The sequence below is a fragment of the Streptomyces changchenzhani genome (assembly GCF_039766235.1).
Lineage (GTDB): Bacteria > Actinomycetota > Actinomycetes > Streptomycetales > Streptomycetaceae > Streptomyces.
The window spans coordinates 55,918-148,307 of sequence record NZ_JBDHNH010000015.1; the positions used below are offsets into that span (position 1 = coordinate 55,918).

Consider the following 92,390-nt stretch of genomic DNA (forward strand, 5'->3'; position numbering starts at 1 on the left):
AGCCCGCCGCCAGGTCACCACCGACCCGGAGCCCCTGCGGATAATCCGCAACAGCCGCCGACCCACGTCATCATCGATCTCACGCACCCGAACCCGTACGCGTTCTGCCATCCGAGCTCCTGTTTCCGTCAGCTGTGACTGGTGTCGATGACGCAGAAGCGGTTCCCCTCGGGATCGGCGAGCACGGTGAAGTCGGCGTCGTCCGGATAAAATTCCCAGTCGACGCGTTCAGCACCCAGAGAGATCAGTCGCGCCACTTCGGCCTCCTGATCAGCGGCATCGCCGGCATAGAGGTCGAGGTGGATTCTCGGGTGTTCCTGCACGGGCGTCGTACTGAGGTCGAGGGCCAGTGCGGCACCAGAGCCGTCGGCCGGCACCAGTACCGCCCAGTCGTCCTTCACCTCACCATCGCGAGGGACGTATCCCAGTGCGCGACTCCAGAACTCCGCTGCCCGCCGCACATCGGCGGCCCCCATCACGATGGTTCCGATGCTCAGCATCCGCCGATTCTGGCAGACATCGACAGACTCAGGCCGTGAACCACGTCCCCAACTACGAGGCGAACCTTGTCTGATGCGGCACTAGCTACCGTGAGCCCGCTGTCGGCGGGAAGCAGCGCCGCCACAAGTCCGGCAAGGCCAAGGATCCCGTTCCGAAACCTGTGCAGCGAGGCACGGGGCGCACCAGGGACATCGGCGGGCTGCCAGTCGTTCGGACACCTCGCAAACCCAAGCGAACCGACTGACGCGCGGCCGGCGTTCCGCGCCGCGCGCAGGTGGGCGAGGCGGCTTACGGCCGCGCTGCTCCATGTGTCAGCCGCCGATGTGGTTTCTCAGGAAGCGCGCGACGGCACACACCTCTTTGTCACAAGGGCGAGCAGAAATTCCGCACTCGACGTATACGGGTACGTACCCGTACCCTGCTTGGGTGGGAAGGAGTACGTCGATGTCCGATGCCAATGTCCGTATCCCTGAGGAAGCCAAGGACCGGCTCGCTGCGATAGCGGCTGCGGAGGGTCTGTCGTTGCGCGCCTATCTGGCCCGCCTGGCCGAGACCCTGCTCACCCCGGCCGAGCGGGCCGAGCGGGCCGAGCGGGCTCTGGCTGCCCTGAAGGACTGGAACGGCTACGCGCCGAGCGAGACTGAGCGGCAGAGCTTGGACAGTGAGCTGGACCGGCGCCTGGCGCAGGTGACCGCACGGTGAGCGATGCCATGCACATCGTCCTGGACGACACCGCGATGGCCGCGGCAGGCCAGGGCAACGTCCTTGCCTCCCGCCTGATCCACCGGGCCCACGGTGAACCGGGCTGGTTCCTGTACGCCCCGGCATGTGCCCTCGTCGAAGCCGATCGCGCCCGGCCCGGCACCGCCGAGCACCTGGCTGCGCTGCCCGGCATCACAGTCCTGGACCTGGACCTGACTGCGGCCCTGGCCCTCGCGCACCAGAACACCTGGGCCGCGGCGCACAGTCAGTACGCGGCGCAGCCCACCGCGGACCGTCCCGACGGAGCGATCATCGCCACTACCGCGCCGAGCCGCTGGGTCGGCGAGCCCGTCCGCGTCCTGGACCTCACTCCCTGACAGTCGGCAATGAAACGGGCCCTACCGCGCGCAGCTTCGGAGACGCTCGGCTGATGCCGCCGTGCGGCGGTGACGCTGGAGCTCGGCAGGCGCAGACAGGCCATCGGGTACTGCAGTGTCCCGGCTGCGCCCGTGCTGGCCCCGGCGTGGTGTGCGCGGACAGGGCGGCACTGCGATGGTGGGGGGATGGATCAGCAAGCACGTGTAGTGGTTCATCCGCTGCTGGACGGTGACCGTCGAGTGACCGTGGATGGCGAACTCGTCGGTCGGGCCGTGGTGCCCGATGACCTGGTCGAGTTCTTGCGTCTGGCTGGTCTGGCCGCTGGGCGGGCGTCGCTGCGCGATCCCACCGTGGTGGAGTGGCGCGGGGCGGTCCCGAAACGTGGAGCGACAGGTAGCACCGGGGCTACGCGGGCCTGCGTGGCCCGGAGCCTGATGGTCCCGCTGGCATTCGGCCGGGGTGCGAGGGGGCGCCGCCGCTCATCTCCGCGCACCCTGAGGGGCCTTTGCGGAAAATGGTGCATGTCTGGCGACTCCTCTACGAAATGGCCGAATAGGTGTGTTATTGGTGCTCTTTAGGGGGAAGTCATGCCCGGTGGCCGCCCGCCGGGCGGCCACCGCACGGTGACGTTCCAGCTCTCCCTCGACGTCGGCGGCGCCGACGTTACGAAAGGACCACGCGATGAGCGAAAGCATCTGGAGTTACGGGCCCTCCTCCGGCCGTCAGGAGGGCGCCAACCTGACCGGATACAAGGTCGAAGCCACCGACGGCCACATCGGCAAGGTCGACAAGCACTCCGAAGACGTCGGCTCCTCGTACCTGGTCGTCGACACCGGCGTGTGGATCTTCGGGAAGCATGTCCTGCTGCCCGCCGGCACCATCGCCAGCGTCGACCACCAGGAGGAGAAGGTCTACGTCGCGCGGACCAAGGACCAGATCAAGGACGCCCCGGAGTTCGACAAGGACAAGCACACCGCCGATCCCGTCTACCGCGACCAGATCGGTGACTACTACACCCAGCACCCGCACATCTAGAACGGCCTCCACCACCGATCAGGCATGCCCCGGTGGTGCGCGAGCTGGGAACAGCTGGTGTTCTCCTACGACACTGTCAGGGAGGCCACCCCGCCGGCGAGCTCGCACCCGGGGCCGACGGCCGGTGGCCCCGGCGGCCTCGGTAAGCGGGCCTCGTTGCGGGTGTTCTGCAATAGAGGCCGACGGACGCCTCAGGTACCCAGCGGACTCAGCGGTGCCGCCGGGCCAAGGGGAGACAGCGCGGCGATCATGCTGACGAGACGAAGCCCATCGAGCAGACCGAGCACGGGACCGCCGTCGGCACGCGTCGGGCCCTCCCGTAGGGAGGCCGGGAGGGAACGGCGCGGCCCCGCCCAGGTGCAAGCACACGGGCGGGGCCAGGGTGGGGGCCTCTGCCTGGGGGCAAGAGGATCACCGCAGTCACAGCATTGCACCGGATCCAGCCACACAACAGGGTCGTGACTGAATCCGCCTTCCGTCGCGCACCCGGGCGCCGGCTCGGGACACACGCGACAGGCCCAGCAGTCAGCTAACACGGAGTCAGGCTGGATCGCGGAAGACGGCAGGTCTGTGGTCGACTGGGCGTTTTGCCGAGGTCTGGGGATCGGGGCGTTCACTGCGGCGGGGCCGGGGCGGTTGTGGACGGGGCGCCCCGTACGTGGCGCGGTCCCGCCACCTGGGCGGGGTCGGCGCCAGGTCCGCGGTTGAGGTCGCGGCGCAGCTGGCGCAGGGCGTCGCGTACGCGGGTCTTGAAGGTGCCGAGGGGAACGCCCAGGTGCTGTGCGCCCTGGGCGTGGGTGGCGCCGTGGAGGTAGACCAGGGTCAGGGCCTGGCACTGCAGCGCGCTCAGATGCGCCAGACCTCTGAGCACCTCGTCGGCCTCCAGACGGTCCAGGACTTGCTCCGCCACACTGTCGAAGGCCGGCACAGTGTCCAGCCGCACCCGGGTCACATCGCGGCGCGCGGCCTGCGTCACCGTCCGCACCCGGTCCAGCGCGCGGTGCCGGGCGATGGACATCACCCAGGCATCGACGGTGCCGCGGCCGGCACGGAAGCGGGAGCTGGTGCTCCACACTTCTACTATCACCTCCTGGGCGACCTCCTCGGCCTGCGCCGCGTCGCGCAGCACCCGCACGATGGCGGCGCACACCGCCGGGAACAGCGCGGTGTACAGGATCGCGAAGGCATGCGGGTCGCCCGCACCGCTCGCGCGCATGGCCGGTGCCAGCGTGTCGGCGCATGCCGGGCCGGGCCTGGGCGGGGAAACGGGCATGGCAGGACACATCGCTGCGCAGCCTAACGGCCTGACCAGCCAAGAAACCGTCCCTGTTCTGACGGCGGTGACGCTCACTCGTTCGAGCGGGCGGATGCCGTGCCCAGCGGCCGGAACCTACCCAGACCCACCCGCGCCCGCCCCTCCCGCCGCGCCATGGTGGGCTCCTGGGGTGTGGGGTACGGGCGCGGTCAGTGCGGGGACGTCAGCACGGGGCGTTGCCTTCTGAGGACGGGTGGCGCAGGGGTGCGATTCCCGCGTGCACCAGGCGGAGGAACAATGCCTTCCGCTCCTGCCGCGGCCCCAGGTCCGTGCTCGTCTTCTTCAGCCCGTCCGCGACCGCGAGGAGAAGAAGCGCGATGTCCTCGGCGTTCGCGTCGGAGGTCGAGAACTGCACTTCTCCCGATGCCTCGGCGGCATGCAGCGCGGAGGCGAGCCGGGTGACCAGAGCGGCATGGGCCTCGCCGGCGATGTCCCCGGCGACGTCGAGACTCGCGTCGAGGACTTCCCCGCCGTGCACGCTCGACGAGATCTGCGCCAGGAGTCCTCCGAAGTAGGCGGCCATCGCGGCATCGACTCGCGACAACACGTCGCCCCGCTCGGCGAGAGCCGTGTCCACTTCGCCGAGCGCGCGGGAGTGCGCCCGGCGGGACCCTGCCCGGAAGAGCTCTTCCTTGCTGGGGAAATGCAGGTACAGAGCGGCCCGGGACATCCCGGCTGCTCGGGCCACGTCCTGCATGGTGGTCTTGCCGTAGCCGTACTGACAGAAGGCGGTCAGTGCGGCATCGAGGATGTGTTCCGTTCGGTCGTCCGCCATGCCGACCACTCTGACGCAATGTACTCTCAGCGTCAACAAGTCCAAATCGATGGAAGCTGCCACTCCGTCCAGCAAGGCACAGAGGGTGCTCCAAGAACCGGTCCCCGCCCGCCCGAGGTGTCCCGCGCCCTGCGCCCACCTTTATGACCCACAGGAGTGGAAACCCCATGGCACAGACAGCAGCCGTCCCGGCCGGCGGTGCGATCGCCGAGCAGATCCGCGAGGTCGAGCGGGCGCGGCTCCGCGCGCTCGTCGCGGGTGACGTCGGCTCCGCTTCCGAGCTGCACGCACCGGAATTCCAGCTCGTCACCCCCGTCGGCCATGCGCTGTCCAAAGACGCATACCTCCAAGCGATCGCCAGCGGAGACATCGACTACGTGGAATGGGAGCCCGGCCCCATCGACGTCCGCGTCCACGGGAACGCCGCCGCCATCCGCTATCAGGCCACGCTTGAGGTGATCTTCGGGCATCGCCGGGTACCCCGCGCGAGCTACTGGCACACCGACACCTACGAGAACACCGACGGCCAGTGGCAAGCGGTGTGGTCCCAGGCGACCGCGATCAGGTAGGCCACGCGGCGACGCTGTCATGGACGAAGGGGAGTAGAGCCGTGGGGGAGATCGACGACGCGATCGAGCGTGCTGACCGGGAGACGTTCACCCGCCAGCCGCCCAAGACGCTGAAGGGCCAGATCGGCTACCTGCTCAAGCAGATGGGCAGCGCGAAGGCCGTCGCCGCGGAGCTGGGGGTCACCGCCGACTCCGTCAACCGCTATCGGCGCGGCGCCCGCAAGCACGCCCGCGCCGACGTCGCCGCGAAGATCGACGACGCGGTGCGCTCCCGCTGGCAGCCGCAGGTGCGTAAGCGTCGGCATAAGCAGGCCGCCGCCAGCGGGATCACGGTGGAGACCAGGGCCCGGTTCGGCTACACGTCGTCGGCCGGATCGACCGACGACGGCCGCTTCCGCCGCCTCACTGTCCGGCTCCCCGCAGCGTACGCGCAGCGCCTGTTCGACGCCCGCGACACTGGGGCCAGCGACCAGGAGATGCGCGGGATCATCGCTGAGGGGTTTAAAGAAATCTATTTCCAGGACGGCGGTGGCCGTGCTGCCGGGCTCTCGGACGTCGCTATCAATGACATTGATTACCTCGACCTGGATTACTGAGACTTGAGTCGGAGGGCGGCAAAATGAACGAGGTCACCTGGCCTGATGACCCCAAGGCCTTCGAGAAGGGCATCGTGGTCCTGCTGAGCCGGATACACCCCGACGTCCAGAGGATCGACGGTGCCGGTGGTGATGGCGGGCGGGATGCGCAGTTCACCTCCTCCGAGGGCCTGCACGTCTGGGAGGTGAAGTCGTTCATCGGCCGTATGACGGGCGGGCGCAGGGATCAGGTGGAGTCCTCGCTTGCGCGGGCGGCCAGGCTGGGTCCCGTTACCTGGGACCTGGTCGTTCCTATGGATCCGACGCCGGGGGAGTTGCAGTGGTTCGACCGGCTGCGTGAGCAGTACACGTTCAAGCTGGAGTGGCGTGGTGCCACATGGATCGAGACGCGGTTGACCGAGCATCCGCAGGTCCACAGGTTCTACTTCGCCAACGCGATGGCAGAGACTGAGGAACTGCTGCGAAAGCTGTTACCCGAGCAAGGCCCCATCGCCGACACCGGTGAAGCCCTGCGGCGGATGCGCGGCATGATCGACCGGTTGGTGGAACTGGAACCGCACTACCAGTTCAAACTGACCGCAGGACCGGGGGCAGAGAGCTCGGTGGAGATGCTGCCCGCCTATCCCGGCGCGGTACAGGACAGGCCAGCAGGCTTCTGGGTGGCGTTCGCGGACACTCCCGAAGCGCAGGAAACCGCCCGGGCCTGGGAACGGGCCATCGCCTTCGGCGACCCGGTAGACGTGCCGGGCGAGCACATCGCGGATCTCCGGTTGAACGGCCCTGCGGTCTTGGGCTTTTCCCACGGAAGGCTCGGCGCCGGGATGAGACTGCGGGTATCCGGACACCAGGTCCCTGCCGACCACACCGTGCAACTACTGGTCGCGGACGGGAAGGGACAGCGCGTCGCGGTACTCGGGCTGCAGATGACGGCGCTCCGCATGGGGACCAGCGGAAGCGTCCTGAGTGGCACTGATGCCACCGGGTCATACGAATGCCAACTGCGGATAAACCGCAGCACCGGCGCGCTCAAGGTCAAACTGAAGTACGACATCGTTGACCGGCTGCGCCCTGGGGCTGCTCTTGAGCTCCTCCGTTTCGCGGCCGCGCTGCAGCCTCACCACACTCTGCAGGTAATGCTCGCCGGCCAGCCGGTGACCGAGTCCTTGCCTATGCCGGTAGCTGAGGGAGTCGACCAGCACGTAAGGCACACGCTGATCGAACTGCTGGAGCAGTTGGTGGCGATTGAGAGGCTGGCTGTGACCACGTTCGAGGTGCCGGTCAACATCCCGGTCGCCGACAGAACGGCCATCCGCACGGCCTACACGCTTCTCACCGGTGGCACCGCAGAAGCCGAGGCCAACTTGACCGCCACGACTACCGCCGACGACATTCCGTCGATCCGCGAACTCGTCGAAACCCAAGGCTTTATCCGAGCAACCGGCCCCGTCCCGGACTACCCGGTGGAGATCCTCGGCCAGAACATCCAGGTCGGCCCCGTCATGCTCGAGTCACCACCGTTGCAGGTCATGGGGTCCCACCCCACAGATGACGGACTTGAGCTGTCCCTACGGACCGCGCCCGCTCATGCGGACCAACCAGCCCATCCGTCTCACCCGCTACAACCCCGCCGACCACCAGTCCCACGGGCTGGATCCTGATGGCGACGATCCTCCTTCCCAGTCGGACTGAGGACTGCGCCCGGGCTACGACGTCGACCTACACCCCCTGCAGAAAGGATCACTGCATGTCCGTCCCCGTCACTACATGCCACACGTACCGTGAGGTGACGACCCGCCGGGAGGACCAGCCGATGAGCGCGCAGCCCGACCACGCCCCCCTCGCCCCGCAGGCCCCCGCACCCGGGGCTCCGGCCGAACTCCTCGCTCAGCTGCGTGCCGACCGGCGCGCGGAGCGGTGGGTGCCGGCCTTCGAGCGGGAGTGGGCGCAGGCCTTGGAGGAGTCCCGCCAGTCGTTCTCTCTCGGCGGGCTGTACGCGGTCGTTCAGGAGTGGCAGGGCCGCCTTGCCCACGCTCCGGCGGTCGATGCGTTCGTCGCCTCCGGCTACGACGACAGTGAGTTCATCGACATGGCCCAGCTGCGGGTACGGCGCCGGTGACCGGAGCGCCGTACGCGGTCCGCTTCTCCGCACCGGCCGCGAATGTCCTCGACACCCTGCCCGGGCACCTCAAAGACACCGTGTGGGACGTCCTGGACGCCGCCGCCGGCGGCCCGTGGGCCTATGGCCAGTGGAACGCTGACGACCCCGAAGGCGAAGACGTGCGCTACGCATCCGTCGGCCAGCTGTCCCTCACGTACTGGGTGAACAGGCCGCTACGGCGCCTGACCGTCCTGAATATCGTCTGGCTCGGGTAATCACCACGTGGCAACGCTTTCGGAGAGGTTCAGACCTACCCGGACAAGCCACTGATCCGATCCCTGGCACCCGACCGGACGCATAGCCCTGCCTCTCAACCGAGGTAGGGCTTTCTTCTGCTCGAAATGAGGGCGTACTGCGTAACTTATGCCCGGCGCGCGCGTCATGGGGCGGCCCTTGACAGGTGTTGAGCACTTCGACGATACAAGCGGCCGCTTTCCGATGTTGATGGGTGGGTATTCCTCTGACGTGAGGGAGTACGCACGTCAGAAACACCCCGACCGTATTTGTGATCTAGAAGGTTCAGTAGGCCCCCACGCTGGTAGGGAGAAGCATCTAGTGCGGCGTTTCTGCACTTCACAGCAACAAGGAGTCGCCGGTCGGCTCCATAGGAGCACACATGCATACAACTACAGCTGACATGGCTGGCCTTGGTCTGGCTCTGGAATTCGCTATGCTTCTTCTGCCCTTGGTGGTGCCCCTGGAGGCGTCTGCCCGGCCGACAACGATCACCAATGTTCATACGACTTTCAATGTGACCGTTAACTCTGAGACCGCCGTTCTTAAAACGAGTGACAGTTCAGTCACTGTCAGTGAATCGGCCCTTTGTCCCGCAGCTATCCCTAGTTCATTCCCTGTGCGATAACACTGCACTATTGCCCAATCAGTCAGCCCCGCCAACTCGGCGGGGCTTCTCAGTAGGAAGTACCCGCGCCCCGCGAAGTCATCGCCTTCACCGCAGCTCCGAGGCCGCGCTGCCCCGGCCGACACCTGCTGCACCAGAGCCTGAGTAGCCGGGCCCACTCCTTCCTGGGCCTGCCCCTCAAGACGGTGCCCCACCACTTGGCCAGGACGGCTTCGCCGTCCTGGCCAAGTGGTGGGGAGTGGAACGGGCAATCTCGTGGGTCATGAGAGCCCGCAGAAACGTGCGGGACTACGAAAGACGCATCTCCCACAGCGCCCGGCGACCGAACAAATCCACCGCCACCCAGCGGCAGCGCCCGCGGCCTTCCGTCACCCGTTCGGGGGAACGTTCCCGTGTGGGGCACCGGCATTTCCCTCGTGTGGGTGACACGTTGTCAGCGCTCGTCCCTAGCGTCGGATCCATGACATCTGTGCGCCCTGGCGGCGCCCGACGAACGGCGGTGATCCGTCTTGTCCCTGGTCGATGGGCTGCGTAGCCCCCACACCCCCCTGCGCCGGTTCATGGACCGCGAACTGTCAGCCGGTGCCAGCCGTCTGCGTATCAACTACCGCGCCCAGCACCGCGCCGATCAGATCCTGCTCCCGCCGCCCGGTGTCGCCACCGAGGCCGGGACCGTCGGCACGGCGATCGACCAGCGGCTGCGCCTGGCCTTCACCGCAGCCTCGCCCGTCGACGACGCCTCCCTGAAAGGGATCGCGTGTACCGGCCAGATCGGCGGCCGCGGGGCGGGCCTGCGGATGCGCGCGGTCGGCAACGAACTCGCCGCGCGCCTGACGGAGACCACCCTCCGGCTGAACCTCGACAACCGCGAGATGCCGATGGACCGCGCCCACGACGAAGAGGAGGACCTGGCCCGCCTGCTCATCGCCGCAGCCTGGTACCAGGTGATGGCCCGCAACCCCTTCGGGTTCGCTCACACCCCGCTGTCCATCACCGCGCTGCAGCACCCGGACGGCTTCACCCTCGACCGCCTCCTGAAGCTCCCGCACCGCGACCTGGTGGACGACGTCGTCCACCAGCTCTACCTCGCCACCACCGGCCCGCTGGAGGACCTGCGAGCCCGCACGCGCCCCGAGGACTGCACCGGTGGCCCGACGTTCGCCGGCGCCCGCATCACCGCCGATGCCGACCTCACCGTCGACGGCCTGCTACTCGACTTCAAGAGCACCCGCCACCCACTGGCGGAAATGTCCCAACGCACCGCCTGGCAGCTGACCGGCTACCTCCTGCTCGACGCCGCCGACCAGTACCGGATCGACAGCGTCGGCCTCTACCTGACCCGCTCCGGAGTCCTCGCCTCCTGGCCCGTCGACGACTTCCTCGCCCTGCTGGGTGCCTGCCGCCGCGACCTCACCGAACTGCGCCAGGTGTTCGCCGCACTGCTCACCGGCTGCCGCGGCCAGGCCGACGCCCGGTACTTCGCCACCCAGGAGGAGACCGACCGCGTGCGACGGCTGCTCCAGTACCTGGCCCCGGTAGCCGGGCCCGGCCATTGCCCGGTCTGCATCCAGCTCCTGCCCGAGTCCACCGGCCGGCCCCGCAAGTTCTGCAACCCCTGGTGCCGCGGGCGCGCCCAGGTCCTCCAGCACCGCGGACTGCTGCCCGGCGGCCCGCACCCGCTGCTCCCAGCACCGCGTAAGCCGCACCTGGACCTCCCCGACGACGCGGAGATTGTGAGCCTCACAGCACGTTTCCCCAGGTAGACGCGCTGAGCTATGAGCCTGTGAGACGGAGCTCGCGGCCGGGCTTCCGTACGCCCTGGTCGGGTGCGGCGGCGCGCAGGACGATGGAGTCATGGGCGAGCACCCCAGGCGTACCGGCTCCTCGATGTCGCCCGCGCCCTGGCCGTGATCTGCGACGCGGTCGCCGCCGGCCCCGGGACGTCTCGCACGAGACATCGACCCGGTCGCCGCGGCCGCGCTCGACTACGGGCTCTCCCAGCGGGCCCTGATCACCGTCTCCGGCCGCACGGACACCGTGGCGGAGGTGTGATCACCCGCCGACTCGCCGCGCTCGCCCACAGCGGCCTGACGGCCCTCGATGAGCCCACCGTGCGCGCCGTGGTCCGCCAGGCCGTCCGCGCCGCCGCACGCCGAACCGCCGGCGGATCCCGCGCTCGCCGAACCCGACTGTCTACTGCTGCAGACACCGGGGCCTCTTCCACGCCCAGCAGTAGGGCGTAGGCGACGACCGGCTGCGCGAACTCACCGCTCGCGTACGCGCCGCTTTCACGACTCCACACCTAACGGCGCGTCAAGCGCGTTCCGAAGAGGGGGAATTGATCGCTTCATAACCCGAACGGGTCAAAGGTGAGGAGCCTCACAAACGTTCGGTTTCGTTGGGACTTGTGGGGTGGCTTGCGTCACGATCTCTTCCACGACAAGCCCCCGTCACAGGCGGCGGGGCTATCTGAGCGGACGCCGAATCCTGCCGCTGCCCGGATGCTCCGTCGACAGGAGTGGATCGGCAGGAGTGGAGGATCCAGGCAAGACGGGTCGCCGGAACGGTCACGCCACGACCGAACGAGCCACCCTTGGGGTGAAGCCGTGTCAGCGGCCGGGCATTCGTCAGCCCGAACCCGACAGGTCATCCTTCACAGGCGGGCTGACGAAGGCAGAGCGAGCCATGACGGCAGCGCAGAACAGTCCGCAATTCTCGGGGTCCGGGCACGAGTCGCCGAGGAACAGGAAGACGGAAGCCGTGATCACAGTGCTGATCGCGATCATCGGCGGATGCTTCGCGGGCATCCTCCGTCGAACGATGGAGGGGGTCTCGTACTACGAGGCCATAAGCACAGGAGCTCTGGCTGCACTCGGGTTGGGCGGTTTCATCTTCGTGGCCTTGACCTACGCCGACAGGTCTTGACCAAGAGCACGTCGGCGGTCGGCCGGCCTCCCCCACCCGTCGAAGGTGCCACCGAGAGGGTCTGATCTTCACGGTGATCCCGTAGGAGACGCGGACAAGAGCAGGAGAGGTCTTGGCATCCAGACCAAGATCTCTCCTGAACGACACGGCAGGGATTCACGGCGCTTCGCTACCGCTCCGCCGCGACCTGCCGGTAATGCCTGCGCACGAGACCGCCGGGGCGGTCATGATGTCGGGCATGAGCGAGACCGTGGCCAACGACTGGTCACCAGCGGACAATCCCTACGCCATAGCCGTTTCCGAGGCGCAGTGGTGGCAGCGCACGGCCGCCCTGGCGGTCCGGCGGATCCGCGCCGGCGACGATGACAACGGTGGCCCGTGCTTCGACTCGCGGCAGATCGACGCGCGGCAGCTGTGCATCGCTCTGCGCCAGTTGCTGATGGCGGAGAAGTTGGAGCAGATCGCCCTGGCCGATCTCGGCATCGATCCGGCAGCAGGGCAGGCCCTGGAGCAGGCGCGCGAGCGGTTCGAGGCCGCGCTGCCCGGCATCAAGCACATGCGCGATGGCCTCACCCACTTCGAGGACTGGTCCCGGGGGAAGGGCATCGGCCCGCAGCAGAGGCGGATCAAGGCCGGCGACACGCCCCGTGACGTGGCCCGGCATTTCTGGGGCTTCGCCTACGACCCGCGGGCCGACACCGTCACCATGGGCCCCTACCGGATCGACGTCGGCGCAGTCGAGGAAGCCGCCGGCGAACTGGCCCTCGCGATTTACCTGGCCGCACATGAGGTCGACAAGCGGAACACCGCCCGGTTGCGCGCCACGGTCGCCCAGGCGCTCACTGGCGCCCGGATTCCCTGCGGCCCGGAAGAGGCCGTGCGGGTCTCAGGCGGCGGCGACGGCCGGGTGTGGCTCTCCTTCACTCCCGGAGTTCTCCCGGGGGAGCCCGAGCGCCAGGCCCTGGCCGAACGCGTCGTCGCAGCGCTGACCACCACCTCGCTGCGGCTCGCCGGGTCGACGACCCTCCAGCCCGCAGAGACAGCAACCAGCCTGGTCGGCGGACAATCTCTGTGGGTTGAGCGCGATCCCACAGCCTGATCCCTCCAAGAGCAGGGTACGAACGCGCATCGTGGACGCTCACCAGCCGTCTCGGGGACGTTCGGCACCGAGCTGAACCTCGCGCCGGCACTCACGGCAGTCCGGCAAGCCGCTCACCGCTCACCCGCCGGCCTTCCCCCTCCGCCCAACTGAAGCCGCACAGCGACATGAGCCGGTTTTCGTCGTCATCAGCGGTGGCGTGGGAGCCGTAGCCCCGCACGTTCCGCGTGACCGGTGTCCCGCCGTCGTACGGTGCGCCCTCCGGCCACTCGTAGATGGTCTCGGTGGTCGTGCAGCGCATCCGGAGGTCAGGGCCCTACAAGCGCGCACCCAGCCTGGCATCGGTGGCGGCGTCGGCCAGGCGCTCGAAGGACAGGTCGTAGTCCTCCATGTGGCTCCAGCTGTCCGGCTCCCGCTTCCTCAGCAGCTCACGGAACTCCAGCAGCAGCCGCTCAAGGTCATGCCTCCCGACCCGCAAGGTGTCGCTCGCGTCGTCGTACGCATCGTCGGGCGTGAGCTCCACGGGCATCGCCTTGCTCCTTCACGCACGGGTGGTGGAGGTTTGTGAAGTGCGCGGGGGTGAGACTGCCACCGCCGATGCGCATGCACTCAGGTGTGGAAGGCAGCCGGGAAGGGGAGAAACCAACAGCGCCTGCCCGGCATTGAGTTGATGGTGATGCCAAAGAGCGGCCCCGAGCGGAAGGCGACGATATGCCGAGACGTCCTCTTGCACCGACGAAGCTGGTCGTCTGCCCCGAGTGCGGTGTACCGACCAAAGCGAGCCTGCGCAACGGTCACCTCTACGAGCATCCGGCGCCCAACCGTCCCGGAATCTGCCCGAAGTCCGGCGCAGTGGTCGTGACCGGGAAAGAGCTGGCGAACAGCTACGAGTGCGCATGCGGAACGTGGGCCCGGGTCACCCGCAAGGACACGCTCGCCCAGCACCTCGCTCCGGAGGGGACGCGCTGCCTGCTGTCCGGAGAGCCGCTCACTACGTCGAACGCTCCCCGTCCGGTCGTAGACGGACTCCTGCGCGTGGTGCCTCCCGCTCCGGCCCAAGGGTGGCGGGCCAAACCGGTTCCCAGCAGCGGCGGTTCCAGCGTGTATGCGATCCCGGCCGGCCTGCCGGGCCACGGCCGAAGGCGCCACTGAAAGCGTCCATCAGGAGGCAGGGGTCAGCGGGAACAGTGCGCGCAGACGGGAGCGCCCGCGAACGCCTGATCCGCTGCAACGACATCCCGACCGGTGAGGTGAGAGGCCGCGTCCAGGGAAGCGGACAACGGTCGGCCATTGGGGGGACCGATCCGCCGCGGGGTGCCCGTGGTGGTGTACTCGTCGGCCTCTGCCGCGTAGTACCCAGGGTCCTTGCGGTAGACGCTGGTGACAGGGGTCTTGCGACGCCACCTTGTTTCCGGGCGGCCCCACTGCCCCTGAGCCTCTTCAGGGGTCACCCCAAGAGCCTCTGCGAGGATCTCCCAACTCGTTCCGCGGACCCGCTCGGCAACCACCGCCCCCTCGATCAAGGTGTCATTCGCAGAGTGGACCCGCGCCAGACGCACGTAATCGCCCGCCTGCGCCTGGTCCTCGCTCACCATCTGCGCGTAGTCGCTGAGGCGGCGTGCGTTGGATACGGCCGAGTGCACCAGCTCGATCCTGACCAGGTCGGAGTCGGTGAAGCTGTCAGCCGGCAACTGCCGCGGATCTACTTGGGCCACGTCGGTCTCGTTGTTCATGACGCGGATCGTAGGGCGGTACTGATACCCCTCAGTCACCTGCCAGGTATGAGGTTCACATGCTGTTTCCCCAGGTGAACGCGCTGACCTGTAAGGCTATGAGTCTGTGAGGTTCAGCCCGGCGATGCATTGTCACCCTCGCATCCGTCAGCATCCAGTACGCCCGTCCCTCGATCCGGTGAACTGCTGGTCAGCAGAGCCCTGACGCGGGCTCATCGGTTCGCGGTCACGCCCTGGTGGCGTCCTCCGTTCCGGAGGACGATGGAGTCGTGGGCGAGGACAACGAGGACCAGGAGCACGCCGTCGATCCGGCGCGGCCGTCGCTGACCACGGCGCAGGCCCGGGAGGTGACGGCCGGGCTGCGCGAGGCGATGGCTGACATCCGGCGTACGGTCGCGGTGCTCGCCGCCCGGGTCCGCGCCGCGCACGCCGCCCGCGTCTGGCTCCCCCTGGGCTTCGGCTCGTGGGAGTCGTACTGCGGCGCGGAGTTCGGCATCAGCCGCGCCCAGGCGTACCGGCTGCTCGATGTCGCCCGCGCCCTGGCCGCGATCCACGACGCCGTCGCAGCCGGCCCCGGGACGTCTCGCACGCGAGACAGCGACCCGGTCGCCGCGGCCGCGCTCGACTACGGCCTGTCCCAACGCGCCCTGATCGCCGTCTCCGGCCGTACCGGCGACGTCGCGGAGCTGATCACCCGCCGCCTCGCCACGCTCGCCAACAGCGGCCTCCAGGTGCTCGATGAGCCCACCGTGCGCGCCGTGGTCCGCCAGGCCGTCCGCGACGTCCGCACCGCACCGCCCCCGCTGACCGCCGCTCCGCCGGTGGATCCCGCGCTCACCGAGCTGCGCCGCGTCGTCGACGACCTCGCCGCCACCACCCACCAGCTCGGAGAGCTGATGCTCGAAGTCGCCCCGGCCTACCTCTCCGACACCGCCGCGGCCGACGTCCTGGCCCTGTTCTCGTATAGCTACCGCCAGATGGCGTGTAGCGCTGAGTAACTACTTGGGGCTGCGGTCGCGCTGCTGGAGGGCGGCGAAGTCGGCGTGCGCCGCCTCCACGACCTCTGGGTACGCCCGGGTCTTCTCGTGCTCGGCCAGCGCCCGGTAAATGCTGGAGAGGCTGGGGCTCTGTCCCTTGCGGCGGCCGGCGGGGATGAGCAGGTCAGGCTGGATGTCCTCGACAGTCTCGCCGTTCGCGCGGCGGCGGAGCACGGTGTGCAGCATGTCGTCGGTGATGACCGGGGGCCGGCCGCCGTGGTTGCCCTTGCGGGCCGCGGTGTCGAGTCCTTCGAGGGTGGCCTCGCGGATGTTCTCGCGCTCGGTCTCGGCCATCGCCGCGAAGAACCCGAACAGCAGGCGTCCCGGACCGCTGGGGTCGTACATCCCCTGTAGAGGTCCGGCGAGCATTTCCAGCACCAGGCCGTGGGCGGTGAGGTGATCGGCCAGGGCTGTCAGCTCTGCGGCATCGCGTCAGGCGCTTCATCTCGTACACCGTGAAGATCACCCGGCAGTGCGGGGCGTGAGCCTTGATCTCCCGGGCGGCGGCGAGAGCTGCCTCGAACTGCGGGCGGACCCGGACCCGGGTGCTGATCTTCTCGGCGAAGATCTTGTCGCGGGGGATGTGCTTGGCGGCGAGCGCGTCGAGCTGTGTCTGGAGTTCTTGGGTGAGGGTCGAGCATCGGGCATATCCGATGCGGATGTCCGCGCTCGGGGTGTCCGGGTCGACGGGCGCGGGCGCCGGGGTGCCGGGCCGCCACGGCTGGCCGGGGCCGCGGTCGGCGGGTGTTGGCACGCGGAGGAGTTTCGCGAGCCGGGGCACCTTGGTGAAGCGGCCGGTGTGGTAGGTCCCGGCGACGGCGCCGGAGCGCGAGCGGCAGGGTGAACCTGGCCGAGCGTTACAGCGTGGGCAGGGGTGTGCGACATCCCGCGAGTTCCCCTGAGCCCCCGTGAGTCCCCGTGCCCGTGGCCAGGTGGTTGTTCCCCCTTCGGGTGCTCTTCGACTCTGTGACGTAACTTCAGGAATCTTGAAGCGTTCTCACTGGGTCCGACCGATCCGCAGTCGGGCCGAAGGTGAGGGGGCTCGGGTTGGCGGCGCTGGCAGTTGTACGGGATCTGCGTGAGCACTGGGCGCCCGCGTCGGCGGAGGAGCTGGAGCGGTTCGAGACCGACGTGCTGTCCGGGTTCGTTCTTGCGCGGGCCTCGGCGGGCTTGGCGGACGGCACGATCCGCGGGGACGTCGGACACCTGGACCAGATCAGGTCCTGGTTCGGCAGACCGCTGTGGGATATGGAGCCGGCTGATGCCGACGCGTACTTCGGGAAGGTGTTGCGCGTCTCGCCGAGCGGCACCCGGTTGGCCCGGTCGCAGGCGCTGACCACGTACTTCATGTTTCTGGAGCTGCGGCACAAGGTCGAGCTGCACCGGATGACCGGCCGGGTCGTCGAGTGCCCGATCGACGAGATGAACAAGCCGCGCGGCGCGAAGGATGCCCAGCTGCGGATTCCACCGAGCGAGCCGGAGGTCGGAACGCTCTTCACCGGCTGGGGCGGTGAGCTGGCCACCTGCCGCAAGTTCGCCCCTACCGCCAGGAACTACACCGCCTCGAAGCTGCTGTCCCAGGTCGGCCTGCGAGTGAGCGAGGCATGTGGGCTCGACCTGGCGGACATCAAGTGGGACCTGGGCCGCTTCGGCAAGCTCCACGTCCGCCACGGCAAGGGCGCCCGCGGATCGGGTCCGCGCGAGCGGATGGTGCCGCTGATCAACGGCGCCGACCGGACACTTCGGTGGTTCATCGAGGACGTCTGGGGCCAGTTCGACGACGACCACACCCGCCCCGGCGCCCCACTGTTTCCCTCCGAACGCAAGAACGCCGACGGGTCCTCGCGTCGGGTGGGCGACGACGCCCTGCGCAAGGGGCTCAAGGACGCGGCCAAAGTGCACCTGCCTGGGTGGGGCAAGAAGCTGACACCGCACGTCCTGCGACATTTCTGCGCGTCCCAACTCTACGGAAACGGGCTGGACTTGCTCGCAATCCAGGAGGTTTTGGGACACTCATGGATCGCCACCACGATGCGATACATCCACGTCCAGCAGACCCGGGTCGAGGACGCCTGGGTCGCCGGGATGGAACGGGCCGCGAAGCGGCTGGAAGGATTGGTCTGATGAGGTGGAACCTGCGGCTGACCGCCGCGAACAAAGGGGTCTGGAAGGCGTCTGAGCTCCAGCGGAGCCTGGCCGAGCACGGATTGGCGATCTCGGCCGGGAAGATGTCCGGGCTGTGGTCCGGGCAGCCCGTCTCCCTCAAGCTGGAGGACCTGGACGTCATCTGTGTCGTGCTCGGCTGCGAGATCGGCGACCTGCTGATCCCGGAACCGCAGAAGGTTAACCGCCCCGGCGAGAAGGACGTCGCCCAGACCGCTGTCGGCGCCGCCGGACTGGCTCCGGCGGTGGTACCCAAGCGCCGCGACGGCCGGTCGCTGCCGCCTGCATGAGCCGATATCCGAAGGGCTACTGCAAACCGACCGACTCCTGCGACGGTTGCCTGGCCTGGGGCGACTTCAGCGGACGGCTCTGCCCTGCCTGCTACATGTTCGGCCGCAGCCACGCGACGGCCGTCTGCGTCGGCTGCCGCCGCACCCAGCCACTGAAGTGGGGTTACTGCCGTCTGTGCTGGTGCCAGGCCCGGCTCCACGCCAAGACCACTGTCGGTCGGCCGCCGGTCGAAGCCGACGTGAGAGACCGGCTCAACGCCGTCCGGCACCACCAACTGTTCTTCATGGGCTTGCACTACCGCAGAGGATCTGCACCCGCCGTCGCGCGACGCGGAGGAGGGCGTGGAGCCGTCCGGAAGCCGCCGCCCGCGCCGGCCTGGCGGCCGAATGCCGACTGGAGACAGCTGCCGCTGTTCGGACAGGTCCCGCGTGACTACGGCCGCCTCGCCCCAGCCGACGCCGACCTGGCCAACCCGTGGCTGGCCTGGGCGAAATACCTCGTCCACCAGCTCGCCGAGGCCCGTGGCTGGGGACGCGGCATCCGTTTCGCCGTCAACCGCGGCCTGGCCCTCGTCCTCACCGGCTACGTCGAGGACGACGTCATCCGGCACACAGAGCTCTTCGCTCCGCTGCGGGCCCTGGACCTGCGGTTCGGCCACGTCGTCACGGTTCTGGAGGAAATGGGAATCTTCGAGGACGACAGCGAGCCCTCCTTCGAGGGCTGGCTCGCCGAGCGTCTGGAGGGTCTCGCACCCGGCATCCGCTCGGAAGCCGAGCGCTGGACCCGCGTCCTGCACGACGGCGGCCCCCGCAGCCTGCCACGACGGGAAGGAACGGTTTGGCTCTACCTCAACCGAGTCCGTCCGGCCCTGCTGGAGTGGTCGAACCGCTACGACCACCTACGGGAAGTGACCCGCGACGACGTCCTCACCTACGTCAAGACACTGCACGGCCACCAGCGACATGACCAACTGGTGGCCCTGCGCTCGCTGTTCATCTGGGCCAAGCGCAATGGGCTGATCTTCCGCAACCCGACCAGTCGGATCAAGGTCGGACAGTACGAGTACGCCCTGCTGCAACCGCTCGTCCCCGCCCAGGTCGACCGCTCCGTCGCGGCGGCCACCACACCGGCGACGCGGCTCATCCTCGCCCTCGCGGCCGTCCATGCCGCCCGGGTCGCCCAGATCGGCATGCTCATACTCGACGACGTCGACCTCGGCAACCGCCGACTGACCATCGCCGGACGCGTCCGCCCGCTCGATGACCTCACCCTGAAACTGCTGCTGGACTGGCTGGAGCACCGGCGAAGCCGGTGGCCGAACACGGCGAATCTCCACCTGCTGATCAATAACCAGACCGCCACCAAGACCAACCGCGCCAGCAACCACTGGATCAGTTCCTCAATGCGCGGACAGGACGCGACACTGGAACGGCTCCGCGTCGACCGGCAACTCGAAGAGGCCCTGACCCACGGGCCCGATCCTCTCCACCTCGCAGAGGTGTTCGGGCTCGACGAGAAGACCGCGATGCGTTACGCGGACTCGGCGCGGGCGCTACTGGAGCAGGCCGCCGAGAGAGCCCCGTGAGTTGACCATGAACCCACGGGTCCATCCCCAGGATCAGGTCCGAACGCCCTCGGGTTCATGCTGAAGAACCTTCAGTTTCCGCGAACTCGCGGGGGTCTGCGGGTGTGAGTAGTTGCGGTACAGAAAGTGCCGCTGAGATTGATCTTGCTGGAGTTGGCCTACCTCGTCCGCGCTTCGAGCTGACGGGGCACGACGCCAGCGCGCAGCTCGCGCAGGTCCGGGATGTGGTTGTAGAGGGTGCCCGGGGAGACGCCCAGCAGCTTGGCGATGGAGGTGATCGAGCGACCGGGGTCGGGCAGTAGATCGCGAGCGGCGCGGATGACTTCCTCGGTGGCGACGCTCGGGCGCCCGCCGACCCGGCCGCGCCCGCCGACCCGGCCGCGCTCGCGGGCGGCGGCCAGGCCCTCGTTGGTGCCGATGACGATGAGTTCGCGGATGAACTCGGCGAGCGCGGCGAAGACGTGGAAGACGAGCCGGCCGCCGGGGGTGGTGGTGTCCAGGTTCTCGTGCAGCGAGGTGAAGCCGATCCCGCGCTCGCGTAGTTCGGCGACCATGTTGATGAGGTCCTGAAGGCTGCGGCCGTAGCGGTCCAGACTCGGGACGACGAGGGTGTCCCCAGGGTCGAGGAAGGCGTGGCACGCCTTCAGTTCGGGGCGGAGCGCGTTTTTGCCGGACTTCTTGTCCGCGAAGATCTTCCGGCACCCGGCGGTGGCCAGCGCGTCGAGCTGCCGCTCCAGCTTCTGCCCGCTGGTCGAGACTCGCGCGTACCCGATCTTGATCTCGGTGCGGACGAGTGGTTCGGCGACGAGGAGGCCCGGTTCGGCCGGTTCGAGAGCGGTCATGGCCCCGGATCATGTCAGAAAACGGTGGTTCGGGGTTACTGAATGACCCAGGTTTTTGAAGGGTTTTTTGAAGGCCCTGCAGAGTCCAGGCGGTCTCTCAAAGCCATCTTCAGAAAACGAAGGTTTCTTGAAGGTTGGTAGCTCGGCGATCAAGTAATCGGTTGTCCGTAGACGATGGTTGTGGATCTACTGTCCGCCATGGCTACTCAGGTGCGCCCGCCGCAACGAGATGAGATGAACGCGTACTACCGGGCGCTGCCCTTCGCGAACGGGTTGCCGCAGTGGGAGCCAGCTGATGCCGCGTGGCACGGTGGTCCGGAGCCGTGGCCCCCGCGGCGCACTCCGGCGACCGCCGAGCAGCTAGCGGAGTGGGCAGAAGCTGACGTCAAGGACGAGTCCTTCCACCCGATCGCGACCTTCGCAGACGGCGCGTGCGTCGGCGCATCGGCCGCCATCTCCTTCGACGTGACGGTTCCTGGCGGGGGCACGGTCAAGATAGCCGGTGTTACTTCTACCGGGGTGATCGCTACACACCGCCGACGCGGTTACCTGCGGCGGATGATGCAGGCCATGTTCGACGCCGCCTTGGACCGAGGCGAGCCGTTGGCGATGCTCAGCGCCAGCGAGGGCAGCATCTACGGCCGATTCGGGTTCTCGCCGGCGACCTTCCGCGCGCGGTGGGAGCTGGACCGTCACGAAGCTGCCTTCCTTCCGGCAGCGCCCGACCCGGGTTCGCTGGAGCTGGTCGACGCCGCGCAGGCGAAGCAGTTCTGGCCTGTGGTGCACGCGGAGGTGCGTGCACACCGTACCGGTGAGCTCACCCCCCTGCCCGGGCACTGGGACAGCCTGTCCGACACTGCGGACGGCACGAACGGACCGCTGCGGTATCTCGCCCACCGCGACCAGCACGGCGAGGTAGACGGCATCGCCAACTTCCGACTGCCGTGGTCCTCGACAGCCGTCAACGCGGGGACACTCGTTGTTGAGGCGCTGGAGGCGACGAACCCGACGGCGTATCGCGCACTGTGGAGCTTGTTGGTCGACTTCGACCTCACCAGGACCATCGTGGCGCCCGGCCGCCCGCGCGACGAACCACTGCGGTGGATGCTTGCGAACCCGCGAGCGATGCGCATCACCCGGCAGTCCGACAACTTGTGGGCACGCCTTCTCGACGTCCCTCGCGCCCTGACGCAACGCTCGTACGACACGGTCGGGGAGGTGGCGTTCACCATCGATGACGACCAAACGTGCCCGGCGAACAACCGGACATGGCTTCTCCGCACAGGCGGTACGTCGGTGGCATGCGTTGCCACCGACCAGCAGGCGGATTTGACCATCACAATCTCGGCGCTCAGTTCGCTCTACCTCGGCGGCATGTCGGCACATGATCTGATGTACGCGGGTCGCATCACTCCGCACGCCGACGGCGCGATCGCGCAGCTAACCCGGCTGTTCCGCATCGACCCCGAACCGCACAACTCCTTCGGCTTCTGAGGCAGCTGTCGACTGCCAGGCATTATCAGGCCCCTCGGCCACTGTCGAGCCGTTCGGGACGCGGTCAGTCGCTCTCGTCGTCCTCGGCGGCGTCCGGGTCCCGGAAGGGGCGCAGGCCCTGGCCTGGCGCGCTGGCCTTGATGTTGAACAGGTAGCGGCCCAGGATTCACATGGGTCCAGAACAGCGGCGACAGCGCCCTGCGGTCCGCGTCGGTGAGCTTGTCCGCCCACTTCGTATCGGCCAAGACCTCCTGCATCAGCAGCGTGTTGACGTGCACCAGCGCGGACTGGAGCAGGTGCAGCGCGAGCATGCTGACCTCCTGGGACTCCTTGTCCGCACCGGCCAGGTCGCCGTCCTTGCCGTAGAAGAGGTCCTTGTTCGCGGAGTTCCAGTTCTCGACCACCTGCAACCCCTCGTGGATCTCCTGGCGCATCTCGACGTCGGCCAGGTAGTCACAGACGAACGAGGTCCGCACCGCCCGGCCCAGCTCTTCGATCGCCCGGTACGTCGGGTGCTTCGGCCCTCCACGGGTGAACCGGCGCAGGACCTGCTCGGCCTCGGCGGTGCCCAGGCGCAGGGCGGTGGTGTACTTCACGATCTGGTCGTACTGCTGGGCGATTAGGTCCCAGTCGATCGTCTTGGTGGAGAGCACCGGGCCCAGGTTCGGCCAGTTGTCGTCCTGGCCGGCCGCCGGCCGGTACAGCTTCGCCGAGCCGATGTTCTTCAGCCGGGGCATCAGCTTGAAGTCGAGCATGTGCGCGAAGGCGAACCCGACGATGGAGGCGCCGTGGGTGTCGGTGTACTGCCGGTCCACTTCCATGTCGGTGCAGTGCCGCAGCACGCCCTCGATCATCGAGGCGACCTCGGAGGCCGAACAGGACTTGAGCTGGCTGTAGATGCAGACCGATTTCCGCTCCACATGCCAATAAATCATCACGCCGGGGCCCGAAGCCGACGGGTTCGCCGAATCTCGAAGGGGAAGCTACGGGAACCCGAGGGGCATCTCGCCAAATTATCGCCTCAGACGTGTGGGTTCGCTGCTGAATCACGAGCGTTCGGGAGCCAATCCAGCATTCTGCGCGGCCCGAGTTCCGTCGATCACCGCGCGTCTCAGTCGTTCGCCTTGGTCCGCTCGGCGCTCTACCTGTGCCCTGTGTTGTTGCATCCGCTGCAATTTCCGGGGCCTGTCCGGGATCTGGATCAGGGCTCACGCCGGTGGTGGAAGCCGTCTAGTCTCAGGCGGGAATCGGATCGAGTGGGGGGCAATTTTATGGCGCGCGGACGAATAGCAAGCAGGCCGGTCGTTCACGCTATCGCGGTGGTCGCGGTCGCCGTGATCGGCGTGGGCATGTATCTGTTTCAGCCCTGGAAGCTGTGGCAGGACGAGACGGTGCAAGAGGCCCTGCCCTCCGTGACCGCCACCGCCCCGGCCGTGTCGACCCCGCCCGGTGCGAGCTCGGCAACGCCGGCAGCGCCTGCGGTCCCGCAGGCCGTCGCAACGGGACAGCTGATCAGTCATGAGCACACCACGACGGGCACGGTGAAGATTGTCCGCCTGGCGGATGGTTCGCACACGCTGCGGCTGGAGAATCTCGACACCAGCAACGGCCCGGACCTGCACGTGTGGCTGACCGACGCCCCGGTGAAGGAGGGCAAGGCGGGCTGGGAGGTCTTCGACGACGGCAAGTACGTCAGCCTGGGCAAGCTCAAGGGCAACAAGGGCGACCAGAACTACGTCCTTCCCACCGGTGTGGACCTCTCCCAGTACACGAGCGTGAGCATCTGGTGCGACCGCTTCAACGTTTCCTTCGGTGCCGCGGCACTCGACAAGGCCTGACAGGCGAATGAAGGCAAGCGGCCCGCCGACGGGAAGTCGGCGGGCCGCTTCGCCGCTCTGGGCGGCGATTTTAGTGCCAGGCACTCATCGTGGGCCAGGGCCTCGTCCGCGCCGTCGGCGAGATCGCCGGCGTCACCGAGCATGAGACCGACCGCGGCCTGAAGAAGGCCCTGGAAGTCGTACACCGGGACACCCGATGTACGACCGGTACATCAACCAGCCCGACCCGCTCGCCAATGACTCCCGCAACAGCATCGACCCCCGCTCAGCTGAAGTACCTGGACACCCTCGTCGCCAAGGCCGGGCCCGACCGGTTCGACACCGCGTTCAACAATGCAGTCAAGGGCACCGGTGTCGCACCGCGCGACACCGGTGAGAAGGCGCAGACGGCGCTGGGGCGGCTGACCAAAACAGCGGCCCGCAAACTCATCACCGTACTCCTCGGCCCCTGACGGGACGAGCCATCGTGGGGGCGGTGGGGTGTCCAGGGACAGCTCCCTGGACACTCCGGCCCCAATCCCCAGGCCAGCGGCTCATGTCCTGTAGTCATGAACATCCGGGCCCCTTCACGGGGCCCGCTCCGGGTACCGGCTTCCTGGTTCTCCCCCCGATCCGGGTGGAGCCGGTACCCGACCCCAGCAGCGGACCCGACCGTGGCCAAGAGCCCGGTAGCTGTGCCGCTGCCGTTCACGCACGTTGCCCGGGACGCCTCCAGCGTCCCCACGGACGCACACGCTCTTGATCCTTCTCACCGCCCATGGCCAGTCCCGTTGTGCCTCACACGGTGCGGGGCGCGGGCCGGGGATCACCGCGTCGGCAGCCATCGCCTCCGCGGCCGCGCGGGCGTCGCGGGCCCGGTCCTCAGCGTCCTGGGCGAGGTAGCGCGAGGCCTCGTCACCGGTGGCGTCGACGAGGCGGTGGAACAGGCTGGCACGCTTGTCGAGGTAGTGGAGGCGGGCGTCGTCGCCGGCAGTGATGTAGTGCTCGGCGGCGCTCAGCAGACCGATCAGCTCGGAGATCAGGATGGTGTCCGGGGTACGTTCGCCCTGCTCGGAGCCGGTCATGACAGCCGCCCGGCGAGCGCGGCCAGGCGCCCCATCTCGTCCATGCCGTCGTTGCAGCACTGTCCGCACACCAGGCGGAGCTTGTTCGGCTTCTCCGGCGCCGGGATGTAGTACGGCAGAAGGTCCTCGCCGCGCCGGCGGAGGTCGTAGTCGTACTCGGCGCACAGCAGACGCGCGGCCCGCGCCTGCTTCTCTGACCAGGCGGGCCAGTCCGCCGCCAGGGCGACGCCCATCACCGCCATGCCCTCGGCCCGCCGCTCGAACATGGTGAAGCCCCAGCCCGGAGAGTCCTCGGGGATCTGCTCGACGGACTGCTTCAGCGACGGCATCCACCGCACCAGGTGCATCAAGTCCTTCCTGGCGATCTGACAGCAACACCGGTTTCCTGGTCCGTTCCTGGGACCCCTTGTCCCGGAACGTGCCCGGACCTGTGCCGTGCTGCGGCGATGAGCAGGGGGCCATCTCCTGTGGCTCGTTGACTCATGCGCAGGGGAAGGTGCGGGCGGCGGAGTCCGCCGTGTTCCGGTAGGAACGGTACTGCTCTCGTACGAGCTCGATGGCGGTGTCGAGGGGGAAGATGTGGCGGGTGACGAGCTGTTCTTCGTTGTCGGCTCCCACGGGGTGCCAGTAGACGCCATCGGCGGTGATGGTCACTTCCGGGATCAGGGTCTGGACGGTGAGTTCCAGGCCCTCGTCGGCGGCGCCCTCATGGGCGAGGGGGCGGACCACCTGGTTCTCGCGGGCGATGCCGAGCGAATCCAGGAAGGATCGCAGTTGACTCTCCTCGTGTCGGTCGTCGGTGGTGAGGGTGGCGGCCACCCGCACGGTGAAGCCCTCTCCGAGGGCGGTGCGGATGCCGGCGACGGCTTTGGCCCAGGTGCCTTTGCCGCGGTGGGAGTCGTGCAGGTCGGGGGTGGCGGAGTCGAGGCTGATCTGCAGGGTGAGCCGTTCGCGGGGCATCGCCTGGAGGATCTGGAGCCGTCGTCCGCGGAAGAGCATGCCGTTGGTGAGGAGGGTGGTGGGCAGCGCGGCGGTGCATGCGGCGACGATCTGGTCGAGGTCGGGCAGGATGAACGGTTCACCGCCGGTGAGCAGGATCTCCAGGACTCCGGCTTTAGGGGCGGCCTTCGCGATCTGCTGGACGCGGTCCACGCCCAGGGCTCGCCGCTCTGTTTGTGGTGAGGATCGGGCGCAGCAGTAGTCGCAGGCGAGGTTGCAGTCGAAGTTGGTGTAGAGCCACAGGCGTGCCCCGGGACGGCGGTCTTCGGGCAGGGCTGCCATGGGGTCGGGCGGGCGCCCGCGGCGGATGGTGATGCTGGTGTCGTCGGCAGCCACGAGTGTGTTGCCGGTACGGGCGCACCAGGCGGCGGCCAGTTCCGCGTCGCCGGGTGAGGCGACGGGCAGCGTGATCGTATCTCCGTCGGCGGTTGCGGAGACCTTCTCGAGCAGCTCAAGGATCACCATGGTCACCACCGGGCCGCGATCTGTTGTTCCTCGACCGCCTGGAAGAGGTCGGCGTAACCGTCGAGCTGCGGTCGTACCCACCGTGTGAGGCCTTCCAGTTCGAGGATCCGCCGGTGTTCGGGGTTGTTCCAGTCCATGGCGAGCAGGTGCGTGGTCCAGGCGTCGGCGCGGGTGGGGTCGAGGGTGTCGAGTGCGGTGAAGTTGCAGTGGCAGTAGGCGGGGCTGGTCCAGAACGCTTCGAGGGCGTCGGGCATGAGTTCGTCCCGGCCGATGGATTCCCAGGTGGAATTGCCGATCGCGGCGGCGTCGGCGTCGCCGTCTAGGACGGCCCGGATGGCGTCCAGTTCGCTGCGGCCGGTGTCGCCGTGCTTTCCCAGGTCGCTGTCGATGCGCAGGAGTTCCACGTCGCCGTTGGTGATGCCTTCGCGGCGCAGGTAGTGCAGGGGCAGGATCGCGGCCTGTGCGGAGTCGCGGCTGCCGAGGGCGAGACGTCGGCCTCTGAGGTCGGCGGGGCCGCGCAGTCCGGCCCCGGCGCGGCAGACGAGGTGGCTGCGGAAGGTGAGGTCGGTGTCGCGCATGGCCAGCGCCCGGGCCCGCTCGCCGCTCTGGAGGACGGTTCGCACCCAGGCAAGGTTGGTGTTCCAGGCGATGTCGATGGTCCCGGCCAGCAGTGCGTCGACCTGGCGGCCGTAGTTGGAGAAGAGAACGAAGTCCATCTCGACGGGGGCGGTGCGGTAGTAGTCGCGGATGCCTTCCCAGATGGGCACCACGTTGGGGGTGTAGGCCACCGCGCCGACGACCAGCGGTTCCATGAGGTCCTCCTTGCCGGGTGCGCCGGGTGGGCGTCCGGTTCAGCCGAATACCGGCTGGCCGGTGATGGCCTTGCCGTAGAAGTCGTACAAGACGTCGGCGGTGGGGGCCATGACGTGGCCGGCGCGGGCGTCGCGGAAGAACCGTTCGATGGCCAGGTGCTGGGAGAACGCGGCGCCGCCGCAGACCCGCATGGCGTCGTCGGTGACGGTCAGGGCGGTGTCGTTGGCCAGCGCCTTGACCCCGAGGACGTACAGCGGGGTCTGCTCTTCGGGTGCGGCGATGCTGGCCGCCGCGGCACGCAGGTAGGCGTGTGCGGCTTCCAGCTGGAGCGACATGCGGGCCAGGCGGGCGCGGATGGTGGGCAGCTCGGCGAGCCTCTGGCCGGTGTGCTGGAGGGTGGCGCCGCTGGTGTGGCGCACGGCTGCGTTCAGGGCGGCACGTGCCAGGCCGAGGGAGACGGCGGCGTTGCCGAGGTTGAACCAGGGCATGACCGTCTCGGTCATCAGGGTGAGCCCGCTGCCGGAAGCTCCGAGGCGCAGGGTGTCGGGGACTGTCATGTCGAATCGCATGGGAGCGGAGGCGTTGCCGCGTAGGCCCAGACCGTGGAACGTGCCGGTGACGGCTACGCCCGGGGCGTCTGCTTCGATGGCGTACAGGTCGACGGTGCCCGCCTCGTCGGCGGAGAGCACGGATGTGATGTACATCTGTGCGTGTCCGGCGGATGTCACCCAGCTCTTCTCCGCGGTGAACTGCGCCTCCTGGCCGCCATTGCGTTTGGCCTGGGAGATCGGCGCCCAGAAGTGCGAGCGGGAGCCGGGTTCGCTGAACGCCAGCGTGGCCAGTGCCCTGCCCGTGGCCAGGTCGCCCGGCAGGTCCGGCATCCCCGGCGGTGCCGCGGCCAGTACCGTCATGGCACCACTGATGTGCATCAGGTAGACCATGGCCGTCGATCCGCAGACGCCCGCCAGCTCGGCCGTGACGTGGGCGAACTCTTCCGGGCCGGCTCCCAGCCCGCCGTCTGGCTCGGGCAGTGTCAGACCCAGCAGGCCGGACGCGCCCAGAGCTGCGACCGCTTCTTCGGGGAACCGGCCGTCCGTGTCAACGGCCGGCGCGTGTTCCGTGACGGTGGCCAGGACGGGCTGCAACAGACTGTCGACGTTCATGCGGGATCGTGCCTTCCCGTGGAGGAAGTGGGGGCATCACGGTCGTCGGGTGCTGTGGTGAGGCCGAGGGCGAGCAGGCCCACGGCGAAACCGAGCAGCAGGGCCACGGTGGAACCGTCGCCCCCGAGCAGGTTCGCACCGGTCCAGCCGATCTGCACCAGCTGCAGGACGGCGGCCGCCAGGAAACCCGCCCCGGCCAGGACGATCAGCGACCGCACCGCCAAGAGCCCCGCCGTCACGGCGCCGGCGGCCAGGAGCAGCAGCACCAGCGTCCCTGTCCCGCCCAGCGAGACGATCCCCCACGGCGGGCCGTCGGCGATGGCCAGGACGCTGCTCGCCGCAGCGCCCACGCCCAGGCCGGCGGCCGTCCGGCCGATGGCGGATCGCGGAGTCTGCATGGGAATCCCTTCCTTGGTTCACGATGCCGCGAGCAGCACCCGCGACAGCCGGCCACCGCGTTGGCGCCACACCGGGCGCAGGGCGCCGTCCACGCCGTAGGCGCGTCCCGCAGCGGTGGCCAGCAGTGCCAGGTGCACGGCATACATCAGGAAGTACGACCAGAACCACTCGTTCGGAGTGTTCAAGACGGAGAACGTGATGGCGGTCGTCTGGGCCAGCCCGACCAGCGCCCAGAGGCGGGTTGCCAGGCCCACCAGGAGGAACGCGCCCAGGCATGCCTCGATCGCGAAGGCGCCCCAGGCGAACACCGCGAAATTGGGGATGATCACGTGCTCGACCAGCCACGCCCATGGGGCGAAGACCTCGTTGTCGACCCCTTTGAGGGTCCAGGCGTACAGGTCCTGAGGAGGGTCGGACTTGTTCCCGAAGCCCGGCGGGTGCTTCCAGGAAAGGTTCTGGATCCACAGCAGGCCGACCGTGACCCGGCATACGGCCAGGAGCACGCGGGAGAGGCGGGACGAGCCCAGTGGCTCCAGGCCGGGGGGCGAGGACCGGTTGGTAGCGGTCATGCGAACGACCTCTGATCATGCTCCGAGAACGTGAGGATCATCTGCCGTACCTCCATCCACTCACGCTCCCCCGGACACGGCAAGCCGCAGGGTCTTGCGATGCGCGAACGGCAGGGCGTCAGTCGGCAACACTTCCGGGAACCGGTGACCTCCCGGCGCGCGACCGGACGGCAGGGAGTCGCAGCGCCTAGCGTTCACGGTCATGCGTGTACTTGTCACCGGGGGCGCTGGCTTCATCGGCTCGCACGTCGTCACTGCGCTCGCCGCCCGCGGCCATGAATCCGTCGTACTCGACGCTCTGCTGCCCTCGGCCCATCCGACCGCTCCACAGCCACCCGACGCGGCTGCGGACTGGATCCATGCGGATGTACGGGACCGGGTCGTGCTCGCCCGGGCGCTGCACGGCGTGGACGCGGTCTGTCATCAGGCGGCCATGGTGGGCCTGGGCAAGGACTTCGCCGACGCGCCCGCCTATGTGAGCTGCAACGACTTCGGGACTGCCGTGCTGCTGGCCACGATGGCGGAGACCGGGGTCTGCCGGCTGGTGCTCGCGGGATCGATGGTCGTGTACGGGGAAGGCCGCTACGACTGCCCCCGGCACGGGCCCGTGCACCCCGGGCCACGCGCGGCAGCGGATCTCGATGCCGGGCGTTTCGAGCCCCGATGCCCCGGCTGCGGCGGCGAGCTGGTGCCCGGTCTGGTGGATGAGGACGCGCCGGCCGATCCGCGCAATGTGTACGCCTCAACCAAAATCGCCCAGGAGCATCTGACAGCCGCGTGGGCGCGGGCGACCGGCGGGCGGGCCGTGTCGCTGCGCTATCACAACGTGTACGGGCCGGGGATGCCGCGCGACACCCTGTACGCGGGTGTGGCGTCCTTCTTCCGGTCGGCGCTCGCCCGGGGCGAGGCGCCGAGGGTCTTCGAGGACGGCGGGCAGCGGCGGGACTTCGTACATGTCCGGGACGTGGCCGCGGCGAACGTGGTGGCGCTGGAGGCGCTCGCGGGCCGGGAGCGGGAGCCGGGTGTGCTGACAGTGTTCAACACCGGGAGCGGGGAACCGCACACGGTCGGGGAGATGGCCACGGCACTGGCCCTGGCGCACGGCGGTCCACAACCCGTGGTCACGGGCGAGTACCGGCTGGGGGACGTACGGCACATCACGGCGTCCTCGCGCCGCCTGACCGGTGAGCTGGGCTGGCGGGCAGAGGTCGGCCTCGCCGAGGGGATGACGGAGTTCGCCCGCAGCGGACTGCGCGGAGGGTGATCTCGAAATGCCACGACCGGCGCCGTGTACTCACCACCGGTCGTTGACCACCGCTGCCTTCTCCTCCGCGGCAGCTGTTGTCCGGGGCGCCTTGGCTCGTGTCAGCGGGACGCCCCGTTCACGTTGCGGCCAGAGCGGCAGCGGGTCACGCTGGGATGGCTCGGGGATCAGACCAGGCCGACCGTTGATGAGGAGGGACCGGGATGCCGACCTCGCCTTGGACCGCCACCGCGGCCGCAGCCGGCACAGCGGAGTCACTTCCGGACGAGGTTCTGGTTTTGGGTTCGCGCCTGCTCCTGCGCCGCGCCTGGGACATTCCACGTTTCATCGCCGCAGCCCAGGCCATTCGGCGTCAGGTCATGGCGGCCGACGGGGCTTTGGGCCTGTCCCTGCGGGCCGAGCCGTTCGCCAAGACCTTCTGGACGCTCTCGGCCTGGCGTGACCAGGAGGCGCTGGACTCGTTCGTGGAAGCCCTGCCGCACGAGCGAACCATGAGGGACTTCCACCTCCGGCTGCGCGATCCGGTGTTCGTCACCTGGACTGTGCCCCGCAGTACTCTGCCGGTCGACTGGTCCGATGCCGTGAGCAGAATCGCCGGACACGCACCCCGCTGATCCCGAACTGCCCAGAAAGCCCTGGATATGGGGATTGGGTGAGTACGGTGAGGGGGTGAGCGACCCGGATGCGACGACGGTGGACGTCGTCTTGCCGTGCCTGGACGAAGCCCGCGCCCTGCCCTGGGTGCTGGAGCGCATCCCGCCCGGCTGGCGCGCGATCGTCGTCGACAACGGCTCCAGCGACGGTTCCGGCGAGATCGCCTCCGCGCACGGCGCCACGGTCGTCTCCCAACCGGAACGTGGCTTCGGCCCCGCCTGCCAGGCGGGGCTGCTCTCGGCGGAAGCCGAGTTCGTCTGCTTCTGCGACTGCGACGCCTCCCTGGACCCCGGGCTGCTTCCCGCCTTCGTACGGGAGGTGGCAGGCGGGAAGGCCGATCTGGTACTGGGCCGACGCCGACCGCAAGGGCACGGCACCTGGCCTCTTCACGCTCGGGCCGGAAACCTGGCCCTGTCCCAGATAGTGCGCCGGCGCACTGGGCTGCGGCTGCACGATCTGGGGCCCATGCGTGCCGCCCGGCGTGAGCCGCTGGTCGGCCTCCACCTCACTGACCGGCGCAGCGGCTACCCGCTCCAGATGGTCCTGCGCGCGGCCGACGCGGGCTGGCGGGTCAGCGAAGTCGATGTCCCGTATCTGCCGCGGGCCGGGAAGTCGAAGGTCACCGGGACCTGGCGGGGTACCTGGCACGCGGTGCACGACATGCGCACCGTGCTCTCGCAGCCGCCGCTGCCCGTCCCGGCATCCGGTGGGGAGGATGCGCAGTGACCACGATGCTCATCCTTGCCAAGGAACCGGTGCCCGGGCGGGTGAAGACCCGCCTTACCCCGCCGTACACGCCCCAGGAGGCGGCGCTCCTGGCCCAGGCGATGCTCACCGACTCCCTGCAAGCAATGCTCGCGGCCCCCGCCGAGCGGCGGGTGCTGGTCCTCGACGGCACACCTGGACCCTGGCTGCCGCCCGGCATCGAGGTCGTGCCGCAGGGGCAGGGCCGGCTGGATGAACGGCTGGCCGCGGCATTCGGGGTGTGCACGGGTCCGGTCGTACTGATTGGTATGGACACCCCGCAGGTCACCCCCGCTGTCCTGGCGCCCGCGCTGGCCGAGGACGCCTGGCAGGGCTGCGACGCATGGTTCGGCCCGGCACTGGACGGCGGCTTCTGGGCGCTGGGACTCGCCGAACCCGATCCCGCACTGCTGCGCGGGGTACCGATGGACGTCCCCGACACCGGTGCCCTGCAACGCCAGCGGCTGACCGAGGCCGGGCTGACGGTGCGGGACCTGCCGGTGCTGCGGGACGTCGACACCGCCGCTGACGCGCGGGCGGTGGCGGCCCAGGCCCCGCACACCCGCTTCGCCACGAGCCTGGCCCTGCTGATACAGGCCAGGCCGCAATGACCGCCGGCTTCGTACCGCGTCCCCGCCTGCTATGCGGGCATCACACCATCGGCTCAAGAGAAACGACGGCTGCCAACCGGTGACCAACGGACGTACATTCCACACCGGAATCCTGCTGGCCGCTCAGACCGCCTTCCTCGTCGTAGCCGTCCGCAAGGACGGCTACCACTTGGATCCGGCCTGGCTGTCCTGGTGGTACGTGGCGTGCTGGCTGCTGTTCGCCGCCGCGGTATGTTCGCTGCGGAAGGTGCCCGTCCGGCACGCTGTGGCGCTGGTGCTCGCGGGCGGCATCGCGGTGGCCGCCACGGGCCTGGCGGCTCCCCCGCGCACCAGCACCGACTCCTACCGCTACGCCTGGGACGGCCGGGTGCAGGCGGCCGGCATCTCCCCGTACGACCACGCGCCGGCCGACCCGGAACTGACCCGGCTTCGCGACAGCTGGCTCTTCCCCACCGGCGCCGCGTGCGCGCATCCGGACCGGGCGTGGATCCCCGCGCCCGCCGGTCACACGCACTGCACCCGCATCAACCGCCCGCAGGTCCACACCATCTACCCGTCCGTCGCCGAGACCTACTTCCTCCTCGTCCATGCCCTCGCCCCGGACGGCGCCAGGCACAAACCACTCCAAATCGGCGGGGCGCTGCTCTCGCTCAGCGTCACCGCCGCCCTGCTGCTGGTGCTGCGCCGGCGCGGCATTGTGCGGTGGGCCGCCTACTGGGCCTGGTGCCCGGCCGTGCCCGTCGAGGCGGTGAACAACGCACATGCCGATGTGCTCGGCGTGCTCCTGGCCGTCGTGGCGCTCGGTGTCGTGGCCCGGCGCCGGATCACGGGCGGCGCCCTGCTGGGCGCGGCCGTCGCGACCAAACTGCTGCCCGCCCTGGTGCTGCCCGGCGCGCTCTCGGGGGTGCGGCGGGTCCGGGACGCGGCGGCCGTACTGCTCCCCGCCGCCGCGGTGGTGGCCGTCGTCTATCTGCCGTACGAGCTGCTGTCCAAGGGCTCGGTCTTCGGCTACCTCGGCGGCTACGTCAAGGAGGAGGGCTACGACGACACCCCCTCCAGTAGCAACCGGTACGCGCTGCTGCGCCTGGTCCTGCCCGACTCCTGGGTCCTGCCCGCCGTGGCCGTCGGGATGCTGGCTGTCGTGTGGCATGTCCTGCGGCACGGCGATCGGGAGCGTCCCTGGGCCGGCGCCCTGCTGGTCACCGGCACGGCGTTCCTGCTGCTGACGCCGGGCTACTCCTGGTACGCGCTGCTGCTCGTCGCCCTGGTCGCACTGGACGGTCGCTGGGAGTGGCTGGGCATCGCGATGGCGGGGGCCGCGACCTACGTCACAGGACGGGCGTTCGACGATTGGCGCACCGTGGGGACCACCGCGTACGCCATCGCGGCGGCCGCCGTACTCACCGGCTGGGCGCTGCGGCGCACCCGATGGACCCCGACCCGCGGGAAGCGCAAGTCGGCCTCCCCCATCCCGCTCGACTCCGCAGGGCATGAGGCGTGACGGGCTGTGCCGATGACACTCACAGGACCGGGCCCGCTCCCAACCCCCTGGAGAGCGGCATCAAGTGCGTCGCTCATGGCCTGGAGGGCCGGGCTCCTCGTCGGTGCCGGAAGCCTCCTGGCGCGTCTTGTGGCGGTGAATGGACACGGCAGCGATGAGCAGCAGTCCGAGCGCGGCGGCCACAAGGGGAACGCCGATACGGTCCAGGCCCTCGGCAGTCCACCGCTGGATTGTGCTCGCTGCGTCGATCACGGGGTCGCTGACATTCCCCCCCATTACCGTTTTGGTTGCCCCGCAATGGGGCGCCCGGCCTCCGGAGTTGGCATGACTTTCTCCCCCTGTCGATCGCATGTCTTGGGGGGTGGTGTCACCGGCTCCGGAGGCATCGACAGACCGCTGATTAGGGGCATGACCACCGGCCTTTTCGCAGGTCGGGAGGCTCTTCGTAATGTGGATGTGGCGATCGGTGCCGTGGGACGGCCGGGCGATTGGGACGACCGGAGGACGCACGTGATCGACATCAGCGGCATCGGCGCTTTCCTCGGCCTGGACGTCGGCAAGGGCGAACACCACGCCACCGCCGTCACGCCGGCCGGGAAGAAGGCCTTCGACAAACGGCTGCCCAACAGCGAACCCAGGCTCCGCGAGGTCTTCGGGAAACTGCAGGCCAAGCACGGGACCGTGCTGGTAGTCGTGGACCAGCCGGCCTCGATCGGTGCTTTGCCGCTGGCGGTGGCCCGGGACATGGGCTGCCCGGTGGCCTATCTGCCGGGACTGACGATGCGGCGGATCGCCGATCTCTATCCGGGCGAGGCCAAGACCGATGCCCGCGACGCGTTCGTCATCGCGGACGCGGCCCGCGTCATGCCGCACACGCTCCGCTCGGTCGATCTCGAGGACGAGACCATCGCCGAGCTGGAGATGATCGTCGGATTCGACGACGACCTGGCCGGCGAAGCGACGCGGATCAGCAACCGGCTCCGCGGCCTGCTCACACAGATTCACCCGTCGCTGGAACGGGTCCTGGGCCCGCGAGTTCAGCACCCGGCTGTGCTCAAGCTCCTTGGCCAGTTCGGTTCCCCGGCCCAGATCCGCAAGGCCGGACGACGTCGACTGATCACGCTGATACGTCCGAAGGCACCGCGGATGGCCGAGCGCCTCGTCGAGGACATCTTCACGGCTCTGGACGAGCAGACTGTCGTCGTCCCGGGCACGGACGCTGCCGAATTGATCGTTCCCAGCCTTGCCGGCTCGCTCCAGGCGGTGCTTGACCAGCGAAAGCTCCTTGCCGCCCGGATCGAGGAACTGCTGGAGGACCACCCTCTTTCCAAGGTCCTGACGTCCATGCCGGGGATCGGCGTCAGGACCGGAGCCCGCATCCTCATCGACGTCGGCGACGGATCCAGCTTCCCTTCCGCCGCCCACCTCGCCGCCTACGCCGGCCTCGCCCCGACGACCCGCAGCTCGGGCTCCTCGATCTGCGGCGAACAACCGTCCCGACGCGGAAACAAGCAACTCAAACGGGCCTTCTTCCTCTCGGCGTTCGCAGCCCTCGCCGACCCGGCCTCCCGCACCTACTACGACAAGAAAATCAGCCAGGGCAAGCACCACACCCAAGCCCTCCTCTGCCTCGCAAGACGACGAGCCGACGTCCTCTTCGCGATGCTCCGCGACGGCACCTTCTACGACCCCCAACCCGCCCCATCAGCTTGACCAAACCCATAGGGGCACCCCCCCCCCGAGGGCCGAACGCGTAAGTACCGCACGTACAACCTCCACCCGTACATTGCCTCCTACGACACCCAGGAGGAACTGGAGGAAGCGATGAACGATGCTGCCGAGCTCATTAGGGCCGGCGAGCTGCCCGTGATCAGCGCACCGCTGTACGAGACAGGGCCCCCAAGCGCCAGCCACAGCCCCTGCGGGCCGTCCGGGCCGCAGGCTAGCTCTCAGGCCGATGCTTTCCGGGATTGCTCACGCCAGCGGATATGGGCCCGTGTTGTGGTGGGACGGGCAGCCGAACGAGAAGCGCGGAGGGTCCTCGATCTGCTCCCGGTTGTCCTCGTAGACGCGCTCCCAGCCCTCCTTGTCGTACTCGGCAACGTGGAACGGCGGGTCAGCCGCCATCCCCTCCTCGTCAGTCACGATGTACGGGAACCGATGCCTTGCCGCGGCGACACGTGGATCTGTCGTGCGCGGCAAGAAGGCCACCGCCGGGTTGACCCACAGACGGGCCACACCGTCGACGTGACCGTCAAGCGCCAGGTACTCACGGTCAACGAGCCACATGAGCCTCTCCTGAAGGTCTGCCCGCTCGATGTCCAACTCGTCTGCCTCAGCGGCGACGTCCAGGACCACGGGGACGTCACCTGCGAGCCGGCTGACCAGCCGGATGAGGATCTGCAGCACCGTGCCGGCCTCATCCGACCGACGCCGCTTCTCCACCTTCGTGGTGCTGGGGAGCTCGTGTCGGTACTGGAAGTCAGCCGCCATCAGCGCCGGCCCCTGGCAGACAACCGCATCGCAGGTGCAGCTCAGCGTCTCGTCAACAGTCATGGCCCATCCCGTTCTCTGAGGCGTAGAAGGTCAGTCCTTCCGCAGTTTTCTAACGGTTCATTCGCCACAGAGATGCGCAAACCCGTGCAAATGTGCGCCGCGCACCTCGCAGGGACCTGCGGTGCCGAGGGCCCTGCGCCGCCTTTCGTGTGCGGGAGGGGGCGTCGCCCGAGCCGTACGCACCATCCCGAGAGGTGAGGGAGATCTGCCCTCCTGGAAGGGCCAAAGCCTCGCGGCGCATGTCGCGCCAGCTAAGCGCGCCGAGTGGTGGCGAACGAGGATTAGGCCGCTGAGAGCGGAACTGAGCGAGGCGGTCAAGAGATCACTCATGGGTTCTTGAGAGCCTCTGGTTCACGGGCTGCGACAGGTGGTCCATCTTCGCTGGCAAGCAATCCATGTTCAGTGTCCGAGGACACCGTGGAGGGCGCGGCGGTCTCCGGACAGGGCGTAGCGGCGGGCGGCGAGTCCGTTGTCGAGGGTCTCGCCGATCTGGTCGCACAGCGGGGTGAGGACGGCCCTGTTCTCGTATAGCTACCGCCAGGTGGCGCGTAGCGCTGAGTAACCGTCAGGCAACAGTTGTGGTCTTCTGATCTTCGCTCCGGTTCCGCCTCGCCACGCTGTGGTGATCCAACTGGTTGGGCGAGGGAGCACGGGTGCGGCAGGACTGGGAGCCGGAAGACCTGATCGAGGTCTGGACGCTGCTCGAAGACGACATGAAGAAGGTGCGGAACAAATCGGGGGCGACCCGGTTGGGCTTCGCGTTGTTGCTCAAGTTTTTCGAGGTGGAGGCCCGGTTCCCGGAGTCCGCCAAGGAGATGCCCGCGGCGGCAGTGGAGTACGTGGCCCAGCAGGTGAAGGTTCCCGCGGGTGCGTGGGCGGACTACGACTGGCAGGGCGACCGGATCAAGCGGCATCGCAAGGAGATCCGGGAGGCGTACGGGTTCCGGGCGAACACCGAGGAGGACCAGGAGCGGCTGGCCGAGTGGCTGGCCGCTGAGTTGTGTCCGGTGGAGTTGTCGCGGGATCGGCTGGCGGCGGCGGTGGTGGCCCGGTGTCGTAACGACCACATCGAGCCGCCGGCCCCGGGGCGGGTCGGGCGGCTGGTGGGCAAGGCGGTCAAGGACTTCGATGCATAGTTCTGCCGCAGCAGGGTGGAGCGGCTCTCGCACGCGACCCGTTCGCGCCTGGAGGACCTGGTCGCCAGCAGCGGGGACGAGACCGGCGAGGGAGCGGACGGTGAGGGTGCGGTGGCGGGTGGCGGGCGGTCGCATTTCGCCGAGCTGAAGGCCGACCCGGGGGCGCCGGGGCTGGAGAGCCTGCTGGCGGAGGTGAACAAGCTTCAGCGGGTGCGGCGGTTGGAGTTGCCTGCGGACTTGTTCGCGGACGTGTCGGAGAAGCTGGTGGACGTGTGGCGGGCGCGGGCGTCGAAGGAGTATCCGGCGAACCTGGAGCGGATGAAGCCGCCGCGGCGGCTGACGCTGCTGGCTGCGCTGTGTCATGTGCGGCAGACGGAGATCACTGACTCGCTGGTGGACCTGTTCATCCAGCTCGTGCTGAAGATCAACACCCGGGCGGAGCGGAAGGTCGACAAGGAGCTGAACGCCGAGCTGAAGAAGATCCGGGGCAAGGAGGGCATGCTGCTGCGGGTCGCGGAGGCGGCGCTGTCCGAGCCGTCCGGCACGGTGCGGCGGGTGATCTATCCGGTGGTCGGCGGGGAGAAGACGTTGAAGGCGCTGGCGGCGGAGGCCGCGGCGAACGAGGCCCGCTACAAGGCCCGGGTCCGCACGGTGCTGCGGTCGTCGTACTCGGCGCACTGGCGGCGGATGCTCTCGCCGTTGCTGGGCTCGCTGGAGCTGAAGTGCAACAACACCGCGTACCGGCCGGTGATGGACGCGATCGACCTGCTTCAGCGCTACCTGGACCAGCCGCTGAAGAAGGGCGCGTTCTTCGATCCGGCGGAGAGCGTGCCGCTGGTGGGGGTGGTGCCCGAGCACTGGCGGGCGGCGGTGGTGGACGACAAGGGCCGCATCGAGCGCATCCCGTACGAGCTGTGCGTGCTGGTCGCTTTGCGGGACGCGGTGCGGCGCCGGGAGATCTGGGTGGTGGGGGCGAACCGGTGGCGCAACCCGGAGGACGACCTGCCGGCGGACTTCGAGGACAACCGGGACGTGCACTACGCCGCGCTGGGCCAACCGCAGGACGCCGGGGAGTTCATCTCCGCCCTGCAAGGCAAGCTCCGCACCTCGCTGGACCGCTTCGAGCAGGCTCTCGCGGAGGGCACGACGGGCGGGGTGGCAATCGTCAAGAAGCACGGCGAGCCGTGGATCAGGGTCTCCCCCCGGGCGAAGCAGGAGGAGCCGGAGAGCCTGGTGGCGATCAAGGGCGAGATCGAGCGGCGCTGGGGCACCATCGACCTGCTGGACATCCTGAAGTACGCCGAGTTCGACACGGACTTCATCGCCGAGTTCACCTCGGTCGCCACCAGAGAGATGCTGTCGAAGGACGTGCTGCGCCGCCGCCTGCTGCTGGTCCTGTTCGGACTGGGCACGAACATGGGTATCAAGCGGGTCGCGGTGACCGGCAAGCACGGCGAGTCGGAGGCGATGCTGCGGCGGGTGCGGCACCTGTTCGTCAACCGCGCCAACATGCGCGCGGCCCTGCGGAAGCTGGTGAACGCCACCTTCGCCGTCCGGGACGAGATGTGGTGGGGCACCGGCACCGCATGCGCCTCCGACAGCCGCAAGTTCGGCGCCTGGTCCTCCAACCTGATGACCGAGTGGCACCAGCGCTACCGTAGTGGAGTCCCGACAGGTTCCTTCGCCGTCTGAGCTGGCGCGATTACCCATTTCAGCAGGTAGCGGCGTGGAACCTGACCTCACTCGATGGCGTGGGATTTCAGCTGTAACTCTTATATTTTGCGAGTAGTTGCTGTAATTTCCTTGTCCGTGGCAGATTCTGGAAGTCGCTGGCTCACGCTGGTACACCCTCCGGCTCCGGAGGAGGTCCCAACAGAGCCCGTACTGCCTCCTGCAGGGACCGGTCTGGCGGACGTTGTCACCCGGCAGCGCCGGGCTGCCGCGACAATCACTGATGGCGAGGCGGACGCGTTCTTCCAGGACACCTTGATGGAGTACATCTGGGCCCGGGACGTAGCGGGTCTGGCGCCGACGACCCTGCACCGACAGGTACAGCCAGTCGTCGAGCTCTGCGACTTCTACAAACTTCTGCCGTGGCAGATCACGCCCCGACACCTGGACCAGCACTTCGCTGGGGTCGGCAAGCGTGCGTCGACCACACTGCGGGGCAAGCTGCAGAAGATCGACGGGTACTACCACTTTCTGGAGCAGCGGTACGCCGGCGAGATCGCCCGGCGGTTCGGCGCGGCCGTTGAGTCGCCGGTCGATCCGTACAACCGTCCTGTTCACCGTGGTGACTTCGGCCTGAGAATCCCGCCGTCGAAGCGGGCCGTGAAAGAGTTCTTCGCGGCGTGGCGCAGCGAGCTGCCGATGGCGCGGAAGTATCCGGTGGCCTGCCGCGACTACGTGATGTCGAAGCTCACGTACATCTCGGGGGTGCGCGCGGCGGAGCTGTGCGGTGTGCGGATCGGCGACATTCACTGGGAGTTGGGGCAGTGGGGGCGGTTCGTCGTGCAGGGCAAGGGTGCGCGGCGATCCGGTCCGCGGGAGCGGCAGGCGTACATGTTCCAAGAGGGCCGGGATCTGCTGTGGTGGTATCTCGAGGAGATCCGCGGAGAGTTCACTGACGACCCGAGCGACCCGGGTGCCCCGCTCTTCCCATCCGAGCGGCTTCCCAGCGGGGTGGCGGCTTTGAACGTTCCCATCGCCCCGCCGGTGGGCCCGGACGCGTTTCGACGCGCACTGCGGGAAGCCTCGAAGCTCTACCTGAGGGGCCCGGTCACGTATCTATTCCCCCATCTGCTCAGGCATGCCTGCGCCACGCACCACTACGAGGACGGCATGCCGTTGTGGGACGTACAGCAAATCCTTGGCCATCGCTGGGCAACGACCACAGTCGGGTACCTTTCGTCCGTTCGCGCTGACCCTGAGAAGGCGAGCCTGGAAGCGTCGCGCCGGGCTGTTCAGCGGCTGAGGGGAAGGGCATAGAGGTGAAGTGGAACTTGCGGATGGTCGCTGCCCAACGGGACATCTGGCGGCCGGTTCAATTGCTCGCGGCGTTCCGGGAGGTCGGATTCACCCCGTCGCTGAGCAAGGTCGCTGCGCTGTGGGGCAGCCAGCCGGTGACCGTGCGGCTGGAGGACCTGGACATGATCTGTGCGGCGCTCGACTGCACGGTGGCGGACCTGATGCAGGAGGAGCCGGAGTCCCATCGCGCAGTACGGGACGAGGCACCTCGCGCGGCCGCGAGCGGCATGCCTGGGTCCGAGGCGGCACGGCCGGTCCCCCGCCCCGGCGGCTCCGGCCGCAAGTCGCTTCCGCCGAACTAGACCACGGCCATGGGCTTTCGAGAGCAGTGGGAGAGGTGGGCGGAACAGGGACCTGCATCGTGTCGGAGATGCGGCGCCTGGGGCACGGTACGCCCCCGGGGCGTGTGCCAGCCGTGCACTGACTGGCACCCCGCGAACCACGGTGTCGGACGGTGCCGCCACTGCAGATGGCCGAGGGAGGTCACCCTCGACCAGCACGGGATGTGCCGCCTGTGTGCGCTGGAGTGCCGCATCGCCTCGGGGGAAATGGGCCCGCCCAAGGCGGATCGACCGCGGCCTCTGCAACTGTCCTTGATCCTCCCAGCGGTGCTGCGGTCAACGGCCGGCCAGCCTCGTGTGTACCAGCGGCAACTGGAGCGAATCCAGCAGCGGCAGCGAAAGGAAGTACAGGCTGCTTCGTTCCCACCGCCGATCCCCGGGCAGACGTCCCTCCTTGTGGTGAGGCAGGGAAGGATGTCCGCAAGAGACTTCACGACCGCCGGCTACTCCCGGGACATGGAGGCCGTCCGGGCGGCCATCGACGCGACGGCGGAGGCGCGGGGTCCGTGGGTCCGCGACATCGGCCTCCTGTCCGACTGCCTCCACGCTCTGACCGCACGTCCTCCCGGGACCCGCCGAGTCGGCCTCGACGCCATCCTTCGACTGCCGCGCCGACCGGCGCTGATAGCGGAAGTCCTCGACCGCGCCGGGCTCGGACCACAAGCGGAGCGGGCTGAGATCATGCGGCTAGCCCGCCAGATGGTCGCACTGGCCTCCAGTTGCACCCACTGCCTGGCGTGGAAGGCCGACGGAGCCCGGCTGTGCCTGCCGTGCCAGCGCTTCAAGCAGGCCCACCACCAGGTCGGCGCGTGCGCGCGCTGCGGACGGAACCTGCCACTGCAGCAGGGACGATGCCGGATGTGCCTGTACGCCCTTGCTCACATCGGAGAGCGAGCTTTGACGTCCGGCGTCCAGTTATGGATGGATGGAGCCGGGCTACGGCCGCGCTGGCGCGGGTACCGACTCGTCACTGGACAGGACGGCATCCAGCGCCCCGTCCAGGAGTTGGCCGGCCTGCTCGCGCAGCGGCCCCGCGAGCGGCCCGGCGGCCTGCGGCAGCCACGGGAAAGCCGTCAGCAGCGCCCACAGCGAGTGCGCGTACAGGTCGACGTAGCCGGGTGCCAGGTGCAGCCCGCGGGCCAGGCCCCGCAGCAGGGTCACCGGATCCCAGCCCGACAGGTCCCGGTCCCGCATGAAGGCGTCGTCCGGCTGCGGCAGCGGCAACGCCCCCAGCCACAGTGCCCAGTAGTTGAGGTTCGCGGCCTCCGCGGTGTCGTCGTCGGCCAGGGCGCGGTCGATGAAGTCCAGCAGCGGCTGCGGGTCACCGAGGCGGGCTAGCTGTTGCGGGTCATGACGTTGGTGGCATTGGGGCACTCGGAGACTTGGGTGCTCAGTCCGACTGGATGAGTCACTTGAGCGCGGGTCGTCCTGGCCGATCGTGGAGACTCCGCAGCGCGATCTGTGCCTCTACTCTCGCCCCTTGGCCAGGTGTGAGGGGGCCCCAACCCTGTTTTTGATACTCAAGTACATAACCGCTAAGGTTGAAGGCATGGGTAGGCCACGATCCTTCGACGAGTCCGCGGTACTGGACATCTCGGCAGCAGAGTTCCGGGTGCACGGGTTTGCCGACACGTCGACCGAGCAACTCTGCGAAGCAACCGGGGTACAGCGCGGCAGCCTGTACAACGCCTTCACCTCGAAGGAAGAGCTCTTTATCCGGGCGCTGGACCGCTACGCGGTGACATTCCGCGAGCGCCAGGCCGTAGTCCTCACTGACGCCGATCTCGCCGGCGTCGAGCGTTTGCGCGCGGTGTTGGAAGCGGTCGTCGACGAGGAGCACGCCGCTCACGAACATGGTCACGGGGCGGGGTGCATGGTGGTGCACACCACGATGAACCCGGACCTGCGCAATCGCGATGAGCGGATCGCCCGCATCCTCGACCGCGACCTGCGCGAGCGTCTAAGTCTTCTCGAAGGGGCCATCCGGGCCGGCCAGATTGACGGCAGCGTCCCCGCCGACATTGACCCCGGCGAGGGCGCCCTGCTGTTCGTGACCGTGGTGAATGGGCTGCGGGTCATGGGGCAGGTCGGCGTGGATCCGGCAACCCTGCACCGGGTGGCGTTGGCCGGGATCGCAACCCTGATCGGCTGAGCGCCCCGTCGGCGGTCAGGGCATCAGCCTGTCCACGTTTTTGATACTGAAGTACAGAACGGTTGCCTTGTGAATCTTTCAAAGAAGAGGGCCCACCCTCGCGTCGAGAAGGACCAACTCATGCCCAAGTCCGTATATCTGATGACGCTCGGCATCTTCGTGATGGTTTGCAGCGAACTCCTCGTCGGCGGTCTGATGCCGCAGATGTCGAGTGATCTCGGTGCCAGCATCCCGCAGATCGGCTATCTCATCACCGCCTTCGCTCTAGCGATGGCGCTCGGCGGTCCGCCCCTCACCATCGCTGTGCTGCGCTTGCCGACGAAGAATGCACTGCTCGTCCTCTTCATCATCTTCTTCATCGGCAACGCACTCGCGGCGCTGTCGACCTCCTACAGCACGATGCTCGTCGGGCGGCTCGTCACAGGAGCTGCGTCTGGGGCGTTCTTCGGGGTCGCGCTGTCCGCCGTTGCCCAGATCACTACGCCCGAGCTGCGCGGCCGCGCGACGAGCCTCGCGCTGCAGGGCCTCATGCTCGGCACGGCGCTCGGCCTGCCGCTGTCAACACTCATTGGCGGCCAGTTCGGCTGGCGGATGGCCTTCGTCGCGATCGCCGTCTTGACCGTGGTCATCGCTGCCACGACCCTGCTGGCGCTCCCTCGTCTTACCCCGGAGAGCTCGAGTGGCCTTCGTGCGGAGCTTGGGGTATTCCGGGATCCTCGACTGTGGTTCGTCATGGCGACGTCGACGCTCATCATCGGAGCGACCTTCGCCGCGTTCTCCTACTTCGCCCCGATCCTCACCGACATCACGGGCTTCTCTCAGTCGATCGTCCCGTTGCTGCTGCTCGCGTACGGGGCTGCGACCGTCGTCGGCAACATCATCGTCGGTCGGCTGGCGCAGTCGCACACGATCTCGGTGATCGTCGCCGGTCTGCTCCTCAATGTAGCGTTCCTCGTTGGCTTCGCTGTCTTCGCCGAAAATCCCGCGGCAGCGATCATCGCGATGGTTGGGATCGGCCTCGTAGGAATCACTCTCAACCCGGCCACGATCACGCGTGTGCAGCGGGCGGGTAACGCCGGCTCGCTTGTCAACACCGCGCACTCCTCTTTCATCACCCTCGGTGTCGTGATCGGCTCCTGGATTGGCGGCCTCGGGATCAACGTCCTTGGGCTCAGGGCTCCGCTCTGGGTGGGGGCCGGTCTGGCGGTGCTCGCCCTCCTCGCGATGGTCCCGGCGATCGTGTCGGCCGCCCGTGCTCCGCGGGAGATCGCCGATGTCATCGATCGACCTATTCCACTCAAGACAGAACTATGAGGAGTTCGGTGCTTCTCACGGAGCGGTCGGCGTGCTCCTGAGCGATGGTGCTGTCCCGTCTCCGGTGTTCTTCGCGATGAGTTCCGGTGGGGGTGGGCAGTCGGTGTCGGAGTGGAGCGTCTATGACGGTCGTGACTTTCACGGGCCGCGGGCTGCCGCTCTGCGCGCCGTGTGTTCTTGTGGCTGGATGGGCCCTGAGCGGATGCTGGACTGGGAGGCGATCGGTGACCGGGATCTGGCCGACGCGGGCGGAGGTACGGCGAGCACGTGCACGCTGGACTGGGACGCGCACACCATCGAGGTGGGGCAGTCGGCCATCCCGCTACCGGAGACGGTCACCTCTCTGCTGACTCATCTCCAGGAAGAGATGGAGAAGTTGGCGAAGACCTCGCCGCTGGCGGCCCTGCGGGCGGCCCGCCGCCTGGAGGCGACGGCCGTGGAGGCCGCGTACTGGCCGGCCCACGACGCCCGCCAGGATGCGACCCCCGGACAGGCCGCTACCGCCCTCGGACTGAACGAGGACGCCGCACGGAAGCTGATGGCCCGCTTCGGCCGCTGGAGCCCCTACCGGTAGGCACCCCTTCCGACTTGAACCGGACGCCTACCTCCATGGCTACGTACGTACGTGAGAACGGGAGTCGGCCCGGCGGAGAGCCTCGGATACGACCCTCACGCCGGCTGAACCCGGGGTCGGCCGACCCTGTGCGCCGCTCGTCCGGGCCGGGTGTCTGCGAACGTTCTCGCCCACCCCATGGGCCTTGATGTACTGGACTGTCGAAGCAGGGCGAAGCAGGGGAGCGGGACGTTGGCCGGGCACAGCAGGGGTCACACCGGGCGCGTGAGGGACTTCAAGGACTTCGAGTGGGTGGTGTGGCGCCTGGAGGTCCAAGACCCCTCGCATCTCGCGGGCGAGGATCCGGACCTGGACGAGGGGACCCGGGAGGCGATGACGGAGCTGGCCGCCTCGCTGGGCTGCGTGTATGACCACTGTGTCGACTACGACTCCTGCGACGACGAAACGCCGTACTACGCCTGGTGGGTCCGCCTGCCCGCAGCGGAGCATGCCCGACTCGGAAGGGGCGGCCTGCCGCTGGTCATTGGCCCGCTGCGCCAGTACCTGAGCACGCAGCTTCCCGACGGGTTGAAGTGGGAGATCACGCCGGACCGCGAGTTGACGTATCGCCACGCCACAGCATGGCCATGCGGGCCGCCTACGACGATCTGATCGCCCCGTTCGAGCGCGCCCTGATGCCGCTGCGCCGGGAGGGGGCCGATGCACCTGATCCGCGGGCGAAGGTCTGGAAGTGGGAGGAGGACCTCCTAGTCGGCACGTTCGACCTGTGGCTGTGCAGCGACCCGGACCGGCCGCACACCTGGATCGTCGTCACCGTCGGACTGTGGACCGAGCCGCAGCTCTTCGACGAAGAGCCCGCAGCCGGCCTCGGCCACTTCGATTTCACCTCGCACCACCCGCTGCTCTTCCTGCCCCGTCCGCCGGGCCCGGCGACCTTCACCGCCCGCGCGGAGTCCGGCTCGTTCCCCGGCAAGAGCACCTCCAGGACGAAGGCCCCCGACGCCATCGGGACAGCCCACCAGTGGACCGCCAACGACCCCGACGTCCTGGCCGAGCGGGTCGCCCGCGACCTCAAGCTGCTGTGGCCACACCTCACCATCCCGGAAAGGAGCTGACGATCGCCTCGTACGCGAAGGACCCGCGCTGCGCCGCCATGGCCGAAGCCCTCGTGCCCCTGCTGCGCCGCAACTGCCCGGAAGGCGCCGGCGGATACGGCGGCTCGTACCAGGTGAACCTGGATGACGAGGAAGCCGTCGGATTGGGCGGGGTGGAACTGATCCGGGCCGCGATGCGCAAAGCGGCCCGGCAACTCGGCTGGAAGGTCACCACGATCGGGATGATCGGCACCCGTCACGGCACCATGGTCGTCGTCCAGGACGTGCGCGAGGTGCCCGAGGAACACAGCACCGTGATCAACGATGCCATGAACGACCGGATGCGAGCCGCGCTGCACAAGGTGTGGGGTGAACCGGGGCCGGTGCCCGTGCAGCACGGCTCGGTCGCCTTGATGACGCAGGAATTCCGTGCGGCCGTCTCGGTGAGCAGCGCCTGACCCGGCGACGTGCTGGGCTCGGGCGGCGCCGCGTGGGGTGCAACGACGCCCGCTCGCCGGGAGCCGCAGCCACGTCGCCCAAGCATCACCGCCGAGCTGACTTGCTGTCCGGGCGCCGCGACTTCGAGGTGGAGCAACTCGGGGCCGATCGCGTGGTGCGCGGCGTCGGGGGATGGCGTGATCCCGGCGACACGCACCACTACTAACCCTCAGCTTTGACCGGCTCCGTCCGTGCCCTGAGCGTCGCCCTGAGCGTCGTCGTCTTGGGCGAGGTCTTCGGCGTCGTCGATGCCTGGCAGCGGCGGCTGCTCGCCGTCGTCCTCATCATCCTCGTCTTGTTCATCAACCGGGTCCGCGGCGTACTGGGAGGCCGCGGCAAGGGCGCGCAAGTTGGCCGGGAGCATGCCGATGCCCAGATTGCCTGAGATCACTTTGCCGATCCCTGAGTCGAATGCGGGCAGGGCGCAGGCTGCTTGTTGTGCGAGGCCGGCGCTCTTGACGAAGTTGCTGAGGCTAGTGCCGTAGATAGACGCAGCGATCTGTTCGGCAATCGGGTTGCGCGGGAGCATGCTGCCGATGCCGCCTGCGGTCAGGTTCAGTCCGTGGATCCCGAGGGCTGTTTGTTGTGCGAGGCCGACGTTTTTGATGATGTCGCTGAGGCCGGTGCTGTACTTCGGCATGGACGCAGCGATTTGTTCAGCGATCAAGTTGTGTCTTACCAGAGCAGCGGCACCCAGCGTCGGCAAGGACACCGAGAGGTGCTGGGCCACCGCTTCTTCGGCCGACGAGGTGGCACCCAGCACATCCCGTACGGCGCGCCGGGACGCGGCCTGCACCCGGCGCTTGAGGCGCTGCAGGATTTCGGCGCACTCCGTGTTGTCGGTGTCCGGCAGAGACGGGTCGGCTGTCTCCAGCACCGTGGGGTCCTCGGCCTCGCCGGAGGAGAAGAGAACCTTCATCTTCCACGTGCACGCGATGTAGCGGGCCTCCGAGCAGTCACTGTCACCAGCAATGCCATACAGCAGCCACTGTGCGTTGGCCGTGTACCAGACATCCTCCTCGATCCTGTGCCCCGTGACGCCATCGACGCTGAGCAGCTCCGTCGCGGGAGGGCCCGCCCACGCACACCATGACTCCGGGGCCCCAGCAGCACCCAGACCCTCGAAGCCGATAGGAGAGCTGAGAAGCTCCATTGCCGTCTGAGCAACCCGCGCCCGTACGGGCTGTGACCGCAGGAGCTCGGTGGCGGCGTCCTTCGCGTCCTGTCCGGACACTTCCTCGGTGAACTCCGAGACAACCTGCGCGAAGTCCGTGAGCCGCTTGAGCCGGCTCTCCAGGCCGCGCACGTCCTCGTCCAGCGGGTACGGGTAGGTGTTCCCGTCCCCGAAGTCAGTGGAGTTGTTCGTGACGAAGTGGATCTGCTCTTCGGGATTGTTCTTAAGGAACTCCAGGATGGAGAACCAGATGGCGACATCCCGGGCTCCCTTAGGACTCTCCTCCTTGCCGGGCTGACGGGGCTTGGCCGGCTTAAGCCCCATCGTCTCGCGAGACAGTGCCCGCCGCGCTGCGTCACCACTTGTCTCGATCACCTCGAAGATCTTCCGGTAGGTGCTCCGCCAGTGGTCCAGGAGACGCTCTGTATCGAGCGGCTCCAGCGAGCTCTTCAACTCCCAAGGAAGTTCGTCGTTCAGTTTCTCCAGCACGCGTACAGCCGACTGGTGCTTCACCGGGTAAAGCTGCGCCTGGTGCGCGGCCATCTCTTCCATCACCATCCACGGCACTGCCACCCTGTGGCGCCCCGAGGCCCTCAGCTTCCGGACGATGTCGGCCACCGGGCCCTCGGCCGACAAGAGATTCACCGCGTTCGTATCAAAAATGATCAACCTTGCTCCTCCGTCGCAGCTCTCATCATCTGACGCACCGGGGCTTCCCGTCCGGAGTCGGACACACCACGGGCCCCGGGGGGATCAGCCATGACATCCCCGGGGCCCGGTTGGGTCCGCGCTGTCCAACGACCGCGCCCGCCCCGGCGTTACGTCGCGGCCAGCTCCGGCACTTCGAGAGCTTCGGCCACCTTGCGGGCCATCGCGGCCACCTGCGGAGGCAGGTAGCTGTCCAGCGAGTCGACGTCGTCGCACAGCTTCGCCTTCAGCCCGTGCAGGCACGCCTCGGTGAACAGCTTGCCCGGGTCGTCCTCGGGCCGCTGCGCCTGCTCGGCCTGGCTCTGGCCCCGGTGGTGCCGCATCCGGTTCGTCGACGCCCGCATCGCCTCGTACGGGATCGCCTCGCCCATCAGGCCCGTCACGTGCGAACGGTCTTCCTCGTCCGTGCCGTGAGCACGGATCGCCTGCTGCCCGACCTGGAGGTAGCTCTGCAACGTGTGGGATGCCATGCCGGTGCGCTCGCAGTACGCGGCGATCAGCATGGCCACCATGTCCATGGTGTCCGCCGCGTCGGTGGCCCGGTACAGCGTCATCCGCTTCCAGGTGTGCGCCTGGTCGGGCTCGGTGTATCGCAGCACCTCCTGGCAGTTCTGCACGCCTTCGGAGACCAGATGGTGGATCGCCCGCCGCAACGGCTCGGGCATCGGGGTGTGTTCCATGGCCGCACGCTAGAGGGGCCGCGCTCCCGGGCACCGCAGTCGCGGCCCCTGATCACCCGGACGGACCAGAAGGGCAGGCAGCTCACCGCCGGGCCGGGCCTACGCGGTGTCTCCGGGCTCCACGGGCCGGACGCGATCCAGCGGTGCGTCCCATTCGATGCCGCCGCCTTCCGGCACCATGAACGCCTGACGGCTGACCAGGTTGCAGGACTTCTTGAGCCGCTCCTCGAGGACGCCCGTGAGCAGACCGGTCCGCTCCGAGACCGTGTCCTTCACGAGGGTTCCGCGCGGGTAGGGCAGTTCGCCGTGGCTGAGTGTCGTGGCCGGCTTCTGGTTTCCGTTCACGTGCGGACTCCTGTCTGGATTGCTTGGGCGAGGCGGGCGGCGACGTCGGAGCGCACCCGCCCGAGGCCGATGAGCCGCAGTGCGGGCGAGGCGGTGTCGGGGACCAGGGCGCCGGTGTCCGGGGGCGGCTGCTGGGTCATGCGCACCCTCGGCGCAGTGTGTCGGCGAGCTTCAGGGCCACGTCGGCCCGGATGTTCCCCAGAGTGACGAGGTCCAGGTAGGGCGATGCGCCGTCGGTGCCCAGGGATGGGAGCACGATGCCGGCCGCTGTGAGCGCCTCGCGCAGGGTCTCGGTCGCGGTGTACGGGTCGATCGCATCGCGGTCGTGTTCAGTAGCCATGAATTCGACGCTATGGACGGCATGTTGTGGAGCGCCAGGGGAGTTTCTCGAAGTTTCTTGACCCCCTGACGGAGTTGCGCGATGTTATCCATGAGGGTCTGTCAAGGTCCGTACGGAGAGTGCTGGCCTCGGTGATGCTGGATGGATCAGTCCTCGACGAAAGGAACTGATCATGGCGCGACGACTGCGCTTCAACGGCACGGGAAGCGGCGGGGGTTCCTGCCCCGCGGTGCATGAGGACCTGGACACGGGCGAGATCATCGTGCACGGGCCGCGGCTCACCGACCCTGAGGCGCTTGCCCAGCTGCAGCACATCGACGAAGACGAGATCCCGGTCGTCATCCCGCGCAACACCCTGATCGACTTCGGACCGAAGGAGCGCGAGGAAGAGCCGCGCATCCTCACCCCCGAAGAGTTCGCGCGGATGTTCGAGAACTTCCGGCACAGCGCATGGCACCTGGAGGTGGCCCGCGGCTACGCCGTCGACAGGGCGACCAGCACCTACAAGCAGTTCGTGCGGGGCGAGACGCCGACGTGGGACATGGCCTCACCGTGGGCGCGCACCATCAGCGCCAAGACCGCAGACGGCGTGAGTGTCGCGCGCGTGCGCATCGTCGACAACCCGCCGACCGAGGGACAGCGCTACCTCCTCGCGCACGCCGACCACAACGCCCAGCTGGGCGAAGAAGTGCGGAACATGTGGCGCGAGGACGCGGAGCGCCACAACCTGCCCGACGAAGACTTCTGGATCTTCGACTCACACATCGTCGCCCTGTGCCTCTGGGACGAGGCGGAGAACCTGACGGGTGTGGAGCTGATCTCGGAGCCCGCACGGGTCAACCAGTACAACCGTCTGCGTGACGCCGCCATGCACTATGCCCTCCCGTACCCGCAGTTCGTGGCACGGATGGCAGCGGGGGAGTAGAGCAGGTGAGTACCGGTGAGCACGGACTATCAGCAGGCGCGTGAGGATCTCGGACTCCGGCTCCGGGAACTGCGGCTCACCGCCCCTGAGGGCCGGCTCACCGGTACGCAACTCGCGACCCGCCTCGGCACCGGGTGGTCCAAGGTCAAGGTCAGCAAGCTGGAAAACGGCCGGCAAACCGCGACCTCCGAGGATCTCCGGGCGTGGGCACAGGGGACCGGGCAGCCCGAGACGTACGACGAACTCCTGGCCAGGCTCAGAGGCTTCGAGTCGCACATCCGCTCATGGCGCCGCCAACTGTCGGCAGGGCACAAGACGGTGCAGGACGCGGCAGCGGCCCAGGGGGAGCGGACGGAGGTCCTCACCATCTGGGAGAACTGCCTCATCCCCGGCATGCTCCAGATCCCGGACTACGCCCGCCACGTCTTCGCCCGCCACTGCGAACTCATGCGCTCCCCCCGCGACACCGAGGACGCGGTACGCGCCCGGATCCAGCGCCAGGAGGGTCTGTACCAGCGAGGCAGGAAGTACCGGATCATGATGTGGGAGGGCGCACTGCGCTCTCTGGTCTGCCCCCCGTCCGTACTCGCATCCCAGCTCCATCATCTGGCGGGGGCCATCGGCCTGGACACCGTCGAACTCGGGATCATCCCGTTCAGCGCCTCGCTGAAGATCTTCCCCGGCAACAGCTTCTGGATCTACGACGAACGCCTGGCCATCGTCGAAGACTGGCACGCAGAACTCTGGATCGACGACGCGGACAGCGTTGCCACCTACCTGCGCGTCTGGAACACCCTTCAGGAATCCGCCGTGTACGGGGCCGACGCCCACCACGTCATCAACGCCGCCAGGCGCACCCTGAACCCGCGCTGACGACCCACGACCGCGCGGGACGACCGGCCGCTTGTGATGCTCACGCTGTGTCGGCGGTGTAGTTGAGGAAGTCGGCGACGACGGGTACGCCGCGGCGGCGTCCGAGTTTTTGCCGGAGGTCGTTGAGGGTGCTGGTGCCGCGTGCGGAGGTGACGCCGCCCATGCGGGCGACGGCGGTGTGGGCGGTGTCGACGGCGGCGTCGATGTCGCCCAGGGCGAGATGGGCTTCGGCGAGGCGTGCGAGGTAGATGGCGTGTCCGCGCGGGAAGGCGTCGCCGTCGTACGCCTCGCCCTCGCTGTGGTGGGCGGTGGAGGCGTTCCTAAAGTGCTTGAGGGCCTGGCGGGGGTTGCCGAGGTTGAGGGCGGAGCTGCCCAGGAGCTGGTGGGTTTCGCCGAGGTTGAACCAGTAGACGCAGGCCGGATCCGCTTCCATCGGGCCCCGCGTGTCCGTAGGTATCCATGGCGGCGTTGGCGGACCGGTCGGCGGCACGGGTGTCACCGGCGCGGGCGTGGGCCCGGCAGGCACGGGCGTGGAGCATGGCGGTCATGCGCGCTGAGCCGATCCGTGGCGCCTGGGTGAGTGCTGCTTCGACGAGGTCGATCGCGCCGCGCGGGTTGCCGGTGGAGTACTGCTGGATGGCCCAGAACGCGAGCGTGTTGGCGCCGACGACCGGGTCGTCCGCGCTCGCGGCGGCCCGCATGGCGGTGACGTAGTGGCGTTCGGCTGCGGCGATCTGTCCGCTGTCGTACGCCGTCCAGCCCGCCGACCTCGATGCCTCGGCCGCGGCCCCGAACAGACGGCGCCCGACGCGCTCGCTGTAGGAGGCGTCCTTGAGCGCGCTGAGGATCAGGCGTAGTTCGGTGCGGGCGGCGTCGTAGACCTCCCCGGAGCCCAGCTCATCGTCAAGGTGACGCAGTTCGTCCAGGCGGCGCTCGAACCGGTCGGGGGTGCTGTCGTCGATGCGCCGGCCACCGGTGGAAGCGGCGCCCGCGGGGGCGGCACCGGACCACTGGGCGACGGCGCGGTACCGGCAGGGTCCGCCCACCGTCAGGTTGCAAAGGCTTTACCACCACGGCGCGTGAAGCGGTCGACAATCAGCTCGTTCCGCGGGGAGAATCGGCCGCCATGCTGAAGAACAGAGCCACGTTGCTGACCCTGGTGGGCATCCTGGTGATCTCAAGTGTCGTCCTGCTGATGCTCCTGGTCAGCACAAACGTGACAAGCGTGTCGTCCGAGGATGATGTTGCGATAGGCAAGGCCGCCCCCCGAGGTGCGCCTCTCAGCCTTCCTGTGCTTAAGGGCGGGGCAATCCTGGACGCGGATCAGTGGCCGGACGCGTGCTGGTTCGTGGACGAGGAGGAGATCAAGGCGATCTTCCCTGGCGTCAAGGACATCGAACAGGAGAGCCGCCCGGTTTACGCCCTGTCGATCAAGGACTTCGCTGCGGACTCTGCGTATAAAGGGAGTGACAGGTCCGCGTCCGGCCAGTGCCTCTACAGCATGCGCCTTCCGGGCGAGACCTACAGCGCTACCCATTTCTGGTTCCGCATCGAGGCCGTGGCCGACCCCAAGTTGATTGTCAGCTACGCCGATCGCGTCGAGCCGGCAACCAATACCAACCAGGGTGCGAAGGGCGCGGATCACTGTGTCATTGCCGGGCTCCGCGAAGGCAGTTGGCACTGTCGCAAAGGCCCGCTGCTGTTCAGCGTTGGCGGGCAGACCACCGTGACTTTCGAGGGCATGCCGGCCCCAGCACCTTGGGTCTGGCGGGACAATGTGCTCCCTGAGTTCGTCCAGACCATCGCCGCGAAGATCAAATAGCTGCCCCAGGGACGGCAGGAACTATGTTCATCTGCGCGGGCCCGGTGCCGCCGAGCGCAAGTCCAGCCCGTCAGGTTCTGCTTGTCGCTCTCTGAACTGCGGTGACGGATCTGTGGTCGAAGGCGGCAGCGACTTTGCGCCATCCTCACGCGTGCACGAGCCGGTCGTGATCCCGTCCCGCTGGGCCGCCGGCTGGGGTCGCCAACAGCAAAGACCAAAACCACCCGGGCGTCGCACCAGCGAACCTGGCCATGACACAATCCAGACTTATCCGCCGGTGGTCAAATGTCCGCCACGGTAGCTGAGGTGCCCGACGACGCGCTGTTGCGCCGCATGCTCGCCCACCGTCTCCTGGGCGAGCCGACCTATACGGACACGTACGGTCCCTGCGTGAACCGCCGCGAAACGCGCCGCTCCACAACGCGGGTATCGGAACGTCCAAGCAAACCAACCCTGGCTGGGAGCTCGTGATGGCGCGGATAGTCCTGCGTGAAAAGACCGCGAAGAATCCTGGGGAGCCGGTTCCCGGAAAACCTCCCCTGTCGACGCTCGGCCGGGTGCTGGCGATGATGCTGGCCTTCGCGGGGACGGTCGTCTTTGCGGTGGTTCTGGCCCGGCTGACTCTGCAATCCTCGGCAGCATCCGTGCCGTTGACGCACAGTAACCTGCGCCCTGGGGACTCGATCCGTGCTTATCTCGCGCAGCCCATGGCCCCTGACACCGTCAAGCAGCTCGGCGGCAATATCGTGATGGGGATACCGTTCGGTGTGCTGCTGCCGGTACTGGTACCCCGAACGCGAGGACTGGTCCGCGTAGCGGCGGCCACCGCTCTCGTGATGATCCTCGTCGAACTCGTCCAAGGCGCCCTCATCACCGGGCGCGCCTTCGACATCGATGATGTTCTGCTCAACACCACGGGTGCCCTCATCGGTTACCTGCTGATCGGCCTCCGGCTGGGCCGCGCAGTGCATCCCAGGCGCCGCCACTGGTGGCACCGGTTCACCAAACGCCAGGTGACTGTCACAGACCCAGACCCGGCATAGGTGCGCCTCGCCGCGCCCCCTGTTCCGCCGCCCCTCGCCGGGAGCGCCATGGAGTTGACCACCGGAAGCCTGAACCTGGCCTAAACGGGCATGCTGATGACCTCCAGAAGCTCGGAGGCGGACCCTGTTGCCGAGCTCCGGGCATTGGCACGCCCAGTTCCGGGTCTGTACAGCGGACGGCTGGTAGTCCGTATCGCTGGGCAGCGACTGCGCCGTGTGCAGTTCCGCCAAGGAGCGCGAGCGCCGGGAGGCTGAGGAAGGGGCGGCTGAGGAGGCGCAGGCGCAGGCGGAAGCGGAGGCGTGGCGCAAGGGGAACGGCATCTTCGGTTTTTCCTCCGCCGCTGGCGCACCGGAGCTCTGCCGGTCGTGCCCACGCCACCCGTTGGGCGTGGTGTACCGGAGCGGCGTACCGGAGGGGTGGGGCCCTGGCCGGGCGGGTCAGGGCCCCACGGGGCGCGCATCCGTGGGGCGGATTGCATGCACGCCACCGGGTAACCGAGCCGGCGCCGGTCGGGTCACGCACGCGACGCCGTATTCACCCGGTGGGCGGTGCCGGTCGTCAGAGCCGGGTGCCTTCCAGGGCGCGGCGGTCGCCGGTGAGGGCGTAGCGGCGTACGGCGAGGGAGGGGTTTCGAGGTCCCTGCGCGTGGCTGGTGGCCTCCTGGGCCCTGTCGAGGTGCGGGAGGCGACCAGCTTGCATACTTGCCGGGGTTAATACATGGGGTCCATGCCCTGGCCGCCCATGCCGCCCTCCTGCTGCTTGCTCTCCTCCTGCAGACGGCGGGCCTTGTCCGTCAGCCGCTTGCGCTCCTGCGGGTCGGTGGCACGCTCCGCCGCGTCGTTCAGTTCCTGCGCCTTGGCACGCATCTGCTGGGCACGCCCGCCGGATTCGCCTGCAGCACTCATGATCACTCCTGGAAGTGTGGGGGAGAGGACCCGGCCAGCGAATCAGTGCCAGGGCGCTCGCGCATCTTGAACGCTCACCCACCCCTATTCCGGCAGCTTCAGTGCCGGAGCGGACGGAGCTGTTCGAGGACGTCTGAGTGTGCGTGGGCCGGGGAGGAGAATGGGATGGCTGACCTTCCGCACTTGCTGCAGCAGACCGTGCGCCGCCGTCATCTGACCCCTCAGGCACTCGCCGAGCGCACCGGATCGCTCGCGTGCTGTTTCCCCGCAGCGGTATCAGGCCGTCGCGTTTAGTGTGGAGACAGGGCGCGGCACGCTCCCTGCTGTCTCCTCGGAAGGGATGACCGGCGATGACCGATACCGGACAGACCAGTCAGACCGAGACCACCCTGTCCGTGGGCGGGCGCGGCGCGAAATCCCTCGGCGCGGGACACGGAAGCGATCCGGGTTCGCGTGGCCGTACGACGATCGCCGATGGTGTGGTGGCGAAGATCGCCGGAATGGCGGCCCGGGATGTGCCCGGGGTCCATGCGATGGGCGGCGGGTTCGCCCGCGGCATGGGGGCCATGCGCGAACGCGTTCCCGGCGTGGGCGGCAAGTCCGTTACCAGCGGGGTGAAGGTCGAGGTCGGTGAGGTCCAGACGGTGGTCGGTCTGGAGATCGTCGTCGAGTACGGCGTCTCCATCATCGAGGTGGCGGGCGACATACGCGAGAACGTGATCACTGCCATCGAGCGGATGACCGGCCTGGAGGTCATCGAAGTCAACATCGCGGTCGGTGATGTGAAGCTGCCTGACGAGGAAGACGAAGAACCAGAGCGGCGGGTTGCGTAGCGGTGCGCCTGCGAACTGTGACGCGAAGGAACGCGGGAATAGCAGGGCCTTGGGCGGCTTGATCGCCGGGATGGCGCTGGGCTTCGCCGGGTAGCCCGGGCCGAACCTGCGCGTCCACTGGTGGACCGTCCCGTAGGACACCACGACGCCGCTCGCCCACCCGGACTCGTCCGCAGCAGTAGCCCCACTTCGAGCCTCGTTCACACCCGGAACGGTTCAGCCACCTGCCGTTGGCCGAGCTGGCGCAGCGCGAGGGCGACTGTGTCTGCCTGGAGCAGGGGTGGGGTGTTGTCGCGTGGGGCGCTGATCCAGTGCGCGGCGGCGGTGCCGTGCGGGGTGCAGGGCAGGAGCAGTTGCTGGTTTCGGGAGAGCACCCGCATGCTCCGTCCCTGGGCGGTGTGGCCTGTGCCGGCGGGCACCATGACGTAGAGCCGGTCGCTGATGTGGTCGGCCAGGACCGGGTATCCCAGGTGTACGTCGGCGCCCATCTTGTCCAGGGCGTCCAGGCCCAGGCCGATCGGTGCGATGACCATGACGTCCCAGGTGTCACCGCACCGCGCCCAACGGGTTGAGTCGTTTCCCTTGGCCCACAGGGCCCGCGTCCGGGCGTCGACCGTGTCTTTCGCCGCCCAGGTCGCACAACTTGGTGGTAAGGCTTCCTCCGACACGATGAACTCCCTTCAATCGCCCGTTGCTTCTCTTATAACAACGTGCGCCGGGCCGGGCGGGCTCAGGCCGAAAGCCGACCGGATTCCACCGTAAGAGCTACGCGGCACCACAAGCACCGTTCTTGCCCAGCGTGCGGGCCCCGCACACCAGGGCCCGCACACCAGGGCCCGCACACCCAGGCCGCTACGGTGCGCTACGCCGCGTCCCACTCATGCGGACAGCCGCCGCGCCACTCCACCCGCCGGGGATCATCCATCACCGCGTCCGGATCAGACACACCGGCAGTTTCGAGGAACACCACCAGGTCATGATCGGAATGGGCCAGACCCAGACCCAGGACCTTGTCGCCGCCGTCGCAGCGCATACTCACTGGCCGGCCGCCCGACGCAGACGGCCGGCGCACAACGATCGGAGCACCGCCCATGACACCAGCAAGGTCTCCGATCGCGGTTTCAGCGGGTCGCCCGGCAACGGCCCTCGCCGTCGGTATTTTCCGGCGGGATTGCGTAGGTCTGCAACTTCCCGTCGACGACGGGGGGCCGCAAATGTCGAAAATCCTTGGATTCTGCCTTCTCGGTTCAAACAAGGAAAGACGCACAATCGACGCAATGTGCCGTCGCCACCCAGCCCTACCTGCCCCGGCGCTGCGCCGGCGCGCCCAACGGGCCCCGGACGCCGGGTGGTCAGAAGTGCCTTCCGGCCTCCGCGACCTGGCAGAACCCGGAGCTCATCGCCTATGGATCCAGAAATTTGAGAAATGGCGACTTCTCATCGGTGCTTGGCGGTCAAACCAACGACCCTAAGGGAAACATTTTATTCGAGGGAGTTCTCCTCCCGCAGATGCAGTGCCACCCCACCGGGCAAATATTGATGAAGATCGCACTCCTCGTACCATTACAAATATCGGGACATGCGTGTCCCATGTAACTGTGCGGAGTTTCGCGGACTGCCTTGGCGAACTGCCGTGCATGCGGCACGGAAAAGTGTTCGAGCGAAATTATTCCTTTTAGGTGCCGTGTCCACCGGATTTCGCGCTTCGGATCGACCCTCGCTTCACCTGAGACAGAGGAAACCCCCGTCATGAACAGGAAACAGACCGCCGCTCTCCTCGCCCTCCCGACCCTCTTCGCCGGGGCTGCGCTTTTCCTCGGTGCTCCTGCCGGGGCCTCGGCCCTGGCCTGCACCGCGGGCACCGCGGGCGTCGCGGGCGCCAACGGCACCGCTGCCCACCCCGCCGGGTTCCCCGGCACCGCGGGCGGCGCCGCGACCGGGACCGGGAACTGCGCCGGCGGTGCGGGCGGTCCCGGCGGTAACGGTGTGCTGGGCGGGGCCGGAGGTGCGGGCGGCAACGGCGGGGCCGGCCTCGGCGGCGGCTCCGGTGGAGCGGGTGCTGTCGGCGGCAATGGCGGCCCCAGCGGTGCGGCGGGTGGCAACGGTGGCACCGGTGCCACCGGCGGCCTTAACGGTGCGGGCGGTGCGGGCGGTGCTGGTGGTGCGGGCACCCAGGTCGCTGCGGGCGGCACCGGTGGCCCCGGCGGTAACTCCGGTGCCAGCGCCGGAGCCGGCGGCAAGGGGGGCCTGGGTGGCGTCGGTGGATCCACCGGCGGCGCGGGCGGCAACGCTGGCAAAGGCGGCATCGGCCACGGCGGTGGCACAGGCGGCAACGGCGGCGCCGGCGGCATCAACGCCTCCGGTAACGGCGGCAAGGGCGGTAATGCCGGAAACGGCGGCAACGGCAGCTCGGGCGGCGCTTACCCGGGTGGTGCCGCGGGCATCGGCGGGGCCGGTGGTGTGAGCTCCGGAGGTATGGCCAACTCGGGCGGCAACGGAGGCATCGGCGGCAACGGCGGTGTGAAGTCGGGTGCGAGCGCTGATGGCACCTGCGGTATCGGCGGCGCCGGCGGCAACGCCACCGGGGGCCTGCTCTTCCAAGGCGGGACCGGCGGCATCGGCGGGACCTTCGGTGCCGGCAGCCCCTGCGCGAACGGCGCCAACGGAACACCGTGACCTTGCCCCACCAGGCGCCCCACCCCATCGCGCCGCAAGGACACATGGTGCACTCACACTCAGGGGCGTGACGACGGCGCCCTGCTTCCCGCCATGAGAGCCGGTTCACCGGCTCTCATGGCGGGGGTGTGCCCGGGCTGGCATCCGCGGCAAAGCAAACCGTTGCCGGCTGCGGGAACGTATGGGTGCCGGGAGCTACCCCGCAGCGCGTCCGAGCGCACGGGGCGGGGCCGATCTCATACGGAGCGTCGTGTGATGCGCGGTGTCGTGCTCCTGGGGGGCGTCAGGGTGTGGGGAGCGGCGGGACAGGAGCCGGCAGCTTGCAGCCGGCTGCGGCGGCTGCGGTTTTGAGGGCGGCGGCGGCCGCGTCGTTGGCCGTCTTCTGGGCCTTGAGGGCTTCCGCTGCCGTGGCCTGGGCGGCGGCCGGGTTGGCGGCGATGACCAGGGCGGCGGCCATGCTGGCCGCCGCAGTGACGTTGGCGGCCGCGAGGGCCGCGGCCGCGGTGGCCGCGTCCTTGAGCAGGCCCACACAGGCGGCGGCGCTGGGGGGAACGGGATCGGCGGCGGCGGCCGACGGCGCCATCGACAGCCCACCGACGACCATCACGGCCGAAGCGGCCAGGGACACGGCGGTTGTACGAAGAAGCCTCATAGATCGAACTCCTGACACCTAAAGGGGACGAGCCCACACAGGGCAGAACCAGAACCGGAGCCCCGACCGACGAACGGGCCCGCAGCCACGCGACAGGCGACACGAGAGCACTGCCCGTCACGTGGCAAGCCACGGCACGGCTTCCCACCAGAGCCGACCACGCCCCCACACCACCCGCACCCCCAAGCAGGCCGAACGAGACCCCGGCTCACAACGCACTCAAAGAACGCCCGCCGGAGCACCAGGGGTTGCGCGGCTAACCCTCGCGCTCAGCACTCCGCATCCCGGCTACCGGAGGGCCCGGTAGCCATCCACCGGAGGGAACCCGCTCATGTCCGCCACAGCAGCAGCCCGACGTTCTCCAGCCGTCCCCGCTTCCGGCCGTCGCGCCGCGTACGGATCCGCTGGTACTCCTGCTCCTGGTCCTCGTTGCCGGGGGCGGGTGGTCACTGTTTCCCGCGTGAAAGTCGCTCCACCCGCTGCTGCTCCCACTCGCTGAGCTGGTACGACGCGCGGCTGGTAGCAAGGAACTGGGACGTGCGCGACGTCGCGAGCGTCCCACACCCGCTCTGGCTGAACGGCACGCACTTCGTCGGCGGCCAGGCCGACAGCGAAGGCTGCGCGGAGCACCAGGCTGGAGTCCTCGGACGCGGCGACGGCGGCGAAGTGTCTGGCGGACCGGACACCACTGCGGCCTCCCCCGGGCGTGAGAGGGGGAGGCCGCAGTGGTGTCCGCAGGGATCAGCTGCCGTAGCCACCGTGGTGCTTGCCGTGGCTCGAGCCGTTGATGCAGGTGTTGCCGAACGCGGGGTTGAGCAGGCCGACCACGTTGACGGTGTTGCCACAGATGTTGACCGGGATGTGGATGGGCACCTGGACGAGGTTGCCCGAAAGGACACCGGGTGAGTGTGTGGCGACACCCTGCGCTCCGGCGTCAGCGGTAGCCATACCGGCTCCGCCGGTCATGAGGGCACCAGTGCCGGCGATGACGGCGGCTGCCTTCGCGATACGCAACATCAGTTCTCCTTACAAGATGAAAGGTCGGTCGCAGGACGCGGCCTACACAGTGCTTCAACGCGGGAACAAGCAAGCAGTAACGGATCAAAGCCGAAGTCGTCGCGCCGCGGGGCTCCGACCGGATTCCGCTCCCGGCCCCCGGCCCCCGGCGCCCCATGCCTCGGAGCTGGGCACGCACGTACTTCCCTGCTCAAACACCGCCGGCCAGGCTCTCATATGTGAAGCCTTCTACTGTTTTTCATTGGACAGTTGTCGCAGGCAACATAAAATTTCCCCATACAGGTGCCTTATTCAGGACGTGCTTCACCTGTCAAGCATGGCCTACTTCGGTCCATCCTTTGCCTGCCAGCCGCGGGGCCTCACCTGCCGATTCCCCACCCCGTGAAAGGGCAGTGCCGCTGACTGCGGCTGAAAATCGGGCATCGCGGATCGAGGGCCACCAAAACTTCTTGTATGGCATGACCAGTAAAAACGTGACGTCGGCACTTGCCCAGTCGGCGAGAATGCTATCCAGCTGAATAGCACCTTGGGAAGCAGAAGCGTCTGGCCAAGAATTGCGGAGCGAAACCCAAGGCCGAAATCCGGCGGGCTCCCCGCCCCGGATTTTCGCTGTGCGGACAACCAGAGGAGAAGACGATGTCCAAGCTTGCGCGACTCGCCGCCGCTACCGGTCTCGCCGCAGTACTCGCAGCAGGAGTCGCCGCCCCGGCCGGAGCACAGCAGCAGACCGCCACCAGCCCGCACAACTACACGTGTTCCAACCAGGGCGGCGGCCCCGACCACACCGTCAACTGCTCCGGCCTGATCACCGTCAACAATGTCCTCAACGGCACCACCGTCAACGTCGGCGACCTCAACATCCTCAACGGCACCCAGCTCAACGACCTTCAGGTCGCCCTGGCGAACGTCGCGGACAACAGCGTCAACCTCCCGGTCACCGTCCAGCTGCTGAACCTGGAGAACACCACCATCACCACCTACCTCCAGAAGTTCGGCATCACCGTCCTGCCCGTCAACCTCAACATCTGCGCCGGCAGCATCTGCGTCTGACCACTCCCACCGCAGGCCCTCCCCGCTCCCGCAGACGGCCCCTGCCCGGACGAAGCAACCAGGGCGAGCCACTCCGTGCCGACCGGTGGAACAACGGGAACAGCGGACGTCAGCGAAAGGGTCCTGGTGTTGTTCAGGCCCGCACGGCCGTGCGGGCCTGAACACGAACGAGAGGGGGCAATTGACCTACCCGCGCGCCCACAGGGGAAGACCGCCATCGCTTCAGGCGAGCACGACTGCGAGCAGCGCGGACACCACGGTGGTCACCGCGACCGGCAGCATCACTGCCCTGGCCCGCTGGGAGAATGCCGATACGGCATCGCGGGCCGCGCGGACAGCATTACCCGCCGGCACGGCCGCCTCCTGGTCTCCCGCCGCCAGGAGCGCGCGGCACCACGGGCAGTCATCGCTCTCCCGGTCCAGCCAGTAGGCACCTGCCAGCCGGGCGAAGACCACCGGCGCTCCGTCGTCCGCAGCATCCACGACGGCTCCAACGAGCCCACCGCCCGCCGGTAACGACCACCGAGCAACCCGGAAGGTGGGCCAGGAGCACCAAGCCGTCCTCCACGACGCGATGAATGAGCGGATGTGTGCCGTGCTGCACAAGGTGTGGGGCGAGCCGGGCCCGGCCCCTGTCCAGCGCGGCTCAGTGGCCTTGATGACTCAGGAGTCCCGCGCGGCCGTTGCCACGGGCAGGGCCTGACGCTGCACCGGGGCTTGGGCGGCCTGGGAGAAGTGCATGACGATCCCCTTCGCACCGGCGGCGACTTCGCCGGTGAGTTCGTAGCCGCAGCTTCCGCTGAGCGTGGCCCCGGTGGGCGTGACACCGGTCCCTGGCGCTGCAACGCGGTCAGTGAAACGCCGGTGGGCATTCGACCCTGACCAGCTAAAACATCGGATCAAGGGGGAGCGGGGCGCGTGTTGCGCCTACGTTGCACTTCTGTGTTGCAGTGGCGGCTTTCGGTATGGGCTGACGGCGGAACACGGTCCCGTAGCTTCTTCCTCGCCGTGCTGTCCTTCGACTGGGCCGTCCTGCGGTAGCGCGACGCGGGTCCGGTTGCTGTCAGCGGGGGAGTTGGGCGTGGATGGTTTTGCCGCCGGGGCCGGGGGTGATGGTGAGGTGGTGGGTGAGGCGGCGGATCATGTGCCAGCCGAATCCGCCGCTGCCGCCGCCAGGTCGGGGGTGCGCTCGCGGGGGTGTGCCGGGCTGGGGTCGCTGACTGCGCCACCTGCTCCGCGTGCTCCCGGCCGCCGTGCGCTCCTGCTGCGGCTCCTGCGCACCGATCCGTACCGGATCTGGCAGTCCCGCGAGATCGCCGAGGGCATTTCCTGTTCGAACATCAGAAGCTTGTGGACGCAACTCCGCGACTGGACCAAGGAGGGCATCCTGCACAAAGTAGCGCGCAACACCTACGAACTGGCACCGGACTGGGTCTGTGCGAATCCATCCGCCGGTGCGGTTTGACGGGAGCCGGAACGGCTTAACTACGCGGCATTGCCGACTACCCCGAACGGTTCGATTCACTGGCCCACGCCCGCGAATGGTTCGACGCCTTCATCGCGTACTGCAACCACGAACACCGGCACTCGGGCATCGGCTGGCACACACCCGCCAGCGTCCACTTCGGGACCGCCGACGAGGTCCGCGACCAGCGGGCCATCACCCTCGCCGAGGCATACACCCGCCACCCCGAACGCTTCGGCCGCCGCCCCCGACCACCCGCAATACCCCAAACGGCCTGGATCAACGACCCGGCCAAGCGCCGCGAACCCGCACCACAAACCTCATAGCGTCACGACCGTCTCACTGGACTTGAAACCTTCCGGCCTCCCGGCCAGCACCGACCGCGACGCCCTCACCGCGCTCGGTACGCGGACGGCCCCCTCACCGCCGACGCCCTCGCGCTCGCCGACGATCACCTGTGGCTCTTCTCCGGTGGCTGGCAGGGCTGTTCCTGCTGGCTCAACGCATCCTCCGTCGGCGTTCGGTGATCACGACGCACCCGAGTCTGTCAGCGCCGGTCCCAGGGCCGCAGAGCTTCCACCGAGCCCGGCGCCGCCGACTGCAACACCACTTCCCGCACTGAAACGCTGCCGGGTGCGTTTCTTCTTGAGGGACGAAAAACCCCTGTTCAGGGTCTCGGAGCTGCGACAGACCGCCGAGAGTGACCATGCCGACCTCGAAGAACTGGCCACATCCGTGCTGCTCGACTGCGCGGTCCCTCCAGAAGAAACGCACCCTCCGTCGGTGCGTACCGACGGAACTTTTATCCAAGACAGGGCCGCGGAAGTCGGCGACTGTTGAGGCATGCGCAGCTACGAAGCGGGGTTCGCCCCCTTGGATCTCGACGCCGATCACGGCTGGGAGGTCGCCCGCCCCCTCGGCGGCCTGTCCCTCGGCGGCGTCCGGATGGCAGGGTTCCGCGACCGTATCGCGGTCGGGCTGGACAAGCGGCCGCTTCCTCAGCCTGCTGTGGTCGTCGTCATTGGGCTCGGGGACGACCCGTTCACGGTTGAGGGCGCGACCGGGCAGCAGCGGCTTCGGAGCTTCGTTGCCGCGTTGTCGCCTGGTCCGGCACGGATCCGTGGCGAGCGCGTCGAGTGCGTCGAAATGCGCTTGTCGCCCCCGGCCGCCTTTGCCCTGTTGGGCGTCTCCCCACGGGAGCTGGATCGGTCCGTCATCAGCCTCGAAGCCCTGTGGGGGCGGCACGAGTGGCGCCTGCGCGAGCAACTGACCGAGGCCACGACGTGGCAGGAACGCCTCAGGCTGATGGACGAGTTCCTCCTCGGGCGGGCTGCGCGGGCGCCGTCCGTTGCACCTGAGGTCGCGGCCGCCTGGGACCACATCGTGGCCCGTCGTGGCCGGGTACGGGTCGGTGAACTCGCCGCATCCTGCGGATGGAGCCGCAAGCGGCTGTGGTCCAGGTTCAGCACGCAGATCGGCCTCACCCCCAAGCGCGCCGCCATGCTGGTCCGCTTCGACCATGCCGCCCGGGCACTCCTCGCGGGTGAGAACGTCGCCGACGTCGCCCTGGCGAGCGGATACGTCGACCAACCCCACCTCCATCGTGACGTGCTGGCCTTCGCCGGGTGCACGCCAGGTGCCCTGGCCTCCCGGACGACGTCCGGTTAGCGCGTGGGAACACCGAGGCGACCGGCCACTCGCGCGGTCACCCACGCCGGTTCGTACCTGCCCATCACGCGACAGAAGGAAGACACCTGTGACGACCACCGATGCCCAAGCAGCAGACGCCCGCGGTCTGATCGTCCGGCTCGCCTTCGGCAGCATGGCCGCGCAAACCCTACGTGCGGCAGTGCGGTTGAGGGTGATCGAGCTGATCGGCGACACACCGCGTCGAGCCGATGAAGTCGCCGCCGATGCCGGAGCCGAGTCCCCGCCCATGAACCGGCTGCTGCGTGCCCTGTCCAGCCTCGGCCTCCTGAGGGAACACACCCCCGGCCTCTTCTCGGTAACTCCCGCGGGCTCGCTCCTCGACCCCCGCCGCCCCGGCTCGCTCACGTCCTTTGTGCGGGTGTTCACCGACCCGGTGGCGATACGCGCCTGGGAGCACCTGGACGGCAGCATCCGCACCGGCGACGTCGCATTCGATGCGGTCTTCGGCACGGACTTCTTCAGCCACCTGGCCCAACACCCCGAACTTTCCGCGGCGTTCAACGTGGCGATGAGCCAAGCCAGCGCAGGAACCGCCGCCGCACTGCCGTACGCCTTCGACTTCGGCCGGTTCACCTCGGTCACGGACGTCGGAGGCGGAGACGGAACCCTCCTGGCAGGTGTGCTCGACGCGCATCCGAGTCTCGCAGGTGTCGTCTACGACACGGCGGAGGGTCTGGCCGAGGCGCCGAAGACGCTCCAGCAGCACGGCCTCACGGACCGCTGCTCTCCAATTGCCGGGGACTTCTTCCGTTCGGTCCCCGAGGGCTCGGACCTCTACCTGATGAAGAGCGTCCTGCACGACTGGTCGGACGAACAGGCGGTCACGATCCTGAGCCACTGCCGCGAGGCGCTGCCGCCCGGCGGTCGGATCCTGATCGTGGAGCCCGTGCTTCCCGAAGTCGTCGACGTACACGCCGAAGCCCACGCCGCCGCCGGTGAAGTCACCTATCTGAGCGACCTCAACATGCTGGTGAACATGGGCGGCCGAGAGCGCACCCGCAGGGATTTCGAGGAAGTGTGCCACCGCGCGGGTGTGTCCCTCGCCTCGGTGACCCCGCTCGCGGAGGCCGCACCGTTCTCCCTCATCGAAGCCGTTGCCGGCTGACCGTGGAGTGTGTTCCGCGGGAACGCGGGCCGGGTAATAGGGCGGCGGGGGAGCCTCCCCGGTATCGACGTGGAGGCGTACACCTTGCCGTGTCGCGCCCATGCTGGCGATATGCGTAAAGGTGCTGCGGCTGCGGGGAGTTCGGCGTTCATGGCGCTTGCGCCCGGGACGGTTGCCGGGCTGGTGCCGTGGTGGCTGACGGGCTGGCACGCCTGTAACTGGGCTTTGGTGGTACGGGTGTTCGGCGGTGCGGCGCTTGTGGTGGGCGCGGTGGTGCTGGTCCACGCTTTCGTGCGGTTCGTCGTCGAGGGGTTGGGGTCGCCGCAGCCGCCGAGGCACTCTCCCGTAAAGCGGCCATCGCCGCGGGGGAGGCGCGTGACGCTGCCAGGTCGGCTGCGACGCACGCCAACAACGCCGCCAAGTCCGCTGACGAAGCGGCGGAGCATGCAGGTGACTCCGCTACTGCGGCCGCGAAGTCCACGCAGCACGCCAACGCCGCTACGACATCGGCGAACGTGGCCTCCGCAGCTCAACTCCTCGGCCTCCACCTCACGGGCCAGGGTGTAGACGCCTTGCGCCTTCACCCCTCAGCGGCAAGCGGAAGAACCCGCCCAAGCACATCGCGCAGAAGCTGGAGAACGAGGTCCGCGCAAGCGCGAAGCCCCGGCTCCAGAAGAAGGTCATCCAGGAAGTCAAGAACTCCCCGGTACGGATGTCGGCCCGCGCGAAGATCTGATACACCAACTCGAAATCCGGCAGGAAGACACCCGACGGGCGAATGCGGAACATCGCTGAAACCCTCCCGCCCGCCTACGCCACTCCACTCTGGCAGGCACTCGAAGACGGAGACGAACAAGAGGCAATGCGCATCATCCGCGAATACCTCCAGACCGAGTACATCCAAGAAGGCGGAGGAAACAACGCCTTCACGGAAATCAACTTCACAGACATCGACCGAATGGATTTCAACATCTGAGTAGGCGCGAATAGGGCGGGTCCCCGGAATCATGTGTGAGCCAAAGCACGATAGATGTCACAAAGGCAGGCTTGTTGTCACCAGATCCTCGGCGTGGTGTCCCACAAATCCCGGGTTCGACCTCCCCCTGTGCCCCGTGATCCCTAAGCTGTCCGAGCTACCGATGGCGGATGGCGGATGGCGGGGGACTGCGATGGCTCGTGTGGTGGGCATAGACCTGGGAACGGCCAACTCCGTTGTTGCTGTACTGGAGGAGGGCAGGCCCCGCGTCGTCACCAACGTCGAAGGCTCCCGGGCCACTCCGTCCGTCGTCGCGTTCACAGCGGAGGGCGAGGTGCTCGTCGGTGAGGCAGCCCGGCGCCAGACGGTCACCAATGCGGGTCGAACCGTGCGCGCGGTCCGACGGCGCACGGGCACCGACTGGGCGATCCGTATCGACGGGGAGTCGTATACGGCGCAGCGGATCACGGTCCTCCTGCTGCGGAAGCTCAAGCGGGACGCCGAGGCGTCCGTGGGCGAAGAGCTCACCGATGCGGTAATCACCGTCCCGGCGTCCTTCGGCGAGGCACAGCGGGAGGAGACCCGGGAGGCCGGCCGGCTCGCCGGGTTCAACGTCCTGCGTGTGGTCAGCGAGTCGTCCCTCGCGGGCCTGGGCCATGCCGTGGGCAACGGCGGGCGCGACCAGACGGTGCTGGTGGTCCGGTGTGGAGCCGGTTCCTTCGACGCGTCCCTGCTGGAGATCGACGGGGCGGGCGGAGTCATCGGTGCCGTGGTCAAGGCCGTCTGCGGCGACGACAACCTGGGCGGGGACGACTGGGACCGAGCCGTGGCCGACGAGTTGGCGGCACGGTTCAACAGCCTGCACGGCATCGACCTCACCCGCGACGAAACGGCGGCGGCGCGGCTGCGCGAGGCTGCCGAGCAGGCGAGGATCGACCTCTCCTCGGCCTCGGAGAGCACGGTCGAGCTGGCCTACGCCGCCGTTACGGCCGAAGGCCCGGTGCACCTGCACGAACGTCTGACCCGGGACCGGTTAGGGCAGTTGATGCGTGGCCCCCTGAAGCGGTGCGAGGTGCTGCTCCGCGGGTTGCTCAAGGACTCCGGCCTGGCCCTCGGCGACATCGACCAGGTCGTCCTCATCGGTGGCGCGACGCGGATGCCCGCCTTCGTGGACCTGCTGCGTGAGCTGACCGGAGGCAAGGAACCGACCCGCAGCGCGGACGCCGACGGACTCGCCGCGGCCGGTGCGGTGCTCCAGGCGGGCCTGCTCAAGGGGGTCAGGAGGGACATCCTCCTGGCCGACGCCGTCGCCCTGGACCTCGGCGTCGAGACGCAGCGAGGTGTCATGACGCCGATGGTCCGGCGGTCCCACCAGCTCGGGACGCGGCGCGACGAGATGTTCACGCTGACCGGCAAGATACCCGCCGACGGCCGGCCCCCCGTCATCCGGCTCTGGCAGGGCATGAATCCCGTGGCCGCGGAGAACAAACAACTGGGCGTCATCGAGTTGGCCGGTCTGCGGACCGCCGGGGGCCGGGTGCCGCAGATCAAAGTGACCTGCGAGGCCGACCACAACGGAATCGCCCACGCCACCGCGAAGGACGTGGCTTCCGGGCAGGAATGGCGAATGGTCCGGGGTAGTTCCGTGCCGCCGGGCGCGCGGGTCCTCGCGCTCGCCGTCGAACCGCACGAGAGCGCGCCCCGCGGCCGACTCTGGAGTCCTGGCACGGTGCCCGTGTCGCAAGAGGTCCGCGCGACGGCCGAACGGGAGAAGCTCGGCAACCACCGGGGAGGCTATGGCGCGGCCGGGTCCAGGCTCGGCGACCGGGTGGGTCTGGCCTTCTTCACCATCTTCTGTTTGCTCCTGGCCGTGCTCGGGATCGGCCCCGGGGGCACGCTCCTGACCATCATCAGCGTGCCTGGAGCGTTGGCGTTCGGGTGGTGGTTCGTATCCCTGCAGCGGCAGGCCGCGCGGTACACCTCGCGGTACGCGCAGCTTCACATGTTCGAGCACGGGCTGATCATCGTCAACAAGGCGGGGAAGGCCGCCGCCCACGGCTGGGACACCATCACCGTGTACCAGTCGAACGTCGCCCACTACGTCGAAGGCAGGTACATCAGGACGACGCACGATTATCCGCTGACCCGTACCGACGGCTCGGAACTACTGCCCTCGGACGCCGTCACCCACGCGAAGGAATGGGGCCCCGCCGTCCAGCAGGCTGTGACCGAAGCGAAGTTGCCCGGGGAGCTCGCCGCGATCCGTCGGGGCGAGACCCTGGAATTCGCCGGGATCAAGCTGAGCCGGGAAGCCGTGGAGGCGCGCGGCAGGGCCGTGCCCTGGAGCCGGATCGAGCGGGTCACGCTGGTGAACGGAAGCGTCGGGTTCCACGTCAGGGACGAAAAGGGGCTGCTGATCAGCACGCCGGTGGGCGGAATCCCGGACTTCTTCGTCTTCCATGAGATCGCCAAACGACTACAGGCGCCGAACCGGTACCCGGGCCAGGGCTGTTTCAAAGTCTGTTGATCAAGTGCGTGTGCTGGTCACGGCGGGGTGACGATGCTCGGGTGGCCCGCTACGAACGCAACGAAGCTCCCGTTGTGGAGCGATGACCTTGCCAAGTCGTCGCCCAGAACCGGAGCTTCGATGTGTCGTCAGTCTGCCACCGTCTGCCTCGTGAAGTCCGTGCCGCCGAAGGCGGTATCGGGGCTGAACCTGGCGGACCGGCTGGTCAGGCTGCCGGATCCGCGACATCGCCGAGGCCGACGCCACTCGTTCGTGAGCGTGTTGCTGATCGCCGCATCTGCTGTGGTGGCGGGGGCTCGCTCATACGCGGCGATCGGCCAGTGGGCGCGGAATGCTCCACAGGATGCCCTGGCCCGGCTCGGCGCACGCCTGCTGACTTCGCTGAACGTGCGGCTCGCGCCGAGCGCGGCGACGATCCGGCGCATCATCGCCGCTGTCTGCCCTGGCGGTCTGGCCGACCTGACGGGTTGCGATCCGGCCGGGGCGGAGTCGGTGGCCGCGGACGGCAAGAGCGCCCGCGGCTCCCGCCGCAACGCCACGTCGGCCGCGCACCTGCTCGCGGCCATGACCGGTGACGGCCGCACCGTCACGCAGTTGCGCGTCCCCGACAAGACGAACGAAATCACTTGCTTTGGCGCCCTGTTGGCGCCGTTCGACCTGAGCGGCGTGGTGGTGACGGCCGATGCCCTGCACACCCAGCGCGACCACGCGACGTTCCTGGTCGAGACCAGGAAGGCCCACTACGCGTTCACCGTGAAAAGGAACCAGCCCACCCTCTACGAGCGCCTTCGCGCCCTGCCCTGGCAGCAGGCCACCGCGAAGTTCTACGACCGCACCCAGGGACACGGCCGCAAGGAAACACGTGTGGTCCAGGCCCTGACCGTCGACGACCTCGACTTCCCGCACGCCGCCCAGGTCGCGAAGATCACCCGGCACCGCACCAACATCCGGACCAGGAAGCAGACCCGCGAGAGTGTCTACGTCATCACCGATCTGACCAGCAAGGAAGCGTCACCGGAGAGAATCGCGAGGCTCATCCGGTCCCACTGGGTGATTGAAAACCGGCTCCACTACGTCCGCGACACCACCTTCGCTGAAGACGCCTCCAAGATCCACACCGGGCATGGCCCGGAGAACATGGCCACCCTGCGCAGCCTCGCCATCAACACCCTCCGCCAGGCCGGCCACTCCAACATCGCCGCCGGACTGCGCGACATGTCCTACGAGCCCTTCACTCGCCCCCTCGACGCCCTCGGAATCACGCCATGACCAGCAACTACACCAAGCTCAAAGGACTTTGAAACAGCCCTGGTACCCGGGCACCACCAGCTCCTGACCCACGGTTCTCTCAGGCACTTTCGATCTTCGCTATTGGTGACAGAAAGGCTGCCGAATGAGCATCTGTGACAAACCGGCTGCCTCATTGGTGACAACCAGCCTGCTTCGACCGGTCTCATGCGCCAGCTCATCCGGCTCTGCCGGTGACAACTACTGAGCTTCGGCTCAATGTGGTCGGGTAGCCGGATCACGTTGCCGTGACCCGGCCCCCTCAGAACCGGACGTGCGACTTTCACCGCATCCGGCTCAAGCAAGCCCCATGGGTTTCGCAGGTCAGCAGGGTTATGTGGTCCTTTCGCTGTCGCCAGCGTGATGCTGGCGGTGGCATTCGGAGTGCACGAGGCGAAGGTTGGTCCGCTCGTCCGTGCCGCCGTCTCGCCGGTAGGTGAAGTGATGCTTGTGGAGCATCTTCTTCGAGGCCGCGAACCAGTTGATCCACTCGCGTGGACTGTCCGGTTCGTACTCGGCTCCGGCGATCAGCGCCTGCTTGCAGAGAGGACAGAGCCCCTGCTGCCGGACCGCCAGGAGAAGACTCGTCTTGTCCATCGGCGGTGGCGCTTTCCTGCGGCGGCGGTTCCGCCAGTACTCGGTCAGAGCGGGGTCGTCCGGGGACGCTCCGCCCTTGACGAGCTGGTGGCGGACGATGCCGGTCCAGGCGAACTTGATGAGGAAGGCGCCGCTGTTGCGGTCGCCGAACACCCACCGGTCTCGCCGGGACGGGTGGAACCTGCCGAAGTACCGGTCCACGACCCAGTGACTCGACTTGTTGCGGTGACGCCGTCTGGCCCATTTGAAGGTCAGCCGCCACATGTAGTGATCCAGCGACGAGAACGTCGTCGTGGATGCCACCGCCCGGTAGTAGGCCGCCCAACCGCGAACGATCGGGATCAGCCTGCGCAACACGGCCTCGGCATTGGACCCGTGCAGGGTCTTCACCTCGGTTCGTAGTCGCGCCCGGAGCCTCGCGCAGGCTGCTGTGCTCGGCTTGATGATCAGCTTTCCGCCCGTGCGGCGGACGGTGAAACCGAGGAAGTCGAATCCCTTATCGAGGTGGACGACCTGGGTCTTCTCCTCGTTGAAGCGAAGCCCCCTCGGCTCCAGCCAGTCCTCCAGCCGGGCCCTGACCTGGTGCACCTGTTCTTCGTCGTGACAGAGCACGACGAAGTCATCGGCATACCTCACCAGCACCGGAGTGCCCGGCATCGCGCCGGGCTCACGCCCGGCCCGCACCGTGTATTGGCACCCTGCGGCCTGTTCCAGTCCGTGCAGAGCAACGTTCAGCAACAGCGGGCTGATCACACCGCCTTGAGGAGTCCCCTCCTCGGTCGGTGCAAACCGGCCGCGGTCGATCACGCCCGCCTTCAGCCATCCCACGATCAGATCCCTGGCGGGGAACTGGCCGAGCATGGTCATGAGGTGGGTGTGGTCGATGCGGTCGAACGCCGCCGACAGGTCCGCGTCCAGGACCCACAGACGCTTCGGGTTCTTGCCCTTCACCGTCCAGAAGATCGCGGATATCGCGTCCTGGCAGCTGCGGCCGGGCCGGAAGCCGTAAGACCTCGGCTCGAACCGCGCTTCCCACTCGGGTTCCAGCGCGTTCTTCACGCGGGCCTGGAGGACCCGGTCACGGATGACCGGGATGCCGAGCGGTCGCTGTTTCCCGTTGCTCTTCGGGATGAACACTCGCTTGACCGGCCTGGCCTTCCAGGGCTTCGACGACCGATGGATCTCGGCAGCCAAGGTGCCTCTCGCCTTCGGCGTGAGGGCCCGTTCCCCGTCGATGCCAGCGGTCATGCGACCACTGCTCTGCTGCGTCACCCGCTTCACGCTGATCAACGTGTTGCTGCGGCTTCGCAGCATGAGCTTCTGCAAGTTGCGGACCTTCTTCAGGTCCCCGTCCTGCGTCGCCTTGAAGATCCTCTGCCTCAGCCGCCGTACGTTCTCCTCGCAGGTGGCCCAGTCGATGCCGTGCCAGTCGAGTAAATCGTCCTCGGGTCCGTTCACCGCAGGCGAGAACGTCACGACAGGTGTCGTGATCTTCATGTTCGCCTCCGGTGTCTAACTTGTCCCTCGGTTCCGGCTTCCTTGCAGTGGTGACTTCAAAGGCTCACCTGATCCACGTGGGCGCCCTTTCGGGCCGGGCCACCAGGGCCCGTATCCGGCGAGTTATACGAGAGCGGGTGAAGGTCCCGATCTCCCGGTTTCCTCTGGCCTTTCGGCCCGCCGGCCTTCGCTTCTTGGATCTTCCTTCTCCCACCGGGGAGTTCAGCCTTCCTTACGGTTGGCCTACCAAGCCGGGTGGCTTGGACCCCGTCGGGGTTTCCACGTTCCGCACCAGTAAGACGCGGCTGGGGTGGGCGCCCCCTCTACCCCGGAACCAGCGGTGTCCTCCCTCCGAGCTCAGTTACCCGGAGGTCGCTTGGTGCCTTCCAGCACCGGGTCCTGTGACCGCCGCCAACACGCCATCGACGCGGTCTTAAAATCACGAGGCATCATCGAGGGTTCACTTTCGTTCGCCCGTCCAGCCTTCCCCTCACCTGTTGCACCCCGATGGCCGGGACGCTCTCGGGCTTGAACGCTCCGCTTCACACCCCGCCGTTACCAGCGACGCATGGGAGCGCGGGGACGGGCCCTGGACACTGGCCCGAAGTCCAGCCTCCTCAACTTCCCTTCATACGACTGTCCTTACTTACCTGGTGCGACCTCGTGTCGCACACTGAGCGCTTCATTTGGCCAGTGAGCGTTTGGCTTGGCCGCTTGAGTGTTGCTCGCCTTTGTGGTCCGTTGAGCCGGGACACGACAGGTGGAACCTGGCCAGGCATGTGGGAACTACTGGCTAGAGATATGTCGCAGTCCGGACAAGGTCGGCGACGGCTCTGGACCGGCTGTGCGATGGCCAGGCGATCACGGTGGTGACTGTCGGCGCGTCCAGCACGGGCACGGCGGCGAGGTCACCGTGCAGTTGAGCTCGGCACGACTCCGGTGAGACCGCGCAAGCACGGCCGAGCGCGACGAGCTGCAACAACTGTGCGTGGTCACGGACCTGCGGGCCGGGGCCGGGCGGGTAGGTGCCGTCGGGATCGGGCCAGCGTGGCAGGGGCAGGCCCGGCAGCCCGGTGATGTCGGCCATGTGCACATGGGCCCGGACGGTGAGCGGATGCCCGGCCGGCAGGACCGCAACCTGGCCCTCCGCGCTGAGCTCTTCGGTGTGGAACCCGGCCGTCGAGTCGAACGGCCGGTGCAGCAGCGCGACATCGGCCCGGCCCTCGCGCAGGAGTCGTGCCTGCTCGGCCGGGCCGCACAGGATGACCTCGACGGGGACCGCGCCGGGTTCGGCAGCGTACGCGCCGAGCAGCTTCGCCAGCAGTTCGCTGGACGCGCTGGCCTTCGTGACCAGGACCAGGCCGGGACGGCCGGTCACGGAAAGGGCGGCACGGCGGGTCCGTCGCTCCGCAGCGTCGACCGCCTCGAGAGCCACCCGGCCCTCGACCAACAGCACCGAGCCGGCCTCGGTCAGCGTGACAGTGCGGCTGGTCCGATCAAACAACACTGCCCCGAGCCGGCGTTCGAGCTGCTGAATCGCCCGTGACAAAGGCGGCTGCGCGATCCCGAGCCGCTGCGCGGCACGCCCGAAGTGCAGCTCTTCAGCGACAGCGACGAAGTATCGCAGTTCCCGGGTCTCCATACGGCCACGCTACTTCAGATCCATACTCTGAAGGTATCGCTGCCCACCCAATCGGTGTTGGACCCCCGCCGGGGCCCGAGGGCAGCATGGTCCCTATGACTGAACGAACGATTGCGCTGGTCACCGGCGCGAACAAGGGAATCGGCTACGAGATCGCCGCGGGCCTGGGCGCCCTCGGCTGGAGCGTCGGCGTCGGCGCCCGCGACGATCAGCGCCGTAAGGCCGCAGTGGAGAGACTGCGGGCAGCTGGCGTCGACGCGTTCGGCGTACCACTGGACGTGACCGACGACGCGAGCGCGACCGCCGCCGCACGGCTGATCGAGGCACAGGCCGGGCGCCTCGACGTGCTCGTCAACAACGCCGGCATCACCGGCGGCATGCCGCAGGAGCCCACCCGGGTCGATCCCGCCACCATCCGGACGGTCGTGGAGACCAACGTGATCGGCGTCATCCGCGTCACCAACGCGATGATGCCGCTGCTGCACCGCTCCGCCTCACCGCGGATCGTGAACATGTCCAGCAGTGTCGGCTCCCTCACCCGGCAGTCAGGAACCGCTGCTGAGCAGACGACGGGTCCGGTGGCTGTGGCGTACGCGCCGTCGAAAACGTTCCTGAACGCTGTCACCCTCCAGTACGCCCGGGAGCTGAACGGCACGAACATCCTGATCAACGCCGGCTGCCCCGGCTACGTCGCGACCGACCTCAACGGCTTCCGCGGCGTGCGCACCCCCGAACAGGGCGCGGCGATCGCCATCAAACTCGCGACCCTGCCCGACGACGGCCCCACCGGCCAGTTCTTCGACGACACCGGCGTAGTGCCCTGGTGATGTGCACGGCAGTCATCAGCCGCCGGATGAGGCGGCTTCACCCGCGCGTCTCGAACAGGTCCATCGACACTGGTTCCCGCATGAATGGCAATTCACCGCAGGTTCCAAGAAGCCTGGCCATTTGGTTCCAACCAGCGTGTCCCGCGAGGCTCGAACCGCCAGGTCACCACACCCATACGGTTCCAACTAGCGCGTCCCGGCACATCCGTCGAATGGATGGGGTGCACCTCGTGAGTGCGCCCTTCCCGTCGACCCCGGGCGGCGCCACGCTGGGAGGGTGACCAGGAAGCCGCCCCGCTACTGCGCGGAGTGCCGCAGTCTGTTGCCCCGGGACGCGGGGCCGAACCGCCGGTACTGCAACACCGTGTGCCGGTCGAAGCACTGGCGACGGGCACACCGACAGGCCACGGTCTACGCCCTGGCGGTGCACCAAAGCCTGGAGACCCTCGGCATGGCCGCGGTCAACTTGTACACCCACAGCCGATGCCCGATGTGTATGCGGCACGTCCCGGTGCGCAAGCGGTCCGACTCGGTGTACTGCTCGAAGCGATGCCGTACACGGGCCTGGAGGGCGAGGAAGCGGCTCGCCACAGCAGGGGGTGACGCTTCCGAACGGCCGTGACGGCATGCGTCACCGTGAGGCGCCTGCGCGTCACGATGGATCACGTCGTGAGGGACTGAGGCATGGGGCGCTCAACTGGCCAAATGAAGCGCTCAGTCACAAATCAATCCCGGGGCCCGCCCTATGCGCGTGCTCCCGCCCAGAACTCTCCGCGGGGAGGACGGGCGACCGAGCCCCCCCGCAACCACCTGATCGAGGTTGCCCTGCAACTTGCCTTTCAACTTGCCTCCAGCCCTCGCAGAGCGGCACCGAAACCGCAGCTCAGCGGGCTCGCAAGGGGGGCTCAGCACGCCGACTACTTCCCTACAGAGGGGTCTGGAGAAGTTGGGCCCGTACCGACGTCCACCGCGGTCCCCACCCGGTACAGCTCATCGCCGACAGGACCTTGCGGAGGGCAGAGCCTGCGCCCTTCCCGGGCGCGGCTGGCCAGGGCGCCTCGGGGGGCGCTCTACAAGGCGCCTCAACCTTCCTCGACGAAGGGAGGAACCTGCTGGTCACCCGCTGGAACAAGGGGTCTTCCCGGCACCGACTACTTCTCTACGGCACCCTCTGGCGGTTCGGTGAAGTCGACCCGAGGTTCCCGTCGACCTTGGTCCCCGGTCACGTCCTGGCGCTCGACGTCGTCCCGGAGCTGCACCTCGCTCGGCTCCTCCAACGGGCAGCGGATACGCCGATCTGCCCACCGGCAGGCGGGTCGCACCCTAGGTCGCGGCCTAGGGCGTACCTGATGGGTCATGTCGTTCCCTCGCTGGAGGGTTGGCTCGCTCAGCGGGAAGCCCTTGTTCTGGGACGTCAGCCAAACGTCAGTGCCGCGTGAGCGAAGTGCCGCACAATCGTGCCCATGAACAAGATCAAATCCGCGTTGGTCGCGGTCGCAGTCCTTGCCAGTGTGGGCGTCATGGCCGCACCGGCCCATGCGAGTGAGTGCAAGCGCGGCGGTGGCATCTACATTTGCGAGTACGGGGTCACCACCGCGAAGCTGAGCGATGGCAGGCGGCAGGAATTCATCATCGGCCTGGACCGGGCGGTGTGGACGCGCTGGCCCAACTCGTCCGGGAGTTGGGGCCCATGGATATCCATGGGCGGACTGGCGCAAAGCAAAGTCTTTCTCCAATACGACCTGCCCGCCTACGACTTCATCATCCACGTCGTAGGCAACGACGGAGCGCGCTGGTACCGCGGCCACGACCGGAACGGGAACTGGACCAACTGGGATCACCTCGGCGCCACCCCGTAACGACCTCGGGGGCAATGGAGCGTGGATCAGCGCGCGGCGTCATGCGGCTTCGCGTCCAAGGCGGAGGAGGGAGGCGACGCGGAGCGTCGTCGACCGACGACAACGCCGGAGGCGGAGTCGCATGACGCCGGGAGCCCCCGCGCCGTCGCCCCCGAGGTCGTAAGCCCGGCGCTGCTCTCTCGGCCCGCGGTTCAGCGGGTCGAGAGGCTCAAGGCGCAGGGTTCCGTGACCCATCGGACACACCGCACTCAAGGGCCAACCACCGGCCGGCCGCGTCCCCAACCTCACGGGTCAGTACACCTAGGTCGCACCCTGAGTCGCGCTCCAGGTCGCGCCCTAAGTCGCGCCCTGGGTCGCATCGGGCTGAGTCTTCGGAACGTATGAAACACCAGGTCAGCGCCGTGATTTAGCGGAGTATCGAGCGCCGACTACTTCCCTGCAGAGGTGTCTGGCGAAGTCGGACCCGATGCCGGCGCCCGCTGCGGCATGACGAGCTGGGCCCCTGAGCCCTCCCGCCGGATGGCCAGATGCGCCGTACCGACGCGGTGGAGGGGCAGCGCCCGGCCCCGGCCCGCCGCTACCGTGGGCACGACGGGCCGGATGGCCAGATGCGCCGTACCGACGCGGTGGAGGGGCAGCGCCCGGCCCCGGCCCGCCGCTACCGTGGGCACGACGCCACACACCGCCAGGAGCCCACCATGAGCGACCACGAGCAGCAGCCGGCACCCGACCGCCAGCCGGTCACCGCGAAGGGCGCAGACGCGCTCCGTGCCTACGCCGCCCGCCAGCAGTCCAACGCGAACGAGCTCGCGGCCTTCCTTGAGGACGTCGCCACCAACGGCCTGCCCGCCCCGGAGACCACCACCCCGTGGGAAGTGGTCCGCGACCGACGCCTTGCCGAACTCGCCAGCCAGCGCGGCCACGTCGCCTGATGGCCAAGCACGGCGCCCGACGCGCCAAAGTCGGCTTCACTGACGCCGCGATCGTCCAGATCAACAAGCTCTCCGAAACCGAAGTCCACGCCCTCGACCGCGCCCTGGCCGCGCTCTCCGTCGACCCGACGATGGGCCAGGAGATCCCCGGATCGGATCCTGAGCTGTGGCGATACGACGACGAGCTCGAAGACGTCACCGTCATCTACTACGTGACAGCTCTGAGATCCGTCATCGTGGTCGCGTACGTAGAGGCGTAACCCACCTAGGAAGGCCCCCAGGAGCCCCTACAGGGCCACTGGGGGCCTTCCTGCTGTCCCACGCGGGCGGGCAGGGTCCGAACGGCCGCTCTACGCGCCGTCCAGGAGCTCCGTCGACGAACCAGCACGTCCCACCGACGAAGAGATTCGGACAGACCTACTGGTCAAGGGCCAAAACGGGCCCCCTTGACCAGTGATGCGATTTGCCGACAGACCGCGGTTAAGGGGGTCTGTGATAGTGCAACGCGCACTGCAACACAGAGCCGCAACGCGCCCCTGAGCTGCGCAGGCGACCTACGATCCCGAGTGCCGGGCCGTGCGTTGCACCGCGGCAGGACGAGGCACCGCCGGGCGACGGACTCCCGCCGGCGCTCCCGTACGCCCTGGCGGCAGGCCGCCGTGAAGAGGAGCCTGTGACCTGTGACAGCGAAGATGGGCGGCTTGCCACCGAAGTTGGACCAACAGCTTTGAAGATCCGCCAACTTGAAGTCGCTGGTCGGAGGGCTTCCGTGCTGTCCGTTCGGGGTGCTCGCGCTGGTCGCGGGCGGCAGGCTGAGCTGTAGATCGTTTGTCACCGGTGGACCTCGATGTTCGTGAGGACGAGCAGGGCGCGTAGGAGGTGGGTGGCGCGGGCGGGGTCGGTGCGGAGCTTGGTGAGCGTGCGCCAGTTCTTGAGGTGGGCGAAGCCGTGTTCGACGGGGGCGCGTCCGGCGGCCAGGACCCGGTTGGCCTCCTTCTGGCCGCTGTTGAGCTTGCGGGCGCGGGTGGCTTTGAAGCCGGTGACGACCACGGGGTCGTCCGGATCGTCGTCCAGTCCGAGGAAGCCGAGGTCGGCCAGGGCGCCGAGGCCGGCGGTGCGGAGGTGGGCCAGGAGGTGGTCGCGGCGGGCGGCGGTGATGTCGTGGGTGCGGCCGGGCCGGGCGGCCGAGATCCAGATCAGGCGGCCCTTCTCGTCGGTGAGGGCGAGGAAGTGTAGGCCGTGGCGGTGGTGTTTGCCAGAGTAGTTCGGGCGGTTCGCCCTCCCGGTGCGTCGCTGGGTGGGGATGAGGGTGCCGTCGACCAGGACGACCTCGCCGCCCCGCTTCGCGATCTTCTTCAGGGCGCGGTCCAGGCGCGGGGCCTGCCCGGCGAGCAGGCCGATCAGCTCGTCGCGCCAGCGCCGGATGGTGGTGGCGGAGAGGTCGTTGCCTCCGGCCATGTCCGCGAGACGCTGATCGTGCCGGAGCACGGCAAGGACGATCACCGCGATCTTGCCGGGCGTTCGGGCCCGCCAACGGGAACGTATCGCCTTCAGATGGCGCCTGAGCAGGTCGGCGAGGTGGTTGACGGTCCGTGTGGACAGCGACAGGCGGCACTGGTAGACAAGGGAAACGGTGCTCTCGGCGTGCTCTTTGTTTTTGCTCACACAATCTCAACGGCCGCCGGGGGCATCGCAGTTACGGCCTGGCTGCGGGGCCAGGGTCGGCCGGCATCACGGCGGGTCACGGGCGGACGCTGAACTTCCCGTCGGGGCGTTTGTGCAGCCAGCCGCGGTCGGACAGTTTCCTCAGCTTCCCGCGCAGCGGCTCCAGCTTGCCCTTCACCGTGACCTCCACTCCCAGCTCCTCGCCGACGTGGCGGACCGTGACCGGGCCTGCGGCTGTGCGTACGACGGTCAGGATGCGCTGGTACTCCGGCGGCAGCGCCGCCTCCTGAAGGCCCGGCTCACGGCCGGGGATCATCCACACTGTCCGGCCGCCCACCTGGGCGGATACGGGTGCGGCCGCAGCATGCTCCTGGGTGATCCGCTCGCTCAGCCGTTCCAGGACCCGTAGCGCGACGGCGAGTTCGTCCCGCTCGGCTCGTACCTCCTGAAGCTGCTTGACCAGCTGTTCTTCGAGCACGTCCAGCTCCGCGCGGCGCGCGGCGATCCGTTCCAGCGTTTCGGGATCCACCATGGCCCGGATCGTAGAAGGCGCACCGGTAGCGGCGGGCAGGAACCGGCGAAACCGCCCTGCCAGACGATCTACAGCTCAGACTGCCGCCCGCGACCAGCGCGAGCACCCCGAACGGACAGCACGGAAGCCCTCCGACCAGCGACTTCAAGTTGGCGGATCTTCTTTTTATGTCACTGAAGATGGGCCACTACGTAGTTGGTGCCAGTGAAGTTAGGTCGACGTCGACTCGCGATGCGCGGTCGCGGAGCTCCCATCGCCAGCGGAGTGCCCTCTGCCGGCATGTGTTCGAGCACCACTTGCGAGTGGAGCTCAACCTCAGGTGGGTCATTGAGGTTCCGCAGGACCGGCATTCCTGTCGCTCCGATCGCCTGGAGATTTCCTGGTCGAAGCAGTGGTCCGAGCACCAGGGGTTGGGTCTGAGGGGCTGATAGCTCTGTTTGCAGCCCCGGCAGGCAGGCAGTTCCGGCACCGGCCTGCACTCGCCGGAGTTGACCATCTGCGCTCGGGCCCGAAGTTCTGAGCTCCAGCGGGTAGCTCTCTGCCGACATGGATTCGAGCACCAGACGCGGCCGACGACCGGCTTGCGGTGAGCCATCGATATGCTGCAAGCCGACCTCATCGGCATGGTCGCCCAGGCTGATGTCGCCCGGGCCCTGCCCGACCCCCAGGTCGGTGACCTTCTCGAAGCGCTCTCCTGCGACTGACCTTCCCCCATAGCCGTTCCGGCCCTGTGCTGCCGCACGTTTCAGCAGGCTTGGGCCGGGACACTGTTTTTTGGGCAGTGCGGCGTTCCCGGCCGATGGCCTGCTGGCCATGACGGCGAGGACGGGCCGGCCCGCTGGCAGGCGTCCATTTCCACGTCCCGGGAGGGGAAGCGATGAGTTCGGGGATCTGGCGTCAAGTCCTGGCCGCCCTCTCCGGTGAGGGCTACGACGACGCAGACCGGGAACGGCTGCTGGCCCTGGGTGCCGCCGAGTTGGCCCACGCTCGCAGCAGCACCGGCGAGCCCGTCACCACGGAAGGTATTCGGCGCATCGCCTTCGAGGAGTTCTCGCTCCTGATCGACGACTCCCAGGCCCGTGCCGCGCTGCGCGAGCGACGCGGCGTCCGGGGGTGACCGAACCGGCGCTGAGCCGTTAGCCCGGCATCACCTTGCGGCACGTGCCGGGGATCGAGGGCCCCGAGGAATCGGCCCGCTCACTCGATTTCGAGCCGAACTACACGGCCCTGGCCGCACAGTGGGTTGCGGCCGGACGTGTGGTCCCCGGCCAGCGTGACCACCAATGGACACACCTGGCCGGCCCCGCCCCGTGGCCGGGCCGATAGACCGGCGTGGTGCGATGGCACCCCTCGCCCCCGCGCACGCCGTGGCCAGCAGCCTCGGACGTCTGCCCGGCCACACCGAGGCTGCCGGACCCGGCCGGTCGATGCCTGTGCCCCACCAGTCCGGCCAACCCACCCGGACGGCGCGGGAGTGGCCATGGCCCGGCAAACCGGGGGTCACCGAGACAGCACCCCAGCTCTTCCCGTTCAGCGGCACGGGCGTGAGGAGACCTCGGAGGAGCGCGCGGACCGGATGTGGGCCGACCTCGTGCAAGAGCTGCGGGTGGCCCAGACCGGCGTGCAGATCCTCTTCGGTTTCCTGCTCATCGCCGTGTTCCAGCCGGCGTTCACGCTGGTGGCCTCCTGGGTCCTGTCGGGGTGCGGGAGGCCACCAGCGTGCTTACGCGCCGCGGTTAATACATGGGGTCCATGCCCTGGCCGCCCATGCCGCCCTCCTGCTGCTTGCTCTCCTCCTGCAGACGGCGGGCCTTGTCCGTCAGCCGCTTGCGCTCCTCGGGGTCGGTGGCACGCTCCGCCGCGTCCGTCAGTTCCTGCGCCTTGGCACGCATCTGCTGGGCACGCCCGCCGGATTCGCCTGCAACACTCATGATCACTCCTGGAAGTGTGGGGAGAGGACCCGGCCAGCGAATCAGTGCCAGGGTGCTCGCGCATCTTGAACGGTCACCCACCGCTATTCCGGCAGCTTCAGTGTGCCGGAGCGGACTGAGCTGTTCGAGAATGTCTGAGTGTGCGTGGGCCGGGCAGGAGAATGGGATGGCTGACCTTTCGCAGTTGCTGCAGCAGAGCATGCGCCGCCGTCATCTGACCGCTCAGGCACTCGCCGAGCGCACGGGAATCCGTACTCCACGCATCCGGGTTTTCGCCCAGGACGGGGCGCATGGCCCCGTCCACCCCACGGAAGCAGAGCTGGCCGAACTCGCCGTGGCCCTGGTACTGCCTCTGCCCGATGTCCTCGACGCCGCCGGTACTGCTGCCGGCGCGCTGTCCTGACGTCCGTTTGGGGAGGCCCCGCCGTGGCCGCGCTAGCAGTCCTGCTTCCTGCTGTTTTCCTCGGCGTCATTCTTGCCCTGGGCCGTTACGAAGAACGCCTTTTCACCCCACGGCCCGCCGCGCAGCACCGCCGCTCGCCCACACACCGCCGCCACGCCCGCCGGTGAACACAGCAGCCCGCAGCGGTCCTTCCAGCTGCCCTGAGATCCGTGCCCGGCTCACGGGCCCCACACTTCGGCGGTCTCGAAATACGCGAGTGGCGCCAACCCGAAGCGCTCTGCGGCAACGGCCAGACAGACCGAGTACGGCGTGGTGGTCTGCTCCGGCACCGGCGGTTAGGTACCTGCTCGCGCACGGCGAGAAGAACGCCGCCCTGGGCGAGGACGTCCGCAATATGTGGCGCGCGGACGCCGCGCGGGTCAACCTCCCGGACGAAGACTTCTCGATCTTCGACTCGCACATCGCGTCGAACTCGGCATCGTGCCCCTCACCGCGTCCCGCAAGGTCCCGCCCGGCCTGGGCTTCTGGATCTACGACGACCGCCAGGTCGTCACCCGAGACCTGGCACGCGGAACTCTGGCTCGACCGACGCCGACACCCTCGCCCTCTACCTGCGGACCTGGAAGACACTCCAGGAATCCGCCGTGTACGGGGCCGACGCCCACAACGCCATCAACGCGGCCCGGCGCGCCCTGAACCCGCGCTGACGACCCGCCACCGCCTAGTCCGCCTCACGCCCGCAGGGGGGCGCGGCCCAAGGCCCCCGGGGTCTACACGCACTCCAGTGCGATGTCACGGTGTCCGGGCCCACGGCACCAAACTGGAGTGCGTGTAGACCCCGGGGGTGCGATGCCGCTGGCCCGGGCGATGAAACCGACGCTGGCGGGTGACACCTACGCCCTGCCGTTCGTTGATCTCACATGCCTGTACTGCCATCACCTGAAGAGATCAACGCCGCCCGCACAGAGAAGGGAGGCTGGAGGCGTGCCCAGCTTGCTGAATGGGGCGTCTCCTGGCCTCTGGTGCCAGGCTGGAAGGAAGCGCTGATCGCACGCTGGGAGGCCGCCCAGCAGGGCAACGAGCCCCCACGCCGCGCCCGTCGACGCCGCCCCCGGACACGCTCGACTTCGGCTGACCACACAGCGGCGGGGCCGGACAGGAACACGCTGCCGGCCCCGCTGCTCGTTCCGCCCGCTGCTCGTTCCCGTCGGTCCGGAGGTTCAGCGGCTGAGGCGGATGCGCGGCCCCCATACGAACTCGAGGTCGTCCAGCAGGATGATCTCCTGGTCCTTCTCCCACTGGCCGCGCAGGAGGAACGGGGCGCTCTCCATCCGCTCCACGATGACCAGGGTCTCGGGCTGTCCGATCAGCGCGTACCGGCCGCGCGAGGCGGGCCTGCTGCCCGGCCCGTGCGTGCGCAGCATCTCCTCCAGACGCGGGCGGTGCTGCTCCACGAACGCCTCCAGGCGCTCGATGTACCCCTCGCGTTCCTCGGCGGGCACCGTGCTCAGCGCGACGTCCAGGAACGTACCGTCCGGCCAATGGCGCTCGCCGGGCGCGGCCAGGGCCCACGGGAAGCGTTCCGCCGCCGCCAGGACGTCCTTCGCGTCCAGCACCGCGGCCGGGGCCGGGGCCGGCGGTTCCTCCGCCGGAGCCTTCTCCGGGGCGGGTGGGGCCGGTTGGCGGAGGTGGGTGAGGAGCATGGCGCTGGAGGCGGCGCGCCCGCGTTCGGCGCTGGCGGTGCGGTCGGCGATCTGCAGCAGGTAGCTGGCGACGTCGCAGACACCGGCGTGCCACCCGTCCTCGAACCGCTCCTCGCACCCGTGCGGGGCGCTGCTCTCGGAGATCCAGGTGTGGGCCCCGGCCACCGCCCCGGCCTCCAGCTGCGACACGAGCTGATCCGCCTGCTCGTCTCCGATCCCGGCAGCGGCCAGGGCCTGGAACACGGTCAACCGCGCGGCCGTGGCCTCGCTCTGGTGTTGGCTGATGCGGGCCAGCTCTTGCCCGTAGGCGTCCGCGTCGTGCTCCGGTAGCGCGCTCACACCGGGCGCAGCGGTGGCCAGCGGCGTGTCCAGCGCTTCCAGATGGGCAAGGAGGAGACGGGCCAGGGACCGGCCGTAGTCGCCGCCGCGCTGGTGCTGGGGGGTGCTGCCGTCGCCCCGGTCGCCGGGGTGAGCGAGGCGCCAGGGGTATACGACAGTGCGGTGGAAGAAGTCGGTGAGCACCTCGAACAGGTCGCTCGCTTCGGGCGCGGGTTCGTAACTGCCGACCACGGCTGCCGCGGCGCTCCCGATCTCGGCGGCGGTCTGCGAGAACGCGTCCAGCATGTGCCGAGCGGAGTTCGAGGGGGTGTCCTCGAAGGCCTCCACGATCCGGTACAGGCCCGTGGGGCCGTAGAGGTTGCCCCGATTCGCGCGGCGCACCTTCACCGCGGCCTCTTCGACCGAGTCGGCCACGGCCCGGGTGGTCACTTCCGAGGCTCCGGGGTGCTCCGGGACAGTGCACCGCGACAGGACCTCGTACAGCCCCCGCTGCTCGGGCGGCCGTACCCCGCCGGACGCGCGGTGCCCCTGCCCGCGCTCCTGCGGATCGCCGGCAGGCGTGTACCCACCTTCGAAGACCTGGTGGACCACCAGATTTCGGATCCGCTTCAGTTCCGTCATCCGCACCGCCGCCATGTGCAGCTCCGCAGAGTCCGCCGGGACCGCAGGATCGGGCTCATCGGTGGCGATCAGCTCGCCCAGCTGCTCGTACGTCAGGCCGGTGACCTCCCGGCGGACCTCCACCCGGATCTCGGCATCGCTGCGCGCGCTCGTCATGTGGGTCCTCTGATCGGTGCCGTCGGTCGTCACGCGGGGTCTCCTTGGCCGGTGCGGGTGCTGATGGTCTGCGGGGGAGTTGCAGTGGAGGTTTGGCAGCTGGTTGTCAGCGGTGTAGCCCCAACGACCTGGTGCTGACACGAGCGACGAACAGCCACGTCATCCACACGCGGCCGACCGTCACGGTTGGCCGCGTGTGGAGGGCCCGGCACGGCTGTTCATGCGGGTGGGGTGTTCAGGGCGGTGGGAGGAGCCAGTCGTCGCTCACGGGGCTCCTGGCCCGGTACGGGGCGGCGAGGAGATCCTGCACGGCCTGTTCGGCCCGCCACCGCGCGGCCGTCCTGCTCGGCCCGCGGCCGCCTTTGTAGAGCACGGGGGTGCCGTCCGTGCTCTGCCAGTCGAGGGACCATCCCCACGCACCGAGGTGCACGGCCTGGGAGAACAGGGGCCGCCCCTCGAATTCCTTCCTGTCGACCGAGGCCCACACCAGCACCTCCGGCCCGGGTACGGGGACACGCACACCGGCACACAGGTGTCCGGTGCCGGCCGCCTGCCACAGCAACTCAGGGGGCCGCGCCTGGGCGGAGGACAGTTCCGCCGCGTATCCGACCAGGGCGGCGATCTCCCACACCAGTGCCAGGACCAGCGACCCGCGCTGCAAGGACGGCCAGTGGCCCGGCGCGTCCCACACCAGCACATCGACCGCATCCCCGATCCGGTCCTCGTTCAGCAGCCCCTCCACCTCGAACCCCGCCACCGGCCCCGCCCGAAACTCCGGGCCGCCACCCGCCGCTTCCTCCACGAGCTCCAGCGCCACACCGACCACGTGCTGCTCCACGGACAGGGTGTGACACCGGAGGCGGTTGGTCGTTGAACTGATAGTCAAGTGAAGTGCACAGAGACCCCGGGATGTCATGGCTGATTCCTGGGGTCTCGTGCTGTCTCGCCACGCGGGCGAGGGAGTCAGTGAGGCTGGGCGCAGGAGGCACATCATGGCGAGGCGGGCCAACCTGGCCATCCCGCAGCGAGCCGCTCTCACGAAGTGGGTAATCGTTGGGCGGGGAACGGCCCTGTCAGGCGTCAGCCTTGCGGCGCGAGGCGGAGGGCGTGCCGCGGAGTTCTTCGTTGATGCGCATGGCTTCGTCGAGCTGGTCCTCGAGGATGACGATGCGGCAGGCCGCTTCCACCGTGGTCCCCCGGTCGACGAGCTCACGGACACGACCGGCGATCTTCAGCTGGTAGCGGGAGTAGCGGCGGTGGCCGCCCGGGGAGCGCAGTGGGGTGATGACGCGGGCTTCGCCGATGGTACGGAGGAAGGCGGGGGTGGTACCCAGTATTTCGGCGGCCCGGCCCATCGTGTAAGCGGGATAGTCGTCGTCATCGAGACGGCCGAAGGAATCGTCTGCTGTCATCTCACCTCGTTGCGGAACACGCTGGAGGGGCCCCGGCGCCAATGGCACCGGGGCCCCGAAGGAACTGCTACACCATCTGCCGGCCCTTCAACTGCGCCGGCCTACTGTGTCCGCGCGGCCGCCCAAGAAGCGGGCGGGGGTACGGGGATCGCGAATTGCGTGACCGGAGACCACCTGCCTATCGATGTCCTGCGGTACCCGGGCTCAAGACTTCCGTCCCGGGCGATCCTGATGGCGCCTCAACTCCTCCGCTCTTCCCTCTGAATCAACTATGTGCGGGTACTGCGTACTGCTCTTGCACTACTGGTGATGCGAACTACCGGTGACCTGATGAAGCGTCACCCTCCGGCAGCCAGCCCCGCCGCCCATCCTGCGTCTGCTCTGGCTTAGAACCCCGCTGCCGAACCTCCCGATACGCGCGCCGCAGCCGACGCCTTCACCGAGGTGCTGCTCACTTCACTTCACTGCTGGGTACTGCGTACTTCACTCACCAGTACCGCTCTTGCGGTACTGCTCACAGCGGCCCCTGATCACTGCGGGCCGCCCGGTGCGGTCGTCAGTCCCGTCACCGTCCTGCAACCGCTCTGGCTTCGGAACTCCACCGCCGCACCGACCTGCTGGTGACCTGAGGAAGCGTCACTCTTCGGCAGCCAGCCCCGTCGCCCGTCCTGCGTCTGCTCTGGCTTGGAACCCCACTGCCGAACTTCCCGGTACGCGCGCCGCAGTCTGACGCCATTTACCGAGGTACCACTGGTACTGCCGACTGCACTTGTGCTGCGGTACTGCTCGCGGCGGCCCCTGATCACTGCGGGCCGCCCGGTCCGGTCGTCAGTCCCGTCACCGTCCTGCAACCGCTCTGGCTTCGGAACTCCACCACCGCACCGTCCTGCGCACTGCAACTACGTGTACTGCTGCCCGGCAGTTCTCTCTGCCAGGCCCTGCGGTCTCTCTGGGCTACGAGAGAAACCTTAACCACAGCAGCGCATGGATGTCTACTTCCGCTGTGACAGGTTTCCTGTGAGGACTGACAGTGAAGTCCTGCGGTCCACGTCGCTTGAAAACTGCAACGGAGCACCCCCATCGAGAGGTGTGAGGGGCCTCGGACCGGGCAGGTGGGGTGTCACGGCACAAGCGGTACAACCGATCACAGGCGGGGTGTACACGTATGAACAGCACGCTCAGCATGACCTCGACGCCCCCCCGTAGCGACCGTGGTCCGGGGCGACAGCCCGGCCGGCATCCACCAGGCCCGTCAGGCCGCCCGCGCCTTCACCGACGGCCTCAACCCGGCGCCCGGCCCGGACATGGCGGACACTCTCGTCCTGGTGGTCTCCGAGCTCGTCACCAACGCCCTGCGCCACGGCAGCGGCCACTACACCCTGAAACTCTCCGCCGGCCCCGGCACAGTGACCGCCGCGGTCAGCGACCCCAGTCCGGTACACCCCCGCGAGCGCACCCCCGACCTCAACGGCGGCACCGGCGGCTTCGACTGGCACATGATCCGCCGTCTAACAGAGCGCCTGACCATCACCCCCGGTCCCGGCTACGGCAAAACCATCCGCGCCGAGCTCCCCCGCTGACAGCGACCGGATCCGCGTCGGGCAACCGCAGGCGGCCCAGCCAAAGGGACAGCACGGCGAGGAAGAAGCCACGGGACTGCGTACCGTCGGCGGCTCATACCCGAAGCCACCACCGCAACACGGAAATGCAACGCGGGCGCAACACGCACCACACTCCCACTTGATCTGATGTTTTAGCAGGTCAGGGGTCGAATGCTCATGGTGTTTCACTGATCGCGCCGCAGCGCCATGAGTCGGTGTTGCGGTCGCCGGGGCCACACTCAACGGAAACTGCGGCTACGAACTCATCGACGAAGCACTCTGACCGGGAACCCGCACACGCCCGCCTCCCGGCACGACGTAAGCCGCCCGGCTGGGAAACCCAGCCGGGCGACTCGTCTGAGCTCTGCTCACCGCGCGTCATCGGTCAGTCTTCGGTGATCAGCGATCGCGTGGTGCGACGCCCCGCGAAGGGGACTTCAGAGGCCATGCCGGGTACAGGCCCGGATCCTCACCCGGTGCTGTTCAGCAGGGGAGAGTGGTATGTCCGGCAGCGCCCGTGGCACCGGTGACGCCATCCGAGGTCAACGTGGCGGCGGTCCCGTCACCGCCGGGCTTGCCGGGACACACCGGGCTCGCGGCGCCACCCGCGCCACCCGCGCCACCCTTGTAGGTGCCACCGGCCGTGGACGCGCCCCCCGCGCCGCCCTGGCCGCCGGCGATGCCGGTACCGGCATCACCTACACCGCCCACACCGCCTTTGCCGCCGGTGCCACCCTGGTTGGCCGCGCCTCCGGCACCGCCCGCACCACCGTTGCCGTTGGCCCCGCCGGCCCCGCCCGCACCGCCCGCGCCACCGGTGCTTCCAACGCCGTCGCCGTTGCCCCCGGCACCTCCGCTACCGCCATTGCCGTCCGCACCGGCCGCTCCACCGGTGCCGCCCAGGCCACCGATGCCGCCGTCGCTCCCCACACCGTTGGCGCCGTTACCACCGGGGACGCCGAGAAAGCCCAGGCTGATGTGGGCCCGGGAACTGCCCGCGTCGGCACGAGCCGTCGCGGAAGCCACGGTTGGGGTGGCGAGGCCGGCCACGGCGACCGCACTGATCAGGAGGGTTCGGACGGTGGCAGTGGTACGCGAGATGCGCATGAGGTACGCCTTCCGGTTCGTGAGGCCGGAGATACCCCCCGGCCGGCACACGCCCAACGTAGGCGGGAATGACTCTGCCCACATGACACTGAGTGATTAAATGTCTGGAAATAGAGACATTCACCAAACTTTGGCCACAAACGCCTGAGCTCGAGGTCGCCGCGGCCTGAAGCCGACAAGATCCCCTGCCGAACTGTTTCTTCAGTCCCCCGCTCACCCGGAACTCATGAAACTGCGGCCTTGAGCAGGCCATGCCGTAGTAAGAACCTGCTCGAGGTGACTGCGAGTCAATAGGCCGAGCAGCGCGGGTTGCCTCAGGCCGCCGGGGCCGCCGGAACCGCACAGGCTGACGGCGGCCGTGGCAAAGTCCAGATGTGCGGCCAGCCGAGTCCAGGCTGATGGCCACCGGAAGTCCAGGTGGATGGCCGTCTGACCAGTGGTGTTCCTGATCACTTCCTTAACTGGAGGAGACCCCTCCGCCCGTTTGCTGGTGTTTGCACGCATCAGCTACCGGCCGGAGAGGTCCTGTGACGAAGTCTGACACGGAGATTATGGAAATCCTTGAGGCGTACGACCTGACCGGGACGGTCTGGTCGGCGGCGACCTTGACGGGGCACGACCCGAAGACGGTCAAGAGGTATGTCGAGGCCCGCAACGGCGGGCGCAATCCCTATGAGCGAGAGCCGCGGCCGAAGATGATCGACGCGTTCGGGGAGAAGGTCGAGGAGTGGGTCGAGCAGTCGAAGGCGACGATCCGAGCCGATGTGGTGCACGAGAAGCTCGTGAAGATGGGCTACCGGGGCAGCGAACGCTCGACGCGGCGGGCGGTGAACGCGGCGAAGAGCGCGTGGAAGGCGGGCAAGCGCCGCACGTACCGGCCGTGGATTCCCGAGCCGGGCCGGTGGCTCCAGTTCGACTGGGGCGAGGGTCCGCGCATCGACGGCGTCGGACCTGGTTGTTCTGCGCGTGGCTGTCCTGGTCGCGGTTTCGGGTCGTGATCCCGGTCTGGGACTGCACGTTGGGCACGCTGGTGGCCTGCCTGGACACCACGCTCAGGCGGATCGGCGGGGCGCCGACCTACGTGCTGACCGACAACGCGAAGACGGTGACCGTCGAGCACATCGCCGGGATCCCGGTACGTCATCCGCAGATGGTCGCCGCGGGCCGGCATTACGGCTGCCAAGTGGTCAGTTGCGTGCCCTACGACCCCGAATCGAAGGGCGGCGCGGAAGCGACGGTTCGTATCGCGAAAGCCGACCTGGTGCCCACAGATGCGAACCTGCTGGCCGCTTACGACACCTTCTCCGAGCTCGCCGATGCCTGCCTGACCTGGTGCGATGCGGTGAACTCGCGCCGCCACCGGGCGACTGGGCAGATACCTGCGGACCGTCTGGACGTCGAACGCACCACGCTGCACGTCCTGCCCATCGAGCCGCTCGCGCTCGCGCTGGGCGAGGAACGGCTGGTCGGCTCGGACCGCACTATCAGCTTCAACTCGGTGCGCTACTCGACCCCGCCGGGATATACCGGCGCGAGGGTGTGGTGCCGGGTGGTCGGCGAGGAACTGTCCATCACCGCCCGCACCAACTCCGGTGATCTCTCGGAGATTTGGCGCCACGAGCTCTCCACCCCGGGTGTTCCGCAGATCATCGACGAGCACTACCCCGACCATCCCGACGGACGCAGCATCCACCAGCCGAGGCTGCGGCCCCGCTCGGAAGCGGAGATCGCGTTCGTGGGCATCGGCCCCGGAGCCGGGCGCTGGCTCAAGGAAGCCGGACCCGCCGGCGCCACCCGCATCCGCGCCAAGATGGCCCGCGCGGTCGAGCTGGCCGCCGTCCTGGGCAACGACAGAGTCGACCAGGCCCTGGGGCTGGCGGCCACAGCCGGGCGCTTCGCCGACGACGACTTGCTCTCGATCCTGGGACACATCGCCGACAGCAAGCCCGCCGGAGAGGTCGTCCGCGCGGACGAAGCCCACTCCGTCCAGAACGGAACCAGTGGCTGGCAGGCCCTGGGCCGCTGACCCAACACATCACCCACCAGCGAATCCTGACCGAACGTCTCATAAGAGAACGGCACCCCCATGAGCTTTCCCAACCCGCCCGCGATCCCCGAGGAACTCGACAAGCTCATGCGCCGCATGCGTCTGCCCTATATGCGCAAGGCGGCCCCGGACGTTCTGGCCACCGCCCGAGCTCAACGCTGGGACCCTGCCGAGGTGCTGCGGCTGCTGATAGCCGAGGAGGTCACCGGCCGCGACGCGGCCACCCGGCGCCTGCGGCGCCACTCGGCGAACTTCCCCACCGGCAAGACCCTGGGCTCCTGGCGGGCCGAGGACTCCACCATCCCCGAACCCACCCAGAATTCCCTCACCACCCTGGAATGGATCGGCCGCGCCGAGAACTTGGTGATCGCCGGCCCGTCGGGGACGGGCAAGAGCCACTTCACCGAGGGCCTGGCCCAGGCCGCGATCGAGAAGGACATGCGGGTGTCCTGGTTCACCCTGGAGACGCTGAGCACCGCGATCGGCAAGTCGAAGGTCGACGGGTCCACCGCACGGACCGTCGCCCGGATCTGCCGGGCCGATTTGATTGTCATTGATGACATTGGCCT

The 92,390-nt window shown here is 68.3% G+C and carries 99 protein-coding genes, 7 pseudogenes and 1 riboswitch (1 of these 107 running past the window's edge); of the genes and pseudogenes, 62 read left to right on the forward strand and 44 right to left on the reverse strand.

Annotated elements, in window-relative coordinates; all coding sequences use genetic code 11:
* Both ABCR94_RS34190 and ABCR94_RS34195 read right to left on the reverse strand, forming a co-directional pair.
* Positions 1-111 (reverse strand): annotated as a pseudogene (locus tag ABCR94_RS34190) (helix-turn-helix domain-containing protein); its annotated part reaches 378 nt to the left of the window's first position; the annotation flags it as partial.
* 17 nt (positions 112-128) lie between these two features.
* The gene (locus ABCR94_RS34195) at positions 129-500 is read right to left on the reverse strand and encodes a VOC family protein (protein WP_347124837.1); all 372 of its coding nucleotides are present in this window, start codon (positions 498-500) and stop codon (positions 129-131) included.
* Positions 501-945: 445 nt separating this feature from the next.
* Here ABCR94_RS34195 and ABCR94_RS34200 point away from each other — a divergent pair, with 445 nt between their 5' ends.
* The 3 genes from ABCR94_RS34200 to ABCR94_RS34210 all read left to right on the forward strand — a co-directional run bounded on the left by ABCR94_RS34200 (position 946) and on the right by ABCR94_RS34210 (position 2,616).
* On the forward strand, positions 946-1,203 hold the full coding sequence (locus tag ABCR94_RS34200; RefSeq protein ID WP_347124839.1) for a hypothetical protein: 258 nt from the start codon (positions 946-948) through the stop codon (positions 1,201-1,203).
* A gap of 8 nt (positions 1,204-1,211) precedes the next feature.
* Positions 1,212-1,580 (forward strand): PIN domain-containing protein, encoded by a 369-nt coding sequence (locus ABCR94_RS34205; protein ID WP_347124994.1) that lies wholly within the window; start codon positions 1,212-1,214, stop codon positions 1,578-1,580.
* Positions 1,581-2,262: 682 nt separating this feature from the next.
* Entirely contained in the window at positions 2,263-2,616 is a 354-nt protein-coding gene (locus ABCR94_RS34210; RefSeq protein ID WP_347124841.1) for a PRC-barrel domain containing protein, read from the forward strand.
* Between the two features lie 613 nt (positions 2,617-3,229).
* Here the strand turns inward: ABCR94_RS34210 and ABCR94_RS34215 are convergent.
* Positions 3,230-3,832 carry a sigma-70 family RNA polymerase sigma factor gene (locus tag ABCR94_RS34215; protein ID WP_347124843.1) on the reverse strand — a complete coding sequence of 201 codons (603 nt, stop codon included), beginning with the start codon at positions 3,830-3,832 and terminating at the stop codon, positions 3,230-3,232.
* 262 nt (positions 3,833-4,094) lie between these two features.
* Positions 4,095-4,706, reverse strand: a complete 612-nt coding sequence (locus ABCR94_RS34220; protein WP_347124844.1) for a TetR/AcrR family transcriptional regulator — start codon at positions 4,704-4,706, stop codon at positions 4,095-4,097.
* 167 nt (positions 4,707-4,873) lie between these two features.
* Here ABCR94_RS34220 and ABCR94_RS34225 point away from each other — a divergent pair, with 167 nt between their 5' ends.
* The 8 genes from ABCR94_RS34225 to ABCR94_RS34265 all read left to right on the forward strand — a co-directional run bounded on the left by ABCR94_RS34225 (position 4,874) and on the right by ABCR94_RS34265 (position 12,915).
* Complete coding sequence (locus ABCR94_RS34225; protein WP_347124846.1) at positions 4,874-5,275, forward strand: nuclear transport factor 2 family protein; 402 nt, start codon at positions 4,874-4,876, stop codon at positions 5,273-5,275.
* A 41-nt stretch (positions 5,276-5,316) separates the two neighbouring features.
* Positions 5,317-5,871, forward strand: coding sequence for a telomere-protecting terminal protein Tpg (tpg, locus tag ABCR94_RS34230; protein ID WP_347124848.1), 555 nt, complete (start codon positions 5,317-5,319; stop codon positions 5,869-5,871).
* Between the two features lie 23 nt (positions 5,872-5,894).
* Positions 5,895-7,529 carry an amino acid adenylation domain-containing protein gene (locus ABCR94_RS34235; protein ID WP_347124850.1) on the forward strand — a complete coding sequence of 545 codons (1,635 nt, stop codon included), beginning with the start codon at positions 5,895-5,897 and terminating at the stop codon, positions 7,527-7,529.
* Positions 7,530-7,681: 152 nt separating this feature from the next.
* Positions 7,682-7,987: a DUF6247 family protein gene (locus tag ABCR94_RS34240; protein WP_347124996.1), complete on the forward strand. Its 306-nt coding sequence runs from the start codon at positions 7,682-7,684 to the stop codon at positions 7,985-7,987.
* Entirely contained in the window at positions 7,984-8,244 is a 261-nt protein-coding gene (locus ABCR94_RS34245) for a hypothetical protein (RefSeq protein ID WP_347124851.1), read from the forward strand. Before ABCR94_RS34240 ends, ABCR94_RS34245 begins: the two co-directional genes overlap by 4 nt.
* Positions 8,245-9,400: 1,156 nt before the next feature.
* On the forward strand, positions 9,401-10,654 hold the full coding sequence (locus ABCR94_RS34255) for a hypothetical protein (RefSeq protein ID WP_347124853.1): 1,254 nt from the start codon (positions 9,401-9,403) through the stop codon (positions 10,652-10,654).
* 705 nt (positions 10,655-11,359) lie between these two features.
* Positions 11,360-11,569, forward strand: a riboswitch (cyclic di-AMP (ydaO/yuaA leader).
* Between the two features lie 82 nt (positions 11,570-11,651).
* A complete protein-coding gene (locus tag ABCR94_RS34260; RefSeq protein ID WP_347124855.1) occupies positions 11,652-11,816 on the forward strand; it encodes a hypothetical protein in 165 nt (54 codons plus the stop codon).
* A gap of 238 nt (positions 11,817-12,054) precedes the next feature.
* A complete protein-coding gene (locus ABCR94_RS34265; protein WP_347124857.1) occupies positions 12,055-12,915 on the forward strand; it encodes a hypothetical protein in 861 nt (286 codons plus the stop codon).
* A gap of 91 nt (positions 12,916-13,006) precedes the next feature.
* On the opposite strand, the gene ABCR94_RS34270 is transcribed toward ABCR94_RS34265, so the two are convergent.
* Entirely contained in the window at positions 13,007-13,216 is a 210-nt protein-coding gene (locus ABCR94_RS34270; RefSeq protein WP_347124858.1) for a hypothetical protein, read from the reverse strand.
* Positions 13,217-13,231: 15 nt separating this feature from the next.
* Positions 13,232-13,444 (reverse strand): hypothetical protein, encoded by a 213-nt coding sequence (locus ABCR94_RS34275; RefSeq protein WP_347124860.1) that lies wholly within the window; start codon positions 13,442-13,444, stop codon positions 13,232-13,234.
* A gap of 182 nt (positions 13,445-13,626) precedes the next feature.
* On the opposite strand from ABCR94_RS34275, the gene ABCR94_RS34280 reads away from it, so the two are divergent.
* A complete protein-coding gene (locus tag ABCR94_RS34280; protein WP_347124861.1) occupies positions 13,627-14,067 on the forward strand; it encodes a hypothetical protein in 441 nt (146 codons plus the stop codon).
* Between the two features lie 23 nt (positions 14,068-14,090).
* Here ABCR94_RS34280 and ABCR94_RS34285 read toward each other — a convergent pair whose 3' ends face one another.
* Complete coding sequence (locus ABCR94_RS34285) at positions 14,091-14,648, reverse strand: hypothetical protein (protein WP_347124862.1); 558 nt, start codon at positions 14,646-14,648, stop codon at positions 14,091-14,093.
* 269 nt (positions 14,649-14,917) lie between these two features.
* Here ABCR94_RS34285 and ABCR94_RS34290 point away from each other — a divergent pair, with 269 nt between their 5' ends.
* Positions 14,918-15,646 carry a hypothetical protein gene (locus ABCR94_RS34290; protein ID WP_347124863.1) on the forward strand — a complete coding sequence of 243 codons (729 nt, stop codon included), beginning with the start codon at positions 14,918-14,920 and terminating at the stop codon, positions 15,644-15,646.
* Here the strand turns inward: ABCR94_RS34290 and ABCR94_RS39310 are convergent.
* Positions 15,647-16,670: pseudogene (locus ABCR94_RS39310) on the reverse strand (recombinase family protein).
* A 62-nt stretch (positions 16,671-16,732) separates the two neighbouring features.
* On the opposite strand from ABCR94_RS39310, the gene ABCR94_RS34305 reads away from it, so the two are divergent.
* Genes ABCR94_RS34305 through ABCR94_RS34315 form a run of 3 tightly spaced genes read left to right on the forward strand, consistent with a single transcriptional unit; the run spans position 16,733 to position 19,724 of the window.
* Positions 16,733-17,809, forward strand: coding sequence for a tyrosine-type recombinase/integrase (locus ABCR94_RS34305; protein WP_347124867.1), 1,077 nt, complete (start codon positions 16,733-16,735; stop codon positions 17,807-17,809).
* Positions 17,809-18,138: a helix-turn-helix domain-containing protein gene (locus tag ABCR94_RS34310; RefSeq protein ID WP_347124869.1), complete on the forward strand. Its 330-nt coding sequence runs from the start codon at positions 17,809-17,811 to the stop codon at positions 18,136-18,138. Before ABCR94_RS34305 ends, ABCR94_RS34310 begins: the two co-directional genes overlap by 1 nt.
* On the forward strand, positions 18,135-19,724 hold the full coding sequence (locus tag ABCR94_RS34315; protein ID WP_347124870.1) for a site-specific integrase: 1,590 nt from the start codon (positions 18,135-18,137) through the stop codon (positions 19,722-19,724). The genes ABCR94_RS34310 and ABCR94_RS34315 overlap by 4 nt, the downstream gene beginning before the upstream one ends.
* A gap of 158 nt (positions 19,725-19,882) precedes the next feature.
* Here ABCR94_RS34315 and ABCR94_RS34320 read toward each other — a convergent pair whose 3' ends face one another.
* Positions 19,883-20,566: a recombinase family protein gene (locus ABCR94_RS34320; protein ID WP_347124872.1), complete on the reverse strand. Its 684-nt coding sequence runs from the start codon at positions 20,564-20,566 to the stop codon at positions 19,883-19,885.
* Between the two features lie 198 nt (positions 20,567-20,764).
* Here ABCR94_RS34320 and ABCR94_RS34325 point away from each other — a divergent pair, with 198 nt between their 5' ends.
* Positions 20,765-22,060: a GNAT family N-acetyltransferase gene (locus ABCR94_RS34325; RefSeq protein WP_347124874.1), complete on the forward strand. Its 1,296-nt coding sequence runs from the start codon at positions 20,765-20,767 to the stop codon at positions 22,058-22,060.
* A gap of 161 nt (positions 22,061-22,221) precedes the next feature.
* Here the strand turns inward: ABCR94_RS34325 and ABCR94_RS34330 are convergent.
* Positions 22,222-23,007: pseudogene (locus ABCR94_RS34330) on the reverse strand (Tn3 family transposase); the annotation flags it as partial.
* 324 nt (positions 23,008-23,331) lie between these two features.
* Here ABCR94_RS34330 and ABCR94_RS34335 point away from each other — a divergent pair.
* Positions 23,332-23,898 carry a DM13 domain-containing protein gene (locus tag ABCR94_RS34335; RefSeq protein ID WP_347124876.1) on the forward strand — a complete coding sequence of 189 codons (567 nt, stop codon included), beginning with the start codon at positions 23,332-23,334 and terminating at the stop codon, positions 23,896-23,898.
* Between the two features lie 89 nt (positions 23,899-23,987).
* Positions 23,988-24,350: a hypothetical protein gene (locus tag ABCR94_RS34340; RefSeq protein WP_347124878.1), complete on the forward strand. Its 363-nt coding sequence runs from the start codon at positions 23,988-23,990 to the stop codon at positions 24,348-24,350.
* A 114-nt stretch (positions 24,351-24,464) separates the two neighbouring features.
* Here the strand turns inward: ABCR94_RS34340 and ABCR94_RS34345 are convergent, their stop codons facing one another.
* The 7 genes from ABCR94_RS34345 to ABCR94_RS34375 form a co-directional block, all read right to left on the reverse strand.
* Entirely contained in the window at positions 24,465-24,962 is a 498-nt protein-coding gene (locus tag ABCR94_RS34345; RefSeq protein WP_347124879.1) for a hypothetical protein, read from the reverse strand.
* Positions 24,959-25,309, reverse strand: a complete 351-nt coding sequence (locus ABCR94_RS34350; protein ID WP_347124881.1) for a hypothetical protein — start codon at positions 25,307-25,309, stop codon at positions 24,959-24,961. The genes ABCR94_RS34345 and ABCR94_RS34350 overlap by 4 nt, the downstream gene beginning before the upstream one ends.
* Positions 25,310-25,442: 133 nt before the next feature.
* The gene (locus tag ABCR94_RS34355) at positions 25,443-26,426 is read right to left on the reverse strand and encodes an Rv1681 family radical SAM protein (protein ID WP_347124882.1); all 984 of its coding nucleotides are present in this window, start codon (positions 26,424-26,426) and stop codon (positions 25,443-25,445) included.
* A 2-nt stretch (positions 26,427-26,428) separates the two neighbouring features.
* Positions 26,429-27,238 (reverse strand): Rv1680 family SBP-like protein, encoded by an 810-nt coding sequence (locus ABCR94_RS34360; RefSeq protein ID WP_267824907.1) that lies wholly within the window; start codon positions 27,236-27,238, stop codon positions 26,429-26,431.
* A gap of 39 nt (positions 27,239-27,277) precedes the next feature.
* A complete protein-coding gene (fadE16, locus tag ABCR94_RS34365) occupies positions 27,278-28,402 on the reverse strand; it encodes an Rv1679 family acyl-CoA dehydrogenase (RefSeq protein ID WP_347124885.1) in 1,125 nt (374 codons plus the stop codon).
* Positions 28,399-28,800 (reverse strand): Rv1678 family membrane protein, encoded by a 402-nt coding sequence (locus tag ABCR94_RS34370; protein WP_267824905.1) that lies wholly within the window; start codon positions 28,798-28,800, stop codon positions 28,399-28,401. Before ABCR94_RS34370 ends, fadE16 begins: the two co-directional genes overlap by 4 nt.
* 18 nt (positions 28,801-28,818) lie before the next feature.
* On the reverse strand, positions 28,819-29,370 hold the full coding sequence (locus tag ABCR94_RS34375) for a DoxX family protein (RefSeq protein WP_347124887.1): 552 nt from the start codon (positions 29,368-29,370) through the stop codon (positions 28,819-28,821).
* Positions 29,371-29,572: 202 nt separating this feature from the next.
* On the opposite strand from ABCR94_RS34375, the gene ABCR94_RS34380 reads away from it, so the two are divergent.
* From ABCR94_RS34380 to ABCR94_RS34400, 5 genes are all read left to right on the forward strand, one after another.
* On the forward strand, positions 29,573-30,634 hold the full coding sequence (locus tag ABCR94_RS34380; RefSeq protein WP_347124888.1) for an NAD-dependent epimerase/dehydratase family protein: 1,062 nt from the start codon (positions 29,573-29,575) through the stop codon (positions 30,632-30,634).
* 203 nt (positions 30,635-30,837) lie between these two features.
* Positions 30,838-31,248 carry a DUF3291 domain-containing protein gene (locus ABCR94_RS34385; RefSeq protein WP_347124890.1) on the forward strand — a complete coding sequence of 137 codons (411 nt, stop codon included), beginning with the start codon at positions 30,838-30,840 and terminating at the stop codon, positions 31,246-31,248.
* 55 nt (positions 31,249-31,303) lie between these two features.
* Positions 31,304-32,014 carry a glycosyltransferase family 2 protein gene (locus ABCR94_RS34390; RefSeq protein WP_347124891.1) on the forward strand — a complete coding sequence of 237 codons (711 nt, stop codon included), beginning with the start codon at positions 31,304-31,306 and terminating at the stop codon, positions 32,012-32,014.
* Positions 32,015-32,019: 5 nt separating this feature from the next.
* Positions 32,020-32,643, forward strand: a complete 624-nt coding sequence (locus tag ABCR94_RS34395; RefSeq protein WP_347124998.1) for a TIGR04282 family arsenosugar biosynthesis glycosyltransferase — start codon at positions 32,020-32,022, stop codon at positions 32,641-32,643.
* Positions 32,644-32,722: 79 nt separating this feature from the next.
* Positions 32,723-34,144, forward strand: coding sequence for a glycosyltransferase 87 family protein (locus tag ABCR94_RS34400; protein ID WP_347124893.1), 1,422 nt, complete (start codon positions 32,723-32,725; stop codon positions 34,142-34,144).
* 60 nt (positions 34,145-34,204) lie between these two features.
* On the opposite strand, the gene ABCR94_RS34405 is transcribed toward ABCR94_RS34400, so the two are convergent.
* Positions 34,205-34,396, reverse strand: a complete 192-nt coding sequence (locus ABCR94_RS34405; protein ID WP_347124895.1) for a hypothetical protein — start codon at positions 34,394-34,396, stop codon at positions 34,205-34,207.
* 258 nt (positions 34,397-34,654) lie between these two features.
* On the opposite strand from ABCR94_RS34405, the gene ABCR94_RS34410 reads away from it, so the two are divergent.
* Positions 34,655-35,857: an IS110 family RNA-guided transposase gene (locus tag ABCR94_RS34410; protein ID WP_347124897.1), complete on the forward strand. Its 1,203-nt coding sequence runs from the start codon at positions 34,655-34,657 to the stop codon at positions 35,855-35,857.
* Positions 35,858-36,118: 261 nt separating this feature from the next.
* Here the strand turns inward: ABCR94_RS34410 and ABCR94_RS34415 are convergent, their stop codons facing one another.
* A complete protein-coding gene (locus tag ABCR94_RS34415; protein WP_347124899.1) occupies positions 36,119-36,700 on the reverse strand; it encodes a hypothetical protein in 582 nt (193 codons plus the stop codon).
* Between the two features lie 402 nt (positions 36,701-37,102).
* On the opposite strand from ABCR94_RS34415, the gene ABCR94_RS34420 reads away from it, so the two are divergent.
* From ABCR94_RS34420 to ABCR94_RS34440, 5 genes are all read left to right on the forward strand, one after another.
* Positions 37,103-37,231, forward strand: a complete 129-nt coding sequence (locus ABCR94_RS34420) for a hypothetical protein (RefSeq protein WP_347124900.1) — start codon at positions 37,103-37,105, stop codon at positions 37,229-37,231.
* A gap of 122 nt (positions 37,232-37,353) precedes the next feature.
* Positions 37,354-37,836: a DUF4158 domain-containing protein gene (locus ABCR94_RS34425; RefSeq protein ID WP_347124902.1), complete on the forward strand. Its 483-nt coding sequence runs from the start codon at positions 37,354-37,356 to the stop codon at positions 37,834-37,836.
* 15 nt (positions 37,837-37,851) lie between these two features.
* A complete protein-coding gene (locus ABCR94_RS34430; protein WP_347124903.1) occupies positions 37,852-39,528 on the forward strand; it encodes a Tn3 family transposase in 1,677 nt (558 codons plus the stop codon).
* Positions 39,529-39,825: 297 nt separating this feature from the next.
* Complete coding sequence (locus tag ABCR94_RS34435) at positions 39,826-40,824, forward strand: tyrosine-type recombinase/integrase (protein ID WP_347124905.1); 999 nt, start codon at positions 39,826-39,828, stop codon at positions 40,822-40,824.
* A gap of 2 nt (positions 40,825-40,826) precedes the next feature.
* Positions 40,827-41,165 (forward strand): helix-turn-helix domain-containing protein, encoded by a 339-nt coding sequence (locus ABCR94_RS34440; protein ID WP_347124907.1) that lies wholly within the window; start codon positions 40,827-40,829, stop codon positions 41,163-41,165.
* Between the two features lie 975 nt (positions 41,166-42,140).
* Here ABCR94_RS34440 and ABCR94_RS34445 read toward each other — a convergent pair.
* Complete coding sequence (locus ABCR94_RS34445; protein WP_347124909.1) at positions 42,141-42,578, reverse strand: hypothetical protein; 438 nt, start codon at positions 42,576-42,578, stop codon at positions 42,141-42,143.
* Positions 42,579-42,717: 139 nt separating this feature from the next.
* Between ABCR94_RS34445 and ABCR94_RS34450 the strand changes: the two genes are divergently transcribed.
* From ABCR94_RS34450 to ABCR94_RS34475, 6 genes are all read left to right on the forward strand, one after another.
* Positions 42,718-43,356 (forward strand): TetR/AcrR family transcriptional regulator, encoded by a 639-nt coding sequence (locus ABCR94_RS34450; RefSeq protein ID WP_347124910.1) that lies wholly within the window; start codon positions 42,718-42,720, stop codon positions 43,354-43,356.
* Between the two features lie 120 nt (positions 43,357-43,476).
* Positions 43,477-44,670, forward strand: coding sequence for an MFS transporter (locus ABCR94_RS34455; protein WP_347124912.1), 1,194 nt, complete (start codon positions 43,477-43,479; stop codon positions 44,668-44,670).
* A 187-nt stretch (positions 44,671-44,857) separates the two neighbouring features.
* Positions 44,858-45,244, forward strand: coding sequence for a hypothetical protein (locus ABCR94_RS34460; RefSeq protein WP_347124913.1), 387 nt, complete (start codon positions 44,858-44,860; stop codon positions 45,242-45,244).
* A gap of 264 nt (positions 45,245-45,508) precedes the next feature.
* A complete protein-coding gene (locus ABCR94_RS34465) occupies positions 45,509-45,895 on the forward strand; it encodes a hypothetical protein (protein WP_347124915.1) in 387 nt (128 codons plus the stop codon).
* The gene (locus ABCR94_RS34470) at positions 45,871-46,359 is read left to right on the forward strand and encodes a hypothetical protein (protein ID WP_347124917.1); all 489 of its coding nucleotides are present in this window, start codon (positions 45,871-45,873) and stop codon (positions 46,357-46,359) included. Before ABCR94_RS34465 ends, ABCR94_RS34470 begins: the two co-directional genes overlap by 25 nt.
* On the forward strand, positions 46,326-46,796 hold the full coding sequence (locus tag ABCR94_RS34475) for a hypothetical protein (protein ID WP_347124918.1): 471 nt from the start codon (positions 46,326-46,328) through the stop codon (positions 46,794-46,796). The genes ABCR94_RS34470 and ABCR94_RS34475 overlap by 34 nt, the downstream gene beginning before the upstream one ends.
* A 209-nt stretch (positions 46,797-47,005) precedes the next feature.
* On the opposite strand, the gene ABCR94_RS34480 is transcribed toward ABCR94_RS34475, so the two are convergent.
* The 5 genes from ABCR94_RS34480 to ABCR94_RS34500 form a co-directional block, all read right to left on the reverse strand.
* Positions 47,006-48,679 (reverse strand): PIN domain-containing protein, encoded by a 1,674-nt coding sequence (locus ABCR94_RS34480; protein WP_347124920.1) that lies wholly within the window; start codon positions 48,677-48,679, stop codon positions 47,006-47,008.
* A gap of 149 nt (positions 48,680-48,828) precedes the next feature.
* Entirely contained in the window at positions 48,829-49,398 is a 570-nt protein-coding gene (locus ABCR94_RS34485) for a hypothetical protein (protein WP_347124921.1), read from the reverse strand.
* Between the two features lie 99 nt (positions 49,399-49,497).
* On the reverse strand, positions 49,498-49,743 hold the full coding sequence (locus tag ABCR94_RS34490) for a hypothetical protein (protein WP_347124923.1): 246 nt from the start codon (positions 49,741-49,743) through the stop codon (positions 49,498-49,500).
* On the reverse strand, positions 49,740-49,883 hold the full coding sequence (locus tag ABCR94_RS34495; RefSeq protein WP_347124924.1) for a hypothetical protein: 144 nt from the start codon (positions 49,881-49,883) through the stop codon (positions 49,740-49,742). Before ABCR94_RS34495 ends, ABCR94_RS34490 begins: the two co-directional genes overlap by 4 nt.
* The gene (locus ABCR94_RS34500; RefSeq protein ID WP_347124925.1) at positions 49,880-50,083 is read right to left on the reverse strand and encodes a hypothetical protein; all 204 of its coding nucleotides are present in this window, start codon (positions 50,081-50,083) and stop codon (positions 49,880-49,882) included. The genes ABCR94_RS34495 and ABCR94_RS34500 overlap by 4 nt, the downstream gene beginning before the upstream one ends.
* 172 nt (positions 50,084-50,255) lie before the next feature.
* Here ABCR94_RS34500 and ABCR94_RS34505 point away from each other — a divergent pair, with 172 nt between their 5' ends.
* Both ABCR94_RS34505 and ABCR94_RS34510 read left to right on the forward strand, forming a co-directional pair.
* The gene (locus ABCR94_RS34505; RefSeq protein ID WP_347124926.1) at positions 50,256-51,008 is read left to right on the forward strand and encodes a DUF6879 family protein; all 753 of its coding nucleotides are present in this window, start codon (positions 50,256-50,258) and stop codon (positions 51,006-51,008) included.
* A 15-nt stretch (positions 51,009-51,023) separates the two neighbouring features.
* A complete protein-coding gene (locus ABCR94_RS34510; RefSeq protein ID WP_347124928.1) occupies positions 51,024-51,881 on the forward strand; it encodes a DUF5753 domain-containing protein in 858 nt (285 codons plus the stop codon).
* A 40-nt stretch (positions 51,882-51,921) separates the two neighbouring features.
* Here the strand turns inward: ABCR94_RS34510 and ABCR94_RS34515 are convergent, their stop codons facing one another.
* Positions 51,922-52,314 carry an NsdA family TPR-like regulatory protein gene (locus ABCR94_RS34515; RefSeq protein WP_347124929.1) on the reverse strand — a complete coding sequence of 131 codons (393 nt, stop codon included), beginning with the start codon at positions 52,312-52,314 and terminating at the stop codon, positions 51,922-51,924.
* The gene (locus ABCR94_RS34520; RefSeq protein WP_347124930.1) at positions 52,202-52,927 is read right to left on the reverse strand and encodes an NsdA family TPR-like regulatory protein; all 726 of its coding nucleotides are present in this window, start codon (positions 52,925-52,927) and stop codon (positions 52,202-52,204) included. The genes ABCR94_RS34515 and ABCR94_RS34520 overlap by 113 nt, the downstream gene beginning before the upstream one ends.
* An 80-nt stretch (positions 52,928-53,007) precedes the next feature.
* On the opposite strand from ABCR94_RS34520, the gene ABCR94_RS34525 reads away from it, so the two are divergent.
* Positions 53,008-53,703, forward strand: a complete 696-nt coding sequence (locus ABCR94_RS34525; protein ID WP_347124932.1) for a hypothetical protein — start codon at positions 53,008-53,010, stop codon at positions 53,701-53,703.
* Between the two features lie 470 nt (positions 53,704-54,173).
* Positions 54,174-54,746 carry a VanZ family protein gene (locus ABCR94_RS34530; protein WP_347124934.1) on the forward strand — a complete coding sequence of 191 codons (573 nt, stop codon included), beginning with the start codon at positions 54,174-54,176 and terminating at the stop codon, positions 54,744-54,746.
* 559 nt (positions 54,747-55,305) lie between these two features.
* Here ABCR94_RS34530 and ABCR94_RS34535 read toward each other — a convergent pair.
* Positions 55,306-55,446: a hypothetical protein gene (locus tag ABCR94_RS34535; protein WP_347124936.1), complete on the reverse strand. Its 141-nt coding sequence runs from the start codon at positions 55,444-55,446 to the stop codon at positions 55,306-55,308.
* A gap of 11 nt (positions 55,447-55,457) precedes the next feature.
* Entirely contained in the window at positions 55,458-55,652 is a 195-nt protein-coding gene (locus ABCR94_RS34540; protein ID WP_347124938.1) for a DUF6381 family protein, read from the reverse strand.
* 350 nt (positions 55,653-56,002) lie between these two features.
* Between ABCR94_RS34540 and ABCR94_RS34545 the strand changes: the two genes are divergently transcribed.
* Entirely contained in the window at positions 56,003-56,485 is a 483-nt protein-coding gene (locus tag ABCR94_RS34545) for an Asp23/Gls24 family envelope stress response protein (protein WP_347124940.1), read from the forward strand.
* A gap of 200 nt (positions 56,486-56,685) precedes the next feature.
* Here ABCR94_RS34545 and ABCR94_RS34550 read toward each other — a convergent pair whose 3' ends face one another.
* On the reverse strand, positions 56,686-57,018 hold the full coding sequence (locus ABCR94_RS34550) for a hypothetical protein (protein WP_347124941.1): 333 nt from the start codon (positions 57,016-57,018) through the stop codon (positions 56,686-56,688).
* A 329-nt stretch (positions 57,019-57,347) separates the two neighbouring features.
* On the reverse strand, positions 57,348-57,524 hold the full coding sequence (locus ABCR94_RS34555) for a hypothetical protein (protein ID WP_521978476.1): 177 nt from the start codon (positions 57,522-57,524) through the stop codon (positions 57,348-57,350).
* A gap of 710 nt (positions 57,525-58,234) precedes the next feature.
* Here ABCR94_RS34555 and ABCR94_RS34560 point away from each other — a divergent pair.
* Entirely contained in the window at positions 58,235-59,161 is a 927-nt protein-coding gene (locus ABCR94_RS34560; RefSeq protein ID WP_347124944.1) for a hypothetical protein, read from the forward strand.
* A 283-nt stretch (positions 59,162-59,444) separates the two neighbouring features.
* Here the strand turns inward: ABCR94_RS34560 and ABCR94_RS34565 are convergent, their stop codons facing one another.
* A complete protein-coding gene (locus ABCR94_RS34565; protein WP_347124946.1) occupies positions 59,445-59,813 on the reverse strand; it encodes a hypothetical protein in 369 nt (122 codons plus the stop codon).
* 741 nt (positions 59,814-60,554) lie between these two features.
* Complete coding sequence (locus ABCR94_RS34570; protein WP_347124947.1) at positions 60,555-60,830, reverse strand: chaplin; 276 nt, start codon at positions 60,828-60,830, stop codon at positions 60,555-60,557.
* A 636-nt stretch (positions 60,831-61,466) separates the two neighbouring features.
* On the opposite strand from ABCR94_RS34570, the gene ABCR94_RS34575 reads away from it, so the two are divergent.
* A complete protein-coding gene (locus ABCR94_RS34575; RefSeq protein WP_347124949.1) occupies positions 61,467-61,880 on the forward strand; it encodes a preprotein translocase subunit TatB in 414 nt (137 codons plus the stop codon).
* A gap of 222 nt (positions 61,881-62,102) precedes the next feature.
* Here ABCR94_RS34575 and ABCR94_RS34580 read toward each other — a convergent pair whose 3' ends face one another.
* Complete coding sequence (locus tag ABCR94_RS34580) at positions 62,103-62,363, reverse strand: hypothetical protein (RefSeq protein WP_347124951.1); 261 nt, start codon at positions 62,361-62,363, stop codon at positions 62,103-62,105.
* Between the two features lie 592 nt (positions 62,364-62,955).
* On the opposite strand from ABCR94_RS34580, the gene ABCR94_RS39315 reads away from it, so the two are divergent.
* The 4 genes from ABCR94_RS39315 (at position 62,956) to ABCR94_RS34595 (ending at position 66,160) form a co-directional block, all read left to right on the forward strand.
* On the forward strand, positions 62,956-63,345 hold the full coding sequence (locus tag ABCR94_RS39315; protein ID WP_521978479.1) for a hypothetical protein: 390 nt from the start codon (positions 62,956-62,958) through the stop codon (positions 63,343-63,345).
* A gap of 29 nt (positions 63,346-63,374) precedes the next feature.
* Positions 63,375-63,671 (forward strand): integrase core domain-containing protein, encoded by a 297-nt coding sequence (locus ABCR94_RS39320; RefSeq protein WP_521978490.1) that lies wholly within the window; start codon positions 63,375-63,377, stop codon positions 63,669-63,671.
* Between the two features lie 517 nt (positions 63,672-64,188).
* On the forward strand, positions 64,189-65,013 hold the full coding sequence (locus tag ABCR94_RS34590; protein WP_347124952.1) for a helix-turn-helix domain-containing protein: 825 nt from the start codon (positions 64,189-64,191) through the stop codon (positions 65,011-65,013).
* 88 nt (positions 65,014-65,101) lie between these two features.
* On the forward strand, positions 65,102-66,160 hold the full coding sequence (locus tag ABCR94_RS34595; RefSeq protein WP_521978481.1) for a methyltransferase: 1,059 nt from the start codon (positions 65,102-65,104) through the stop codon (positions 66,158-66,160).
* A gap of 549 nt (positions 66,161-66,709) precedes the next feature.
* Here ABCR94_RS34595 and ABCR94_RS34600 read toward each other — a convergent pair.
* Positions 66,710-66,949 carry a hypothetical protein gene (locus ABCR94_RS34600; RefSeq protein WP_347124954.1) on the reverse strand — a complete coding sequence of 80 codons (240 nt, stop codon included), beginning with the start codon at positions 66,947-66,949 and terminating at the stop codon, positions 66,710-66,712.
* On the opposite strand from ABCR94_RS34600, the gene ABCR94_RS34605 reads away from it, so the two are divergent.
* The 3 genes from ABCR94_RS34605 (at position 66,939) to ABCR94_RS34615 (ending at position 70,932) form a co-directional block, all read left to right on the forward strand.
* Complete coding sequence (locus tag ABCR94_RS34605; protein WP_347124956.1) at positions 66,939-67,136, forward strand: hypothetical protein; 198 nt, start codon at positions 66,939-66,941, stop codon at positions 67,134-67,136. The genes ABCR94_RS34600 and ABCR94_RS34605 overlap by 11 nt on opposite strands.
* A 193-nt stretch (positions 67,137-67,329) precedes the next feature.
* On the forward strand, positions 67,330-69,663 hold the full coding sequence (locus tag ABCR94_RS34610) for a DUF6585 family protein (RefSeq protein ID WP_347124958.1): 2,334 nt from the start codon (positions 67,330-67,332) through the stop codon (positions 69,661-69,663).
* Positions 69,664-69,783: 120 nt separating this feature from the next.
* Positions 69,784-70,932, forward strand: a complete 1,149-nt coding sequence (locus ABCR94_RS34615) for an ISAs1 family transposase (RefSeq protein ID WP_347124960.1) — start codon at positions 69,784-69,786, stop codon at positions 70,930-70,932.
* Positions 70,933-71,283: 351 nt separating this feature from the next.
* Here ABCR94_RS34615 and ltrA read toward each other — a convergent pair whose 3' ends face one another.
* A complete protein-coding gene (gene ltrA / locus ABCR94_RS34620; protein WP_347124351.1) occupies positions 71,284-73,044 on the reverse strand; it encodes a group II intron reverse transcriptase/maturase in 1,761 nt (586 codons plus the stop codon).
* 793 nt (positions 73,045-73,837) lie between these two features.
* Positions 73,838-74,686, reverse strand: a complete 849-nt coding sequence (locus tag ABCR94_RS34625) for a LysR family transcriptional regulator (RefSeq protein ID WP_347124961.1) — start codon at positions 74,684-74,686, stop codon at positions 73,838-73,840.
* Between the two features lie 95 nt (positions 74,687-74,781).
* On the opposite strand from ABCR94_RS34625, the gene ABCR94_RS34630 reads away from it, so the two are divergent.
* The 4 genes from ABCR94_RS34630 (at position 74,782) to ABCR94_RS34645 (ending at position 78,564) form a co-directional block, all read left to right on the forward strand.
* Positions 74,782-75,513 (forward strand): SDR family NAD(P)-dependent oxidoreductase, encoded by a 732-nt coding sequence (locus ABCR94_RS34630; RefSeq protein ID WP_347124962.1) that lies wholly within the window; start codon positions 74,782-74,784, stop codon positions 75,511-75,513.
* Positions 75,514-76,976: 1,463 nt separating this feature from the next.
* A complete protein-coding gene (locus tag ABCR94_RS34635; protein ID WP_347124964.1) occupies positions 76,977-77,372 on the forward strand; it encodes a DUF8189 domain-containing protein in 396 nt (131 codons plus the stop codon).
* Positions 77,373-77,899: 527 nt separating this feature from the next.
* The gene (locus tag ABCR94_RS34640) at positions 77,900-78,304 is read left to right on the forward strand and encodes a hypothetical protein (RefSeq protein WP_347124965.1); all 405 of its coding nucleotides are present in this window, start codon (positions 77,900-77,902) and stop codon (positions 78,302-78,304) included.
* Positions 78,304-78,564, forward strand: a complete 261-nt coding sequence (locus tag ABCR94_RS34645) for a hypothetical protein (RefSeq protein ID WP_347124966.1) — start codon at positions 78,304-78,306, stop codon at positions 78,562-78,564. The genes ABCR94_RS34640 and ABCR94_RS34645 overlap by 1 nt, the downstream gene beginning before the upstream one ends.
* A 571-nt stretch (positions 78,565-79,135) precedes the next feature.
* Here the strand turns inward: ABCR94_RS34645 and ABCR94_RS34650 are convergent.
* Both ABCR94_RS34650 and ABCR94_RS34655 read right to left on the reverse strand, forming a co-directional pair.
* On the reverse strand, positions 79,136-79,969 hold the full coding sequence (locus ABCR94_RS34650; RefSeq protein ID WP_347117325.1) for a transposase family protein: 834 nt from the start codon (positions 79,967-79,969) through the stop codon (positions 79,136-79,138).
* 76 nt (positions 79,970-80,045) lie between these two features.
* A complete protein-coding gene (locus tag ABCR94_RS34655) occupies positions 80,046-80,501 on the reverse strand; it encodes a hypothetical protein (protein ID WP_347117326.1) in 456 nt (151 codons plus the stop codon).
* A gap of 614 nt (positions 80,502-81,115) precedes the next feature.
* Between ABCR94_RS34655 and ABCR94_RS34660 the strand changes: the two are divergent.
* From ABCR94_RS34660 to ABCR94_RS34670, 3 genes and pseudogenes are all read left to right on the forward strand, one after another.
* Positions 81,116-81,205: pseudogene (locus ABCR94_RS34660) on the forward strand (CBS domain-containing protein); the annotation flags it as partial.
* A 173-nt stretch (positions 81,206-81,378) separates the two neighbouring features.
* Positions 81,379-81,618: a hypothetical protein gene (locus tag ABCR94_RS34665; RefSeq protein WP_347124967.1), complete on the forward strand. Its 240-nt coding sequence runs from the start codon at positions 81,379-81,381 to the stop codon at positions 81,616-81,618.
* A 363-nt stretch (positions 81,619-81,981) separates the two neighbouring features.
* Positions 81,982-82,173, forward strand: a pseudogene (locus tag ABCR94_RS34670) (DUF6328 family protein); the annotation flags it as partial.
* A gap of 64 nt (positions 82,174-82,237) precedes the next feature.
* Here ABCR94_RS34670 and ABCR94_RS34675 read toward each other — a convergent pair.
* A complete protein-coding gene (locus ABCR94_RS34675) occupies positions 82,238-82,432 on the reverse strand; it encodes a DUF6381 family protein (RefSeq protein WP_347124969.1) in 195 nt (64 codons plus the stop codon).
* 166 nt (positions 82,433-82,598) lie between these two features.
* On the opposite strand from ABCR94_RS34675, the gene ABCR94_RS34680 reads away from it, so the two are divergent.
* Both ABCR94_RS34680 and ABCR94_RS34690 read left to right on the forward strand, forming a co-directional pair.
* Positions 82,599-82,835 carry an XRE family transcriptional regulator gene (locus ABCR94_RS34680; protein WP_347124971.1) on the forward strand — a complete coding sequence of 79 codons (237 nt, stop codon included), beginning with the start codon at positions 82,599-82,601 and terminating at the stop codon, positions 82,833-82,835.
* A gap of 465 nt (positions 82,836-83,300) precedes the next feature.
* Positions 83,301-83,542 (forward strand): annotated as a pseudogene (locus ABCR94_RS34690) (Scr1 family TA system antitoxin-like transcriptional regulator); the annotation flags it as partial.
* Between the two features lie 513 nt (positions 83,543-84,055).
* On the opposite strand, the gene ABCR94_RS34695 reads toward ABCR94_RS34690, so the two are convergent.
* From ABCR94_RS34695 to ABCR94_RS34705, 3 genes are all read right to left on the reverse strand, one after another.
* Complete coding sequence (locus ABCR94_RS34695; RefSeq protein WP_347124972.1) at positions 84,056-85,687, reverse strand: hypothetical protein; 1,632 nt, start codon at positions 85,685-85,687, stop codon at positions 84,056-84,058.
* Positions 85,688-85,889: 202 nt separating this feature from the next.
* Complete coding sequence (locus ABCR94_RS34700) at positions 85,890-86,492, reverse strand: hypothetical protein (protein WP_347124974.1); 603 nt, start codon at positions 86,490-86,492, stop codon at positions 85,890-85,892.
* Positions 86,493-86,727: 235 nt separating this feature from the next.
* A complete protein-coding gene (locus ABCR94_RS34705; protein ID WP_347124976.1) occupies positions 86,728-87,066 on the reverse strand; it encodes a MerR family transcriptional regulator in 339 nt (112 codons plus the stop codon).
* Positions 87,067-88,277: 1,211 nt separating this feature from the next.
* Between ABCR94_RS34705 and ABCR94_RS34710 the strand changes: the two genes are divergently transcribed.
* Positions 88,278-88,646, forward strand: a complete 369-nt coding sequence (locus tag ABCR94_RS34710) for an ATP-binding protein (RefSeq protein ID WP_347124977.1) — start codon at positions 88,278-88,280, stop codon at positions 88,644-88,646.
* A 504-nt stretch (positions 88,647-89,150) separates the two neighbouring features.
* Here ABCR94_RS34710 and ABCR94_RS34715 read toward each other — a convergent pair.
* A complete protein-coding gene (locus tag ABCR94_RS34715; protein ID WP_347124979.1) occupies positions 89,151-89,774 on the reverse strand; it encodes a hypothetical protein in 624 nt (207 codons plus the stop codon).
* Positions 89,775-90,325: 551 nt separating this feature from the next.
* Between ABCR94_RS34715 and istA the strand changes: the two are divergent.
* Both istA and ABCR94_RS34730 read left to right on the forward strand, forming a co-directional pair.
* Positions 90,326-91,800: pseudogene (gene istA / locus ABCR94_RS34725) on the forward strand (IS21 family transposase).
* A gap of 60 nt (positions 91,801-91,860) precedes the next feature.
* A partial coding sequence (locus ABCR94_RS34730; RefSeq protein WP_347124984.1) for an ATP-binding protein occupies positions 91,861-92,390 on the forward strand: 530 nt, incomplete at its 3' end.

Excerpts from the sequence above, each read along its gene's own strand:
- ABCR94_RS34485 (WP_347124921.1), bottom strand. The coding sequence starts at position 49,398 with ATGGAACACACCCCGATGCCCGAGCCGTTGCGGCGGGCGATCCACCAT.
- ABCR94_RS34665 (WP_347124967.1), top strand. The coding sequence starts at position 81,379 with ATGAGTTCGGGGATCTGGCGTCAAGTCCTGGCCGCCCTCTCCGGTGAG.
- ABCR94_RS34205 (WP_347124994.1), top strand. The coding sequence starts at position 1,212 with ATGCACATCGTCCTGGACGACACCGCGATGGCCGCGGCAGGCCAGGGC.
- ABCR94_RS34455 (WP_347124912.1), top strand. The coding sequence starts at position 43,477 with ATGCCCAAGTCCGTATATCTGATGACGCTCGGCATCTTCGTGATGGTT.
- ltrA (WP_347124351.1), bottom strand. The coding sequence starts at position 73,044 with ATGAAGATCACGACACCTGTCGTGACGTTCTCGCCTGCGGTGAACGGA.
- ABCR94_RS34210 (WP_347124841.1), top strand. The coding sequence starts at position 2,263 with ATGAGCGAAAGCATCTGGAGTTACGGGCCCTCCTCCGGCCGTCAGGAG.
- ABCR94_RS34395 (WP_347124998.1), top strand. The coding sequence starts at position 32,020 with ATGCTCATCCTTGCCAAGGAACCGGTGCCCGGGCGGGTGAAGACCCGC.
- ABCR94_RS34240 (WP_347124996.1), top strand. The coding sequence starts at position 7,682 with ATGAGCGCGCAGCCCGACCACGCCCCCCTCGCCCCGCAGGCCCCCGCA.
- ABCR94_RS34565 (WP_347124946.1), bottom strand. The coding sequence starts at position 59,813 with ATGAGGCTTCTTCGTACAACCGCCGTGTCCCTGGCCGCTTCGGCCGTG.
- ABCR94_RS34415 (WP_347124899.1), bottom strand. The coding sequence starts at position 36,700 with ATGACTGTTGACGAGACGCTGAGCTGCACCTGCGATGCGGTTGTCTGC.
- ABCR94_RS34530 (WP_347124934.1), top strand. The coding sequence starts at position 54,174 with ATGGCGCGGATAGTCCTGCGTGAAAAGACCGCGAAGAATCCTGGGGAG.
- ABCR94_RS34715 (WP_347124979.1), bottom strand. The coding sequence starts at position 89,774 with ATGCGCATCTCGCGTACCACTGCCACCGTCCGAACCCTCCTGATCAGT.
- ABCR94_RS34385 (WP_347124890.1), top strand. The coding sequence starts at position 30,838 with ATGCCGACCTCGCCTTGGACCGCCACCGCGGCCGCAGCCGGCACAGCG.
- ABCR94_RS34570 (WP_347124947.1), bottom strand. The coding sequence starts at position 60,830 with ATGTTGCGTATCGCGAAGGCAGCCGCCGTCATCGCCGGCACTGGTGCC.
- fadE16 (WP_347124885.1), bottom strand. The coding sequence starts at position 28,402 with ATGAACGTCGACAGTCTGTTGCAGCCCGTCCTGGCCACCGTCACGGAA.
- ABCR94_RS34495 (WP_347124924.1), bottom strand. The coding sequence starts at position 49,883 with ATGACCCAGCAGCCGCCCCCGGACACCGGCGCCCTGGTCCCCGACACC.
- ABCR94_RS34610 (WP_347124958.1), top strand. The coding sequence starts at position 67,330 with ATGGCTCGTGTGGTGGGCATAGACCTGGGAACGGCCAACTCCGTTGTT.
- ABCR94_RS34705 (WP_347124976.1), bottom strand. The coding sequence starts at position 87,066 with ATGACAGCAGACGATTCCTTCGGCCGTCTCGATGACGACGACTATCCC.
- ABCR94_RS34280 (WP_347124861.1), top strand. The coding sequence starts at position 13,627 with ATGCCGAGACGTCCTCTTGCACCGACGAAGCTGGTCGTCTGCCCCGAG.
- ABCR94_RS34680 (WP_347124971.1), top strand. The coding sequence starts at position 82,599 with ATGGCTGACCTTTCGCAGTTGCTGCAGCAGAGCATGCGCCGCCGTCAT.
- ABCR94_RS34310 (WP_347124869.1), top strand. The coding sequence starts at position 17,809 with ATGAGGTGGAACCTGCGGCTGACCGCCGCGAACAAAGGGGTCTGGAAG.
- ABCR94_RS34605 (WP_347124956.1), top strand. The coding sequence starts at position 66,939 with ATGCGGAACATCGCTGAAACCCTCCCGCCCGCCTACGCCACTCCACTC.
- ABCR94_RS34270 (WP_347124858.1), bottom strand. The coding sequence starts at position 13,216 with ATGCGCTGCACGACCACCGAGACCATCTACGAGTGGCCGGAGGGCGCA.
- ABCR94_RS34370 (WP_267824905.1), bottom strand. The coding sequence starts at position 28,800 with ATGCAGACTCCGCGATCCGCCATCGGCCGGACGGCCGCCGGCCTGGGC.
- ABCR94_RS34380 (WP_347124888.1), top strand. The coding sequence starts at position 29,573 with ATGCGTGTACTTGTCACCGGGGGCGCTGGCTTCATCGGCTCGCACGTC.
- ABCR94_RS34550 (WP_347124941.1), bottom strand. The coding sequence starts at position 57,018 with ATGGTCATCGCACCGATCGGCCTGGGCCTGGACGCCCTGGACAAGATG.
- ABCR94_RS34640 (WP_347124965.1), top strand. The coding sequence starts at position 77,900 with ATGCGCCGTACCGACGCGGTGGAGGGGCAGCGCCCGGCCCCGGCCCGC.
- ABCR94_RS34345 (WP_347124879.1), bottom strand. The coding sequence starts at position 24,962 with ATGACCGGCTCCGAGCAGGGCGAACGTACCCCGGACACCATCCTGATC.
- ABCR94_RS34615 (WP_347124960.1), top strand. The coding sequence starts at position 69,784 with ATGTGTCGTCAGTCTGCCACCGTCTGCCTCGTGAAGTCCGTGCCGCCG.
- ABCR94_RS34500 (WP_347124925.1), bottom strand. The coding sequence starts at position 50,083 with ATGGCTACTGAACACGACCGCGATGCGATCGACCCGTACACCGCGACC.
- ABCR94_RS34655 (WP_347117326.1), bottom strand. The coding sequence starts at position 80,501 with ATGGTGGATCCCGAAACGCTGGAACGGATCGCCGCGCGCCGCGCGGAG.
- ABCR94_RS34460 (WP_347124913.1), top strand. The coding sequence starts at position 44,858 with ATGGGCCCTGAGCGGATGCTGGACTGGGAGGCGATCGGTGACCGGGAT.
- ABCR94_RS34645 (WP_347124966.1), top strand. The coding sequence starts at position 78,304 with ATGGCCAAGCACGGCGCCCGACGCGCCAAAGTCGGCTTCACTGACGCC.
- ABCR94_RS34315 (WP_347124870.1), top strand. The coding sequence starts at position 18,135 with ATGAGCCGATATCCGAAGGGCTACTGCAAACCGACCGACTCCTGCGAC.
- ABCR94_RS34320 (WP_347124872.1), bottom strand. The coding sequence starts at position 20,566 with ATGACCGCTCTCGAACCGGCCGAACCGGGCCTCCTCGTCGCCGAACCA.
- ABCR94_RS34215 (WP_347124843.1), bottom strand. The coding sequence starts at position 3,832 with ATGCGCGCGAGCGGTGCGGGCGACCCGCATGCCTTCGCGATCCTGTAC.
- ABCR94_RS34525 (WP_347124932.1), top strand. The coding sequence starts at position 53,008 with ATGCTGAAGAACAGAGCCACGTTGCTGACCCTGGTGGGCATCCTGGTG.
- ABCR94_RS34535 (WP_347124936.1), bottom strand. The coding sequence starts at position 55,446 with ATGCAAGCTGGTCGCCTCCCGCACCTCGACAGGGCCCAGGAGGCCACC.
- ABCR94_RS34575 (WP_347124949.1), top strand. The coding sequence starts at position 61,467 with ATGTCCAAGCTTGCGCGACTCGCCGCCGCTACCGGTCTCGCCGCAGTA.
- ABCR94_RS34630 (WP_347124962.1), top strand. The coding sequence starts at position 74,782 with ATGACTGAACGAACGATTGCGCTGGTCACCGGCGCGAACAAGGGAATC.
- ABCR94_RS34265 (WP_347124857.1), top strand. The coding sequence starts at position 12,055 with ATGAGCGAGACCGTGGCCAACGACTGGTCACCAGCGGACAATCCCTAC.
- ABCR94_RS34590 (WP_347124952.1), top strand. The coding sequence starts at position 64,189 with ATGCGCAGCTACGAAGCGGGGTTCGCCCCCTTGGATCTCGACGCCGAT.
- ABCR94_RS34505 (WP_347124926.1), top strand. The coding sequence starts at position 50,256 with ATGGCGCGACGACTGCGCTTCAACGGCACGGGAAGCGGCGGGGGTTCC.
- ABCR94_RS34195 (WP_347124837.1), bottom strand. The coding sequence starts at position 500 with ATGCTGAGCATCGGAACCATCGTGATGGGGGCCGCCGATGTGCGGCGG.
- ABCR94_RS34350 (WP_347124881.1), bottom strand. The coding sequence starts at position 25,309 with ATGCACCTGGTGCGGTGGATGCCGTCGCTGAAGCAGTCCGTCGAGCAG.
- ABCR94_RS34560 (WP_347124944.1), top strand. The coding sequence starts at position 58,235 with ATGAACAGGAAACAGACCGCCGCTCTCCTCGCCCTCCCGACCCTCTTC.
- ABCR94_RS34360 (WP_267824907.1), bottom strand. The coding sequence starts at position 27,238 with ATGGAACCGCTGGTCGTCGGCGCGGTGGCCTACACCCCCAACGTGGTG.
- ABCR94_RS34540 (WP_347124938.1), bottom strand. The coding sequence starts at position 55,652 with ATGAGTGCTGCAGGCGAATCCGGCGGGCGTGCCCAGCAGATGCGTGCC.
- ABCR94_RS34545 (WP_347124940.1), top strand. The coding sequence starts at position 56,003 with ATGACCGATACCGGACAGACCAGTCAGACCGAGACCACCCTGTCCGTG.
- ABCR94_RS34225 (WP_347124846.1), top strand. The coding sequence starts at position 4,874 with ATGGCACAGACAGCAGCCGTCCCGGCCGGCGGTGCGATCGCCGAGCAG.
- ABCR94_RS34325 (WP_347124874.1), top strand. The coding sequence starts at position 20,765 with ATGGCTACTCAGGTGCGCCCGCCGCAACGAGATGAGATGAACGCGTAC.
- ABCR94_RS34375 (WP_347124887.1), bottom strand. The coding sequence starts at position 29,370 with ATGACCGCTACCAACCGGTCCTCGCCCCCCGGCCTGGAGCCACTGGGC.
- ABCR94_RS34470 (WP_347124917.1), top strand. The coding sequence starts at position 45,871 with ATGCGGGCCGCCTACGACGATCTGATCGCCCCGTTCGAGCGCGCCCTG.
- ABCR94_RS34635 (WP_347124964.1), top strand. The coding sequence starts at position 76,977 with ATGAACAAGATCAAATCCGCGTTGGTCGCGGTCGCAGTCCTTGCCAGT.
- ABCR94_RS34235 (WP_347124850.1), top strand. The coding sequence starts at position 5,895 with ATGAACGAGGTCACCTGGCCTGATGACCCCAAGGCCTTCGAGAAGGGC.
- ABCR94_RS34220 (WP_347124844.1), bottom strand. The coding sequence starts at position 4,706 with ATGGCGGACGACCGAACGGAACACATCCTCGATGCCGCACTGACCGCC.
- ABCR94_RS34435 (WP_347124905.1), top strand. The coding sequence starts at position 39,826 with ATGGAGTACATCTGGGCCCGGGACGTAGCGGGTCTGGCGCCGACGACC.
- ABCR94_RS34285 (WP_347124862.1), bottom strand. The coding sequence starts at position 14,648 with ATGAACAACGAGACCGACGTGGCCCAAGTAGATCCGCGGCAGTTGCCG.
- ABCR94_RS34355 (WP_347124882.1), bottom strand. The coding sequence starts at position 26,426 with ATGGTGATCCTTGAGCTGCTCGAGAAGGTCTCCGCAACCGCCGACGGA.
- ABCR94_RS34335 (WP_347124876.1), top strand. The coding sequence starts at position 23,332 with ATGGCGCGCGGACGAATAGCAAGCAGGCCGGTCGTTCACGCTATCGCG.
- ABCR94_RS34625 (WP_347124961.1), bottom strand. The coding sequence starts at position 74,686 with ATGGAGACCCGGGAACTGCGATACTTCGTCGCTGTCGCTGAAGAGCTG.
- ABCR94_RS34675 (WP_347124969.1), bottom strand. The coding sequence starts at position 82,432 with ATGAGTGTTGCAGGCGAATCCGGCGGGCGTGCCCAGCAGATGCGTGCC.
- ABCR94_RS34200 (WP_347124839.1), top strand. The coding sequence starts at position 946 with ATGTCCGATGCCAATGTCCGTATCCCTGAGGAAGCCAAGGACCGGCTC.
- ABCR94_RS34600 (WP_347124954.1), bottom strand. The coding sequence starts at position 66,949 with ATGTTCCGCATTCGCCCGTCGGGTGTCTTCCTGCCGGATTTCGAGTTG.
- ABCR94_RS34275 (WP_347124860.1), bottom strand. The coding sequence starts at position 13,444 with ATGCCCGTGGAGCTCACGCCCGACGATGCGTACGACGACGCGAGCGAC.
- ABCR94_RS34515 (WP_347124929.1), bottom strand. The coding sequence starts at position 52,314 with ATGGAAGCGGATCCGGCCTGCGTCTACTGGTTCAACCTCGGCGAAACC.